General features: G+C 72.0%; 106 protein-coding genes and 1 pseudogene (1 of these 107 running past the window's edge). 46 read left to right on the top strand and 61 right to left on the bottom strand.

Annotated elements, in window-relative coordinates; genetic code table 11:
- Window positions 1–439: the 5' portion of a hypothetical protein gene (locus ACQP2F_RS10980; protein WP_433303062.1), read on the bottom strand. 401 nt of this gene lie to the left of the window's left edge; the window shows 439 of its 840 coding nt (coding positions 1–439); it begins with the start codon at window positions 437–439; its stop codon lies beyond the left edge, outside the window.
- A gap of 176 nt (window positions 440–615) precedes the next feature.
- Between ACQP2F_RS10980 and ACQP2F_RS10975 the strand changes: the two genes are divergently transcribed.
- Window positions 616–1338, top strand: coding sequence for a VC0807 family protein (locus tag ACQP2F_RS10975; RefSeq protein WP_433303060.1), 723 nt, complete (start codon window positions 616–618; stop codon window positions 1336–1338).
- 107 nt (window positions 1339–1445) lie between these two features.
- Here ACQP2F_RS10975 and ACQP2F_RS10970 read toward each other — a convergent pair whose 3' ends face one another.
- Window positions 1446–4052, bottom strand: a complete 2607-nt coding sequence (locus tag ACQP2F_RS10970; RefSeq protein ID WP_433303058.1) for an MGH1-like glycoside hydrolase domain-containing protein — start codon at window positions 4050–4052, stop codon at window positions 1446–1448.
- 85 nt (window positions 4053–4137) lie between these two features.
- Between ACQP2F_RS10970 and ACQP2F_RS10965 the strand changes: the two genes are divergently transcribed.
- Window positions 4138–6051 (top strand): amylo-alpha-1,6-glucosidase, encoded by a 1914-nt coding sequence (locus tag ACQP2F_RS10965; protein ID WP_433303057.1) that lies wholly within the window; start codon window positions 4138–4140, stop codon window positions 6049–6051.
- A gap of 202 nt (window positions 6052–6253) precedes the next feature.
- Here ACQP2F_RS10965 and ACQP2F_RS10960 read toward each other — a convergent pair whose 3' ends face one another.
- From ACQP2F_RS10960 to ACQP2F_RS10950, 3 genes are all read right to left on the bottom strand, one after another.
- Window positions 6254–9103: an Hsp70 family protein gene (locus tag ACQP2F_RS10960; protein WP_433303055.1), complete on the bottom strand. Its 2850-nt coding sequence runs from the start codon at window positions 9101–9103 to the stop codon at window positions 6254–6256.
- A 91-nt stretch (window positions 9104–9194) separates the two neighbouring features.
- Window positions 9195–9869 (bottom strand): response regulator, encoded by a 675-nt coding sequence (locus ACQP2F_RS10955; RefSeq protein ID WP_433303054.1) that lies wholly within the window; start codon window positions 9867–9869, stop codon window positions 9195–9197.
- On the bottom strand, window positions 9866–11125 hold the full coding sequence (locus ACQP2F_RS10950; RefSeq protein ID WP_433303052.1) for a sensor histidine kinase: 1260 nt from the start codon (window positions 11123–11125) through the stop codon (window positions 9866–9868). The genes ACQP2F_RS10955 and ACQP2F_RS10950 overlap by 4 nt, the downstream gene beginning before the upstream one ends.
- Before the next feature lie 197 nt (window positions 11126–11322).
- On the opposite strand from ACQP2F_RS10950, the gene ACQP2F_RS10945 reads away from it, so the two are divergent.
- The 5 genes from ACQP2F_RS10945 to ACQP2F_RS10925 all read left to right on the top strand — a co-directional run bounded on the left by ACQP2F_RS10945 (window position 11323) and on the right by ACQP2F_RS10925 (window position 18601).
- Window positions 11323–11778 carry a DUF1707 SHOCT-like domain-containing protein gene (locus ACQP2F_RS10945; protein ID WP_433303051.1) on the top strand — a complete coding sequence of 152 codons (456 nt, stop codon included), beginning with the start codon at window positions 11323–11325 and terminating at the stop codon, window positions 11776–11778.
- Between the two features lie 83 nt (window positions 11779–11861).
- Entirely contained in the window at window positions 11862–12689 is an 828-nt protein-coding gene (locus tag ACQP2F_RS10940; protein WP_433303049.1) for a metal-dependent hydrolase, read from the top strand.
- Between the two features lie 40 nt (window positions 12690–12729).
- Window positions 12730–14403, top strand: coding sequence for a bifunctional 3'-5' exonuclease/DNA polymerase (locus ACQP2F_RS10935; protein WP_433303047.1), 1674 nt, complete (start codon window positions 12730–12732; stop codon window positions 14401–14403).
- A 120-nt stretch (window positions 14404–14523) separates the two neighbouring features.
- Window positions 14524–18168, top strand: coding sequence for a methionine synthase (gene metH, locus ACQP2F_RS10930; RefSeq protein WP_433303045.1), 3645 nt, complete (start codon window positions 14524–14526; stop codon window positions 18166–18168).
- 169 nt (window positions 18169–18337) lie between these two features.
- Window positions 18338–18601, top strand: a complete 264-nt coding sequence (locus ACQP2F_RS10925; RefSeq protein WP_433303043.1) for a hypothetical protein — start codon at window positions 18338–18340, stop codon at window positions 18599–18601.
- A 12-nt stretch (window positions 18602–18613) separates the two neighbouring features.
- Here the strand turns inward: ACQP2F_RS10925 and ACQP2F_RS10920 are convergent, their stop codons facing one another.
- The 3 genes from ACQP2F_RS10920 to ACQP2F_RS10910 form a co-directional block, all read right to left on the bottom strand.
- Window positions 18614–19144: an RBBP9/YdeN family alpha/beta hydrolase gene (locus ACQP2F_RS10920; RefSeq protein ID WP_433303041.1), complete on the bottom strand. Its 531-nt coding sequence runs from the start codon at window positions 19142–19144 to the stop codon at window positions 18614–18616.
- Window positions 19145–19320: 176 nt separating this feature from the next.
- A complete protein-coding gene (gene mgrA, locus ACQP2F_RS10915; RefSeq protein ID WP_433307452.1) occupies window positions 19321–20310 on the bottom strand; it encodes an L-glyceraldehyde 3-phosphate reductase in 990 nt (329 codons plus the stop codon).
- A 40-nt stretch (window positions 20311–20350) separates the two neighbouring features.
- Entirely contained in the window at window positions 20351–21196 is an 846-nt protein-coding gene (locus ACQP2F_RS10910; RefSeq protein ID WP_433303039.1) for an aldo/keto reductase, read from the bottom strand.
- A 100-nt stretch (window positions 21197–21296) separates the two neighbouring features.
- On the opposite strand from ACQP2F_RS10910, the gene ACQP2F_RS10905 reads away from it, so the two are divergent.
- Both ACQP2F_RS10905 and ACQP2F_RS10900 read left to right on the top strand, forming a co-directional pair.
- Window positions 21297–22184 (top strand): LysR family transcriptional regulator, encoded by an 888-nt coding sequence (locus ACQP2F_RS10905; RefSeq protein WP_433303038.1) that lies wholly within the window; start codon window positions 21297–21299, stop codon window positions 22182–22184.
- A complete protein-coding gene (locus tag ACQP2F_RS10900) occupies window positions 22181–23050 on the top strand; it encodes an NAD(P)-dependent oxidoreductase (protein ID WP_433303036.1) in 870 nt (289 codons plus the stop codon). Before ACQP2F_RS10905 ends, ACQP2F_RS10900 begins: the two co-directional genes overlap by 4 nt.
- On the opposite strand, the pseudogene ACQP2F_RS10895 reads toward ACQP2F_RS10900, so the two are convergent.
- The 9 genes and pseudogenes from ACQP2F_RS10895 to murD all read right to left on the bottom strand — a co-directional run.
- Window positions 23047–23238: pseudogene (locus ACQP2F_RS10895) on the bottom strand (hypothetical protein); the annotation flags it as partial. The gene ACQP2F_RS10900 and the pseudogene ACQP2F_RS10895 overlap by 4 nt on opposite strands.
- Before the next feature lie 392 nt (window positions 23239–23630).
- Window positions 23631–24557, bottom strand: a complete 927-nt coding sequence (locus ACQP2F_RS10890; protein WP_433303034.1) for a carbohydrate ABC transporter permease — start codon at window positions 24555–24557, stop codon at window positions 23631–23633.
- A gap of 15 nt (window positions 24558–24572) precedes the next feature.
- Window positions 24573–25478, bottom strand: coding sequence for a carbohydrate ABC transporter permease (locus tag ACQP2F_RS10885; protein ID WP_433303032.1), 906 nt, complete (start codon window positions 25476–25478; stop codon window positions 24573–24575).
- 23 nt (window positions 25479–25501) lie between these two features.
- The gene (gene ngcE, locus ACQP2F_RS10880) at window positions 25502–26935 is read right to left on the bottom strand and encodes an N-acetylglucosamine/diacetylchitobiose ABC transporter substrate-binding protein (RefSeq protein WP_433303030.1); all 1434 of its coding nucleotides are present in this window, start codon (window positions 26933–26935) and stop codon (window positions 25502–25504) included.
- 40 nt (window positions 26936–26975) lie between these two features.
- Window positions 26976–27875, bottom strand: a complete 900-nt coding sequence (locus tag ACQP2F_RS10875) for a carbohydrate ABC transporter permease (RefSeq protein ID WP_433303028.1) — start codon at window positions 27873–27875, stop codon at window positions 26976–26978.
- The gene (locus ACQP2F_RS10870) at window positions 27875–28855 is read right to left on the bottom strand and encodes a carbohydrate ABC transporter permease (RefSeq protein ID WP_433303026.1); all 981 of its coding nucleotides are present in this window, start codon (window positions 28853–28855) and stop codon (window positions 27875–27877) included. The genes ACQP2F_RS10875 and ACQP2F_RS10870 overlap by 1 nt, the downstream gene beginning before the upstream one ends.
- Window positions 28856–28922: 67 nt before the next feature.
- Entirely contained in the window at window positions 28923–30236 is a 1314-nt protein-coding gene (locus tag ACQP2F_RS10865; protein ID WP_433303024.1) for an extracellular solute-binding protein, read from the bottom strand.
- A gap of 33 nt (window positions 30237–30269) precedes the next feature.
- Entirely contained in the window at window positions 30270–31223 is a 954-nt protein-coding gene (locus ACQP2F_RS10860; protein ID WP_433303022.1) for a MurR/RpiR family transcriptional regulator, read from the bottom strand.
- A 667-nt stretch (window positions 31224–31890) separates the two neighbouring features.
- Entirely contained in the window at window positions 31891–33237 is a 1347-nt protein-coding gene (gene murD / locus ACQP2F_RS10855; protein WP_433303020.1) for a UDP-N-acetylmuramoyl-L-alanine--D-glutamate ligase, read from the bottom strand.
- A 77-nt stretch (window positions 33238–33314) separates the two neighbouring features.
- On the opposite strand from murD, the gene ACQP2F_RS10850 reads away from it, so the two are divergent.
- Window positions 33315–34604, top strand: a complete 1290-nt coding sequence (locus tag ACQP2F_RS10850) for a hypothetical protein (protein WP_433307451.1) — start codon at window positions 33315–33317, stop codon at window positions 34602–34604.
- 48 nt (window positions 34605–34652) lie between these two features.
- On the opposite strand, the gene ACQP2F_RS10845 is transcribed toward ACQP2F_RS10850, so the two are convergent.
- A complete protein-coding gene (locus tag ACQP2F_RS10845) occupies window positions 34653–35423 on the bottom strand; it encodes a GNAT family N-acetyltransferase (protein ID WP_433307449.1) in 771 nt (256 codons plus the stop codon).
- 183 nt (window positions 35424–35606) lie between these two features.
- The gene (locus tag ACQP2F_RS10840) at window positions 35607–36287 is read right to left on the bottom strand and encodes a TMEM175 family protein (RefSeq protein WP_433303018.1); all 681 of its coding nucleotides are present in this window, start codon (window positions 36285–36287) and stop codon (window positions 35607–35609) included.
- Between the two features lie 160 nt (window positions 36288–36447).
- Between ACQP2F_RS10840 and ACQP2F_RS10835 the strand changes: the two genes are divergently transcribed.
- Window positions 36448–38319, top strand: a complete 1872-nt coding sequence (locus tag ACQP2F_RS10835; RefSeq protein WP_433303016.1) for a globin — start codon at window positions 36448–36450, stop codon at window positions 38317–38319.
- Window positions 38320–38376: 57 nt separating this feature from the next.
- Window positions 38377–38586: a DUF3072 domain-containing protein gene (locus tag ACQP2F_RS10830; RefSeq protein WP_433303014.1), complete on the top strand. Its 210-nt coding sequence runs from the start codon at window positions 38377–38379 to the stop codon at window positions 38584–38586.
- On the opposite strand, the gene ACQP2F_RS10825 is transcribed toward ACQP2F_RS10830, so the two are convergent.
- A complete protein-coding gene (locus tag ACQP2F_RS10825; RefSeq protein WP_433303012.1) occupies window positions 38583–39098 on the bottom strand; it encodes a GNAT family N-acetyltransferase in 516 nt (171 codons plus the stop codon). The genes ACQP2F_RS10830 and ACQP2F_RS10825 overlap by 4 nt on opposite strands.
- A gap of 126 nt (window positions 39099–39224) precedes the next feature.
- Between ACQP2F_RS10825 and ACQP2F_RS10820 the strand changes: the two genes are divergently transcribed.
- From ACQP2F_RS10820 to ACQP2F_RS10810, 3 genes are all read left to right on the top strand, one after another.
- Entirely contained in the window at window positions 39225–39419 is a 195-nt protein-coding gene (locus ACQP2F_RS10820; RefSeq protein WP_433303011.1) for a hypothetical protein, read from the top strand.
- A gap of 26 nt (window positions 39420–39445) precedes the next feature.
- The gene (locus ACQP2F_RS10815) at window positions 39446–40240 is read left to right on the top strand and encodes a TrmH family RNA methyltransferase (RefSeq protein WP_433303009.1); all 795 of its coding nucleotides are present in this window, start codon (window positions 39446–39448) and stop codon (window positions 40238–40240) included.
- Window positions 40241–40326: 86 nt separating this feature from the next.
- Complete coding sequence (locus ACQP2F_RS10810) at window positions 40327–40911, top strand: cellulose binding domain-containing protein (protein WP_433303007.1); 585 nt, start codon at window positions 40327–40329, stop codon at window positions 40909–40911.
- 79 nt (window positions 40912–40990) lie between these two features.
- Here the strand turns inward: ACQP2F_RS10810 and ACQP2F_RS10805 are convergent, their stop codons facing one another.
- The gene (locus ACQP2F_RS10805; protein ID WP_433303005.1) at window positions 40991–41908 is read right to left on the bottom strand and encodes an EamA family transporter; all 918 of its coding nucleotides are present in this window, start codon (window positions 41906–41908) and stop codon (window positions 40991–40993) included.
- 79 nt (window positions 41909–41987) lie between these two features.
- Between ACQP2F_RS10805 and ACQP2F_RS10800 the strand changes: the two genes are divergently transcribed.
- Entirely contained in the window at window positions 41988–42866 is an 879-nt protein-coding gene (locus ACQP2F_RS10800) for a LysR family transcriptional regulator (RefSeq protein ID WP_433303003.1), read from the top strand.
- A gap of 61 nt (window positions 42867–42927) precedes the next feature.
- On the opposite strand, the gene ACQP2F_RS10795 is transcribed toward ACQP2F_RS10800, so the two are convergent.
- Both ACQP2F_RS10795 and ACQP2F_RS10790 read right to left on the bottom strand, forming a co-directional pair.
- Window positions 42928–43515, bottom strand: coding sequence for a dihydrofolate reductase family protein (locus ACQP2F_RS10795; protein WP_433303002.1), 588 nt, complete (start codon window positions 43513–43515; stop codon window positions 42928–42930).
- 585 nt (window positions 43516–44100) lie between these two features.
- Window positions 44101–44793, bottom strand: coding sequence for a hypothetical protein (locus ACQP2F_RS10790; RefSeq protein ID WP_433303001.1), 693 nt, complete (start codon window positions 44791–44793; stop codon window positions 44101–44103).
- A 133-nt stretch (window positions 44794–44926) separates the two neighbouring features.
- Between ACQP2F_RS10790 and ACQP2F_RS10785 the strand changes: the two genes are divergently transcribed.
- Entirely contained in the window at window positions 44927–45067 is a 141-nt protein-coding gene (locus ACQP2F_RS10785; protein ID WP_433302999.1) for a hypothetical protein, read from the top strand.
- Between the two features lie 117 nt (window positions 45068–45184).
- Complete coding sequence (locus ACQP2F_RS10780) at window positions 45185–46000, top strand: hypothetical protein (protein WP_433302998.1); 816 nt, start codon at window positions 45185–45187, stop codon at window positions 45998–46000.
- 87 nt (window positions 46001–46087) lie between these two features.
- Here the strand turns inward: ACQP2F_RS10780 and ACQP2F_RS10775 are convergent, their stop codons facing one another.
- A complete protein-coding gene (locus ACQP2F_RS10775) occupies window positions 46088–47206 on the bottom strand; it encodes an SPFH domain-containing protein (RefSeq protein ID WP_433302996.1) in 1119 nt (372 codons plus the stop codon).
- 9 nt (window positions 47207–47215) lie between these two features.
- Complete coding sequence (locus ACQP2F_RS10770; RefSeq protein ID WP_433302994.1) at window positions 47216–47665, bottom strand: NfeD family protein; 450 nt, start codon at window positions 47663–47665, stop codon at window positions 47216–47218.
- An 86-nt stretch (window positions 47666–47751) separates the two neighbouring features.
- Between ACQP2F_RS10770 and ACQP2F_RS10765 the strand changes: the two genes are divergently transcribed.
- Both ACQP2F_RS10765 and ACQP2F_RS10760 read left to right on the top strand, forming a co-directional pair.
- Complete coding sequence (locus ACQP2F_RS10765) at window positions 47752–49056, top strand: serine hydrolase domain-containing protein (RefSeq protein ID WP_433302993.1); 1305 nt, start codon at window positions 47752–47754, stop codon at window positions 49054–49056.
- Window positions 49057–49076: 20 nt separating this feature from the next.
- Window positions 49077–50528: a glycosyltransferase family 39 protein gene (locus tag ACQP2F_RS10760; protein WP_433302991.1), complete on the top strand. Its 1452-nt coding sequence runs from the start codon at window positions 49077–49079 to the stop codon at window positions 50526–50528.
- A 91-nt stretch (window positions 50529–50619) separates the two neighbouring features.
- On the opposite strand, the gene ACQP2F_RS10755 is transcribed toward ACQP2F_RS10760, so the two are convergent.
- The gene (locus ACQP2F_RS10755) at window positions 50620–51840 is read right to left on the bottom strand and encodes an EamA family transporter (RefSeq protein ID WP_433302990.1); all 1221 of its coding nucleotides are present in this window, start codon (window positions 51838–51840) and stop codon (window positions 50620–50622) included.
- A gap of 7 nt (window positions 51841–51847) precedes the next feature.
- On the opposite strand from ACQP2F_RS10755, the gene ACQP2F_RS10750 reads away from it, so the two are divergent.
- Window positions 51848–53383 (top strand): PLP-dependent aminotransferase family protein, encoded by a 1536-nt coding sequence (locus ACQP2F_RS10750; RefSeq protein ID WP_433302988.1) that lies wholly within the window; start codon window positions 51848–51850, stop codon window positions 53381–53383.
- On the opposite strand, the gene ACQP2F_RS10745 is transcribed toward ACQP2F_RS10750, so the two are convergent.
- Window positions 53370–54167 (bottom strand): DUF3097 domain-containing protein, encoded by a 798-nt coding sequence (locus tag ACQP2F_RS10745; RefSeq protein WP_433302987.1) that lies wholly within the window; start codon window positions 54165–54167, stop codon window positions 53370–53372. The two genes, ACQP2F_RS10750 and ACQP2F_RS10745, sit on opposite strands and share 14 nt — an antisense overlap.
- A gap of 89 nt (window positions 54168–54256) precedes the next feature.
- On the opposite strand from ACQP2F_RS10745, the gene ACQP2F_RS10740 reads away from it, so the two are divergent.
- Window positions 54257–55039: a hypothetical protein gene (locus ACQP2F_RS10740; RefSeq protein WP_433302985.1), complete on the top strand. Its 783-nt coding sequence runs from the start codon at window positions 54257–54259 to the stop codon at window positions 55037–55039.
- Window positions 55040–55540, top strand: coding sequence for an NUDIX domain-containing protein (locus ACQP2F_RS10735; RefSeq protein WP_433302983.1), 501 nt, complete (start codon window positions 55040–55042; stop codon window positions 55538–55540).
- Here the strand turns inward: ACQP2F_RS10735 and ACQP2F_RS10730 are convergent.
- Window positions 55534–55836, bottom strand: coding sequence for a DUF1905 domain-containing protein (locus ACQP2F_RS10730; RefSeq protein WP_433302981.1), 303 nt, complete (start codon window positions 55834–55836; stop codon window positions 55534–55536). The genes ACQP2F_RS10735 and ACQP2F_RS10730 overlap by 7 nt on opposite strands.
- Before the next feature lie 125 nt (window positions 55837–55961).
- Here ACQP2F_RS10730 and ACQP2F_RS10725 point away from each other — a divergent pair, with 125 nt between their 5' ends.
- A complete protein-coding gene (locus ACQP2F_RS10725) occupies window positions 55962–56471 on the top strand; it encodes an RDD family protein (RefSeq protein ID WP_433302979.1) in 510 nt (169 codons plus the stop codon).
- Here ACQP2F_RS10725 and ACQP2F_RS10720 read toward each other — a convergent pair.
- From ACQP2F_RS10720 to fabG, 6 genes are read right to left on the bottom strand one after another with little or no spacing between them, the layout of a single operon-like run.
- Window positions 56465–56869: an NUDIX hydrolase gene (locus tag ACQP2F_RS10720; RefSeq protein WP_433302977.1), complete on the bottom strand. Its 405-nt coding sequence runs from the start codon at window positions 56867–56869 to the stop codon at window positions 56465–56467. The two genes, ACQP2F_RS10725 and ACQP2F_RS10720, sit on opposite strands and share 7 nt — an antisense overlap.
- Entirely contained in the window at window positions 56866–57729 is an 864-nt protein-coding gene (locus ACQP2F_RS10715) for a L,D-transpeptidase (protein ID WP_433302975.1), read from the bottom strand. Before ACQP2F_RS10715 ends, ACQP2F_RS10720 begins: the two co-directional genes overlap by 4 nt.
- 35 nt (window positions 57730–57764) lie before the next feature.
- Window positions 57765–58598 (bottom strand): HAD-IIA family hydrolase, encoded by an 834-nt coding sequence (locus tag ACQP2F_RS10710; RefSeq protein WP_433307446.1) that lies wholly within the window; start codon window positions 58596–58598, stop codon window positions 57765–57767.
- A complete protein-coding gene (locus ACQP2F_RS10705; RefSeq protein ID WP_433302973.1) occupies window positions 58541–59557 on the bottom strand; it encodes a ferrochelatase in 1017 nt (338 codons plus the stop codon). The genes ACQP2F_RS10710 and ACQP2F_RS10705 overlap by 58 nt, the downstream gene beginning before the upstream one ends.
- Before the next feature lie 19 nt (window positions 59558–59576).
- Window positions 59577–60344 (bottom strand): enoyl-ACP reductase FabI, encoded by a 768-nt coding sequence (fabI, locus tag ACQP2F_RS10700; RefSeq protein WP_433302971.1) that lies wholly within the window; start codon window positions 60342–60344, stop codon window positions 59577–59579.
- A 29-nt stretch (window positions 60345–60373) separates the two neighbouring features.
- Complete coding sequence (gene fabG, locus ACQP2F_RS10695; protein ID WP_433302969.1) at window positions 60374–61078, bottom strand: 3-oxoacyl-ACP reductase FabG; 705 nt, start codon at window positions 61076–61078, stop codon at window positions 60374–60376.
- Between the two features lie 89 nt (window positions 61079–61167).
- Here fabG and ACQP2F_RS10690 point away from each other — a divergent pair, with 89 nt between their 5' ends.
- The 3 genes from ACQP2F_RS10690 (at window position 61168) to ACQP2F_RS10680 (ending at window position 63998) form a co-directional block, all read left to right on the top strand.
- The gene (locus ACQP2F_RS10690; protein ID WP_433302968.1) at window positions 61168–62376 is read left to right on the top strand and encodes a sensor histidine kinase; all 1209 of its coding nucleotides are present in this window, start codon (window positions 61168–61170) and stop codon (window positions 62374–62376) included.
- Window positions 62373–63029, top strand: a complete 657-nt coding sequence (locus ACQP2F_RS10685; RefSeq protein WP_433302966.1) for a response regulator — start codon at window positions 62373–62375, stop codon at window positions 63027–63029. The genes ACQP2F_RS10690 and ACQP2F_RS10685 overlap by 4 nt, the downstream gene beginning before the upstream one ends.
- A 63-nt stretch (window positions 63030–63092) precedes the next feature.
- Entirely contained in the window at window positions 63093–63998 is a 906-nt protein-coding gene (locus ACQP2F_RS10680; RefSeq protein WP_433302964.1) for an alpha/beta hydrolase, read from the top strand.
- Window positions 63999–64620: 622 nt separating this feature from the next.
- Here the strand turns inward: ACQP2F_RS10680 and ACQP2F_RS10675 are convergent.
- Genes ACQP2F_RS10675 through ACQP2F_RS10665 form a run of 3 tightly spaced genes read right to left on the bottom strand, consistent with a single transcriptional unit; the run spans window position 64621 to window position 67777 of the window.
- Window positions 64621–65571, bottom strand: coding sequence for a 26S proteasome regulatory subunit RPN10 (locus ACQP2F_RS10675; RefSeq protein ID WP_433302962.1), 951 nt, complete (start codon window positions 65569–65571; stop codon window positions 64621–64623).
- Window positions 65568–66686 (bottom strand): DUF58 domain-containing protein, encoded by a 1119-nt coding sequence (locus tag ACQP2F_RS10670; RefSeq protein ID WP_433302960.1) that lies wholly within the window; start codon window positions 66684–66686, stop codon window positions 65568–65570. Before ACQP2F_RS10670 ends, ACQP2F_RS10675 begins: the two co-directional genes overlap by 4 nt.
- The gene (locus tag ACQP2F_RS10665) at window positions 66668–67777 is read right to left on the bottom strand and encodes an AAA family ATPase (RefSeq protein ID WP_433302958.1); all 1110 of its coding nucleotides are present in this window, start codon (window positions 67775–67777) and stop codon (window positions 66668–66670) included. The genes ACQP2F_RS10670 and ACQP2F_RS10665 overlap by 19 nt, the downstream gene beginning before the upstream one ends.
- 543 nt (window positions 67778–68320) lie before the next feature.
- Here ACQP2F_RS10665 and ACQP2F_RS10660 point away from each other — a divergent pair.
- Genes ACQP2F_RS10660 through ACQP2F_RS10645 form a run of 4 tightly spaced genes read left to right on the top strand, consistent with a single transcriptional unit; the run spans window position 68321 to window position 70865 of the window.
- On the top strand, window positions 68321–68527 hold the full coding sequence (locus ACQP2F_RS10660) for a hypothetical protein (protein ID WP_433302956.1): 207 nt from the start codon (window positions 68321–68323) through the stop codon (window positions 68525–68527).
- A gap of 10 nt (window positions 68528–68537) precedes the next feature.
- Entirely contained in the window at window positions 68538–69050 is a 513-nt protein-coding gene (locus ACQP2F_RS10655) for a PH domain-containing protein (protein WP_433302955.1), read from the top strand.
- Window positions 69047–70468, top strand: a complete 1422-nt coding sequence (locus ACQP2F_RS10650) for a PH domain-containing protein (protein WP_433302953.1) — start codon at window positions 69047–69049, stop codon at window positions 70466–70468. Before ACQP2F_RS10655 ends, ACQP2F_RS10650 begins: the two co-directional genes overlap by 4 nt.
- Before the next feature lie 10 nt (window positions 70469–70478).
- Complete coding sequence (locus ACQP2F_RS10645) at window positions 70479–70865, top strand: thioesterase family protein (RefSeq protein ID WP_433302951.1); 387 nt, start codon at window positions 70479–70481, stop codon at window positions 70863–70865.
- Here ACQP2F_RS10645 and ACQP2F_RS10640 read toward each other — a convergent pair.
- A complete protein-coding gene (locus tag ACQP2F_RS10640) occupies window positions 70862–71794 on the bottom strand; it encodes a carbohydrate kinase family protein (protein ID WP_433302949.1) in 933 nt (310 codons plus the stop codon). The two genes, ACQP2F_RS10645 and ACQP2F_RS10640, sit on opposite strands and share 4 nt — an antisense overlap.
- Window positions 71795–71979: 185 nt before the next feature.
- On the opposite strand from ACQP2F_RS10640, the gene ACQP2F_RS10635 reads away from it, so the two are divergent.
- Complete coding sequence (locus tag ACQP2F_RS10635) at window positions 71980–73437, top strand: aminopeptidase P family protein (RefSeq protein WP_433302947.1); 1458 nt, start codon at window positions 71980–71982, stop codon at window positions 73435–73437.
- Window positions 73438–73450: 13 nt separating this feature from the next.
- Here ACQP2F_RS10635 and ACQP2F_RS10630 read toward each other — a convergent pair whose 3' ends face one another.
- The 3 genes from ACQP2F_RS10630 to ACQP2F_RS10620 all read right to left on the bottom strand — a co-directional run bounded on the left by ACQP2F_RS10630 (window position 73451) and on the right by ACQP2F_RS10620 (window position 77751).
- Window positions 73451–73975: a hypothetical protein gene (locus ACQP2F_RS10630; RefSeq protein WP_433302946.1), complete on the bottom strand. Its 525-nt coding sequence runs from the start codon at window positions 73973–73975 to the stop codon at window positions 73451–73453.
- Between the two features lie 94 nt (window positions 73976–74069).
- A complete protein-coding gene (gene pulA, locus ACQP2F_RS10625) occupies window positions 74070–77330 on the bottom strand; it encodes a pullulanase-type alpha-1,6-glucosidase (RefSeq protein ID WP_433302944.1) in 3261 nt (1086 codons plus the stop codon).
- Window positions 77331–77361: 31 nt separating this feature from the next.
- Window positions 77362–77751 carry a hypothetical protein gene (locus tag ACQP2F_RS10620; protein ID WP_433302942.1) on the bottom strand — a complete coding sequence of 130 codons (390 nt, stop codon included), beginning with the start codon at window positions 77749–77751 and terminating at the stop codon, window positions 77362–77364.
- A gap of 40 nt (window positions 77752–77791) precedes the next feature.
- On the opposite strand from ACQP2F_RS10620, the gene ACQP2F_RS10615 reads away from it, so the two are divergent.
- The gene (locus ACQP2F_RS10615) at window positions 77792–79642 is read left to right on the top strand and encodes a glycosyltransferase family 4 protein (RefSeq protein ID WP_433302940.1); all 1851 of its coding nucleotides are present in this window, start codon (window positions 77792–77794) and stop codon (window positions 79640–79642) included.
- Between the two features lie 145 nt (window positions 79643–79787).
- The gene (gene acnA, locus ACQP2F_RS10610) at window positions 79788–82559 is read left to right on the top strand and encodes an aconitate hydratase AcnA (protein WP_433302938.1); all 2772 of its coding nucleotides are present in this window, start codon (window positions 79788–79790) and stop codon (window positions 82557–82559) included.
- Between the two features lie 62 nt (window positions 82560–82621).
- On the opposite strand, the gene ACQP2F_RS10605 is transcribed toward acnA, so the two are convergent.
- Window positions 82622–83470, bottom strand: coding sequence for an aminoglycoside phosphotransferase family protein (locus tag ACQP2F_RS10605; RefSeq protein WP_433302936.1), 849 nt, complete (start codon window positions 83468–83470; stop codon window positions 82622–82624).
- Window positions 83471–83532: 62 nt separating this feature from the next.
- Between ACQP2F_RS10605 and ACQP2F_RS10600 the strand changes: the two genes are divergently transcribed.
- Window positions 83533–83778 carry a DUF2630 family protein gene (locus tag ACQP2F_RS10600; RefSeq protein ID WP_433302934.1) on the top strand — a complete coding sequence of 82 codons (246 nt, stop codon included), beginning with the start codon at window positions 83533–83535 and terminating at the stop codon, window positions 83776–83778.
- A 61-nt stretch (window positions 83779–83839) separates the two neighbouring features.
- Here the strand turns inward: ACQP2F_RS10600 and ACQP2F_RS10595 are convergent, their stop codons facing one another.
- Both ACQP2F_RS10595 and ACQP2F_RS10590 read right to left on the bottom strand, forming a co-directional pair.
- Complete coding sequence (locus ACQP2F_RS10595) at window positions 83840–84760, bottom strand: serine protein kinase RIO (RefSeq protein ID WP_433302932.1); 921 nt, start codon at window positions 84758–84760, stop codon at window positions 83840–83842.
- Window positions 84761–84895: 135 nt separating this feature from the next.
- Window positions 84896–85543: an HAD family hydrolase gene (locus ACQP2F_RS10590; protein ID WP_433302930.1), complete on the bottom strand. Its 648-nt coding sequence runs from the start codon at window positions 85541–85543 to the stop codon at window positions 84896–84898.
- A 165-nt stretch (window positions 85544–85708) separates the two neighbouring features.
- Here ACQP2F_RS10590 and ACQP2F_RS10585 point away from each other — a divergent pair, with 165 nt between their 5' ends.
- The 4 genes from ACQP2F_RS10585 (at window position 85709) to ACQP2F_RS10570 (ending at window position 88649) form a co-directional block, all read left to right on the top strand.
- A complete protein-coding gene (locus tag ACQP2F_RS10585) occupies window positions 85709–86287 on the top strand; it encodes a TetR/AcrR family transcriptional regulator (protein WP_433302928.1) in 579 nt (192 codons plus the stop codon).
- Window positions 86288–86321: 34 nt separating this feature from the next.
- Window positions 86322–87236, top strand: a complete 915-nt coding sequence (locus ACQP2F_RS10580) for a TIGR04222 domain-containing membrane protein (RefSeq protein WP_433302926.1) — start codon at window positions 86322–86324, stop codon at window positions 87234–87236.
- Between the two features lie 163 nt (window positions 87237–87399).
- Window positions 87400–88194: a DUF692 domain-containing protein gene (locus ACQP2F_RS10575; protein ID WP_433307444.1), complete on the top strand. Its 795-nt coding sequence runs from the start codon at window positions 87400–87402 to the stop codon at window positions 88192–88194.
- Window positions 88191–88649 (top strand): hypothetical protein, encoded by a 459-nt coding sequence (locus ACQP2F_RS10570; protein WP_433302925.1) that lies wholly within the window; start codon window positions 88191–88193, stop codon window positions 88647–88649. Before ACQP2F_RS10575 ends, ACQP2F_RS10570 begins: the two co-directional genes overlap by 4 nt.
- Window positions 88650–88852: 203 nt before the next feature.
- Here ACQP2F_RS10570 and ACQP2F_RS10565 read toward each other — a convergent pair whose 3' ends face one another.
- A complete protein-coding gene (locus ACQP2F_RS10565; protein WP_433302923.1) occupies window positions 88853–89215 on the bottom strand; it encodes a nuclear transport factor 2 family protein in 363 nt (120 codons plus the stop codon).
- Window positions 89216–89353: 138 nt separating this feature from the next.
- Here ACQP2F_RS10565 and ACQP2F_RS10560 point away from each other — a divergent pair, with 138 nt between their 5' ends.
- From ACQP2F_RS10560 to mug, 3 genes are read left to right on the top strand one after another with little or no spacing between them, the layout of a single operon-like run.
- Window positions 89354–90109: a helix-turn-helix domain-containing protein gene (locus tag ACQP2F_RS10560; protein ID WP_433302921.1), complete on the top strand. Its 756-nt coding sequence runs from the start codon at window positions 89354–89356 to the stop codon at window positions 90107–90109.
- A gap of 15 nt (window positions 90110–90124) precedes the next feature.
- A complete protein-coding gene (locus ACQP2F_RS10555; protein WP_433302919.1) occupies window positions 90125–90880 on the top strand; it encodes an SDR family oxidoreductase in 756 nt (251 codons plus the stop codon).
- Window positions 90870–91427 (top strand): G/U mismatch-specific DNA glycosylase, encoded by a 558-nt coding sequence (mug, locus tag ACQP2F_RS10550; protein WP_433302917.1) that lies wholly within the window; start codon window positions 90870–90872, stop codon window positions 91425–91427. Before ACQP2F_RS10555 ends, mug begins: the two co-directional genes overlap by 11 nt.
- Window positions 91428–91471: 44 nt before the next feature.
- Here mug and ACQP2F_RS10545 read toward each other — a convergent pair whose 3' ends face one another.
- From ACQP2F_RS10545 to ACQP2F_RS10530, 4 genes are all read right to left on the bottom strand, one after another.
- Window positions 91472–93409, bottom strand: a complete 1938-nt coding sequence (locus tag ACQP2F_RS10545) for an ABC transporter ATP-binding protein (RefSeq protein WP_433302915.1) — start codon at window positions 93407–93409, stop codon at window positions 91472–91474.
- 79 nt (window positions 93410–93488) lie between these two features.
- The gene (locus ACQP2F_RS10540) at window positions 93489–94286 is read right to left on the bottom strand and encodes an enoyl-CoA hydratase/isomerase family protein (RefSeq protein ID WP_433302913.1); all 798 of its coding nucleotides are present in this window, start codon (window positions 94284–94286) and stop codon (window positions 93489–93491) included.
- Window positions 94283–94510 carry a helix-turn-helix domain-containing protein gene (locus tag ACQP2F_RS10535; RefSeq protein WP_433302911.1) on the bottom strand — a complete coding sequence of 76 codons (228 nt, stop codon included), beginning with the start codon at window positions 94508–94510 and terminating at the stop codon, window positions 94283–94285. The genes ACQP2F_RS10540 and ACQP2F_RS10535 overlap by 4 nt, the downstream gene beginning before the upstream one ends.
- Before the next feature lie 427 nt (window positions 94511–94937).
- Entirely contained in the window at window positions 94938–96542 is a 1605-nt protein-coding gene (locus tag ACQP2F_RS10530) for an ABC-F family ATP-binding cassette domain-containing protein (protein ID WP_433307443.1), read from the bottom strand.
- A gap of 163 nt (window positions 96543–96705) precedes the next feature.
- Here ACQP2F_RS10530 and ypfJ point away from each other — a divergent pair, with 163 nt between their 5' ends.
- Window positions 96706–97641: a KPN_02809 family neutral zinc metallopeptidase gene (gene ypfJ / locus ACQP2F_RS10525; protein ID WP_433302910.1), complete on the top strand. Its 936-nt coding sequence runs from the start codon at window positions 96706–96708 to the stop codon at window positions 97639–97641.
- Window position 97642: 1 nt separating this feature from the next.
- On the opposite strand, the gene ACQP2F_RS10520 is transcribed toward ypfJ, so the two are convergent.
- Complete coding sequence (locus ACQP2F_RS10520) at window positions 97643–98275, bottom strand: acVLRF1 family peptidyl-tRNA hydrolase (protein ID WP_433302908.1); 633 nt, start codon at window positions 98273–98275, stop codon at window positions 97643–97645.
- A gap of 31 nt (window positions 98276–98306) precedes the next feature.
- Between ACQP2F_RS10520 and ACQP2F_RS10515 the strand changes: the two genes are divergently transcribed.
- Window positions 98307–98984 (top strand): DNA alkylation repair protein, encoded by a 678-nt coding sequence (locus ACQP2F_RS10515; protein WP_433302907.1) that lies wholly within the window; start codon window positions 98307–98309, stop codon window positions 98982–98984.
- Here ACQP2F_RS10515 and ACQP2F_RS10510 read toward each other — a convergent pair.
- Window positions 98981–99571, bottom strand: a complete 591-nt coding sequence (locus ACQP2F_RS10510; protein ID WP_433302905.1) for a LysE family transporter — start codon at window positions 99569–99571, stop codon at window positions 98981–98983. The genes ACQP2F_RS10515 and ACQP2F_RS10510 overlap by 4 nt on opposite strands.
- Before the next feature lie 168 nt (window positions 99572–99739).
- Window positions 99740–103102 carry an NACHT domain-containing protein gene (locus tag ACQP2F_RS10505; protein WP_433302903.1) on the bottom strand — a complete coding sequence of 1121 codons (3363 nt, stop codon included), beginning with the start codon at window positions 103100–103102 and terminating at the stop codon, window positions 99740–99742.
- A gap of 126 nt (window positions 103103–103228) precedes the next feature.
- Between ACQP2F_RS10505 and ACQP2F_RS10500 the strand changes: the two genes are divergently transcribed.
- On the top strand, window positions 103229–103924 hold the full coding sequence (locus ACQP2F_RS10500; protein WP_433302901.1) for a histidine phosphatase family protein: 696 nt from the start codon (window positions 103229–103231) through the stop codon (window positions 103922–103924).
- A 19-nt stretch (window positions 103925–103943) separates the two neighbouring features.
- Here the strand turns inward: ACQP2F_RS10500 and ACQP2F_RS10495 are convergent, their stop codons facing one another.
- Genes ACQP2F_RS10495 through ACQP2F_RS10455 form a run of 9 tightly spaced genes read right to left on the bottom strand, consistent with a single transcriptional unit; the run spans window position 103944 to window position 111251 of the window.
- Entirely contained in the window at window positions 103944–104699 is a 756-nt protein-coding gene (locus tag ACQP2F_RS10495; RefSeq protein WP_433302899.1) for a maleylpyruvate isomerase family mycothiol-dependent enzyme, read from the bottom strand.
- Window positions 104700–104735: 36 nt separating this feature from the next.
- Entirely contained in the window at window positions 104736–105197 is a 462-nt protein-coding gene (locus ACQP2F_RS10490; RefSeq protein WP_433302897.1) for a metal-sulfur cluster assembly factor, read from the bottom strand.
- A complete protein-coding gene (sufU, locus tag ACQP2F_RS10485; RefSeq protein ID WP_433307441.1) occupies window positions 105194–105649 on the bottom strand; it encodes a Fe-S cluster assembly sulfur transfer protein SufU in 456 nt (151 codons plus the stop codon). Before sufU ends, ACQP2F_RS10490 begins: the two co-directional genes overlap by 4 nt.
- A complete protein-coding gene (locus tag ACQP2F_RS10480) occupies window positions 105646–106875 on the bottom strand; it encodes a cysteine desulfurase (protein WP_433302895.1) in 1230 nt (409 codons plus the stop codon). The genes sufU and ACQP2F_RS10480 overlap by 4 nt, the downstream gene beginning before the upstream one ends.
- Before the next feature lie 2 nt (window positions 106876–106877).
- Window positions 106878–107639: a Fe-S cluster assembly ATPase SufC gene (sufC, locus tag ACQP2F_RS10475; RefSeq protein WP_433302893.1), complete on the bottom strand. Its 762-nt coding sequence runs from the start codon at window positions 107637–107639 to the stop codon at window positions 106878–106880.
- Complete coding sequence (locus ACQP2F_RS10470) at window positions 107636–107968, bottom strand: non-heme iron oxygenase ferredoxin subunit (RefSeq protein WP_433302892.1); 333 nt, start codon at window positions 107966–107968, stop codon at window positions 107636–107638. Before ACQP2F_RS10470 ends, sufC begins: the two co-directional genes overlap by 4 nt.
- Complete coding sequence (gene sufD / locus ACQP2F_RS10465; RefSeq protein WP_433302891.1) at window positions 107965–109098, bottom strand: Fe-S cluster assembly protein SufD; 1134 nt, start codon at window positions 109096–109098, stop codon at window positions 107965–107967. The genes ACQP2F_RS10470 and sufD overlap by 4 nt, the downstream gene beginning before the upstream one ends.
- 3 nt (window positions 109099–109101) lie before the next feature.
- Entirely contained in the window at window positions 109102–110523 is a 1422-nt protein-coding gene (gene sufB / locus ACQP2F_RS10460; protein WP_433302889.1) for a Fe-S cluster assembly protein SufB, read from the bottom strand.
- Complete coding sequence (locus ACQP2F_RS10455) at window positions 110520–111251, bottom strand: helix-turn-helix transcriptional regulator (RefSeq protein ID WP_433302887.1); 732 nt, start codon at window positions 111249–111251, stop codon at window positions 110520–110522. The genes sufB and ACQP2F_RS10455 overlap by 4 nt, the downstream gene beginning before the upstream one ends.
- A gap of 107 nt (window positions 111252–111358) precedes the next feature.
- Between ACQP2F_RS10455 and ACQP2F_RS10450 the strand changes: the two genes are divergently transcribed.
- On the top strand, window positions 111359–112303 hold the full coding sequence (locus ACQP2F_RS10450) for a COX15/CtaA family protein (RefSeq protein WP_433302885.1): 945 nt from the start codon (window positions 111359–111361) through the stop codon (window positions 112301–112303).
- Window positions 112304–112765: the final 462 nt, after the last annotated feature.

Genomic DNA, 112765 nt, shown 5'->3' with positions numbered 1-112765 from the left:
CGTCGAGCTCGCTGAGCGTCTCGTCGCCAACATGCCGCACGCCACCACTGGTAGGCGCATGCGCAAACGCCGCCGCCGGCTCGGGTTCCGCCTCGGGTTCCGCCTCGGGCTCCGTCTCCGGCGCCGCGAGCGCGACGGTCTCCCGCTCAACCTCGACGCCGCCGTCTTCCTCGGCCGCCGGCTCCTCGACCGCCTTCTCTTCCGCTAGTTCCTCTTCCGCTCGTTCTTCGTCCTCGGCCGCCGTCCCCGCGGCCTCGCCCGCCGCCGTCCCCGCAGCTTCGCCCGCTTCGGCATCGGCCGCCGCCGTCTCTTCGTCCTCCGCGCTCTCGGCCGCCTTCTCGCCGCTCAGCGTGGGCGTCCCGCTCGGGCCGGGACCTTTCGCGGGCCCAGCCTCAGCATCGACCGACTTCTCCGGCTCCGCGATCTTGTCCTCGTCCACGAGCGAGGACCTTAGCCGCTCCTCACCCGCCCTCGCTGCCCCCGCGTTCCCGCCCTCGGACCGCCCGTGTCCACCGGTCGGTTGACAACCGCGATCCACGTCCCGGTCGTCCCGCCGACCCGGCCGCGGCCGCCAGGATCAAGGGCATCACCAACCGCCGCACCGAGGAGCCGAAGATGCCGCACACCGGGATGACCGCGATGATCCGCTCGATGGCCTGGGATCTCGGCCTGCCGGTCGCCACCTACTACGCCCTGCACGCCGCCGGCGCCACCGACACCGCCGCCCTGCTGGCCGGCACCGCGGCCGCCGGCGCCCGCCTGGTCTGGATGGCCGCCCGCGCCCGCACGCTGAGCCCCTTCTCGGCCGTCATGGCCGCCGTCTTCGGAGTCGGGCTGCTCTTCACCGTGCTCACCGGCGACCCGCGGTTCCTGGTCATCAAGCACTCGGCGATGTCGGCGGTCATCGGTTCGCTGTTCGTCGTCACCGCCTTCCGCGGCCGGCCGCTCACGCTGGCCGCCCAGCAGAGCTTCCAGCCGCAGCGGGCGGCCGAGCTCGCCGCGGACTACGCCGCCGACCCGCACATCCGCCACGGCCACCGCGTCGCGTGCCTGGTCTGGGGCGGCGGCCTGCTGGCCGAGGCCGTGATCCGCGCCGCGCTCGTCTACCTGCTCCCGATCGACGTGATGGTCGGCCTCTCGACCGTCCTGACCGTCGTCACCTTCGCGGCCCTGATCACCTGGCAGGCTCGTTACCTGGCCGCCCACACCCGCAACGCCGCCACCGCCGACCCGACCGCGACCGCGACCGCCGAGCCGACCGCGACCGCCGACCCCACCGCGACCGCCGACCCCACCGCGGCCGCCGACCCCACCGCGGCCACCGCCGCGGCCGTCTGACCGGCACGTCACACACGCAACGGGCCCGATCCGCGCCGCCGGATCGGGCCCGTTGCCGAGCGCCAGAGACCGTGCCGCCGGCCGGAGAAACAGAGAAGACCCCGGCGTCAGCCCCGGAGATCCAGGATCAGGTCGACGATCAGCGCGGTCCACCCGGTCTGGTGCCACGCCCCGAGACCGGCGCCGTTGTCGCCGTGGAAGTACTCCGGGAAGACGATCAGGTCCTTCCAGTCCGGATGCCGCTGCAGGACCGGGTTGGCGCCGTAGATCGGCCGGCGGCCCTCGGCGTCCGGCACGAAGAGCGAGATCAGCCGCCGGGACAGGTCGTCGGCCACCGCGGTGAGCGGCATCTTCCGCTGCGAGCCGGTCGGGTACTCCACCATCAGGTCGTCACCGAAGAACGCCGCGTACTCCCGCAGCGCCTCGATCAGCAGGTAGTTCACCGGCATCCAGACCGGCCCACGCCAGTTGGAGTTCCCGCCGAACAGCCCGCTCGTGCTCTCGGCCGGCTCGTACCCGACGGTGAAATCGGAGCCGCCGAGCGACACGGTGAAGGGTTTCTCCAGGTGCGCCCGCGAGAGCGTCCTGATCCCGTACGCGGAAAGGAACTCCTCGGGGTCGAGCATGCGCGGCAGCACGCGCAGCAGCTGGTCCTGCCCGACCATGGCGAGCAAGCGCTGCTGGCGTCCCTCGGGCGACAGCCGCCGGGCGCTGATCACATCGGCCAGCTCGCTCTGCGACGCCCGCAGCCAGCGCAGCCGGGCGTAGAGCTCGGGAAGCCGGTTGAGCGTCGCCGCGCTGAGCCGGGTGGTGGCCGCGAGCGGCAGCAGGCCGACGATCGAGCGCACCTTCAGCGGCAGCTTGTGCCCGTCCGGCAGGCGCAGCTGGTCGTAGAAGAAGCTGTCCTCCTCGTCCCAGAGGCCCTGCCGGTACGCGCCCTCGGCGATGTAGGCGAAGTGCTCGAAGAACTTCGTCGCCATGTCCTCGTAGGTGCGGTCGTGCAGCGCCAGCCGGATCGCCATGTCCAGCAGGTTGAGCGCGTACATCGCCATCCAGCCGGTGCCGTCGGACTGCTCGAGCACGCCGGCGACCGGCAGCGCCGCCGACCGGTCGAACGGGCCCACGTTGTCCAGCCCGAGGAAACCGCCCTCGAAGACGTTGTTGCCGCCCACGTCCTTGCGGTTGACCCACCACGTGAAGTTGAGCAGCAGCTTGTGCATGACCCGGGCCAGGAAGTCGAAGTCACGGCCGCCGTCGATCTCGAAGACGCGCAACGCGGCCCAGGCGTGCACCGGCGGGTTCACGTCGCCGAACGCCCACTCGTACGCGGGAATCTGGCCGTTGGGGTGCATGTACCACTCGCGGAGCAGCAACAGCAGCTGGGACTTCGCGAAGCCGGGGTCGACGCGGGCGATCGAGACACAGTGGAACGCCAGATCCCAGGCCGCGTACCACGGGTACTCCCAGGGATCCGGCATCGAGATGACGTCGAAGCTGTTCATGTGCCACCAGGCGTTGTTGCGCCCGAAGCGGCGGCCCGGCGGTGGCGGCGCCGAGCCCGGATCGCCGGTCAGCCACTGCTTCACGTCGAAGTGGTAGAACTGCTTGCCCCACATCAGCCCGGCGATGCCCTGGCGCGCGACCGCCACCTCGTCGGGCGTCGCGGCGGCCGGGATGACCTCGGCGAAGAAGTCGTCGGCCTCGGCCTCGCGGTCGCGCATCACCGCCTCCCAGCCGGCGCCGAGGTCGAGCGCGGGCGGCTCCCGGTCGTGCTGGGCGAGCCGCAGCCGGATCGTGCGGGACTCCCCCGGCGCCAGCGTGAGCTCGTAGTGCAGGCCGCCCTTGGTGCCGATGCCGGCCGGGTTAACCGTGGGCAGGCCGGCGACCAAGTGGTCGTTGATGCCGTCCTTGGGGAACATGCTGGCGCCGGGCAGGCCCCAGAGGCGTTGGGCGTTCGTCTCGTTGTCGCAGACGAGGGCCGGCGGTGCGTCCTGGCCCTCGAGGACGATGTGGCCGAGGCTGCGGTGCAGGCCGGCCAGGCGACCGGGCCGGCCGGCGAGCACCGGCTTGGGACGGTTGGGCAGGCCCCACGACCAGGTGTTGCGGAACCAGAGCGTCGGCAGCACGTGCAGGGTCGCCTCGTCCGGCCCGCGGTTGGCCACCGTGATCGCGAGGCACATGTCGGTCGGCGTGGCCTTGGCGTAGTCGACCGTGACGGCCCAGTAGCGGTCCTCGTCGAAGACCCCGGTGTCGATCAGCTCGTACTCGGACTCCTCGCGCGAGCGGTGCCCGTTCACGCGGACCAACTGGTCGTACGGGAACTCGCGCTGGGGATAGTGGTAGCGCCACCGCATCCAGGAGTGGGTCGGCGTCGAGTCCTGGTACCACCAGTACTCCTTGGCGTCCTCGCCGTGGTTGCCGCCGTCGCCGCCGAGGCCGAACATCCGCTCCTTGAGGATCGGGTCCCGGCCGTTCCAGAGGGCGAGCGCGAAGCAGAACGTCTGCCGGTCGTCGCAGATGCCGGCCATGCCGTCGTCGTTCCAGCGATACGCTCGGGACCGCGCGTGATCGTGGGGGAAGTAGTCCCACGCCGTGCCGTGCTCGCTGTAGTCCTCGCGGACCGTCCCCCACGCGCGCTCGGCGAGGTAGGGGCCCCACGATCGCCACGGCTGCTCGCCGGAGTCGGCCTGCGCCAGGCGTAAGCGCTCCGCCACGCCGTGTCTCACCCCCTGAATCGGATCATCGTTGCCCTTACGACCACACTGAGTTTCATTCTGCCCGACAACAGGAGGTCATCTAGTGGCTACGGTCCGCCGCCTGGCCTTCGGCCAGCAGGTATGCGGAAACATCGACGAAGGCTCCGCTCGTGAGTGGCTGGTTCCGGACGGCCGGGGCGGCTACGCGATGGGCACGGTCAACGGCCTCCGTACCCGCCGCTATCACGGCTTATTGATTGTTGCCGGTGAGACGGCCGCCACTCGCCGGATGGGCCTGGCCGCTCTTGACCCGATCGTTACGCTGCCGTCCGGCTCGTCGGTCCGGCTGGCCACCCACGAGTGGGCGGATGGGACGATCGCCCCACGCGGGCACGAACTGCTGGCCGGCTTCGAGCTCGTCGACGGCCTGCCCCGATGGCGCTGGCGGATCGGCGATGTGGTTATCGAGCGCGAGCTGGCCATGGTGCACGGCCGGCCGTCGGTCGCGGTGGTGCACCGGCTGCTCACCGGCGGCCCGGTCAGCCTCTCCCTCGAGGCGCTGGTGACGTGGCGCGACATCCACGGCGAGCGCACGGCGAGCGGTCCGGCCCTCACGGTCGAGGCGGACGAGAGCGGGTGCGTGGTCGAGGGCGCGTACCGCTTGCGCGGACCGGATTTCCGCCCGGCGGGCGCGTGGTGGCGCGGGGTGCGGCACCGCGCGGAGGCGGCCCGCGGCCTCCAACCCCAGGAGGACCTCTGGTACGCCGGGAGCTTCCACGCCGAGCTGCGGCAACCGGGGGCGACGGCCGAGGTGTCGGCGTGGACCGGCGACCTGGACGACCCGCCGGCGCGGCCGGCCGAGGTCGTCGAGGCGGCCCGGCTGCGCAACCGGGCGGTGGTCGCGGCCGCGCAGCCGGCCGACGACGCACAGGCGACGCTGGCGCTGGCGGCCGACGCGTTCGTGGTGCGCACCCGCTCGGGACCGGACGTGGTGGCCGGCTATCCCTGGTTCGGCGCGTGGTCGCGGGACACGATGCTCAGCTACGAGGGCCTGTTCCTGACCACCAACCGGGCCGAGGAGGGGCGGGAGCTGCTCGTCTCGTACGCGTCCACGCTGTCCGAGGGGATGCTGGCGAACACCGCCGACACCGGCAGCGTGGAGTACAACACCGCCGACGGCACCCTCTGGTTCCTGCACGCGGTGGGCCGGCACGTGGCGACGACCGGCGACTTCGACCTGGCCGCCGAACTGCTGCCGGCCCTGCTCGGGGTGGTCGACCACCACCTCAAGGGCACCCGCTACGGCATCGTCGCCGACCGGCTCGACGGCCTGCTCCGGCAGGGCGCCCCCGGCGAGGCGCTGACCTGGATGGACGCCCGGGTCGCCGGGGTGCCGGTGACGCCGCGGATGGGCAAGCCGGTCGAGGTGAACGCGCTCTGGGTCAACGGGCTGGCCACCGTGATCAAGCTGGCCTGGCAGGCCCGGACCGGCGCCGGGGCGGCGGTGCGCGTGCACACCGAGGCGCTGTCCGGCTTCGCGCGGCGGTTCCCGGCCCCGACCGGCTGGCTCTACGACGTGGTGGACGGTCCGCAGGGCGACGACCCGACGCTGCGGCCCAACCAGCTGCTGGCGTGGTCGCTGCCGTACGCGCCGCTGCGCCCCGAGCCGGCGACGCTGCAGCGGATCGGCTCGGCCCTCATGACCCCGCTCGGCCTGCGCAGCCTGGCCCCCGGCGCCCCCGGCTACCACGGCGTCCACCGCGGCAACCAGGCGGCGCGGGACACGGCCTACCACACCGGAACCGTGTGGCCGTGGCTGACCGGCCCGTTCGTGGCGGCCTGGCGCCGGCTGGGCGTCTCCGCCGACCAGACCATCTCCGACGCCGACGACCACTTGGGCGAGTACGGCTTGGGCTCGGTCTCGGAGACCGCCGACGGCGACGCGCCGCACGAGGCCACCGGCTGCCCGTTCCAGGCATGGTCGGTGGCCGAGACCCTCCGCGCGCGCCGCCTCTGATTTTGTCCGCTACCGCCGCCCCCTCAGCCGCTTCCGCCCCTTCGCTGCGCCGCTGTGGACAACCGCCCGAAGTTGTCGCACCCCGCCCGTAATCTCCACCCCACCCAGTTACGGGTGGGGTGACGTAGGCCGCGATCGCGTTCACCCATCGGGCGCGGCGCCCTCACGGCCCGCCGCGCCCTCACCGCCCGCGGTGCCCCCTTCAGCCGGCGGCGGCGGTTGGCGGGGTCGGGGGCTCGGTGGTCGGCTCGGTGGTGGGCGGGGTCGTGAGCGTCGGGTCGGTGGTCGGCTTCGTCGTGGGGGTTGTCGTCGGCTTCGTGGTCCGGTGGGTGGGGCGGGTGGTGCGCCGGCGGGTGGGGTGGGTGCGGTCGGGCTCGACGGTCTCGGTCGTCGCGGTCCGGGGCGGCGGGGCGGGCGTCGTCGCGGTTGCCGTTGTGGCCGTTGCCGTTGCCGTTGCCGCGTTGCCGGCGGGCGGTCGCAGCGCGTAGAGCACGCCGCTGTCGCTGATCACGAACAGTTCCGCGCCGTCGCCGCGGGGAGCGACCGAGATCCGGTCGCCGGTCGGGTTCTGCCACAACGTTCGGGCGTTCAGGGCGTCCAACCCCGCCAGGCGGCCGTCCTCGAAGGCCACGTCGAGCTCGTCACCGCGTACGACGGGAATGCTCTTCTGGGTTTGAAGTCGCCAGCGCTCGGCGCCGGACTGGGTGTTCCAGGCGGTGACCGAGCCGTCCGCCGCCGACGCGTAGAGCACCCCGTCGCCGCCCGCGATGTGCTCGATCGCGGCGCCGCCGCGGGCGAATCCGGGAAGCTCCGCACCGCTCGCGGCCAGCACGCACCGGACCGTTCCGTTCTCGATCGCCACGCAAACGGAGTCGCCCGCCGTCACCGGACCGTCGACCACCGGCCCGGCTTCGGCCTTCCACAGCGGCGCGCCCTGCGTGCTCACGCCGCGCAGGTTGCCGTCGCCCGACGCGAAGACCACCACCCCGTCCCGCACGACCGGCGGAGCGACGATCTTCCCTTGGCCGAACGCCCGCCGCCGCTGCTGTCCCGCGCCGGCCTCGTACGAGTAGAGCATCCCGTCGTCGCCGCCGGCATAGACGCGGCGGCCGTCGGCTACCGGCCGGGCCGCGACCGGGTGCCCGACGTCGCGGTGCCAGATCTCCTTGCCGGTGCCGGCGTCGATCGCCACGATCCGCCCCGCGGCAGTGACCGCGTAGGCCACCCCGCCGGTGATCGCGGTGTCGGCGCGCGCGCCCGCGCCCAGCTTCCGCTCCCACGCCTTCGTGCCGTCCGCCCGCCGATAGGCCCGGATCGTCCCGTCCCGACCGCTGGTCAGCACCCAGTTCCCGCCGACCGCGGGCGGCTCGACCGCCGGAACCCCGGTGTTGACCTTCCAGACCACCGCCGCGCCGCCGGCCTGCGCCACCGGCGAGGTCGCCCCGGCCGGCGCCGCGCCCCCGGGCGGCTGAGCGTCCTTGGGTTCCCGGGGCCACGCCGCCGCCGCGGTCACGGCCGTGACGGTGAGCAGGACGGCCGCGAAGCCGCCGATCACCGGCCACCGATAGGCGCGCCACCGGGAACGCGCACTGCCCTGGTCGCTGGGGGAAGACGGCGGCGGGAACTGGTCGCGGGGCGGTACCGACGCCGACCCGGCCGTCCGCGCGGAGTCGTCGGAAAGCGCCGGTGCGGCCGGACCGTGCGGCGGTGGCGGCAGCGAGATGCCGGGCGGACGCACGGAGACCGGCAGGCTCGCGACGGGTGCAGGCGGGAGACTGCCGTGAGGCGGGCTCCCGGCGGGCGTGTTCATCGACGCGGCCGGGGGCGCTCCGGAAACCGGCGCCGCAGCGGAAAAGGCGGAGCTGGCGGCGGCCGGGGAGAGCGGGCTGACGGCAGCCGGGCCGGCGGAAGCGGAGGAATCCGGGCTCGCCGGTCGTGGCGGCATCAGCACGACCGGCGCCGGGCCCGCGGCGGGACTCGCCTCCCAGCCGGGGCCGCCGCTCAGCCGGGCGGCGCCGAGGGCGATGCCGAGCTCCGGCTGTTCGTCGATGACGACCGGGCGGTCCAGCTCGCGCGAGACCAGCAGCCCGACCAGCGGGATCCGCGACGAACCGCCGGCCAGCACCACGCAGCGCAGCTCCGCCGCCTCGACCGCGGCCGATCGCAACGCCCGGCGGACGGCGGCCACCGTCTCCTCGAGGGCAGGCGTGATCATGGCCTCGAAGTCGTCGCGGCGCAGGGTCACGCGCGTGTGCAGGCGGGGCAGCGCCACGGCGATCTGGGTCTCGCCGTCGAAGGACAGGTTCTCCTTCGCCTCCACGCACTCGCGGCGCAGGCGGGCGAGCGCCTCGCGTACGTCCGGATCGGCCGTGTCGATGTCCGCGAGCCGGTCGCCCAGCGTCTCCCGCACGTGCTCGAGCACGGCCTCGTCGAAGTCGATGCCGCCGAGTTGCTCGACGCCCTGCGGCTCGCCGAGGACCTCGAACCCGCCGGCCGTCTTCCGCAGCACCGCCGCGTCGAACGTCCCGCCGCCCAGGTCGTACACGGCGATGGTCTCCCCCACCGCGATGCGCGAGGTGCCCGCGAAGCGCACCGCCGCCGCCTCCGGCTCGGTGCGCAGGACCGCGTGCGGCACCCCGGCCAGCTCCGCCGCCTTCGCCAGCAGCTCCCGTTTGTAGGGTCCCCAGTTCGCCGGGTAGGTCAGCACGATCCGCCGGGCCGGCCCGCCCTGCCCCTCGGCCACCGACTCGACGACGTGCTGGAGCAACCGGGCCGTCAGCTCGTGGGCCGCCATCGGCCGCTCAGCGAGGCGCAGCGGCACCGGGTCGCCCATCCGCCGCTTGAACTCGCGCGCCAGCCGGGTCGGCTCGGCCTCGCCGCGCCGCTGGGCCGCGTCGCCGACCAGCAGCTCGCCGTCGTCGCGCAGGAAGACGAGCGACGGCATCTCGGGCTCGCGGCCGCCGAGCCGGACAGTCTCCACCGAGCCGTCCACATTGACCGCGGCGGCCGTGTAGGTCGTCCCGAGATCCACCCCGAGGCCGTACTCCACCATCCACCGGATGGTAGGTGCCGCTGTCACGGCGCCGACACTGTGCGCACAAAAGCCGACAAGACACGCCGCGACTTTCAGGCTTTCGCGGCGGTCAGGTCAGCCATCCCGGGCGGATCAGGCCGGCCTCGTAGGCGTAGACGACCAGCTGCGCGCGGTCGCGGGCGCCCAGCTTGATCATCGTGCGGCTCACGTGGGTCTTGGCGGTGGCCGGGCTGATGACCAGGCGGGTGGCGATCTCGTCGTTGGACAGGCCCTCGGCCACCAGCACCAGCACCTCGCGCTCGCGATCGGTCAGCTGGTCGAGCTGAGCCGGCGGGGCGACCTGGCGATGGTGCCCGGGCTTGCCCGCGAACTCGCCGATCACCCGCCGGGTCACGCTCGGCGACAGCAACGCGTCGCCGGCCGCCACCGCCCGCACGCCGCGCAGCAGCTCGACCGGCTCGGTGTCCTTGACCAGGAAGCCGGACGCGCCGCCGCGCAGCGCCTCGAAGACGTACTCGTCGAGCTCGAACGTGGTCAGGATGACCACTCTGGTCGCGGCCAGCGCCGGGTCGGCGGCGATGCGCTTGGTCGCCTCGAGGCCGTCGACCCCGGGCATGCGGATGTCCATCAGCACGACGTCGGGACGGGTCTGCTGCGCCTGCTTGACCGCCTCGAGGCCGTCGGCCGCCTCGGCCACCACCCGGATGTCGGGCTCGGCGTTGAGCAACGCGCGGAACCCGGCCCGCACCAGCGCCTGGTCGTCCGCCAGCAACACCGAGATCATCCGCGGCTCTCCTCGTCATGGTCGAAAACGGGGCCGGCATCGGGGGCGGCGTCGGCGCCGGGGGTGGGGAGCAGCACCGAGACCAGGAAACCGCCGTCGACCGGGCCGGCCTCGACGCTGCCGCCCAAGGTCTGGGCGCGCTCGCGCATGCCGGCGATGCCGGTGCCCTCGCCGGGGGCGTCGGCGGCCGCGGCCGGCGGGCCCTCGTTCCGGACGGCGAGGTGCAACGCGGTCGGCAGGTAGTCGATCGCGATCGAGGCCGTCGCGCCCTCCCCCGCGTGCTTGCGCACGTTGGTGAGCGCCTCCTGGACAATCCGGTACGCCGCGCGGTCGACCTCGGCCGGCAGCGGCCGCTCGTCGCCGGTCACCCGGGTGGTGATCGGCAGGCCGGCGTCGCCGGTGAGGTCGCCGAGGCGGCTCAGCCCGACGGCCGGCTGCCGGGGCGCGGCCTCGTCGTCGGCGCGCAGCACGTCGAGCACGGCCCGGACCTCGCGCAAGGCCTCGGCGCTGGCCGTCTTGATCGCGGTGAGCGCCTCGCGCGCCTGCTCGGGCCGGTTGTCCATCAGGTGCAGGCCGACCCCGGCCTGCACGTTGATCAGCGAGAGGTGGTGGCCGAGCACGTCGTGCAGCTCCCGCGCCATCCGCAGCCGCTCCTCGGACGCCTGCCGCCGCTCCTGCTCCTGCCGGGCCCGGGCCCGCTCGGCCCGCACCTTCATCATCTCGGCCACGTGCTCACCGCGGGCCTTGGCCGCCCCGCCGAGAAAGATCATCACCGCGAACCCGACCGCGAGCAGCACGGCCGAGCGCACGTCGGCCCGGGCGCCGGGCGCGATCCCGAGCGGGTCGGCGAAGACCCAGCAGATCGCGAGATAGGCGGCGTAGGAGATCGCGGCGCCGATCACGGCGGCCCGGCCGCGGCCCATCTTCGCCAGGTTGAACAGGGCGATCGCGGGGGCGACCGCCATCGTCCAGCGCGGGGCCGCGAAGGTGGCGAAGCCCAGCGAGCCGGCGGCGGCGACCGCGAAGACGGCCTCGGGGAAGCGCCACCGGAACAGCAGGGCGACCGGGCCGGCCAGCAACAGGGCGTAGACCAGCGGGGTGACCGGCCGGTAGACCGCGCTGTCGTGCACGCCGGCCACCTGGAAGACGCCGGCCACGACCGCGGCGCCGACGCCGATGTGGCGCCGGCGCTGGAACCGCCCGGTGCGGCGGTCCTCCCGCCACGGCGGGCCCCAGGGCCTGGTGTCGTCCTGCATGCGGCCGAAGTTACGGCACCGGGGCGGGGATGACATCGGAGCAGGGTCCAATCCCGGCGTACGACCACGGTCGTACGCCGCGGCCACGGCTCGGCCCCCGGTCGTACGGGCGCCGGGAAGAAGTCGCTCCCCCGGGCCGACGCCCGGACGCCGCAGAACGACGACTCTGGAAGCCACGACGCCCACGAGGAGGAGCAATGAGCGAGAACTGGCACGGCCCGGCCCGGCTGCGGACCTCGGACCAGGAACGCGAGCAGATCGCCGAGATCCTGCGCGCGGCCATGGCCGAGGGCCGGCTCACCCTGGCGGAAGGCGAGGAGCGACTGGCCACGGCGTACGCGTCGAAGTATCGCGACGAGCTGGGACCGCTGACGGCCGATCTCCCCGACGGAGGCCGGCGTGCCCTGGCCGAGACCCCGCAGGCGCGGCTCGCGACACGCCGGAGCCTGCGCCGGCACACCAGCTTCGTGATCTCGGCGGCGCTGATCCTGACCGGCCTGTGGGTGCTCTCCGGCGCGCACTTCTTCTGGCCGGCCATCCCGCTGGTGTTCCTGGTCATGGGTCTGGTGCGGCACGCGCGCTGGGGAAACTACGAGCGCCGCTACATGTACGCCCACCGGGTCGCCCCCTGGAACGCGCCCGGTCCCCGCTGACGCCCGCGCTCCACAGTGGACGCGTAGGTCGTTGATCACCCCTCCCCGCTCTGCGAAGGTGAGGCGGGGAGGGACAACAACACATGATGGGACCGTCGCACGCCCTTTCGGGGGCGGCCGCCTGGCTCGCCGGGAGCTGGGCACTGGACGCGTTCGCCGGCTACAGCCAGTCACCGCTGGCGGTCGCCGTGGGCGCCACCGTCTGCGCGGGTGGCGCCCTGCTACCCGACCTGGACCTGTCCGGAAAGGTCACCCGCAACCAGGGCGGCGCCACCGTCGCCCGTACGTTCGGGGTGTTCTCGCTCTTCGTGGCCGAGGTGATCGAGAAGATCTCGCTCGGCGTCTACACCGCGACCCGGCTCAGCCGCGACCCGCGCCGCACCAACGGCCACCGCACCTTCACCCACACCCTGCCGTTCGCCGCCCTGGTCGGCTGGGGCACCACGTCGCTGGCCGCGCACTACGGCAAGTGGGCGGTCGTCGGCATCATCTTCTTCACCGCCGGCCTGGCCCTGCGCGGTCTGTTCGACGAGTGGGCCGAGCGCGCCGGCTGGCTGATCGTGACCATCTGCTCGGCGGTGATCGCCTGGTTCACGGCCGGCCTGCTGCCCGGCGACCGGGGCTATCCGCTGCTCGGCTTCGCGGTCGGCTTCGGCTGCTTCGTCCACCTGCTCGGCGACATCATCACCCACGCCGGGGTCCCGATCCTGTGGCCGATACCGACCGGCCGGCGCATGTGGCGGATGGTCGGCGTGCCGAACGGCCTGGCGGTCCGGGTCGGCGGCAAGATGGAGACCATCGTCCTGCGTGCGGCGTTCACCGTGATCGCCCTGCTGGCCATCGCCGCGATGTTCGCACCCGGCCTGCTCCACCGCTTCGAACCGGACGCCTGGGCCGACCGGGTTCCGTAGCCACCCGAAACTTGTCGTACCCCCGCCGCAGAATGTGGGGGTGCTGGTAGCGGTCTCGCCCGACGGGCGGCTTCAAGATCTGCGGGCGGATGGTTCGCCCGCCGGTCCGCCGCGTGCGGTGGCCGATCTGGCCGCCGCCGTCGCCGAGCGGGAGGCCGCCGACCAGCCGCGCTGGGTGTGGCCGGCCACCGCGGAGATCTATCCGGCGCTGCTGCGGGCCGGGGTGCGGGTGGCCCGCTGTCACGATCTCGAGCTGACCGAGGCGCTGCTGCTCGGGCACACCGGCCGCTGGGGGTCGCCGCGCTCGCTGGCCGCCGCCCGGGCCCGGCTGCTCGGGCTTCCGGTGCCGGCCGATCCGCCGCCGCGCCCGCCGGAGCCGCCGGGCTTCGCCCAGGGCGCGCTCTTCGAGACCACTTCCGCTCCGCCGGCCGCCGCCGGGTTCGACGTTCTTCCGGCGATCCAGCGGGTGTACGAGGATCAGCTCGCCCGCGTCGGCGCGACCGAGCACCCGGGCCGGTTCCGCCTGCTCGTGGCGGCCGAGTCGGCCGGCGCCCTGGTCGGGGCCGAGATGGGCCACGCCGGGCTGCCCTGGCGTGCCGACGTGCACGACGAGCTGCTGCGGGAGCTGCTCGGCGCGCCGCAGCCGGTCGGGCCGCCGCGCCGGCTGGCCGAGCTGACCGCCGAGATCAACGAGGCGCTGGGCATGCGCGGGCTGCACCCCGACTCGCCGGCCGAGGTGGTCAAGGCCTTCGCCCGCAACGGCGTCGAGATCCCCAACACCCGCGCGTGGGTGCTCAAGCGGGTCGACCATCCGGCCGTGCCGCCCCTCCTGGAGTACAAGGAGCTCTACCGCATCTGGACCGCGCACGGCTGGTCGTGGTGCGACGCCTGGGTGCGCGACGGCCGGTTCCGCCCGGAGTACGTGCCCGGCGGCGTCGTGTCCGGCCGCTGGGCGACCCGCGGCGGGGGCGCGCTGCAAGTGCCCAAGGTCGTGCGCCGGGCCGTGATCGCCGACCCCGGGTGGCGCTTCGTGGTCGCCGACGCCGGCCAGCTCGAGCCCCGCGTGCTGGCCGCCGTCTCCGGCGACAAGCGGCTGGCCGCGGCGGCCGCGGCCGGCGACCTCTACGCGGCGCTGGCCGCCGACTCGTTCGACGGCGACCGGGCCAAGGCCAAGATCGCGCTGCTCGGGGCCATGTACGGGCAGACCGGCGGCAACGCGATCCCGGCACTGGCCGTGCTGCGCAAGCACTACCCGGTCGCGTTCGAGTTCGTCGAGGCTGCCGCCCGCACCGGCGAGGCCGGCGGCCTGGTCCGCTCCTGGCTCGGGCGCACCTGCCCGCCGTCGGCCGCCGCGCTGCGCGACGCCGGGCTCGACCCGCCGGAGGAGGCGGGCTCGGCCGAGACGCCGCAGGGCGGGGCGTCGGGCCGGGCCCGGGGCCGCTTCACCCGCAACTTCGTGGTGCAGGCCACCGCGGCCGAGTGGGCGCTGGTGCTGCTGGCCACGCTGCGTACGGCGCTGGAGGGCAAAAAGGCGGAAATGGTGCTGTTCGTGCACGACGAGGTAGTCGTGCACTGCCCCGAGGAGGAAGCGGACGCGGTCGCCGAGGCCGTCCGCGCGAGCGCCGTCCAGGCCGGCCGGCTGCTCTTCGGCGACACGGCCGTGCGCTTCCCGCTGGATGTCTCAGTAGTTGGCGCGTATGCGGAGGCGAAGTGATATTGCGGTAAGTTTGGTGGTCCGAAGCGAGAGGCGCTGCAACGGGGTGACACCCGCCACGCTCGCTCGGTGGATTCCGACCAAGGGCGCCTCCGTTGTCACCACACGGAGGTGGTCGGTATGAAGATCAGCACGGAAAGAAGCGCTCGTATCGCCGAGCTGAGGCGAAGGCTGGCCGAGCGGATCGTGGTGCTCGACGGCGCCTGGGGCACGATGCTGCAGGGCGCGAAGCTCAAGCCCGAGGACTTCCGCAACGAGCTGATCCCGGCCGACCACCCGCAGGACGTGACGGGCGACCCCGACCTGGTCATCCTCACCCGCCCCGACGTGATCCTCGACGTGCACCGGCAGTACCTGGCGGCCGGCGCCGACATCACCACGACCAACACCTTCACCGCGACCAGCATCGCGCAGGCCGACTACGGCCTCGAGCACCTGGTGCGCGACATGAATGTGCAGGGCGCCCGGCTGGCCCGGCAGGCCGCCGACGAGGCCGAGGCGGCGGACGGGAAGCCGCGGTTCGTGGCCGGCTCGGTCGGCCCGCTCAACGTGACCCTGTCGCTCTCCCCCAAGGTCGACGACCCGGCCTACCGGGCGGTCACCTTCGACCAGGTCAAGGCGACGTACGCGGAGCAGATCGCGGCCCTGGTGGAGGGTGGTGTCGACCTGCTGCTGGTCGAGACGATCTTCGACACGCTGAACGCCAAGGCGGCGATCGCGGCCGCGCACGAGGTGGCGCCCGACGTCCCGCTCTGGATCTCGGTCACGATCGTGGACCTGTCCGGGCGTACGCTCTCGGGTCAGACCGTCGAGGCCTTCTGGCGCTCGATCGAGCGCGCCCACCCGCTGGTTGTCGGCGTCAACTGCTCACTGGGCGCCACCGAGATGCGCCCGCATGTGACCGAGCTCGCCCGCCTGTCCGACGTCTTCGTCGCCTCCCACCCGAACGCCGGCCTGCCCAACGCGTTCGGCGGCTACGACGAGACCCCGGAGCAGACCGCCGCGCTGGTCCGCGAGTTCGCGGCGGACGGCCTGGTCAACATCGTCGGCGGCTGCTGCGGCACGACGCCCGCGCACATCGCGAAGATCGCCGAGGCGGTGCGCAGCTTCCCGCCGCGCGAGATCAACCCGCCCGCGCCGGCCACCCGGTTCAGCGGCCTCGAGCAGTTCGCGATCGGACCGGACACCGGCTTCGTCATGATCGGCGAGCGCACCAACGTCACCGGCTCGGCCCGGTTCCGCCGGCTGATCGAGGCCGAGGATTACCAGGGCGCCGTCGACGTGGCCCTCGACCAGGTGCGCGGCGGCGCCAACCTGCTCGACGTGAACATGGACGCCGACCTGCTCGACAGCGAGCGGGCGATGACCACGTTCCTCAACCTCATCGCCACCGAGCCCGAGGTCGCCCGCATCCCGGTGATGATCGACAGCTCGAAGTGGAGCGTGCTCGAGGCCGGCCTCAAGTGCGTGCAGGGCAAGGGCGTGGTCAACTCGATCAGCCTCAAGGAGGGCGAGGCGGTCTTCCTCGAGCACGCCCGCCGGATCAAGGCGTTCGGCGCCGGCGCGGTGGTGATGGCCTTCGACGAGCAGGGCCAGGCCGACACCCGCGACCGCAAGGTCGAGATCTGCGGCCGGGCCTACGACCTGCTGGTCAACGAGGCCGGCTTCGCCCCCGAGGACATCATCTTCGACCCGAACGTGCTCGCCGTCGCCACCGGCATCAGCGAGCACAACGGCTACGCGAAGGCGTTCATCGAGGCCCTCCCGCTGATCAAGGAGCGCTGCCCGGGCGCGCGCACCAGCGGCGGCATCTCCAACCTGTCGTTCTCGTTCCGCGGCAACGACGTGGTCCGCGAGGCCATGCACTCGGCGTTCCTGTTCCACGCGGTCAAGGCCGGCCTCGACATGGGCATCGTCAACGCCGGTCAGCTCGCGGTCTACCAGGACATCCCGGCCGACCTGCTGGAGCTGGTCGAGGACGTCCTCTTCGACCGCCGGCCGGACGCGACCGACCGGCTGGTCACCTTCGCCCAGACCGTCACCGGCAAGGGCAAGCAGCGCGAGGTCGACCTGTCCTGGCGGGAGGCGCCGGTCGCCGAGCGCCTGTCGCACGCGCTCGTGCACGGCATCGTCGACTTCATCGAGGACGACACCGAGGAGGCCCGGCAGCAACTGCCCCGGCCGCTCGACGTCATCGAGGGCCCGCTGATGGACGGCATGAAGATCGTCGGCGACCTGTTCGGCTCGGGCAAGATGTTCCTGCCGCAGGTGGTCAAGAGCGCCCGGGTGATGAAGCGCTCGGTCGCGTACCTCGAGCCGTTCATGGAGGCCGAGAAGGAGAAGGCGCTGGCCGAGGGCCGGGCCACGCTCGGCCGCGGCCAGGGCAAGGTCGTGCTGGCGACGGTCAAGGGCGACGTGCACGACATCGGCAAGAACATCGTCGGCGTCGTGCTGGGCTGCAACAACTACGAGGTGATCGACCTCGGCGTGATGGTGCCGGCCGCCAAGATCCTGGACACCGCGGTGGCCGAGGGCGCCGACGCGATCGGCCTGTCCGGACTGATCACGCCCTCGCTCGACGAGATGGTGTCGGTCGGCGCCGAGATGGAGCGGCGCGGCCTCAAGCTGCCGCTGCTGATCGGCGGGGCGACGACCTCCAAGCAGCACACCGCCGTACGCATCGCGCCCGCCTACTCGGCCTCGACGGTGCACGTGCTGGACGCGTCCCGGGTCGTCGGCGTGGTCTCCGACCTGCTCGACCCCGAGCGCGCCGAGAAGCTCGACGTGGCCAACCGGGCCGACCAGGAGCGGCTGCGCGAGCAGCACGCCAACCGCCACGCCCAGCCGCTGCTGACCCTCGCCCAAGCGCGGGCCAACCGGGAGGTGGTCGACTTCGGTGATCTGCCGACGCCGGCTTTCACGGGCGTACGGGTGGTGGAGCCCTCGATCGCGGAACTGCGCGAGATGGTCGACTGGACCTTCCTGTTCCTCGCGTGGGAGCTCAAGGGCAAGTTCCCGGCGATCCTCGAGCAGCCGGTCGCCCGCGAGCTGTGGGACGACGCGAACACCCTGCTCGACAAGATCATCGCCGATGGCTCGTTCCAAGCCCGCGGCCTCTACGGCTTCTGGGGCGCGCACGCCGAGGGCGACGACATCGTGCTCGACAATGGCGTCAAGTTCCCGATGTTGCGCCAGCAGACCGAGAAGCCGGCCGGCCGGGCGAACCGCTCGCTGGCCGACTACATCGCGCCCTCCGGTGATCACCTGGGTGGTTTCGCGGTGGCCATCCACGGCGCCGACGAGCTGGCCGCGCACTACGAGGCCCAGCACGACGACTACCGGGCGATCATGGTGAAGGCCCTGGCCGACCGGCTGGCCGAGGCGTGTGCCGAGTGGCTGCACCTCAAGGCCCGGCGCGAGTGGTTCGAGCCGGAGGCCGACCCGGCCCTGGAGGACCTGCACGCCGAGCGTTTCCGCGGCATCCGCCCGGCGCTGGGCTACCCGGCGAGCCCCGACCACAGCGAGAAGAAGGACCTCTTCGAGCTGCTCGGCACGGACGCGATCGGCGTGGGTCTCACCGAGTCGTACGCGATGACCCCGGCCGCCGCCGTGAGCGGCCTGATCTTCGCCCACCCCGCGTCGCGCTACTTCACGGTCGGCCGCCTCGGCCGCGACCAGATCGCCGACTACGCCGCCCGCCGCGGCATGCCGGTCGAGGAGGTCGAGCGTTGGCTGCGGCCGAACCTGGCCTACGAGATCGACTGACCCGACGTCCCACGCCGGGTGTCGCACGGCGCGACGCCCGGCGGTTCGCGGTCAGCCGTCCTGTGGTTCGGCGTGACGCTCAGGGAGCTGACAGCCCGGTCCCAGGCTGTGCTGGACTCCGGCCCTTATCTTGGTGGATGTCGAAACAAGAGCCGGGAGGGATGACGCGTTGGCTGGCTTCGTTAAACGGTTCGTGCTCTCGATGGTCGCGTCCAAGGTGCAGAAGATGTCGCACAAGCGCGGTCACTCGCCCGTGCTGGACGGCCTGCTGCACGAGGTCAACCGGCGTCGCGGTTACGGCCATCCGGGTCACGGCCACTATCAGCACCAGGGCCACTATCAGCACCACGGCCACTATCAGCACCACGGGCACTACCGCCACCATGGGCACTACCGCTACCACGGCCATTACCGCCGGCGCCGCTGGTTCTGAGCTCGCGGTGGGTCAGGCGATGAGGCGGTCCAGGAGCGGGAACTCGTCGTAGACCTGGTTGTAGTCGCCGAAGTGGCCGTCGTTGCGGACGATCTGGGTGCCGCCCAGCTTGTCGAACATGGCTCGGCCCTGGGCGGCGTCGCAGCCGTACGGGTCGGTCGCGGAGTTGATGAAGTAGAAGTCACGGGCGTTCCCGCGGATCGTCGCCCAGTCGTACGACTCCTGCAGCACCGGCTCGGCGGAGTCGTTGGGCCGCGTCGAGTAGCCCGCGACCAGGAACGCCTGCGCCACCCGCACGTGTTCGAGCAGCGCCAGCAGCAGCGCGGCGCCGCCGGAGTGACCGATCAGCACCGTGTCCCGGTCGAACGTGTGCGCGGCCAGCACCGCGGGCCGGAACTCGGCGATCGGCGTCACGTTCAGCCCGGGGTAGTGCGGGACCTCGACCTCGAAGCCGCGCTCGGCGAGGCGACCGGCCAGCCACGGATACCAGGCCACGCCCGGGCTGCCGCCGGTCCCGTGGAAGATGATCGCCCTGCGGGTCACAAGCTGTTCCTCTCGAGCCGGCCAACCGGACGCCGATGGTCGCGGTCAGGCGTTTCCTGCCCGCCGCCGCGCTCGCCGCCGGCCTGCCGCTGCCATCCGCCTGGCCGACGAGGGCGTGTGGGACGCCGCGAAGGGCCGCAACCGCCTGGGCGCGACCCTCCGCGTGAGTCAGGGGATCAGACCTCGCTGGACCGGGCCCAGAGGTTGATGCCGGACTCGGTGGCGTACTTGTCGATCTCGGCCAGCTCGTCGTCCGAGAACGACGTGTTGTCCAGCGCCGCCACGTTGTTCTCCAGCTGCTCGACGCTCGAGGCGCCGAGCACGACCGAGGTCATCCGCGGGTCGCGCAGGGTCCAGGCGATCGCCATCTGCGCCAGCGACTGCCCGCGCCGCGCGGCGATGTCGTTGAGCGCGCGGATCTTCTCGAGGTTGTCGGAGGACAGCAGGTCGGTGGACAGCGACTTGTCCTCCGAGGCGCGCGACCCCGACGGGACCCCGCTTAGGTAGCGGTCGGTCAACATCCCCTGGGCCAGCGGCGAGAACCCGATGCACCCGGCGCCGACCTCGGCCAGCGTGTCGAGCAGGCCGTCCTCGATCCAGCGGTTCAGCATCGAGTACGACGGCTGGTGGATCAGCAACGGCGTGCCGAGATCGCGCAGGATCGCCGCGGCCTCGGCCGTCTTGGCCGCCGAATACGACGAAATGCCGACATAAAGCGCCTTGCCGGACTTGACGGCCGACGCCAGCGCGCCCATCGTCTCCTCGATCGGCGTCTCCGGGTCGAACCGGTGCGAGTAGAAGATGTCGACGTAGTCGAGGCCCATCCGCTTCAGCGACTGGTCCAGCGACGCGGTCAGGTACTTGCGGGAGCCGAGGTCGCCGTACGGGCCGGGCCACATGTCGTAGCCGGCCTTGGTCGAGATCACCAGCTCGTCCCGGTACGGACGGAAGTCGGCAGCCAGGTGCCGGCCGAAGTTGGACTCGGCCGACCCGTACGGCGGCCCGTAGTTGTTGGCCAGGTCGAAGTGCGTGATGCCGAGGTTGAACGCACGGCGCAGGATGTCGCGCTGGGTCGCGAACGGCTTGTCGTCGCCGAAGTTGTGCCACAGGCCGAGCGAGACGGCGGGCAGCTTGAGCCCGCTGCGCCCGGTCCGGCGGTACTCCATGGCGTCGTAGCGGGTCGGGTTGAAGGACACGGGATATTCCTTACGGCAGCAGTGCCAGATCGTCGGCGGTCAGCGTGAGGGTGTCGGCCTGGGCCGAATCCTGGATCGACTCGGGGCGGCTGGCGCCCGGGATCGGGATGACGACCGGCGACTTGGACAGGTGCCAGGCCAGGCAGACCCGCTGCGGCGAGACGCCGTACCGCTCCGCGACGGTGGCGAAGCTGCCGCCGAGCTGGTCGGTGCGGCCGATCCCGCCCAGCGGCGACCAGGGCAGGAAGGCGATGCCCAGCTCGTCGCAGAGGGTGAGCTCGGGCCCGGACGAGAGGAACGACGGCGAGAACTGGTTCTGCACCGAGACCAGCCGGCCGCCGAGGATCTCGTTCGCCTCCCGGATCTGCGCCGGGTTGGCGTTGGAGATGCCGGCCATCCGGATCTTGCCGGCGTCGAGCAGGTCGCGGATCGCGCCGACCGAGTCGGCGTACGGCACCTTGGGGTCGGGCCGGTGGAACTGATAGAGGCCGATCGCGTCGACGCCGAGACGCTTGAGCGACGCCTCGCACGCCTCGAACAGGTGCGCCGGCGAGCCGTCCAGGGTCCAGCTGCCGTCGCCCGGCCGCAGGTGGCCGCCCTTGGTCGCGACCAGCACGCCCGACGTGTCGCCGCCGTAGGAGGCGAGCGCCCGGGCGATCAGCGACTCGTTGTGCCCGACCTCGTCGGCGTGGATGTGATACGCGTCGGCGGTGTCGATCAGCGTGACGCCGGCGTCGAGCGCGGCGTGGATGGTGCGGATCGAGCGTTCCTCGTCCGGCCGGCCCTCGATCGACATCGGCATGCCGCCGAGACCGATCGCGCTGACCTGGACGTCGCCGATACGACGGCTTTGCATGAGACCTCCCAGGGAAACCAACGTGTTCTACCCTCGCCGAAGCGGTTCCCCGAGTCCAACAGAAGAAACAGCTCGGATTCAGCACTTACACTTCTGGATCGTGGAGCTGAGGCATCTGGAGTACTTCGTCGCGGTCGCCGAGGAGCGGCATTTCACCCGGGCCGCCGAGCGGATGCGGGTGGCGCAGTCCGGGCTGTCGGCGTCGATCCGGGCGCTGGAGAAGGATCTGAGCGCCGAGCTGTTCGTACGCAACACCCGGCGGGTCGAGCTGACCGACGCCGGGCGGGCGCTGCTGGCCGAGGCGCATCGCACGCTGGCCAGCGCGGCGGCGGCGCGGGACGCGGTGGCGGCGGTGCGCGGCCTGCTGCGCGGCCGCCTGACGGTCGGCTCGGAGCAGTGCCTCGGCGTGATCGATCTGCCGCCGGTGCTGGCATCCTTCCGGCGGGCGCATCCGGGGGTGGAGATCCGGTTGCGGTACGCGGGATCCGGCCACATCGTCGAGCAGGTCCGGCTGGGGCGGCTCAACGCCGGGTTCGTCGCGTTTCCCGGTCCGGCGCCCGACGGCGTACGGCTGATGCCGCTCGCCACCGAGCCGATGATGCTCCTGTGCCATGCCGCCCACCCGCTCGCCGATCTCGACGCGGTCGGGGTGGACGAGCTCGCCGGTGCGGACTTCGTCGACTTCAGCGCCGACTGGGGCGCCCGCCGGGTCAACGACCAGGCCTTCGCCCGCGCCGGCACCGACCGCCGCATCTGCGTCGAGGTCAACGACGTGCACACCCTGCTCGACTTCGTGCACCAGGGGCTGGGCGTCGCGCTGGTGCCGGCCCCGGTCACCCGCAAGCCGCACGCGAAGGGCCTGCACGCGGCGCCCCTGAAGATCGACGACGCCTCGTGGCGGGTGTCGGTGGCGGTGCCGGCCGCCGGGTCCGGTCCGGCGGCCGAGGAGCTGTTGCGTCTGGCGCTGCCGGGCAAGATGGGTGCATGAGCGAGAATCTGACCGTGGCCGTCCTCGGCGCCGGCATCATGGGCGCCGCGATGGCCCGCAACATCGCCCGAGCCGGTCATTCCGTACGGGTGTGGAACCGCACCCCGGCGAAGGCCCTCGAAACCGGCCTGCCCGTCGCGTCCACGCCCGCCGACGCCGTGCGCGACGCCGACGTGGTGCTGACCATGCTCTACGACGGCGGCACCGTGCGCGAGGTCATCGAACAGGCGGCCCCCGCGCTGCGCCCCGGCGCGGCCTGGATCCAGTCGACCACGTCCTCCCCCGCCGACGTCGCGAAGCTGGCCGCGACCGCCGCCGAGCACGGCGTCGTCTTCTTCGACGCGCCGGTCCTCGGCACCCGGCAGCCGGCCGAGGCCGGGCAGCTGCAGGTGCTGGCGGCGGGCCCGGCCCAGCACCGGGCCGCCGTCCAGCCGATCTTCGACGCGGTCGGCGCCAAGACCGTCTGGACCGGCGACGACGCCGCCGCGGCCTCCGCGACCAAGCTGAAGCTGGTCGCCAACAGCTGGGTGCTGGCCGTCACCCACGGCGCCGCCGAGACGCTGGCCCTGGCCAAGGGCCTGGACGTCGACCCGGCGGCATTCCTGGGCCTGATCGCGGGCGGGCCGCTCGACATGGGCTACCTGCACGCCAAGTCGACCCTGATCCTCGAGGACAAGCTGACCCCGGCCAGCTTCGCCGTCGACACCGCCGAGAAGGACGCCGGCCTGATCGTCGACGCGGCGCAGGACGCGGGCGTCCGGCTCGACGTGGCGGCCGCCGGGCGCGAACGCTTCCGCCGCGCCGCGGCCAAGGGCCACGGCGACGCCGACATGGCCGCTTCCTACTACGCCAGCTTCGACTCCTAGGGCCGGTCCCATCCCCCGCTCCCGCGGCAGCGCGACCCGTCGGCGGCGCGCTGCCGCTCGATGTCGCCCGGCTGCGGCGCCCCGAACAGGCCGAGCAGGCCGGTCACCCACAGCTGCCGGTGCACGAAGCGGCTGGGCCGGACCAGCTTGACGCCCCGGACGGCGGCCAGCTGGAACGCGGCCACCAGCGTGATTAGCCGAGGGCAAGCCGCACGCTCGGAGTGCGCCATAGGGCCGCCGCGGCCGGCGAAGGCAAGACGGGCGCTCCCGCTGCCGCACGAAGCGCATCTCCGCCGTCACTGCCGACGAGCGCAAAAGGACCCGCCGTCACTGCGGGCGAGCGCGAAAGGACCCGCCGTCGCTGCGGACGAGCGCGAAAGGACCCGCCGTCGCTGCCGACGAGCGCGAAAGGACCCGCCGTCGCTGCCGACGAGCGCAAAACGCGCCCGCAGCGCCGCCGGCGCACCCACGGCGCGCCCGCACCCACGCCACCAGCGGACGCAAAACGCGCGCCCGGGCCGTGACGGCGGCGCGGGCGCGCGTTTTGGGCAATCGCCCACCGACCGGTGGGCGGACGCTGTTACTTGACGGCGCCGGCCGTGAGGCCGGCCTGGATCTGGCGCTGGAAGATGGCGTACACGATGATCATGGGCAGGATCGAGAGGGTGAGCGCCGCGAAGAGGGTGGACCACTGCGCGTGGTAGCCGGCCGCGACGCTGATCTGCGCGATGCCCTGGGTGAGCAGCATCTTGTTCTCGGCGCCGGGGCCGCTGATCACGACCACCGGCAGCAGGTACTGGTTCCACTGGCCGACGATGTTGAAGATCGTGATGCTGACCAGGCCGGACCGGGCCATCGGCATCATGATCTGGAAGAACTTGCGGGTGTGCGACGCGCCGTCGACGGTTGCGGCCTCGTCGATCTCGTAGGGCAGCGTCTTGAAGAACGCGGCCAGGAAGAACACCGTGAACGGCAGCGAATAGGCGATATAGACCAACACCAGGCCGGTGTACGTCCCGAGCAGCCCCATGTTCTTGAGGATGTAGAACAGCGGGCCCAGGGCCATGAACGTGGGGAACGCCAGGCCCGACACGAACAGGTAGTAGAAGAACCGGTTGCCCGGGAAGCGGTACCGGGCCAGCACGTAGGCCGCCATCGACCCGAGCAGCATCGTGCCGGCCGTGCTGATGATGACGACGATGACGCTGTTGAAGAAGTACCGGCCGACGTGCGCCTCGCTCCACGCGTCCACGTACGTCTGGAAGGAGAAGCTCTCCGGCAGCGCGAACGGCTTGCCCAGGAAGATCTCGGTGTTGCTCTTGAACGAGGCGAGCACGACCCAGATCAGCGGGCCGGCCGTGGCGAGGGCCCAGAGGATCAGGCCGATGTGCGCGATGCCGGTGAACGCGTTGATGTCGCGCTTGGTGCTGGGCTTGACCCCGGCGCTCTTCTTCGCCTTGGTGTCCGGCACGACGTCCGCGCCGGGGACGCTGGTGAGGTTCGTCATCGCAGGTCCCGCCTCTCAGGCTTCGACGGACTCGCGGCGGGTGACCCTCAGGGTCAGCGCGGCGAAGGTCAGGGTCAGGAAGAACAGCACGACACCGAGCGCGGAGGCGTAACCCACCTGGGAGAACTCGAACGTGTTGCGGTAGATCATCAGGCTCAGCACCGAGGTCGCGCCGTTCGGGCCGCCGCGGTCCACGGTCATAATGTTGACCAGCGCGAACGCGTCGAAGGCGGCGATGCCGAGATAGACCCAGGCGACCTGGATCGTGCCCCACAGCAGCGGGATCGTGATCCGGAAGAACAGCGTGAACCGGGAGGCGCCGTCCAGCGCCGCGGCCTCGTAGATGTCGGCCGAGATCGAGCCCATGCCGGCCGAGAACAGCACCACGTAGAAGCCGATCGCCTGCCAGATCAGCACGGCCAGGATGCAGGCCATCGCGTACCGCTCGTCGGCCAGGAACAGCCACGGCTTCCAGGAGTCCGGGAACAAGCCGTTGATCATGCCGCTCTTGTCCGGCCCGAAGACCCGCTGGAAGATCACGGCGACGATCGCCAGGGCGAGCAGCTGCGGGAAGAAGAAGATGATCCGGTACGCCTTGGAGCCGCGCACGCCCCGGGTCTGTCCGCCCTTGTGCGTGCCGCCCACGTTCAGCAGGAACGCGATCACCAGGGCCACGATCACCGTGATCAGCGGCAGCAGGATCAACAGGAACAGATTGTGCCGCAGCGACTTCCAGAACAGGTCGTCGTGCCACAGCTTCTGGAAGTTCTCGAGCCCGACGTACTTGATCGCGCCGAAGCCGGACCAGTTGGTGAAGGACAGCTGGAAGGCCTGGATGTACGCCGCGACCACGAAGGTGGCGTAGAGCGCCACGGGCACGACAAGGAAGCCGATGATGAAGGGATACTTGCCGTGCCGCATGGCGTTCTACCTACCTTGCTAACTCAGCTGCGGGTGAACTTGGTGATGGAGGAGTCCTTGGCGACCGCCTGGGAAGCCGCCTCCATCCGCTCGCAGAACTTCTTGGCGTCGCCACCCTTGAACATCAGGTCGTTGGCGGCCGCGCGGGACTCGTCGTCGAGCTTCTTGTACCAGGTGTCGAACAGGTAGCCCATGAACACGTCCTTGCCGGCCTTGCCCAGGAGGTCGTTGGCGCTGGTCAGACCGGGAGAGATGGTCTGACCGTCGGCCGCGCCCGCCACCACCGTAAGCGACTTGGTGAGCTTGGTGAAGCCCAGCGCCGCCTCCTTCGACAGCATGCCGCGGATGTACTCCTTGCCGCCCTGCGGGTTCTTGCCCTTGGCCGCCGCGAAGTAGATCTCGCCGGCCGCCGCGTTGATGGCGGTCGCCGGGAGCTGGTCCGAGGTGGTCACGCTCGGGTACGCGGCCACCGCGTACTCGAAGGTCGGCGGGGTGTCCTTGGCCTGCTCGTTCTCGAGCCAGGAGCCGCAGGGGTAGAAGGCCAGCTTGTCCTGGTCCTGCTGGAGCTGGACCTCGGTGTGACGCAGACCCAGGTAGGTCTTGTTGATGTACTTGTTGCCGATCTCGCCCCAGGCCTGGGCGGCCTTCATGATCGGGTCGGCCGTCCACGCGCCCGGCTTCAGGTTGTCGATGTCCTTGAGCGCCTGCTCGGTGCCGATCTTGGCGGCGCTGGTGAGCAGGGCGCGGACCATGTAGTACGACGCGTTGGCGCCGGCGAAGCCGAACGGCGTGATGCCGGCCGCCTTGATCTTGTCGCACAGGGCGGTGAAGTCGGCCCACGTGGTCGGGATCGTCCAGCCCTTCGAGTCGAAGAGCTTCTTGTTGTACCAGAGGCCGAAGACGGTGAACGAGTAGTTCATCGCGTACGGCTTGCCGTCGTACGAGCCCTGCTCGACCGCGCCCGGCACCAGCGTCTCGGCGACGGTCTTGCCGGCCACGTCCCAGGACGGCGCCGCGAACAGGTCGGTCAGGTCGGCCGCCTGGCCGGCCTTCACGATCGCGCCGAAGTCCATCAGCTTCGAGCCCGAGTTGTTGATCATGTCCGGCGGGTTGCCGGCGTTGATCCGGGGCTGGACGACCGTCGAGATCTCCTCGGTGGCCGAGTAGGTCACCTTGGCGTCCGGCCACTTCTTGTTGAACAGCGGGGTGTCCACGTCGGTGGCGTAGGCGGTGCCCAGGCCGCCGTTGAAGATGATGATCTCGACGCCCGCCTTGGGGTCGATACCCAGCGGGTTCTCCGCGGACTTCGTGCCGGTCGACTGGGTCTGCTTGTTGTCGTCACCACCGCCGACACAGGCGCTCAGCATGCCCACCGCGGGGGTGGCCATCAGACCGACGGCGGCCGCGCGGCGCAGCAGCGTACGACGGTCGACCTCGGCCTTGAATATCTCGCTCACAGCATCTCCTCAGTGCTTGTGCTCTCTTGTGTGGAACCGATCAGCCCTTCACCGCTCCGGCCGTGAGACCGGTGGCGATGTTGCGTTGGATGATCAAGAAGAAGACCACCACCGGGATGGAGGTGATGATCGCACCGGCCATGAGAGGACCCCAGGCGGTACCGCGGGTTGTCTGGTTCTGCAGCAGCCACGCCATCAGGTTCTGCTTGGCCGGGCTGTTGAGCGTGTTGATGATGATGAACTCGTTCCAGGCCTGGATGAACCCGTAGACGCTGGTTGCCACGAGGCCGGGACCGGTCAGCGGAAGGATGATGCGCCAGAACACCTGCCCACGCGTGCAGCCGTCGATGAGGGCCGCCTCGTCGAGCTCACGGGGAATCCCGGAGATGAAGCCTCGAAGGGTCCACACGGTGTACGGCAAGATCAGGACCAAGTAGGTGATACTCACACCTACCAGACTGTTGGTCAAGTGCACGCTCTGGAGCATCAGGAACAGCGGAATGATGAGCGCGAGCAGCGGCACCAGCTGGACGCCGAGGATCACCAGGATGATCGCCTTGCGGCCGTAGAAGCCGAACCGGGCGATCGCCAGCGCCGCCAGGAAGCCGACCACCAGCGCGCCGGCCACCGCCAGCAGCGTGACGATCAGGCCGTTGAGCATGTCCTGCAGGAACAGCGGCGCCTTGAAGGCCGAGGTGAAGTTGGCCAGCGTCGGGTTCTTCGGCAGGAACGTCGGCGTCAGGGCCAGCACCTCGTCGGCCGGCTTGAACGCCGTGTTGAGCACCCAGTACACCGGGAACAGCATCAACAGCGAGAAGACGATGCCGGTCGTGTTGGCGGCGATCGTGCCGGCGCGGCTGCGGCCGACGGTCATCACGCCGTCGTCGGGACGGCGCCTGCTCTTGCGGACCGGGGGCGCGCCCGGGGTCGTGGCGACCATCAGTCCACCTCCCCGATCTTGAACATCTGCCGGATGTAGAACGCCATCACGCCGAGCATGAGCAGCACGGTGATCACCGAGATGGCGGAGCCGAGGCTGTACAGCGACTTACCGAAGGCCTGCGTGTACGCGTACGTGGCCAAGGTCTGGAACTGGGGTTCGGGGTGGCCGTCGCGCAGCGCCCAGTTCTGGGTGAACAGGCCGAAGTCCCAGATGACCGACAGCGTGGTCACGATCGTCAGCAGCGGCTTGAGAATCGGGAGCGTGATGTTGCGCAGGGTCTGCCAGGACGACGCGCCGTCGACCGTGGCGGCCTCGATGAGCTCCTTCGGCACCTGCGTGAGCCCGGCGTTGAGGGTGATCGCGAGGAACGGGATGCCGGCCCAGACCACCAGCGTGGTGATCACCGACCAGCCCTGCCACGGGTTCACGAACCAGCTGTGGTTCTGGTAGTTCACCCCGGGCAGCTTGTCGATCAGGTAGTTCAGGACCCCGAAGTCGGAGTCGGTGATCCAGCGGAACGCCTGGGCGGCCACCAGCTGGGGCATCGCCCACACGAACATCATCGCGACGATCATCAGCATGCGTACGCCGCGGGCGACCCGCCGCATCAGCAGTGCGATGCCGAGGCCGATCACCACCGAGATGATCACGGTGATGACGGTGAACGCGACGGTACGGCCGACGACCGTCCAGAAGGCGGAGTCCGTGAGGATCTTGGTGTACTGGTCGAGGCCGACCCAGGGAGGCGTACGGCCGCTGAGCAGCTCGCGCAGCCGCATGTTCTGGAAGGACAGCACGACCATCCGCACCAGCGGATAGCCGAGGAGGCCGGCGAGCAGGAGCAGAGTGGGGATGGAGAGCAGCCACGGCAGGCCTGAGCTCTCGCGGCGGCGGCGCACCCGGGACGCACGGCCGGGCGCCCGGTGCGGAGTGGACCCGCCCGTCCGGCGGGTCGTCGGGGTCTCGACGACGGACATCAACAATCCTTTTCGCTTCGCTGCCGCCCGCCCCCGGTGAGGGGAGCGGGCGGCCGCATCGAGGGAGTCAGCTCTCGTTGAGCGTGGTGTTGATCTGGTCGTCGGCCCACTTGGCGCCGTCGGCCACCGACTTCTTGCCGGTCAGGATGTCGGTGAGCATCGTCTGCAGGATGTTGCCCTTCTCGACGTCCGCCCACTTCTCCGCGTTCGGCGTGAACCAGCTGCTCTTCGCGGCCAGCGCGGCCGGCGCGATCGACGGGTTGTCAGTGGCCGCCTTGTCCAGCAGCGCCGTCGAGTTCGGCAGCGCGTTGGCCTTGATCAGGCCGGCCATCGAGGTGCTGTCGGTGAAGTACTTGATCCACTGAGCGGCGAGCTCCTTGTTCTGGCTCTTCGCCGCCACGCCCAGGTTCGAGCCACCGAGGAAGGACGGGACGTCGGGCATCGGCGCGGCGGCCAGCTTGCCCTTGACCTTGGTGTCGACCAGCGGGGAGTTCGGGTCGTTCGGGTCCTTCTTGATCTGCTCGGCCGCACCCTGCTCCCAGGCGTTGCCGTAGAACATGCCCGCCTGGCCCTGCGCGAAGATGCCGGCCTGGTCGTTCTCGTTCTTGGTGACGTCGGCCTTCGAGTACTTCTTGACCATGTCGACCCAGCGCTGCAGGCCCTGGATCGAGGCCGGCTGCGACAGCTGGCTGACCCACTTGTCGCCGTCCTGCTTGGCGATGTCGCCGCCGGTCGACTTGACCCAGGACATCGCCGCGTACCAGTACTGGCCCGGCATGTAGACGGCGCCGAACTTGGCGTCCGACTTCTGGGCGGTCTGGAGCTTGTCGGCGTCGGCGAGGAACTCGTCGTACGACTTCGGGGCGGCCGCGATGCCGGCCTTCTTGAACAGGTCGGTGCGGTAGATCAGCACCCGGGCGCCGGCGTAGTAGGGCACGCAGTAGGTCTGGCCCTCGAAGTCGCAGGCGCCCTTGAGGCCGGCCAGCCAGGTGCCCGAGTTCTCGTAGTCGGCCGGGTTGATCGCCGCGAACGCCTGCGAGAACACGTACTTCGGGAACTCGGTGTTGCCGAGCTCGATCACGTCCGGCACGTCCGAGCCGGCCAGGGTCGCGTCGAGCTTGGTCAGGTGGTTGGCCCACTGCTGGTACTCGACGGTGACCTGAGCGCCGGTCGCGTCGGTGAACCGCTTGCTGGCGTCGTCGACAACGCCCTTCCACGCGCTCTGCGCGTCGACCATGAGCCAGACCTTGATGGTCTTGCCCTTGCCGTCGACCGGGCCGGAAGCGGACGTCGTGGGGGAGTCATCGGTGTTGGAACCGCACGCTGCGGCGCCGAGCAGCGTAGCGGCCATAGCCGCGGCTGCCACGAACTTGCGCTTCACGCTTCCTCCATTGTTTTCGGTATTCGAGGGGATTTAAGGGGTGGTTCCGTCCTTGGCGGCCTTGTGACCGTGGACGGCTTGCGCGGTGCGTTGGAAGGCCGCGTGCGAACGTTCGTGGGTCCGCTGCGCGACCGCGACATAGAGAAGGTCGAGGACGACCAGCTGCGGGTGCCGGGCGCTGAGCGCGTCCGGCCGGAAGGTCGTCGCCTGGGTGGCGGTGAGCAGGACGATGTCGGCGAGCTCGGCCAGCGGCGAGCGGGGAAAGCTGGTCAGCGCGATCGTGGTCGCTCCCCGGCTGCTCGCCTCGGCCAGGAGCTCGATCGTCTCGCCGGTCTCCCCCGAGTGGGAGATGCCCAGCGCGACGTCGCCGGGGCGGGACAGCGCGGCGCTGGCCAGCCCGTTGTGCACGTCCGTCCAGGCCCACACCGGCACGCCGATGCGGTGCAGGCTGAACTGCATCTCCTCGCCGACCAGCGCGCTGCCGCTGGCGCCGAAGATGTTGACCCGGCGCGCCGACGCGATCGCCGTCGCGGCCCGCTCCACCTCGGCGAGGTCGAGCAGCGCGGCGGTGTCGTGCATGGCCCGGGTGTCGGCCGCCATGATCTGCCCGAGAACCCGCTCGAGCGGATCGCTGGGCTGGATCTCGCGGCCGATGTCCACCGTCCAGCCGGCGGAGCGCGCCCGGCCGGTCTCGGCGGCGATGCCCAGCCGCAGATCGGCGTAGCCGTCGAAGCCGAGCGCGCGGCAGAACCGGGTGACGGTGGCCGGTGACGTGCCGCTGCGCTCGGCGAGCTCGACGATGGTGGCGCGGGAAGCCGCCGCCGGGTCGGTGAGCACCTGCTCGGCCACCCGCCGCAGCGCACCGGTGAACTCCGGCAGCAGCGAGCGGACCCGCAGCAGGACACCGTCCGACGGCTGGCCCTGATCGGCGACCAGGGAGTCGACAACCGCGGTCGCCGCGGCGCCGTCCATCTCTGGCTCGCTCATTGGCCACCCTTTCAGGAAGGACTGTTTACTGTCGCGGTAAAAGTTCTTACTAACCGCCCCCCTGTGTCAAGGCCGTGGGCGAAGTTTTCAAACCGTTACCTGACCTGCGCCGATGAACGCGCGTTACAGCGCCACCACTTGACCGCCATCGATCCGGAAATGTTCTTTACGGCGTGACCGCCATCACATGCAGGTGTTTGCCCGGTTTTGTCCTCGCTGGTTCGGCCGCCCAGCCGCCCCCGTTCGGCCGATGCCACTTGGGCCGAAGGGCTGATCTCTCGATGGGTTCGAAACACCGCCGCAACCGCCGGAAACAAGATCAAAAGATTTACCGCGCCGGGGTGGGTGCGCTCCCATCGATCGCGGCGAGCCGGGGCGCGCGGGCTCGCCGGCTGTTTCGTCGCTGGTCAACCCGCCCTCGCCGAGGGTCCTGCCGCGGGGTCGCGGGCGGGTGGGGCCGAGGGGTGGATGGCGGGTGGACGTGCGGTCGGGTGTTCCAAAAACGCGCCGGCGCACACGCTCGAACGCCGGATTCACCGTCGCGGAACCGTCCGCGTGGAGGACTCGCCCGACCGCGGGTCACGGCGGGTCCCGGGCACGACGGCTAAGGCATCCTAGGAGGCTAGGTTTCTTGGGTTGCGGAGCAGGGATGGCGGGACGGCGGAAGCTACGCGGACTCGCGGATGGCGGCGGCGAAAGCCTCGGAGCGGTGCTCGAAATTGCGGTACCGGCCGTAGCTCGGCGCGGCCGGTGACAGCAGCACCACGCCGCCCTTCGGGGTCAGGTCGCGGGCCAGCCGCACCGCGGCCGGGAGATCTTCGGCGTTCTCCAGGCGGATCCTCTCGAGCCCCTCCAGGGCCTCCAGGATGCGGGGACCGGAGTCGGGGATGCCGATCACGGTGAGTTCACGGGACGTCAGGAACTCACGTAGCGGTGCGTAGTCGAGCCCGCGATCGGTGCCCCCCACGAGCACGGTCAGCGGCCGGCTCGCGTACGCCTCGATCGCGTGCATGGCCGAGTACGGGCTGGTGGACAGTGTGTCGTCGACGAAGGTCAGCCCGGACGGGTCCTCGATCTCGGCCAAGCGGTGCGGCAGGCCCTCGAACGACTCGACCGCGGCCTGCAGCTCGTCCTTCATGCCCGGCACGTCGACGCCCAGGCCGTCCAGCACGGCCAGCGCGACGCACAGGTTGCGGCCGTTGTGCGCGCCCTTCAGGTGCAGGGCCTCGCGGTGGAACAGCGGCGCGTCCGAGCAGTACACCCACTCGTCGGAGACACGGAACCGGGAGTCGTCGGCGCCGGCCGGGATCGGCGGGAAGCCGTTCAGGTCGCAGATCCCGCGGATCTCGTCGCGCAGGCGAAGGTCGGCGCCGTTCACGACGATCATCTCGGGGCCGTGGCGCAGCAGGTTGAGCTTGTCGCGGTAGTACTCCCGCTCGCCGCCGTGCGCGTCGAGGTGCTCGGGGAACAGCGACGTCACCACGGCCACCCGCGGCGAGTCGGTCAGGTCGGCGCACTGATAGCTGGACAGCTCCAGCACGTACTGCGCGGCGGTCGGCAGGTCGAGCAGCGGCACCCCGATGTTCCCGCCGAAGACGTTCGGGCGGCCGACGGCCGACAGCAGATGGCTGATCAGGCTCGAGGTGGTGCTCTTGCCCTTGCTGCCGGTGACGCCGATGGTTCGCGCTGCGTGATCGGCCATCCAGAGGGCACTCCCGCCGGTGATGGTGACGCCGCGGTCGCGGAGCTCCTTCATCCACGGGTGGGTCTGCGGCACGCCGGGCGAGCGGACCACCACGTCGGCCGTGGCCAGGGCCGGGAACGCGTGGTCGCCGCCGGCCAGCGGCGCCACCGAGGCGAGCTCGTCCCACGGCACGGAGAGGAAGTTCGCGCTGTCGTCGACGGCGATCAGCCGGGACGGCTTGTGCGGCGCGATCGCGTTCACCGCGGCCCGGCCTTCCCGCCCGGTCCCCCACACCGCCACCGACCGGCCGCTCAGGTCTGCCAGACGCACGTCGAACCCTCCTCGTCGAGTCGAACTAGTATTGCCGGTCGGCCACAAGACAGGAGTTCCGGGTGCAGTTCGACGTCATGCGCTTCCCCTCGTACGCGTTCGACCCGCAGACCGGCGTCGCGACGTTCGACTACCTGCTCGACGGCCCCGAGCCCCTGGCCTTCACCGAGACGATCACCTTCCCCGTTTCGCAGAACCCCGCCCCCGCCGCGTTCCACCGCGTGCTCGATCTCCTGCACGTGGTCGCCGGCGTGAGCTACTACAAGGTCGGCGCCCCGGCGCGCGTCGTCGCACCGAAGCCGGTCCCGCGGGAGGCGGCCGACTTCTTCACCGCGATCTACACCCACGGCATGGCCGAGTACGCGTACCGGAACCGCCTTGCTCATGTTCTTGATCTCGTGGTCGAGGTTCCCGCGGAAGAGAGCACCCGGCCCGAGAAGACGGACAACTCGCAGGGCCGGCCGTTGTCCGCGGTCGGCGGCGGCAAGGACTCGATCGTCACCCTGGAGATCCTGCGGGCGGCCGGCCTCGACCCCGTCCCGTTCTCGGTGAACCCGAACAAGGTGATCGTCGAGGTCAACGAAGCCTCCGGCCTGCCCGCCCTCGCCGCCCGCCGCCGGCTCGACCCGCGGCTGTTCGAGCTCAACAAGGCCGGCGCGCTGAACGGGCACATCCCGGTCACCGCGATCAACTCGCTGATCGCGATCGCCACCGCGGCCTGGCACGGGCTCGGTCCGGTGGTGATGTCGAACGAGCGCTCGGCCAGCGACCCCAACCTGATCTGGAACGGTCACGAGATCAACCACCAGTGGTCGAAGGGAGTGGTGGCCGAGGGCCTGCTGCGGGATGCCGTCATCGCCCACGCGGGGCTGACGGAGCCGTACTTCTCCCTCCTGAGGTCGTTGTCGGAGCTGCACATCGCCCAGCTGTTCGCCCGGCACGACGCCTACGACGACGTGGTGACCAGCTGCAACAAGGCGTTCAAGCTGCACGACCCGACCGCCCGCTGGTGCGGCGACTGCCCGAAGTGCCGGTTCGTCTTCCTGGCCATGGCGCCGGCCATGGAACGCGCCCGCCTCACGCACATTTTCGGTCACGACCTCTTCGCCGACGAGACGCAGATCCCGGGCTTCCTGGAGCTGCTCGGCATCGACGCGCACAAGCCGTTCGAGTGCGTCGGCGAGGTCGAGGAGTCGCTGGTCGCGCTCTCGATGCTCACCGACGACGCACCCGTGCTGGTCGCCCTGCGCGCGGCGGTGCCACCCACGGCCTGGGCGGCGGCGTCACGCGAGGCGGTGCTCACTCCGGGCGGACCCCACTTCATTCCCGGCCCGTACGCGAAGATCCTCGACGCCTCGATCTCCTGACCGCCGGAATCGCCGCCGGGTGAGCACCGCACCGCGGTCCGGCAACGGTTACGCCGCCGCGCCGTCCTTGGCGATGTAGACGCGCTTGCCGGTGGGCCGGTAGCCGATCCGCTCGTAGATCCGCCACGAGTCCGGCCCCGAGGCCTCGAGCCACGCGATCCCGGCGCCGCCCGCGAACAGCAGGCGGGTCACCTCGGCGGTGACGGCGGCCGCGATCCCCCGGCGGCGCCAGGCGGGCCGCACCGCGATGCCGGCGACCTCGCTGACCCCGTCATGCGGCGGCACCGCCTGACCGCCCCCGGCGCACTCGCCGCCGGGGGTGACGGCGACGACCGCGATGCCGCCCTTGGCGCGCAGGCGGCGCATCCGGGCGATGTCGGCGGGCGGCGCCACCGCCTGCGGCTCGCCCGAGAACCCCTCGTGCTGGGCGCGCACCATTCCGGCGAAGTCCTCGTCGGACGCCGCCGCGCGAATGGCGAAACCGTCGGGTGCGGGCGGGATCGACAGCGTTTCCGGGATGCAGACCAGATATTCGTGGCGTTCCTCGACGGTGAATCCGGCCTCGAGCAGGAGCCGTTCGAGATCGGGGGCGGTGCTCGTCACGTACTCGAGCCGGGGTTGCCGTTCCGCCCGGTGGAAAGCGGACACCAGATCGGCGACATCCGATGCGGTGATGACCGAGCCCGGACGGGGCGTGGCGTAGTTGATGCCGGGACTCGGTGTGCCCGGATCGACGCCGATGACGAACGGGCCGGTCTCGATCGGCGCGGGACGGCCGGAGAGGTTGGCGACGACGGATTCCTGGATGCGGGCATCCACGTTCAAGACAAGACCTCGATGCATGAGAAAGGAAGAACTGACGGAGACGAACGGAAAACGTCCGGCCGCCGTGCGCCCCTTCGGAGCTCAGGCGGCCAGCAGGCCGGCCCGAATCATTGGCGTCATTCCCTCATGCCGAGTAGGTGCTGCCGCTTCGTTTGCGTGGGTGCAGCCGGGAAAGCGTTACAAATGATCGCCGGAACTGTCAACCGGATGCCGCCGCCGGCGGGCGTCGATGCGGCGCCGGGCGAGCGCGGTGACGATCGGGGCGAGGATCCAGAGGTCGAACGCGTAGTCGGACGCGAAGAACGAGACCGGGATGCTGATCAGGAAGCCGGCCGCCTGCGCGCCCGCACCCCAGTAGGCGTTGGCGAACCGGTGCGGCGGGGTGTCGTCGCGGTACAGCTTCTGCCGCTGGATGACCAGCACCATCGACAGGAAGACGATGCCGGCGACCGCCTGGATGCCGGCGTAGATGCCGATGCGCAGCTGGATGGCGCCGTCGCCGGTGCTCAGCAGCTTGGTGGCGAACGGCGTTATCACGATCGTGAGCAGCCACAGCAGGCTGAGCAGCGTCATGCCCCGGCCCAGGCGGGTGACGTACCGGAAGATGCGGTGATGTGCCGCCCAGTGCATGGCGATCACGTAGAAGCTGATCAGGAACGCCAGGTACTCCTGCCGGCCCTCGCGCAGGGCGTCCCACAGCTGGGCGTTGGTCCGGATGTCCGCGCTCTCGGGAACGGGCAGCTCCAGGGCGAGCAGCGTGATCGCGATGGCGATCACGGCGTCGGCGAAGAAGGTCATCCGCTCGGCGGCGACGGCGCGGGGGTCCGGCTCTCCCGCATCCACGGTCGTCTCACTCATGGCTGAGCAGCCTAAGCATCACGGTGGATCGGTGATCAGCGAGGGACCGCGCGCCGGCCGGCGCGCTCCGTGTTGGGCTGATGACATCCCGGCGGTGACGGGGAGGACGGGGCAGTACGGTTGTACTGTTCGCGTGATCCGCTGGAGCGGGGGTGTGGCTGTGTCGTCCGGATCGAGCTCGGGTTCGGGGGCGGACCCGCACCTGCTGGCGTTGCTGCGCGCCATCCGGCTGCGGCAGGCGGCTCCCGACGCGGTGGCCGCCGGTGTCGCCGACGCGGCTGCCGCCCTGACCCAGGGTGGCGAGGGCGGCGGGCGGCAGCGAAGGCCCGACGAGCTGCCTCCGGGCGAGCCGGCCCCGGGCGGGCCTCTCCCGGGCGCACTTCCGCCGGGCGAGCGACACGCGGCTTTGCCGGCCGGCCCGGAGGGCGAGCGGGCGCTGATGCCCCGGCCCGGGTGGGCGGTGAGCCCGGCGCCGGAGATCGGCGTCGAAGCGGCGGGCGTCGAGGCCGCTGATCCCGAGGCCGCTGATCCCGGCGCCGAGATCGAGGCCGAGATCGAGGCCGCGCCGACGACCGATGATGCTCGGCTGCGAAGGCAGGCGGCGGGCTTTTTCGGCACCGGACGCCCGGCCGACCTGGCGCCCGCACCCCCGGCCGATCTCGCGCCGCCCGCACCCCCCACCGGCCCCCTGCCCGCCGCCGAGCGGGCGGACCGGCTCTTCCGCAATCGCTTCACGGGCCTGCCTCTGCGGCGCGGCCCGGAAACGGAGAACACCATCGCACGCCCCCTCTGGGCCTCGGCCGACCAGCCCGGCGCCGAGACCACCGCACCCCACCTGCCCGGCATGCGGATCTCGCCGCCGATGGTCGCCTCCCCCGGGCGCTCGCCGTCGGCCGACGGCATGGATCCGGCCGACGAGGCCCTGCTGCGGCAGACCAAGCGACTGCTCGGCACCAGCCTCGTGCACGCGGGCGGGCCCGAGCACGTGGCCGAACGCTTCCACGCGGCGCTCCTGCAGGCCGATCCGGAGTTGCCGGCGGCCCTGCCGGGGGACGCGTCGGTGCGGACCGGGCGGCTCGCCGACGGGCTCGTCTGGCTGGTCGAGCACCTCGACGATCCGCCCGCGCTGGTCGGCGGGTGCGCGCAGCTGGGCGCGGCGCTGGCCGAGTGCGGCGTGGCGCCGGAGCGGTTGCGGCTGGTGGGCGCGGCGCTGGCCGAGGCGATCCGGGCCGGCACGCCGGCCGGCGAGTGGGGCGAGGAGCTCGATCTCGCGTGGCGGTCGACCTGGCAGCACGCGTACGAGTGGATCCGGCACGGCGCGACGACGGCCGACCGTGAGCCGGTCACCTGGGCCGCGACGGTGGTCTCGCACGAGCTCCGGCGCCCCGACCTCGCGGTGGTGCGGCTGCGGCCGTACCTGCCGATGCCCTTCCGCCCGGGTCAGTACGCCCGGATCGAGGTTCGCGAGCTGCCGGGCATCTGGCGGCCCTACTCGCTGGCGGGCGCGCCCCGCCGGGACGACGTGATCGAGCTGCACGTGCGGGCCAAGACGCACTCGGGGGTGAGCGGGACGCTGGTCTACCGCACCCGGGCCGGCGACCAGGTGCGGCTGAGCCGGGCCGAGGGCGAGATGGGCCTGCCCGAGAGCCCGGACCGGAACGTGCTGATGATCGCCGGTGACACGGGCGTGGCGCCGCTCAAGGCGCTGCTGCGGGAACTGGCCGACACCGGCGACCCGCGCTCGGCGGTGCTCTTCTGGGGCGTACGCAATCTGGCCGAGCTCTACGACATCGAGGAGATCGCCGAGATCGCCCGTTCCGCCAAGCGCGCCACCGTGGTGCCGGTGGTCTCCGAGGGCGACCCCGGACCGTACGCGTCCGGCCTGGTCACCGACGCCGTCGCCGCCTACGGCGAGTGGTCCCGCCACGAGGTCTACCTGGCCGGTCCCCCGCTCATGCTCGCCGCCACCAGCGCCGCCCTGCACCAGCTCGGCGTCGCCCCGGAGCACATCCATCACGACGCACCGGAGTAAACCGGGCGATCACGGGGTAGTGGCACAGATGTTCGAGACGTCTGTGAGGAGGACACCATGGCGGACCGAGAGGATGCCACCGCCGGCAGCCCGGTGAAGGACCCGGAGGACTGGACCACGGGCGACGAGCCGGCCACCGGCGCGCAGGAGTCGTACCTGCACACGCTCGCCACCGAGGCGGGCGAGCCGGCGCCGGAGGGCCTTACCAAGGCCGAGGCCTCCCGCAAGATCGATGAGTTGCAGGAGCAGACCGGCCGGGGCCGTTAGGGCTTGGTGATCCGGTAGAGCACCGAACGCGCGAGATGCGGCGGCTGGGTCGGATCGTCGAAGTCCTCGACGTACGTCATGCCCAGGCGCCGCATCACCGCGTGCGAGCGAACATTCCCGGCGGCGGCGATCGCGAGCACCTCCGCAAGATCAAGGGCTTCCCATGCGTACGCGAGAACGCCCGCCGCCGCCTCCGTCGCGTAACCGTTCCCCCAGGCCGCCCGGGAAAGCCGCCACCCGATCTCCACGCCGGTGAACGGCAGTTCCTCGTCGACCGGGTCGAGCCCGGCCATCCCGATCAGCCGGTCGGAGCCCGCGAGCGCCACCGCCCACCAGCCCCAGCCCCGCTCGTCGAGGCCCTGCTGGAAGTAGTCCATCGAGGCGCCGGCCTGCGCCCGGGTCAGCACCTCGGGGAAGTACTCGCGCACTTCGGGGTCGGCGTTGAGCGCGGCCCAGGCGTCCAGGTCGGAGGCGCGCCAGTCGCGCAGCACCAGTCGTTCGGTGGTCGGCATGATGCCGCCCACCCTAGCGGGCGTCCCGTCCGGCACGGCCCGGCCGTCCGGCCGCGCCGGGCGTTCGCTCGGCGTCCTTCGCCGGTCGGGCGTGATCAGGCCGCCCGCACGGGCCATAATGCAGTCATGTCCGACGCGCCGCAGCAGCAGGATGACGAGCAGGCCGAGCAGCCCGAGGAGTTCCTGAACCGGGCCGCCCGCCGGGCCGCGAAGAGCAAGAAGCACCACCACGGCGAGGTCACGACGCACAGCGCCAGCCAGCCGCACGGCCGGGGCACGGTGCCCGCCCGCAAGGACTACGGGAACCGCCGCAGCGGCTGACGCACGCCCACCGGCAGAATGGTCCGATGCCGGCACATCAGGTGGACAGCGCGGACGATCCGCGGATCGGGGACTATCGCGCGCTGACCGACCTCGAGCTGCGCACGCGATGGGAGCCGCCGAACGGGCTCTTCATCGCCGAGGGCGAGCTCGTCATCCGTCGTGCCCTGCGCGCCGGCTACCGGCTGCGGTCGATCCTGGTCGACGAGAAGCGGGTCGAGCAGTTCGAGGACCTCCCGCCGGAGGCGACGATCTACACCGCCACGCCGCCGGTCCTGGAGTCGATCACCGGCTTCCACGTGCACCGCGGGGTGCTCGCCTCGTTCCACCGGCGCGAACTGCCCACGCTGAGCGAGCTGCTGGCGTCGGCGCGCCGGCTCGCGGTCCTCGAAGGGCTGAACACGCACACCAATCTCGGCGCCCTCTTCCGCAGCGCCGCCGCGCTCGGCATCGACGGCGTGGTGCTCTCGCCGAACTGCGCCGATCCGCTCTACCGGCGGGCGGTGCGGGTGAGCATGGGCGAGGTCTTCGCGATCCCGTACGCCAAGGCCGAGGCCTGGCCGGAGGCGCTCAAGGAGATCTCCGGCGCCGGGTTCCGCCTGCTCGCCCTGACACCGGGCGACGACACCGTGAACCTGCAGGAGCTCTCCCCCGCCGACCGGGCGCGCCCGGCGCTGATGCTCGGCGCCGAGGGGCCGGGGCTGACCCGGGCCGCGCTCGCCCTGAGCGACGTGCGGGTGGCGATCCCGATGCAGAACGGCGTCGACTCACTCAACGTGGCGACGGCGGCGGCCATCGCGTTCTGGGAGCTTTGCCGCTGAACTTCCCCCTGGCTACCCTTACCGCCGTGCACGATAAATCCGCCAATATCCGAGTTCTTTTAACTATCTTGGGTATTGCCGCTCTGGTGGGAATCACGGTCATCACGATCGTGCGCCTCACCCCCGGGCACGACCGCAGCCGGACCCTCCCGCCCCCAGACCCCGCCTTCACCCTCCCCGGCACGCTCGCCGGCCCGCCGGCCCCGGTCAGCCTCCTGCCGTCCGTCACCGGGAAGGCCACCGAGAAGGCCGCGACCAGGCCCGCCGCCGAGGCCGCGACCGGCCCTGCCGCCGAGTCCCGTCCCCGGCCTCGGCCGGCCCGCACGCTCCCCGCCGTCATCAGCCCGCCCCGCACGGTCCCGGCGGTCGGCGGCAGCTACCACGTGCTGAGCTCCTATCCGGACAGCTTCATCGGCGAGGTGCTGCTCACCAACCGGACCGACGCGCCCCAGGACTGGGTGGTCACGTTCACCTATCCGGGCAACCTCCGCACCTCGTGGCTGGAGTCGCTCCCCCAGCCCACGCTGGTCCAGCGCGGGCACACGTTCGTCTGGACGTCGTCGGTGCCGCTCGCCGCCGCCTCGACCGCCGAGCTCAAGTTCCATTTCGACCTCGCCGGCGGATCGGATCGTCCGTCCTCCTGCTCGGTGAACGGCATTCCGTGCTCGTGAGGCTCTTGTGGACAGCCGCTCGAGAAATGTCGTAGCCGGCCGCTGATGTCTTCCCCACCCAGTTACGGGTGGGGTGGGGTTACCGCCGCCTTGCGGCGACGCGCACGGTCTGCGGGGTGAGCTGGCCCGCCAGCAGCGCCGAGAGGGCCAGGGCGAAACCGAGCAGCTGCGGCGCGCTCAGCGTCTGCCCGAGGAGGACGGCGCCGGCGATTGCGGCGACCAGCGGCGACAGCAGGCCGAGCAGGGCGGTCGCGGTCACCGGGAGGACCCGCAGGCCGGCAAACCAGAGGGTGTACGCGAGCAGCCCGCCGACCAGGCCGAGCCACACGTAGCCGCCGATCGCCGGGCCGTCGATGCCGGCCGGGACGCCACCGGTCAGGGCCGTCGGGATCAGGAGCACCAGGCCGCCGCCGGTCAGCTGCCAACCGGCGAAGGCCATCGGCCGCACGCCCTCGGGCCGGCCCCAGCGCTTGGTCAGCGTCACGCCGAAGGCCATGGCGACGGCGCCGGCCAGACCCGCGGCGATGCCGGTGGCGTCAAGGGCGGCGGCCGGGCCGAGGACGACCAGGCCGACACCGGCCACCCCGACCAGGCCCCAGGCCACGCGCCACATCGACAGGCGCTCGCCGAGGACCGCGACGGCCAGCAGGGCGACGATGATCGGCTGGGTGGCGCCGAGGGTGGCGGCGACCCCGCCGGGCAGGCGCTCGGCCGCCAGGAACAGCAGCGGGAAGAACGCGCCGATGTTGAGCGCGCCCAGGACGAGCGCCCGCCACCACCAGATGCCGCTGGGCAGCGTACGGGTGAGAGCGAGGGCGACCAGGCCGGCGGGCAGCGCGCGCATCAGCGCCGCGAACATCGGGTGGCCGGCGGGCAGGAGCTCGGTGGTGACGACGTAGGTGGTTCCCCAGACCGCGGGCGCCAGGGCGGTGACGGCGGTGGTGGTCGCTCGTCCGGTCGCCGTAGCCGGGGCCGGATGTGGCGCGGTGATGGTCATGCCACCAGCGTCGACCCACGGCTATTGATGAGTCCAACACATACTTTTCACAGCAGCAATCTCGTATGACGATTGATAGGTGGAACTTCAGCAGATGCGGTACGTGCTGGCGGTCGCCGAGACGGGCAACTTCACGCGGGCGGCCCGGCAATGTCTCGTCGTACAGTCGGCGCTCAGTCATCAGATCGCCGCGCTGGAGCGTGAGCTCGGCGCCAAGCTGTTCGCCCGCACCAGCCGGCGAGTCGCGCTGACCGCCGCCGGCGAAGCGTTCCTGCCCGCCGCGCGTGCGTGCCTGGAGGCCGCCGAGCGTGCCGCCGCCGACGCCGCGGCGGCCACCGGCGAGATCCGCGGACGCCTGGCGGTCGGCATCATCCCGACCGTGACTGGCATCGACCTGCCGGCCACGCTGCGCGAGTTCCACCATGCCCACCCGCGGGTGCGCATCGTCCTGCGCTCGGCCGGCAGCGACGACCTGACCGCCGCGATCCGCGCCGGGGACGTCGACGTGGCCGTGCTCGGCCTGCCGGAGACGACCGAGCCGCGCGGCGTCCGCTTCCGCGCTCTGAACCACGACAAGCACGTCGCCGTCGTGGCCCGCGACCACCGCTTGGCCGCCCTCGACCGCGTGGACCTGCCGACCCTGGCAGTCGAGCCGTTCGCCGACTTCCCGGCCGCGACCGCCGGCCGGGCGCAGAGCGACCTAGCCTTCGCCGCCGCCGGCCTGGAGCGGACGGTCGCCTTCGAGGCGATGTCCACCGACCTGATCATCGGCCTGATCCGTCAGGGCCTGGCCGTGGCGCTGCTCCCTGCCCGCTTCGTGGCCGGCATTCCCGGCCTGGAGACGATTCCGGTGACAGACGGCCCCGGACGCGTGGAATACCTCGCCTGGAGCGACTTCAACCCCACGCCGGCGGCGGTCGCTTTCCTCCGCTCCGCCGGCGTGTCGCCGGTTTCCTAGCGCGCCACGCTTTTCCTCGTGGCCGCGCTCTTCTTCAGCACACGAGGGCGGCCGTCGGCCATCAATCGATGCGGTAGGTCAGGTGCGTCGCATAGCCGGACGCCCGGACGTGGATCTGCCGCAGCTGCCGCGGCGCCGCGCCCTCGAAGAGCGGGGTGCCGCCGCCGAGCAGGATCGGCGCCAGATGCAGGCGCAACTCGTCGACGACGCCGGCCTCGATGGCACGGCGGACGGTCTCGCCGCCGCCCATGATGACGACGTCGCGGTCCTCGGCCATGGCGACGCCCTTGGCCACGGCGCCGGCGATGCCGTCGACTACGAACGTCATGCGGTCGGCCAGGCGCACCTTATCCGGCGGGGTGCGGGTCACCACCAGCACCGGCGGCTGCGCGGCCAGCCCGGCGCCGTAGCCGACCTCGTCGTTCCACCCGCCGGGGCCGTCGATCACGTCGAACAGCCGCCGGCCCATGATGACCACCCCGGTGGCGGCGGTCGACTCCTCGAGCACCGCCCGGTCGATCGCGTCGGACTGGAACGCCCACGTGTGCAGGCCCTCTCCGCCGCGGCCGAGCCCCAGCTCCGGACTCGCATCGGGCCCGGTGACAAACCCGTCCAGCGACACCGAGATGTCGGCGACCACCTTGGTCATGCCCTGCTCCTTCCGCCGGCGCTGCCCCTCGCGAGCCGTCCTCCGGAGCATGCCACCCGGGTACGACAGAAAGCCGTCACCGGACGAGCCAACTTGCCGCCGGAAGGTTCCCGGGACGACGCCGGCGCGCATGTGGACAACGTGGCGAAAGTGTCGTAGGCAGCTGCTCTACTCGACCCCCACCCAGAACCGGGTGGGGTTGAGTAGGCGGCGCCAACGGGGGGCAGCCTCGGCCGTCTGGGAACGCGACGGTTCGGGCGGGGCCGGGGAAATGGCTGGCGCCGGCGGTCGGGCGCGGCTGGGGGATGGCCGGCACTGGCAGTCGGGCGGGACGGGGGGTGCCAGAGCGGTCAAAGACGAGCCGGACCGCGGGATGCCAGAGCGGCGAGGACGGCCTGGCGGGCGGGGGTGCCGGGCAGGGGTGCCGGGCGGGGGTGCCGGGCGGGGATGCCGGGCGGGGGCGGCCGGGCCGGGCGGGGGCGCCGGACCGGGCGGGGGGGGTGCCGCGGCGCGGACGTCAGGCGGACGGGCGGCCGGGCGAACGGGCGGCCGGGCGGCCGGGCGGCCGGGCGGCCGGGCGGCCGGTCAAGCTCGCGGAATCAGCCGGCTTCCGGTCCAGGCCAGACCGGTGCCGGCGGCCAGCAACAAAAGAGCCCCTACCGTGGGCAGGGGCTTCTGGGCGTACGCGCCGGCGCCGATCGCCGCCGCGGCCAGCATCAGGAGGATGCCGTCCGCCGGGTTCACCAGTTTGGAGCGGAAGACGGCCCAGCCGAGCAGGAGCCAGCCCAGGCCCGAGGTGGCGGCCGCTACCAGGCGGGCGGTATCCAGCTGGTCGGCGGTCAGCGGGGCGCCGGGGGGCAGGAGGCCGCCGGGCGGGGCGACCAGGGTCAGGGCGGCCAGCGGCAGGGCGATGATCGTGCCGGCCAGGCCGGTCAGCAGGCCGGTCAATGCCGAGCGGCGGGTCCGGGAGCCGGAGAGCAGCGCGGCCAGGGCGATCATCGCGACCATGGCCAGCCAGTCGGCGGCCAGGCTCACCGGCATGGGGCCGGGTGGGGTGTCGATGCCGAGGGTCAGCCAGCCGTCGAGCATCGCGGCGCACGGGAGCGCCCAGAGGGCCAGCCGGGCGTAGCGCCGGACCGACCAGATCCAGACGGCCTCGCGTACGGGAAGGAGATGCTCTTGATCCTTCGAGCCCGCGGCCGGGCGCGCGGCCCCGACCCAGGCCGGCGCGACCCGCAATGGCCGGCCGCTCGCCGTGTGGTGATGGCTGGTGCTCATGGCTCCGCCTCGCGTGGGCTCAAGCCGAGCGGCCCGGGGGCAACCGTCGGGATCCTGGGACGAGCATTCCAAAAGCGAGCGACCTGCGCAGCTAAATCGTGAAATTCCGGGATCGTACGTCGGAGGGGAGGCGATGACGGTGACCGGGCTCGAGGTCGGCCACGGCGCCTTCGGGCAACTCCCTGAAGTCGAGCACGAACATCCGGTCCCGGCGCTGATCGTGACTCACCGGTCACCCACGCGTTTAATTCGAAAAATTTCGTCGCGCCTCTGAGCTGCGGAAACACTGCCGTCCGCGGGTTGCGGCCGTCGAGGGCGTTGAACCCGGCCGCGGGTGAGGTCCGTACAGGGGGCCAACGACCACATCGACGTCCACCTACGAGGAGTGATGATGAGATCGCGCGCGTACCGAAGGAACCAGAGCCCCCACCGGCGGAAGGTGATCGGCGCCGTCGTCGTGGGTGGCGTCCTGGCGGCGGCCGGACTGGCCGGCGTTCAACTCGCCTCGGCGAGCACGACGCCCAAGGCGGCGGACGTCATCGTGGTCGAGGGCCAGCAGTTCGACGTGTCGCAGTGCAAGGCCCTCGAGATCAGCGGCGGCGACGTGGTCTGCGACGGTGCGAAGCTCGCCCCGCAGCAGGAGCAGGCCGCGGGTGACGCGGCGGCGGCCTCGGCGCAGGCGCTCGAGGCGGCGTGCGACACGTTCGCGGCGGACGCGGCGGCGGCCGAGGGCCAGGCCGGCCAGGACGCCGGCGAGCAGGCCGGCGAGCAGGCCGGCCAGGAGGCGGGCCAGCAAGCGGGTGAGGCGGGCAAGGCGCAGGGTGAGAAGGGCGCGGCGGCGGCCAAGGCCGCGAACAAGAAGCTCGCGGCGAAGTGGGCCAAGGCGCTGAAGTCGGCCAAGAAGGCGAAGGCAAAGGCGGCCCAGGCCCAGGACAAGGGCAAGGGCAAGGCGGCGGACCAGGCGGGCGAGGACGCCAACGCCGGTGCCGACGCCGGCGCGGCGGCGGCCGCGGCGGTCACCTCGGCGCAGAAGTCGCTGCTGCAGGCCTGCCTGGCGCTGGCCGACGCGAAGGCGGCCGCCGGCGTGGGCGCCGGCGACCAGGGCGGCGCGGGCGACCAGGGCGGCGCGGCCGACCCGTCGGCGGCCCCCAGCGAGGAGCCGAGCGCGGAGCCGAGCGACGACCCGACCGCCTCCAAGGAGGACTGAGAAACAGAGAACCGAGGAACAGAGGACTGACAAGACCACGGCCGGCCCGGGAGATCCCGGGCCGGCCGCGTCGGTTGAGAAGGGAAATCAGGCCCGCTCGCGGGAGGCGACTCCGTTGTAGTCGGCCCCACCGAGAGCGGCGGACGGCGGAATCGGATCCGGTGCGGGCAAGGCGGCCGTACGGTCGGGGTCGCCGGAAACCTGGGCCTCCGCCTCCCGTACCTGCTCGTCGACCTGGGCCGCCGCCTCCGCCGCAGCCTGCGCCGCCTCGGCCGCCTCACGCTCCACCTCGGCCGCGTTGACCGTCTCGGCCGGCTTGTCGCCGGCCATGTTGGCCAGGCCGCCCAGCGCGCCCCCGAGACCGTCGAGCGCCTTGGTGAGCTCGGTCGGCACGATCCAGACCTTGTTGGCCGAGCCGTTCGCGATCTGCGGCAGCGACTGAAGGTACTGGTAGGCCAGCACCTTCTGGGACGGGTTCGCCTGGTGGATCGCGTCGAACACCGTCCGGATCGCCTTGGCCTGGCCCTCGGCCTGCAGGATCCGGGCCTGCCGGTCACCGTCGGCCCGCAGCACCGCGGCCTGCTTCTCGCCCTCGGCGGTGAGGATCTGGGCCTGCTTGTGGCCCTCCGCGTTGAGGATCGCGGCCCGCCGGTCCCGCTCGGCCCGCATCTGCTTCTCCATCGAGTCGCGGATGCTCGGCGGCGGCTCGATCGCCTTGATCTCCACCCGCGTCACCTTGATGCCCCAGCGGCCGGTGGTCTCGTCGAGCACGCTGGACAGGTGCCGGTTGATCTCCTCGCGGCTGGTCAGCGCCCGCTCGAGGTCGAGCGAGCCGATCACGTTACGCAGCGTCGTGACCGTCAGCTGCTCTATCGCCTGGAGGAAGTTGGAGATCTCGTAGGTGGCCCGCACCGGGTCGACGACCTTGAAGTACAGGACCGTGTCGATCGACACGACCAGGTTGTCGGAGGTGATCACCGGCTGCGGCGGGAAGGAGACGACCTGCTCGCGCATGTCCACCTTGCTGCGGACCGCGTCGACGAACGGGACCAGCACGTTCAGGCCCGGAGTGAGGGTCCGCTTGTACTTGCCCAGGCGCTCCACCACGTCCATCCGCTGTTGCGGGACGATGCGGATGGACCGGAGCAGCGTGACGATGGCGAACACCACGATCACGATGACTAGTACGCCGATCACTGCTTCCATGGCGCCTCTCTATATGTTGGGCAGGTCATCGCGCCACACGATGGCCGTGGCGCCGGTGACCTTGACGACCCGGACTCGTTCACCCGGGAGGTATTTCTCGGTGCCGTCGAACGACCGAGCCTGCCACAGCTCGCCCTCGAGCTTGATCATCCCGTGGTCGCCGTCCACCTCTTCGACCACGACACCGTGCGTACCCTCCATGGCCTCGATGCCGAACGGCATGTCGCCGGTCTCCAGCGCCGGCTTCGCGTGCCGCAGGATGATCGGCCGCAGCGCCCCGACCGAGATGCCGGAGAACAGGGCGAACACGATGACCTGCAGGAGAAGCGGCGCACCGAGGGCGGCCGCGCCGGCCGCGGCGAGCGCGCCCACGGAGAAGAAGATGATCAGGAGGGTGGCCGTGAAAGCCTCGGCGATCGCCAGTGCGATGCCGAGCACGATCCAGAGAATCGCTTCCACACCACGATCGTGACACGCTCGCGCACGCATCGCGACGCCGCGTCGAGCGGTTAAGAAGAAGAGTCGTTTGTCGGAGAGGGTCAATCGTGTCGCTGCTGCCGGAGACGGCCCGCCGGGTCGACGAGATCGCCGCCCGGGCCCAGGCCGAGGGCCGTACGCCGTCGCTGGCGCTCGCCGTCGTCCGCGACCGCGCCGTCCTGCACTTCGCGGGCGTCGGCGCGCACCCGGTGCCGGACGCGAAGACGCAGTACCGGCTCGGCTCGATCACCAAGACGATCACCGCGACGATGGTCATGCAGCTGCGGGACGAGGGCTTCTTCGCGCTCGACGACCTGCTCTACCGCCATCTGCCGGGCACCCCGATCGGCGGGGTCACGCTGCGCCAGCTGCTCGGGCACGTGTCGGGGCTGCAGCGGGAGCCGGACGGGCCGTGGTGGGAGCGCAACGCCGGCGGTGACGTCGACAAGCTGCTGGCCGACCTCGGCTACGACAAGCTGTTCGGGGCGCCGTTCCGTCGCTACCGGTACTCCAATCTCGCGTACGGCCTGCTCGGCGCCGTGCTCGAGAAGGTGACCGGCGAGTCGTGGCCGTCGCTGGTCGCCAAGCGGGTGCTCGACCCGCTCGGGATGAAGCGCACGACGTACGCCCCGATGGAGCCGTTCGCCCGCGGCTACGTGGTGCACGCGCTGGACGGCAGCCTGCACGAGGAGCCCCGGCACGACTCGGGGGCGATGGCGCCGGCCGGCCAGCTCTGGTCGACGGTCACCGACATGGCGAAGTGGGCCGCCTTCCTGACCGACCCGGCGCCGGCCGTGCTGCCCCGGGAGACCGTCGACGAGATGTGCGCGCCGGTGGTGATCAGCGATCTGGAGTCGTGGACCGGCGGGTACGGCCTGGGCCTGCAACTGTTCCGGGTGGGCGAGCGGGTCTTCGTCGGCCATGGCGGGTCGATGCCGGGCTACGTCGCGCACCTGGCGGTCCATCGGCGGAGCCGGCTCGGGGTGATCGCGTTCGCCAACGCGTACGGGCTGACCGGCACCCACATCAAGCAGGTCACCCTGGCCGCGCTCACCGCCGCGATCGACGGCGAGCCGGAGACGCCGGTGCCGTGGTCGCCGCCCGCGCCCCCGACCGGCGAGGCGGCGGCGCTGGCCGGCCGCTGGTGGTGGATGGGCCGCGAGTACGAGGTGCGCGGCGACGGCGAGGCGATCGAGATGACCGGGCCGAACCACCGGTCGCGCTACGTGCGCGAGGCGCCGGACCGCTGGCGGGGCACCGAGGGCGACAACGAGGGCGAGATCCTGCAGATCCTGCGCGACGAGGACGGGGCGGTGCGCAAGCTGGACATCGCGACGTTCGTCTTCAGCCGGGACCCCCACGACCTCGCCTGACGCCCTACCATCGGTCCATCATGGACCGGGCCGCGAAAGCCGTCGGGGTGACCGCCGCGAGCGTCACCGTGCTGCTGCTGGCCACCGACACCCGGTACGGCTACCACCGCGACGAGCTCTACTTCCGGATGCTCGGCGCGCACCCGCGCTGGGGCTACGTGGATCAGCCGCCGCTCACCCCGCTGCTGGCCCGGCTCGGCATCGAGGTCTTCGGTGACAGCGTGTGGGCGATGCGGGTGCCGGGCGCGATCCTGCTCGGCCTGGCCGCGGTGCTGGCGGCGCTCATCGCGCGGGAGGTCGGCGGCGGTGCCGTCGCGCAGACCCTGGCCGCATCGGGTGCGTTCGGCGCGGTTCCGCTCGCGTCGGCGCACAACACCTCGACCGGCACGGTGGATCTGCTGGTCTGGCTCGGCGTCGTCTATTTCGCCGTACGGGCGTTGCTCGCCGGCCGGGAGCGCAGCTGGCTCGGGGCCGGGCTCGTCGCCGGTCTCGGGCTCTACAACAAGAACCTGGTCGTCCTGCTGCTGGTCTGCCTCGGCGCCGGCCTGCTGGTGGCCGGCCCGCGCCGGGAGCTGCGGTCGAGGTGGCTGTGGGCCGGCGTCGGCGTCGCGCTGCTCGTCGGCCTGCCCAACCTCGTCTACCAGGTGGTCAACGACTTCCCCCAGGCGAAGATGGCCGAGGCGGTGGCCCGGAACAAGGGCGACGATTCCCGTACGCTGCTGCTGCCGTTCCAACTGCTGCTGCTGGCGGTGCCGCCCATCTGGATCGCCGGGCTGGTCACACTGTGCCGGGACCGCCGGCTCCGGCCCGTCCGGGCGCTGGCCGTCGCGTACCCGCTGATGGTGGTCCTGGTTTTCGTGGTCGCCGGGCAGCCGTACTACACGCTGGGCCTGCTTTACGGCCTGTATGCGATCGGCAGCGTGCCGGTCGAACGCTGGGTGACCGGCCACCGGGCGCGGCAGGTCGTGCTCGGCGCCGCCGTCGTGGCTCTCTCCGCGCTCGGCATCGTCTCGTCGCTGCCGATCCTGCCCGCCAATCGGATGGGCGGCGCGGCCGGGGCCAACCCCACGATCGGCGACCAGATCGGCTGGCCGGAGTACGTGGCCCAGATCGCCGCCGTGTACGACCAGTTACCGGCCGCGGACCGCGCTCACGCTGTGGTGTTCACCGGCAACTACGGAGAGGCGGGGGCCGTCGACCGCTACGGCCCGGCGCTCGGGTTGCCGGCCGTCTACAGCGGGCACAACGAGCTGTTCCGCTTCGGACCGCCGCCGGACGACAAGACGGTCGTCGTGGTGGTGTCGCAGGCCGAGCCGGCGCGGGTGGCCGCGTTGTTCGGCCCGTGCGGGAGCGGGACCGCGTTGCACAACAGCTCCGGAGTCGAGAACGAGGAGCTGGAGGCGAGCGTGTATCTGTGCCGGCCGGCTACGGCTTGGCATGTGTTGTGGCCTCGGCTGCAGCATTACGACTGAGGTATTGCGCTTGAGGTATTACGGAGGACGTTCAGCGCCTCGCGTGTGCGACCCCACCCTCGTCTCGGGTGGGGCTTACTAGAGCACACCCCTACGACAATTTCGCGACGCTCTCCACAAGCGCCGCGGACGAGACGGCGTTGAACGGCGGGGTGGCCCGGACCACGGGCGACGCCACCCACGCGACCGACGCGTCCGGGGCTCCGGGCAACGCAACCGGCGCGACCGGGACCGCGGACGGCGCATCCGGCACTCCGGGCAACGCAACCGGCGCGACCGGGACCGCGGACGGCGCATCCGCGACTCCGGGCAACGCAACCGACGCGACCGCGACCGCGGGCGGCGCGTCCGGGGCGACCGGCACCGCCGTCGTCCTCCGCAACCCCAGCCCCAGGCCGGCCGCGACCACCGCCACCCCGGCCCAGACCACCGGCGACGGCATCGGGCCGCCCATCAGCACCCCCACCACCGCCGCGGCGATCGGCGCGATCCCGGTCAGCAACCCTGCCCGCGCCGATCCGACCCGCGAGACACACGTGTACCAGAGCACGAACGCCAGCGCGGTGACGCAGACGGCCAGATACAGGCCGGCGAGCAGATCAGTGGTACCGAGCCGCAGCACCGCGCCCGGGCCCTCGCGCACGACGCCGGTCATCGCGAACAACACCGCGGCCATCCAGGTCGCGTGCACCGAGACGCCGAGCGGGCCGTGCCGTCCCAGCACCGGCACCGCCAGCAGCGTGAAGCCGGCCTCACACGCGAACGTGACCAGCGCCCACAGCAGCCCGATGCCGTCGGTGCGGCCGAAGCCCTGCACCAGCGCCGCGCCGGCGGTGACGACGGCGGCCGCGGCTACCAGGCGGGCGGCGGGCGCGCGGCCCTCCAGGAACGGCCCGGCGACCGCTAGCAGCACCGGCACGCAGGCCACGGCCACGCCGAGGACGGCCGGCTCGGCGTGCCGGGCGCCCAGCACCAGGGCGAGGTTGAAGACGAACATGCCGGTCACGACCACCCCGGCGAGCCAGAGCCACTCGGCGCCGCGCGGCCGCACGAGGCGGCCGGCCGAGCCGACCATGCGACCGAGAAAACCCGACGAGCCGAAGACGACAGGCGAGCCGGAAACAGCACGCGAGCCGGGAACAGGACGCAAGCCGGAAAGGCGGGCGAACAAGACCAACAGAAGGCACGCCACGGCGTAGCGCAACGCCTGGACGGTAAGCACGGGCGCGCCGGCCAGCGCGCCCGAGACGGCGACGCTGCCGCCGACGAAGACCATGCCGGCGGCGCCGGACAGGAGCGGTAGTGGGTTCACACGAACCATGCTGTCCGCGGGTATGGTCCGGTTGAAGGGCCAATCCGGGTGGGCAAAAGGAGGACCAATTTCCGGCTCCGACTTTCTCCAGCTGCGGGCCGAGGACGCGCCGGCCAAGGGGCTCACCGCCTGGCTCACGGCGGGGTTGCGGGACGCGATAGCGGGACGCCGGCTGGCGCCGGGCACTCGGCTGCCCGCCACCCGCGTACTGGCCGACGATCTGAGCATCTCGCGCGGCGTCGTGGTCGAGGCCTACCAACGGCTGATCGACGAGGGGCTGGCCACGGGCCGCACCGGCGCCGGCACCACCGTAACCGGCATAAGCGATGAATCCGATCTGGGCAGGGACCGCCGCCGCGCGATGAGCGCCCTTCGCCTGCCCTTCCCGGCGCCCGACGGCATCGACATCGATCTGTCCCCAGGGGTGCCCGATCTGTCGGCGTTCCCGAGAAAGCAATGGCTACGGGCGGAGCGGGCGGTGCTCGACGAGGTCACGGCGGCCGACCTCGGCTACGGCGATCCGGGCGGCAGCCCACGGCTGCGGGCGGAGCTGATCGGCTGGCTGCGCCGGACCCGCGGCATCCGCGCCGAGGCCGACGACATCATCGTGGTGAGCGGCGTCGCCCAGGCCCTGGCGCTGCTGGCGCAGACGCTGCGGGCGAACGGCGTGACCACGGCCGCGGTCGAGGATCCGGGCTCGCGCGGGGCAAAAGACCAAATGGCCCATTGGGGCGTACGGCCGGAAGGCGTGCCCGTCGACGACGAGGGCATCCGGGTCGACCGGATCACGCAGGAAGCGGCCGTCCTGACCCCGGCGCACCAGTTCCCGACCGGCGTCGTGCTCAGCCCGGCACGCCGGCGGGCGCTGCTGGATTGGGGCGGCCTGATCGTCGAGGACGACTACGACGCCGAGCACCGCTACGACCGGGCGCCGGTGGCCGCGCTGCAGGGATCGGCGCCGGACCGCGTCGCGTACGCCGGAAGCGTCTCGAAGTCCCTGGCCCCGGGCATGCGCCTGGGCTGGCTGATCGCGCCCCGCCGCATGCAACCGGCGCTGCTCGAGGCCAAGCACGACAGCGACCTCGGCAACCCGGCCCTCCCCCAACTCGTGCTGGCCCACCTGCTCGCGACCGGCGACTACGAGAAGCACCTGCGCCTGGTCCGGTCCCGGCAGCGGCGCCGCCGCGACGCCCTGCTGGCCGGCCTGCGCACCCACCTGCCGCAGGCCCAGGTGACCGGCGTGGCGGCCGGCCTGCACCTGCTGATCCTGCTGCCGGGCGAGACCCCGGACGAGACTGCCGGCACACCGGACGAGACCGCCGGCTCGCCGGACGAGACCGGCGGCACGCCGGACCAGACAGGCAAGAAACCGGACGAGCTCATGGCCGAGCGGGCCGCGGCCCGCGGCGTACTGGTGCATCCGCTCTCCTGGCATCGGCACCGGCCCGGACCGCCCGGCCTCGTCCTCGGCTACGCCGCCCAGCCTCCCGACCGGCTCGCCGAGGCCGCGAAGCGGCTGGGCGTGGCCCTCACCCGACCGTGACGAAGTCGATCAGCCGTTCCATCGAGTTGATCAGCGGCGTCTCCACGTCCTTGTAGCTGCTCACCTCGCGCAGGATGCGCCGCCACATGTCGGCCGGCTCGCGCACGCCGAACGCCTCGCAGACGCCCTCCTTCCAGTTGCGCCCGGGCGGGATGACCGGCCACTTCTTGATGCCGATCCGCTCCGGCCGCACCGCCTGCCAGATGTCGACGTAGGGGTGCCCGGTGATCAGCACGTGGGGGTCGGTCACCGCGGCGACGATCCGGCTCTCCTTCGAGCCCGGGACCAGATGATCGACGAGTACGCCCAGACGCCGCTCCTTCGACGGCTGGAACTCGCGGACGGCCGCGGCGAGATCGTCGATGCCGTCCAGCGGCTCCACGACCACGCCCTCGATCCGCAGGTCGTCGCCCCAGATCCGCTCGACCAGCGCGGCGTCGTGGATGCCCTCGACCCAGATGCGGCTGGCCTTGGCGACCTGGGCCTTGACCCCGGCGACCGCCACCGACCCGGACGCCGTCACCCGGCGCTGCGGCTGGGCATCGACCAACGGCTTGCGCAGGGTCACCGGCTTGCCGTCGAGCAGGAACGCGGCCGGCGTCAGCGGGAAGTTCCGCCGCTTGCCGAACCGATCCTCGAGCACGACCGCGCCCAGCTCGAACCCGACCACCGCGCCGCAGAACCCGGAGTCGGCGTCCTCGACCACCAGATCGGGCTCGGCGTCCACCTCGGGCACCACTTTCCGGCGGCGCCACTGCGCCTTGAGCACGTCCTCCCCATACATGCAAGGCACGGTAACCCGTGCGTTGGGACACGCCCTTTATGACGCTCCGGCCGAGACAACCTTCCCGGTGGGCACGTACCCTTGCTCGCATGTCCCCCGCAGCTGATGCGGCCACCCGCACCGCGCGGCGCTCGACCCGGTTCGTGGCCTGGGTGCGCGCCTGGCGCGCCGGTCTGGTGCCGTTCGACGAGCTGGCCGGCGAGATCGCCGCCGACGAGGAGCACCTGGTCGCCGACGCCCCGGGCACGTGGACCGACGTGCCGCTGCCGCAGGGCCTGCCCGTCTTCGCCAAGGTGCACCCCGACGACATCCGCCTGGTGCTGCCCGCGCCCGGCGACCCGCGCGGCCTGCCCGGCCCCGGCGAGCTGACCGGCGCCGCGCTGCTGGCCGGCGAGGCCGTCATGACCCCGCATTTCGGCGTGGTGCCCGAGGTGCGGCGGCACACGTCCGGCTCCGGCGTCGAGTTCGAGACGGTGCTGTGGCGGGTCTACCCGGTGGCCGACTACAAGCCGGTGTTCCAGATGGGCGCGGCCGAGGCCGAGGGCGAGCTGACCATGGCGCTGACCGAGGCCACCACCCAGCTCACCAAGCTCGACGTGGCGCAGTGGAAGCCGGAGCTGGCCGGGGCGCTGCAGGCGCTGCGCCGGCCGGAGAGCACGGCCACGTTGCCGGCCGGCTTCGACCCGCGCGCCCGGCGGCTGTTCGCCCGGGCCAGCGTGCTCGACCAGGTGCTGGCGCTGGCCGAGACCAACGCGCCCGGCGGCGCCGTCAACGGGTACGAGGCGCAGCAGCGCGACGCCGCCCTGCGCCCGCTCCTGACCGCGTGCCGCCAGGCGCTGGTGGCGGCCTGCAACTCGCCCCTCCGGCCGTAGATGCCGGACCGCTTCGCCCACTGCACGTTCTGCGGGGCCCGTTTCACCCCGGGCCAGGCCTGGCCGCGCCGGTGTGCCGCCTGCGCCGAGACGTCCTATCGAAACCCGAAGCCGGTGGCAGTCGCGGTGCAGCCGGTCGGTCACGGTCTCCTGGTCGTACGCCGCGGCATCCCGCCCGCCCGCGACCGCCTCGCGCTGCCCGGCGGCTACGTCGACCTGGGCGAGTCGTGGCAGGCGGCGGCCGCCCGCGAGCTGTCCGAGGAGGTCGGCCTCAAGACCGACCCGGCCGGCGTCCGCCACTTCGACACGGTGAGCGCCCCCGACGGCACCCTGCTCGTCTTCGGCCTGTTCCCGGCCCTGCCCGACGCGTCGGCCATCCCGCGCCCGGCCCCGAACGACGAGACGCTGGGCTGGGAGATCCTCTACGGACCGACCGAGCTCGGGTTCAGCATCCACACCGCGATCGCGGCCCGCTTCTTCCAGGGCCGGCAGGCTCAGTAGCCGACCAGCTCGACCGCGACGGTGACCTTGTCGCCGGGTTCGAGCGAGTGGGCCTTGCGCACCGCCTTCTTGACCGGCAACACGTACGCCCCGGCCTTGCTGTCCGGGAAGATCGAGGTCCGCCAGACGGTGGCGCCGATCCGGGCCTCGACCCGCACCGACCCGAAGCCGCGCCGCTCCCCCGCCGTCAGGTCCCGGATCACGTCCGAGGCGTCGACCGGCAGCGTCACGAACGTCCAGCCCTCATCCGGGCGCGCTGCCCAGACCCACAACTCGCTCTCGAAGTCCACATGCACGCCCGACAGGATCCCACGACCGGGTCGAGTCAAGAACCGACCGAGGGATTGATCGCGTACCCGCTTTCCCGGAAGTTGATTGCCCAAGGGAAATTGCTTTTTGCACAAAAGGGGCACCGGACACCATGACGCTTCCGCACGGCGAAAACTCGCAGCAGGCCCATCCGTACGCCCCGCCGCCCGCTCCCGCCTATGCCCTGCAGCCGATCCCGAACGCGCCCGTGTACCCGCAGCACCCCTACCCGCAGCACCCCTACCCGCAGCACCCCTACCCGCAGCGGCAGGAGCGGCTCGTCTCGCCCGGTGGCCGGCTCGGCGCGCGGCTGCTCGACGGCGTGCTGGCCATCGTCACGCTCGGCATCGGCTTTCTGATCTGGTCATTCTTCACCTGGCCGGACGGGCAGACCCCGGCCAAGAAGATGCTCGGTCACGTGGTCGTCGACGCCAACACCGGCCAGCCGTTCGACCTCGGCCGGATGATCATGCGCCAGATCCTCATCGAGGGCCTGCTCGGCACGATTCTCAGCTCGGTGACGTGCAGCATCTATCTGTGGGTCGACGGCTTCATGGTCTTCGGCGAGCGCAACCGCACGCTGCACGACCGGATGGCCGGCTCGGTCGTGGTCTATCAGTGAACCAGTCCGCGGCCGGCGAGCTCGTCGACCAGTAGCTGAATGGCGGGGGCGCATCGTCGCCGATCGTGCGCGGTGAACCACGCGATCTCGCCGATCTCGGCGGCGGCCGCCGGCTCCTGACCGTCGCCGCCGCCGGTGAAGCAGATCAGGCGCACGACCGTGCCCGGCGGCCGGTTGTGCGCGGGCGCCACGATCTCGGTGAACGGCTCGAGATCGGCGGGGTCGACGACGATGCCCACCTCCTCCCGCACCTCGCGGGCGGCGGCCTCGGCGTACGTCTCGCCCTCCTCGGGCTTGCCGCCGGGCAGGTAGAACGCGTCGGTGTAGCCGGGCCGGACGACGAGGACGTGGCGGTCGCGCACGCACACCCAGGCGGTCGCGATGATCGTGTCGGTCACGCGGCCCTGTCTACCACGCTGACCACCGTGCCCGGTCCGATGTGGTCGAGCAGGGTGCGCTGGGCGGCGGCCGGCAGCCGGATGCAGCCGTTGGAGACGCTGCGGCCGAACACCGAGCCGCGGTACCAGGCGTGGATGCCGGTGTGCGCGTCCTGCAGGCCGGGCGCGACCGCTCCCCGGTCGTCGGGCACGGCGCCGAGCACGAGCGCGTCCAGGCCGGCGTAGACCTCGCCGCGGGTGCCGGTGCGGCCGAGGACGAACGTGCGGCCGAGCGGCGTCGGCGTGCGGGCGGCGCCGGTCGCGACGGTCCAGCTTTCCCGGCGTACGCCGTCGCGCAGCCACGTGAGCTCGTGCGTGCTCCGGCTCAGGACCAGCTGGTCGCGCAGGGTCCGCGCCTCCCAGCCGTGGTCGGGCAGCCAGCCGATCCGCCGGTTCACCGAGGGCAGCAGCACCGCGACCCAGCCTGGCCGGCGCGCGACGATCGGCACCGTCACCGGCACGCCCCGGATCGACGGCGGCAGGTAGGCCCGCGGTGTGCCGCCGGGCGCGTCGTAGAGGGCCAGCCGCCTCGGCGCGTGCAGGGCGCCGGCGACGAACGCGGTGGCGGCCGGCTCGGGGTCGGCCGGGAAGCCGCCGGGGACCTGCACGTACGTGATCGTCTTCAGGCCGGCCGGTGGCTTCGCCGCCTTCTTCGGCGGCACCGGCCGCGGTGCGGCCGCGACCGGGGACGTGACCACCGGCGCCGGCGGGTCGGCCGGGGGCGGCGTGGGCGCGTACAGGTGGCTGAGGCCCGCGATCGCGCCGAACGCCACCACCAGGGCGGCGAACGGCCTGGTGCGACGGGTGCGGGCGAGACTCACCCGGACACCGTAGTCGGCGCCCGGCGCCCGGGTGGCTAGATCTCGCCGATCAGGTCGGCGACCGAGTCGACGATGCGGGACGGCCGGAACGGGAACCGCTCGGCGTCCTGCCGGCTGCTGATGCCGGTCAGCACCAGGATCGTCTCCAGTCCCGCCTCGAGCCCGCACAGCACGTCGGTGTCCATCCGGTCGCCGATCATCGCGGTGCTCTCGCTGTGCGCCTCGATGGTGTTCAGCGCCGAGCGCATCATCATCGGGTTGGGCTTGCCCACGAAGTACGGTTCGACGCCGGTGGCCTTGGAGACCATCGCCGCCACCGAGCCGGCCGCCGGGAGCGCGCCCTCGTTGGACGGGCCGGTCGCGTCCGGGTTGGTGCAGATGAACCGGGCGCCACCGTCGATCAGCCGGATCGCCTTGGTGATCGCCTCGAAGCTGTAGGTGCGGGTCTCGCCGAGCACCACGTAGTCCGGGTCGAACTCGGTGAGCACGTAACCGGCCGCGTGCATGGCCGTGGTCAGCCCGGCCTCGCCGATCACGTACGCCGTGCCGCCCGGCCGCTGGTCGGCCAGGAACTGGGCGGTGGCCAGCGCGGCCGTCCAGATCGACTGCTCGGGCACGTCGAAGCCCATGCGGTTGAGCCGGGCCTGCAGGTCGCGCGGCGTGTAGATGGAGTTGTTGGTGAGGATGAGGAACGGCTTGCCGGACGCCTTCATCCGGTTGACGAACTCGGGGGCCCCGGGCACCGGCTCGCCCTCGTGGACGAGCACACCGTCCATGTCGGTGAGCCAGCTCTCGATGGCCTTGCGCTCTGTCATCTCGCTCCTCGCCGTTGGGGTGCCGGGCAGCATCCGCCCGGGCAGTCGTCCCAGACCGGGAGAGTACCCAGCCGTTTCGCCGGCTGCGCATCGGTGCGCTCCCGGACCAGCTCGCGGATCATGGTGACGAAGCGCGGGTCGGTGCCGGGCGTGGCGGCTCGTGCGTACCCCAGGCCGAGCTTTTCCGCCGTCTCGGCCGCCTCGTTGTCGAGATCCCAGAGCACCTCGAGGTGGTCGGAGACGAAGCCGATCGGGCTGACCACCACGTCGGTGACGCCCTGTCCGGCGAGGGCCTCGAGGTGGTCGTTGATGTCGGGCGCGAGCCAGGGCACCTGCGGCGGGCCGGAGCGGCTCTGCCACACCAGGTCCCACGGCAGCTCGGCGGCGGACCGGGCGTGCACGAGGCCGGCCGTCTCGTGGAGCTGGGCCGTGTACCGGCCGCCGGTCGGGCCCGCGGTCTCGGCCATCGACAGCGGGATCGAGTGGGCGGTGAAGACCAGGCGGGTGGTGGCCCGGCGGCCGGGATCGAGGGTGGACAGCGCCTGCCGTACGGCGTCGGCGTGCGGCTCGACGAAGCCCGGGTGGTCCCAGAACTGGCGCAGCTTGGAGATCACCGGGGCGCCCGGGCCGACCTTCGCGCGGGCCCGGGCGATGTCCTCCCAGTACTGCTTGCACGACGAGTAGCCGCCGTAGGCGCTGGTGGCGAACCCGAGGGCGTGGGTGATGCCGTCGTCCCGCATCTGCGCGACGGTGTCCTCGAGCATCGGATGCCAGTTGCGGTTGCCCCAGTAGAGCGGCAGGTCGAGGCCGTCGGCCCGCAGGGCGGCGAGCAGATCACGGCACTGCTGGTTGATCGGGGACACGCCGCCGAAGTGGTAGTAGTGCTCAGCCACCTCGGCCAGGCGCTCCTCGGGGACGCCACGCCCGCGCACCACGTTGCGCAGGAACGGCATCACGTCGTCGGGCTTCTCGGGACCGCCGAAGGACAGGAGGACAAAGGCGTCGTAGACCACGACGCCATTGTCCCCCGCCTCAGGTGCCGATGGCGTGGAAGCCCCCGTCGACGTGGATCACCTCACCGGACGTGGCCGGGAACCAGTCCGAGAGCAGGGCGCAGACGGCGCGGGCGGCCGGCTCGGCGTCGTCGAGGTCCCAGCCCAGCGGCGAGCGCTCGACCCAGGCCTTCTCGAACTGCTCGAAGCCGGGGATCGACCGGGCGGCCATCGTGCGCAGCGGGCCGGCCGAGACCAGGTTGCTGCGGATGCCCTTCGGGCCCAGGTGCAGCGCCAGGTAGCGGGAGGCGGACTCGAGGCCGGCCTTGGCCACGCCCATCCAGTCGTAGACCGGCCAGGCCAGGGTGGCGTCGAAGGTGAGGCCCACGATGCTCCCGCCCTGCGGCATCAGCGGCAGGCAGGCGGTGGCCAGCGACTTGTACGAGTACGTGGAGACGTGCAGCGCCTTGGACACGTCCTCCCAGCCGGCGTTGAGGAACTCGCCGCCGAGCACGCTCTGCGGCCCGAACGCGATCGAGTGCACGACGCCGTCGAGGCCGTCGACGTGCTCACGCACCTTGTCCGGCAGCGCGGCCAGGTGCTCCTCGTCGGTCACGTCGAGCTCGATCACCGGCGCCGGCTGCGGCAGCCGCTTGGCGATCCGCTCGACCAGCGACAGCCGGCCGAAGCCGGTCAGCACGACGGTGGCGCCGTTCTCCTGCGCGACCTTGGCCACCGAGAAGGCGATCGAGGCGTCGGTGATCACCCCGGTGATGAGCAGCCGTTTGCCGGCCAGCAATCCAGACACGGGAATTCGCTCCTATGGTTAAAAGAAAGTCAGTGGCCCATGCCGAGACCGCCGTCGACCGGGATCACCGCGCCGTTGATGTACGCGGCGGCGTCCGAGGCCAGGAAGGTCACCGCGGCCGCCACCTCGTCCGGGCCGGCGAGCCGGCCCGCCGGGACGGCCTTGATGATCTCCGCCCGGCGCGCGTCGGACAAGACCGCGGTCATCTCCGTCTCGATGAAACCGGGCGCCACCACGTTCGCCGTGATGTTGCGGGAGCCCAGCTCACGAGTAATGCTGCGGGCCAGGCCGACGAGGCCGGCCTTGCTCGCCGCGTAGTTCACCTGTCCGGGACCGCCGTAGAGGCCGACCACCGACGAGATGAAGATCATTCGGCCCCACTTGGCGCGCAGCATCTTCGAGCTGGCCCGCTTGGCGACCCGGAACGCGCCCTTGAGGTTGGTGTCGACGACCCGCTCGAACTGCTCGTCGCTCATCCGCAGGAGCAGGGTGTCGTCGGTGATGCCCGCGTTGGCCACCACCACCTCGACCGGGCCGAGCTCCTTCTCGACCTCGCCGAAGGCGGCGTCGACGGCGGCGGAGTCGGTGATGTCGCACTGCACGCCGAACAGCCCCGCGGGCGCGCCGCTGCCCCGATGGGTGACCGCGACCTGGTCGCCCTGCTTCGCGAACGCCTGGGCGATGGCCAGGCCGATCCCCCGGTTTCCTCCGGTCACCAACACCGTGCGAGCCACGACGATTACGCTCCTCATACCCAGGTAGGGGGTGCCATTTGGCACCGTGGGGTCACGACGGCACGGCAACACCGCCGTAACCTGCCCGGGTGGAGACTATCGGCCCGGCGACGAGGCGCAACGCCACGGGCCCGTTGCGCCGGCTCCTCTGGCTGAGGGAACTGCCGCGACCCGCGCCGAGACGGCGTTCCTGGTGGTACGCGGCGCCGCTGAGCCTGCTCGCGCTGGCCGGCCTGGGCCTGGCCGCGGGGGCGTACCTCGAGGACAACCGCAACCTGCCGGGGATCGTCATCGTGATCATGGCGGCCGGGTCGGTGCTGCCGGTGGCCGTGTGTTTCCGGCGGCCGGTGCTGGCCTGGCGGATCGCGTACCCGTTCCTGTTCCTCGGCGTGATCAACGCGGCGTCCGGCGAGCCCTGGCCGTGGAACCCGGTGCAGATCTTCGGCTTCCTGGTGGTGCTCGGCCGGCTCGCGATCACGCAGCAGTCGGCGGTCACGCTGTGGGCGACGGTGGCCAGCCTGATCCCGGTCTTCCTGTTCGCGCCGACCGCCAACGCGTGGGGCGGCGTGCTGCTGGTGGTCGCCATCGCGGCGCTCGGCGACATCGCCTTCCGCCGGCGGCGCACCCGCGAGCTGCTGGCCCGCAGCGAGGAGCTCACCGAACAGGAGCGGGCCAAACGCGCGGTGCTGGAGGAACGGGCGCGCATCGCGCGGGAGATGCACGACGTAGTGGCGCACCACATGTCGATGATCGCCGTACGGGCGGAGACCGCGCCCTATCGGGTCGGCGGCCTGGGCGCGGCCGCCGAGGAGGAGCTGGCCACGATCGCGACGGCGGCCCGGGCGGCGCTGACCGACATGCGCCGGCTGCTCGGGGCGTTGCGCGCGGAGGACGGCGCCGAGGCGCCGACCACGCCCCAGCCGGGGCTGGCCGACCTCGGCGCGCTGGTGGAGAACGCGCAGGCGGCCGGGGTCGACGTCACGCTGACCGCCGAGGGGCTGGGGAAGGTGCCGGAGACGGTCGGGCTCGCGGCGTACCGGATCGTGCAGGAAGCCCTGGCCAACGCCGCGCGGCACGCGCCCGGCGGCCCGGTGACCGTCGAGGCTCGCGGCGCCTCCGACCGGCTCGAGCTCACCGTGCGCAACCGGCGCACCGAGGTCTCGGCCTCCGGCGGCGGGCATGGTCTGATCGGCATGCGCGAGCGGGCGGCCCTGCTCGGCGGCGAGCTGACCGCCGGGCCCGACCGGTTCGACTTCGTGGTGCACGCGACCCTGCCGTTCGAAAGGCCCACCGAGTGATAAAGATCCTGATCGCCGACGACCAGGCGATGGTCCGCGAGGGCTTCGGCGCGCTGCTCGGCGCCCAGCCCGACATGCTGGTGGTGGGCGACGCCGCGGACGGCGCCGACGCGGTGGCCCGGTCGCGCGAGCTGGGGCCGGACGTGGTCCTCATGGACATCCGCATGCCGGTGATGGACGGTCTCGAGGCCACCCGGCGCCTGTCCGGGGGTCATTCGGCGTCGCCCAGGATCCTCATCCTCACCACCTTCGACCTCGACGACTACGTGTACGAAGCGCTGCGTGCCGGTGCCAGCGGGTTCCTGCTCAAGGACGCCCCGGCCGCCGACCTGATCAACGCGGTTCGGGTGGTGGCGGCCGGCGAGGCCCTGCTCGCGCCCTCGGTGACCCGGCGGCTGATCGCCGAGTTCGCCGCCCGCTCGCCCGGCGACCGGCCGCGACCGGCCGCGCTGAACGCGCTCACCCCGCGCGAGACCGACGTGCTGCGGCTGGTCGCCCGCGGGCGCTCCAACCAGGAGATCGCGGCCGATCTGGTGGTGGCCGAGCAGACGGTCAAGAGCCACATCGGACGGATCCTCACCAAGCTCGACCTCCGCGACCGGGCGCAGGCGGTGGTCTTCGCCTACGAGACGGGCCTCGTAGTACCGGGGTAGCACGCCCGATTGGCTACCGCGGTGTGACGACCGCGGGGGTTTCCCGGCCGGACCGTGCGGCTCATGCGCATCCTGCCGAACGTCCTCGCCCTGGCTCTGCTCCTGCCGATCCCGGTCGCCCCGGCCGCCGCCGTTCCCGCTTCGGTGGTCTCGCACCTGCCCGCCTTCGCCGACGCCTACCGCGAGACGTCGGTGCGCATGCTGGCGACCGGTTGCCCGTACGCGACATGGGCCGCCCAGGGCCGGCGCTTCCTCTTCTTCGACCCGGCCGGCGACGGGCGCGCCGCCGAGGTGTTCGGCGACCTGGCCACGGCCTCGCGCATCGCGATCCTGGTGCCCGGCGTCGACACCACGCTGGCCGACTTCGACCGCGGCCTCGGCGGCATCGCCCGGCGCGCGCCCGGCGTCCAGGGCCGCACCCTCTACCGGCAGCTCAGCAAGCGCGACCGGGACGTCGCGGTGATCTCCTGGCTCGGCTACGACCCGCCCGAGGGCATCGGCCTGGCCGCCGCCACCGAGGGCCGGGCCCGCTCCGGCGCCGCGCTGCTGACCACGTTCGTCCAGGACGTGCTGCGCCAGCGCCCGGGCGCGACCGTCACGCTGATCGGCCACAGCTACGGCTCCCTGGTCGTCGGCCTGGCCGCGCCGCGCCTGCCGCAGGTCGCCGACGTGATCGCGCTCGGCTCCCCCGGCATGGGCGCCGCGCACGCCACCGACCTGGGCGGCGCCCGCGTGTGGTCGGCGCTCGCGCCGCACGACTGGGTCCGCCGCATCCCGCAGGTGCGGGTGCTCGGCCTGGGCCTCGGCAAGCGGCCGTCGTCGGCCGGCTTCGGCGCCACCGCGCTGCCCACCGACGGCGTCGCCGGGCACGATTACTACCTCGTTGAGGGCAGCGCCACCCTCCGCGCGGTCAGCGACATCGTCCTCTCGGGTGGTCCTCGCCACGAGGGGGCCTCCCGCGTTTATTAAGTTGGCCTTAAGGGGTACAGTTCCCGACGGCCCGGATGCCTGCGCTGCACCGGTTTCGGGCCCCAGGAGCTACCGGCCGCCGGAGTGATTCCGGCTCTGACTCTCGGAGGTGATCGCTGTGCGAGATAGCGATCCTCCTAGTCGTGGCCGGGCCCGCCGTCAGCGCGTCTGACCGCTGACGACTTCCCCGCCCCGCATCCCCCGGTTTCGCCGCCCCACGCGCCGAGGCCGGCCCCCGTCGTGTGCGCCGCGACACCGGGATGCGGAGGCGCCGGCCGCGACGTGACCTGCGCGCGATCCCCATCGCCAGTTCACATCACTTCACCGAGCGGAGTCTGCCGTGAAGAACTTCGTCGCGCCCCTGAGCTTCACCCTCGCCACGGCCTGGGTGGTCATCCTGTTCGTGCTCGTCCACAGCAACTCGTGAGCGGCCATCCGCCGGCCCTCCCGGCCACCATCACGCCGCTCGCTCCCGCGCCGGCGGGCCCGCCCGCCGGCCCTGCGCCGCGCCCTTAGCTCTGCTCACCCACACGCGCGCCGCAGCTCAGAGCACCGCGGCTCAGCGGGCCCCGCAGGCCAACTCGCCGCAGCCCCACTCGCCGCGGGCCTCGTGCTCGGCCGCTCACGGCAGGCGGGACGTCCAGATCAGACTGAACGCCGCGGCGACCAAACCGAACAGCAGCGCCGCGCCGGCGTACCACTGGGTCACCTCGCGCGGCTCGACGCGGTGGCCGATCGAGCTTCCCATGTCCTCGTAGACCTTCTTCAGCTCGCCCACCGAGGCCGCCTCGTAGAAGTAGCCCTTGGTCTGCTCGGCCAGCTGCTGCAGCGACAGCCGGTCGACCGGCACGCGCTGGAGGTTGCCCCGGATATCGACGACGCCGGTGTCGGTGCCGAAGGCGATCGTCGAGACCGGCACGTTGGCCTGCGCCGCCGCCGTCGCGGCGTCCTCGATCGAGCGGCCCGACGTCCGGTATCCGTCGGAGAGCAGCACGATGCGGGCCGGCGGGGCGCCGTCGGCGCCGTCGGCCGGGACCGTGCGGATCGCGTCCAGCGACGTGAACACCGCCTCGCCCGTCGCGGTCGCCTCGGCCAGCGTCAGGCCGTCGATGCCGGAGATCACCGACGACCGGTCCTTGGTCGGCGACACCAGGACGTTCGCCGACTTGGCGAACGACACCAGGCCCAGGTTGTAGCTCGGCGGTAGCTCGTTCACGAACGCCTTCGCGGCCTCCTGGGCGGCCTCGATGCGGTTGGGGGCGACGTCGTCGGCCTCCATCGAGAGCGATACGTCGATCGCGAGCATCACGGTCGCCCGCTCCAGCGGCTCCTGCTTGTCGACCGACGGGCGGGCCATGGCCGCACCCAGCACGAACAGGCTCAGCAGGAACGCGGTCGCCGACACGTGCCGGCGCCAGCCGAGGCCCTTGGGCGCCAGCGTGCGCAGCAGGTCGACGTTGGTGAAGCGCATCGCGTACGTCCGGCGGCGGAACTGCCGCCACACGTAGACGCCGGCCATCGCCAGGACGGGGAGCAGCGCGAGCAGCCACCACGGCTGCAGGAAGCGAATCATCGGGTGGTCCCCCGGGTGCGTGCGTGTCGCTGGGCGGCCACGAATCGGACCATGTCCAGCAGCCAGTCGGTGTCGGTGCGCAGGCGCAGGTGAGCGGCCCCGGCGGTGCGCAGGGCGCGGGCGATGGCGCCGCGCTGCTCGGCCGCCGCCTCGGCGTACCGGCTGCGCAGCTTCGCGTCGGCGGTCTGCACCTCGTGCAGCACGCCGGTCTCCGGGTCGGCGAGCGTGAGCACGCCGACGTCGGGCAGTTCCAGCTCGCGAGGGTCGACGACCTCGATGGCGAGCACGTCGTGCCGCACCCCGAGCTTGCGGATCGGGCGGGCCCAGCCGTCGATCGGCGCCAGGAAGTCGGAGATCACGACGGCCACCCCGCGGCGGCGGGGCGGCCGGTTCAGCATGTCGATCAGCTCGCCGAGGTCGGCGCGGCCGGGGCGGATCTCGGTGCGGGCGATCGCCCGGAGCAGCCCCTGCGCTTCCTTGCGGCCGGGGCGGGCGGGCAGGCGGACCATCGGCGGGGCGGCCGGGGCGGCGTTCCTGCGCTTCCTTCCCGGTACGCCGAAGCTCCGTCCCGCTATGCCGGAGCCGGTGCCGACGACCGCGCCGATCCGGTTACCGCCGCGCACGGTCAGGTGGGCCATCGCGGTGGCGGCCGCGATCACCAGGTCGCGCTTGAGCCAGCGGGCGGTCCCGAAGTCGAGGCTGGCCGACAGGTCGACGGCGAGCCAGGTCTCGAGCTCCCGGTCGGCGACGGTCTGCCGTACGTGCGGCAGGGTCGTGCGCGCGGTGACCGGCCAGTCCATCCGCCGCACGTCGTCGCCGGGCCGGTACTCCCGCGACTCGCCGGCCTCGGTGCCCGGACCGGGCAGCAGGCCCACGTAGTCGCCCTGCAGCAGACCGTCGAGCTTGCGCGTGACCAGCAGCTGAAGCCGCCCGAGCACCGCCTCGGCCCGCGCCGCCCCGTCGAGAGCCGCACCGCCGGCACCGTTGCCCGCGGCGGCACCGTTACCCGCGGCGGCACCATTGCCCGCGGTCGCGGAGGGGCCGGCGCCCGGACCTCCGCCGGGGGCGGAGAACGGCGAGCCGTCGGCCGACGGATCTAGTGCTGGGCCGGCCATCCGGCACCTGCCTGGGGAGCGGCACTCACGGGAGCGGAAGGATGGTTGCCGTTGGGCGAGGTGCCCTGGCGGGAGGCGACCGACGGCATCGGCACGCTCTGCATGATGCGGGCGACGATGTGGTCGGCCGGGATGTCGTCGGCCAGCGCGTCGTAGGACAGCACCAGGCGGTGCCGCAGGATGTCGGGCGCGATGTCCTGCAGGTCCTGCGGGAGGGCGTAGTCGCGGCCGCGGAGCAGCGCGAGGGCCCGGGTCGCGCGGACGATGCCGAGCGAGGCGCGCGGGCTGGCGCCGTACTGGATGAGCTGGGCGACGTCGGGCATGCCGTGCTGCGCCGGGGCGCGGGTCGCCAGCACCAGCCGGACCGTGTAGTCGACCAGCGCGTTGTGCACGAAGACCTGGTCGGCCCGGCGCTGCAGGCCGAGCAGGTCTTCCGGGGTGAAGACCCGCTTGGGCTCGGGCGCGCTCACCCCCATGCGGTAGACGATCTCACGCTCCTCGGCGTCGGTCGGATAGCCGACCAGGATCTTCATGAGGAAGCGGTCGCGCTGGGCCTCGGGCAGCGGGTAGACGCCCTCCTGCTCGATCGGGTTTTGGGTGGCCATCACCAGGAACGGGCTGGGCACCTCGTGGGTCTGGCCGCCGATCGACACCTGGTGCTCGGCCATCACCTCGAGCAGCGCCGACTGCACCTTGGCCGGCGCGCGGTTGATCTCGTCGGCGAGCAGGAAGTTGACGAAGACCGGGCCGAGCTCGACGTCGAACTTCTCCGAGGTCTGCCGGTAGATGCGGGTGCCGACGATGTCGGCCGGCACCAGGTCGGGCGTGAACTGGACCCGGGAGAACGTGCCGCCGACGACCTTGGCCAGCGTCTCGACCGCGAGCGTCTTGGCCACGCCGGGGACGCCCTCGAGCAGGCAGTGGCCGCGCGCGAGCAGCGCCACGAACATCCGCTCGACCATCCTGTCCTGGCCGACGATCACCCGTTTGACCTCGAACATCGCACGCTCGAGCTGCGTCGCGTCCTGGGCGGGTGGCACGGGGGCGCTCCCGTTGCTCGGTTCGTTCTCGGGCGTGAGCGGCTGGGCCACCGGTCCTCCACAGCGGTCGGCTGAAAGCAGCTTTGACGAACAAGACTTACACGACCTAGCTGAAAGTGCGCTCGGTGTACCCGCATTACGCGCTGAGCGCGTGCGACGCCATGGCCCGGTCGTGTCGATCTTTCTGCGTAATGCGCGGGATCGGACGCCGAACACGGGAGGATGCGCATCTCGAGTTTCCGTGTAACATTCCCTTCGTCGCCGGGCGACTTCCCCCGTGGTCGCCCGGCGTTCAGCCCATCGGAGCCCCCTGTCCGCGGAGTGCGCGGACCCAGGGGGCTTCCGCATGTCTGCTCCGGGGGCCGAGCCCCCGGAAGCCCCACGAGGCGGCGGTGCACGCTCGGCGGTGCACGCTCGGCGGTGCACGCTCGGCGGTGCACGCTCGGCGGTGCACGCTCGGCGGTGCACGCTCGGCGGTGCACGCTCGGCGGTGGGCACGCTCGGCGGTGCACGCTCGGCGGTGGGCACGCTCGGCGGTGGGCACGCTCGGCGGTGGGCACGCTCGGCGGCGTGAGCCGCCTATCGTTGACGTTGATGAGCGACGACCTTTCCCCGCAATGTTCGTCCAAGGGCTGCCGTGCGGACGCCGCCTGGGCGCTGCGGTGGAACAACCCCAAGCTGCACACGCCGGAGTATCGGAAGACGTGGCTGGCCTGTGCCGAGCACCGGGAGTCGCTCGGCGGGTTCCTGGAGGCTCGCGGTTTCCTCCGCGAAGTGACGCCCTTCGGTGCGATCTCCTAGGCTGCACGGTGTGACCACGCCGTCCCCGCCCGCCGCCGACGCGCTCGAGCCGTGGCCCGACACGGTCGCCTGGCGGAGCGTGTCGCCCAAGCTGATCACAGTGGAGCTCATCGCCCGCGCCATCTTCGTGCTGGTGCTGCTGGTCGGGCTCGGCATCGGGCAGGCCCTCGCGCCGTACTGGCTGTGGCTCGCCGCCATGGGCCTGGTGGTGGTCTACGCGATCTGGCGCGGCTTCGTGACGGTGCGCGCGGTGCGCGCGTGGGGCTACGCCGAGCGCGATCAGGACCTGGTGGTGCGGCACGGCCTGCTGGTCCGGCGGCTCTCCATCGTCCCGTACGCGCGAATGCAGTTCGTCGACGTGACGGCCGGCCCGCTCGAACGGGCGTTCGGCCTGGCCACGGTCCAGCTGCACACCGCCGCGGCGGCCAGCGACGCCAAGGTGCCGGGCCTGCCGCCCGAGGAGGCGGCCCGGCTGCGCGACCGCCTCACCGCCCTCGGCGAGGACCGGGCCGAGGGACTGTGACCACCACGCCGCCCACCTCGCCGGCGGTCGCGGCCGAGCCCCGCCGCCGGCTGCACCCGCTGAGCCCGTTCCTGCACGGCGCCAAGAGCATCGCCGTCGTCGTGGCCGCCCTCTCCTGGAACGCGCTGCGCGAGGTCGGGCCCGAGCGCTTCGCGCTGATCGTGGCCGTGCTGGCGCTCGGTGTCGTGGTCTTCTCCGCGATCAACTGGCTGACCACCGGCTACCACGTGGTCGGCCGCGAGCTGCGCATCTCCGACGGCCTGCTCTGGCGCCGCAACCGGGCCATCCCGCTCGAGCGGCTGCAGGCGGTGGAGCTGCGGCGGCCGCTGCTGGCCCAGCTCACCGGCCTCGCCGAGCTGCGCCTCGAGGTCGTCGGCGGGAGCAAGACCGAGGCGCCGCTGGCGTATCTGACGGTGCGCGACGCGGCCGCCCTCCGGGAACGTCTTCTGGCGCTCGCCGGGCGTACGGCGGCCTCGCCGGCGGAACCGGACGCCGGACCCCGGGTCGCCGCACCCAGCCTGGAACGTCCCCTGCTCCGCGTCGAGAACCGCGACCTGGTGGTCAGCCAGCTGCTCACCCCGCAGGCCTTCCTGCTGCCGGTGGGCGTCGCGTTCGTGGTCATGCAGTTCGTGCTCGACGCCGAGTGGGGCTTCTACGCGATCGCCAGCACCGTGACCGCCATGTTCGGCGTGCTCCTCCAGCCCGGTCGCCGGGTGCTGCAGGACTGGGACTTCCGGCTCGCGCGCGACCCCGGCGGGCGGCTCGTGGTGCGCTTCGGCCTGCTCGAGACCCGCAGCCAGATCGTGCCGCTGCATCGCGTGCAGTCGGTCGGCGCGACCTGGCCGCTGCTGTGGCGCGGGCAGAAATGGCTGCATCTGCGGCTCGACATCGCCGGGTACGCGGGCGAGCCGGGCTCGGACAGCAAGCGCTCCGACCGGCTGCTCCCGGTGGGCGACTTCGCGACGGCGCGGGCGCTGGTCTGGGACGTGCTGCCGGGCGTCGACCTGGCCACGCTGGCGACCTCGCCGCCGCCGGCCCGGGCCCGCTGGCTGCACCCGTTCGAGCTGCGCTACCTGGGTGTGGGCCTGACGCCGGACGTGTTCGTCTCCCGCTGGGGGCTGCTGACCCGGGAGATGGTGCTGGTGCCGTACGCGCGGCTGCAGAGCGTCCGGGTGATCCAGGGCCCGCTGCAGCGGATGCTGGGGCTGGCCACCGTGTACGCGGACACGGCCGGCGGACGGTCGGGGCAGGCGCGCGACCGGGACCTCGCCGAGGCCTGGGCGCTCGCCGAGCAGCTGGCGACCCGCGCGCGGGAGGCCCGGCGGCCCGCGCCCCTGGTCACCGACCGGCTCGCGCCCTCGGCCGTGCCCACCCCATCGGTCGATGACACGTACTGGCAGCGGCCGGTCCAGCCTTAAGCTTCTTCGCATGGAGCTTCCGGAGTTCGCGCCCGGTCTCACCGCCCGGGTGGAGTTGACCGTCACCGATGCCGACACGGCCCAGGCCCTCGGCTCCGGCGACGTGCCGGTGCTGGGCACGCCGCGGGTCCTCGCGCTCGCCGAGGCCGCCACCGTCGCCTGCACGGCCCGGCAGATTCCGGGCGGCCTCACCACCGTCGGCACCCGGGCCGAGGTCGAGCACAAGGCGCCGACGCCGGTCGGGCACCGGGTGACCGCGCAGGCCACCCTCGCCAAAGTGGACGGGCGCAAGCTGGTCTTCGACGTGACCGTGCAGGAGGGCGACCGGGTGGTCGCCGAGGTCCGGGTCGAGCGTGTCGTCCTCGACCGGCAGCGCTTCATCGAGAAGGCCCTCTAGAGGAGCGCCCCCCAGCGCGCGGTGAGCTCCTCGTTGGTCGGCATCGCGGTGGCGCCGCCCTGGCGCTCGCAGACCAGCCCGGCCACGGCCAGCGCGAAGCGGACGTTGCGCCGCCACCCCTCGAGGCCGGCCGGGAAGCCGTCGGCGAGCAGGCGCCGGATCAGGGCGCCCATCACCGAGTCGCCGGCGCCGGTCGCGTCGATCGCGGCCACGCTCGGGGCCGGCAGTATCTCGGCGCCGTCGGCCGCCGCCACGTACGCACCCTTCGCGCCGCAGGTCACCACGACCGCCCGCGCGCCCAGACCGCGGATGCGTTCGGCCGCGGCGGCCGGCTCGGCCCCGTCGTAGAGGACGGCCGCGTCGGCCGAGCTGAGCTTGACCAGGTCGGCGGTGGCGAAGAACTCCTCGACGAGCTTGCGGAGATCGCCGACCGCCTGCGGGCCGGGCAGGAGGGTGGGCCGGACATTCGGGTCGAAGACCTTCAACGGGCCGTTCTCGCCCCATGCCCGTTTCGCGGTCTCGACGAAGGGCGAGCGCAGCAGCGCGATCGAGCCGGCATAGAGCACGTCGGCACCCCGCACGACCGCCGGATCGACCTCGTCGAGCAGCGCGTAGGAGGGCGGCTCGCCGTAGAACGTGAACGTCGGCTCGGCGCCGACGAAGGTGGTCACGGCCAGCGTCGTCGGCGCCGGCACGCGCTGGACCGCGCTGAGATCGACCCCCGCCGTACGCAGGAAGGCCGCCAGCCGATCGCCCAGGATGTCGTTGCTCAGCGAGCCGGCGTAGCGCACGTCCCCGCCGAGCCGGGTGGCGCCGACCGCCACGTTGAGCGGCGCGCCGCCGATCGCCTGCCGGTAGATCAGCTCGCCGTCGAGGTCGGCCTCGAGCAGATCGACCAGCGCCTCCCCCAGCACCACCGCGTACCCCATGCCGCCCCTTCCGTCAGATCTCCCAGCCTTCCGCTCGTTCGCTTCGCACGCAATGGCCGCCCGATAGATCCGTTTCTGCTCCGATTCAACCACGACAACGCTGGTGCTGGTCCCGCTGGATGCGGTCTGCATTTCCCCCGGCCGGGACGGTAACGTCGGGGGGGAAGCTACGAGCGGAGGCGCGGATGAACGAGCAGAAGGCGGCCAAGACGGAGTCGCACGACCCGGACTTCCCGGAGGCGTTTCTGCAGTTCATGCGCGGTGGCTGGCGGGAGGATCCGCTCGAGGTCGCGGCCGTGCCCGAGGCGCCCAACTATCAGAAGCGCCGGGCCGCGCTGTCCGAGGCGTTCCCGGGTGAGACGTTGATCATCCCGAGCGGCAACGAGAAGGTGCGGGCCAACGACACCGACTACCCGTTCCGCCCGGGCAGCGACTTCTTCTACCTGACCGGCGACAAGGACCCCGACAGCGTGCTGGTCCTGCGCCCGACCGGGTCCGGGCACGACGCGATCCTCTACACCCGCCAGCGCAACTCCAAGGAGACCGACGCGTTCTTTCGCAGCCGCAACGGCGAGCTGTGGATCGGGCGCACCCACACGCTGGCCGAGAAGTCGGCCGAGCTCGGCGTGCAGACGGAGCCGCTGGGCGCGCTCGGCCCGGCGCTGGCCGGCTCGGCGCCGGGGCGCACCCGGGTGCTGCGCGGCTTCGACGCGCAGGTCGACCGGGCCGTCCTGCAGTACGAGCCCGACCGCGAGAAGCCGCGCGACCGGGAGCTGGCCTGGGTGCTGTCGGAGCTGAAGCTGGTCAAGGACGAGTGGGAGATCGCCCAGCTCCAGGCCGCGATCGACGCCACCGTCCGCGGCTTCGAGGACGTGGCGCGCGTCCTGCCCGCCGACCGCGGGGTCAAGGAGCGCCTGCTCGAGGGCGTCTTCGGGCTGCGGGCCCGGCACGACGGCAACGACGTCGGCTACGGCTCGATCGTCGGCGCCGGCGCGCACGCGACGATCCTGCACTGGGTGCGGAACACCGGCGTCACCAAGCCCGGCGAGCTGCTGCTGATGGACATGGGCGTCGAGGGCGACAACCTCTACACCGCCGACGTGACCCGCACGGTCCCGGTGACCGGCACGTTCACCCCGCTGCAGAAGCAGGTGTACGACATCGTGCACGCCTCGCAGCAGGCCGGCATGGACGCGATCCGGCCCGGCGTGAAGTTCCGCGACGTGCACAAGACCTGCATGCGGGTGCTGGCCGAGGGCCTGCACGACCTCGGCCTGCTCCCGGTGAGCGTCGACGAGGCGATGGACGAGAAGAGCACGGTCTACCGCCGCTGGACCCTGCACGGCTTCGGCCACATGCTCGGCATCGACGTGCACGACTGCTCGAACGCCCGCAACGACAACTACCGCGACGGCGCGCTGGCCGAGGGCTACGTGCTGACCGTCGAGCCCGGCCTGTACTTCCAGCCCGAGGACGACCTGGTCCCGGCCGAGCTGCGCGGCATCGGCGTCCGCATCGAGGACGACGTGCTGGTCACCGCCGACGGTTGCCGCAACCTCTCGGCCGGCTTGCCGCGCTCGTCCGCCGACGTCGAGGCGTGGATGGCTTCCCAGCGCGAGGCCGGCCCCCGCCTCCCCGGCTGATCGGCCCGGCCGGCTACGGCTGGTAGCCGGCCACCGTGAAGCACTCGGCCCCGCTCGGGCCCTCATCCGAGACGTTGATGACGACCTTGAGCGGGTGGCCGTCCCGGGCGTCGTAGGTGGTGGACACCTCGCCGCCGTCGTCGGCCGCCGTCTGCGCCATCTCGCGCAGCTCGCCCAGCGTCGGCACCTCGATCTCCTCGCCGTCCTGCCCGGCGATCGGCCCGAGGTCGACGCCGGCGCTGGCCTCGGCCGACGCCGGCTGCTGCGACGAACCGATCCGCTCGAACCCGGTCACCGCGCCCGCCTGCACCGTGACCTGGTAACGCCCCAGCGGCGAGCTCTCGTCACAACCCCGGATCAGCGTGTACGTGTACGAGGCCGGCTCGCTGAACGGAGGCGCGGACCCACCGGACGCCACGGCCGGGGCCGGGGCCGCCGAGGCCGACGATCCGTTCCAGGTGGGGCTCGCGGACTTCGACGTGCACCCGCCGACGACGGCCACCAGGGCGATCCCGCCCACGACCAGACCGAGCCGCACCTTCTGCCTCCACCGCGTCGAGAACGCGAGGAAGTTTCCGCGCGCGGCCGCAATGTAGCGCAGCCCCGCACGCGGCCCAGCGCCGGTGAAGCGGTCAGAGGTCGGCCACGAACACCGCCACCGAGCGGGCCGGCACGGTCAGCACGCCCTCGGCGGCCGTCGCCGTGCGGAGCAGCGGGTCGGCCGACGCCGCCAGTTCCGGGTGGGGGTGGAGATGAAAACGGGCCAGAGCCGGCACGTGCTGCGTCGTCGGGTTCTCGGTGGCGTTGAAGACGACCACGACCCTCCGCCAGCGGGGGTCGAGGCCGGTCCCGTCGAGGGACATCACGATCACGCCCGGCGTCTCGGCCGGACCGCCCAGCGGGAACGACAGCCGCCGCTGGACTTCGTCGCCGGTGGGCAGGCCGAAGACCGGCGACGAGCGCCGCACGCGCAGCAGCTCGCGGTAGCGCTCGGCCGTCATCGCGATCAGCTCGGGCGCCGGCACCAGCGCCGGGTCGGCCAGCAACGGGCGCGCCACCTCCCACTGGTCCTCGTTGTCGCGGGCCGGCGGCAGCCCCAGCCCGAAGCCGTTGCCCTGCCGCGGGTCCCACCGGATCTGGTTGAACCAGTCCCCCGAGTTGAACGAGTTGCGGTCGAGCGACTTCGACCGCAGCCGCTCGCTGCCGAGCGCGATGAACCCCACGCCCTGCCCGAGCACCACCAGCGACAGCGCCAGCACCTGCATGCGCGCCCGGTCGACCGGGGCCAGGTCGCGCGGCAGCTTGAACGCCAGCGCGTCGTAGAGGATCTCGTTGTCGTGCGCGTCGACGTAGTTGACCGTCTCGGCCGGCGCGAGCGCGTAGCCGCTGGGCGACCCGTTGTAGTCGATCTGCGCCCCGCTCTGCTCGGCCCCGGTGTGCGTCACGAAGCGGTAGGTCGACAGGCCGCCGGACAACCCGACCTTGATCCGGTCGTGCAGGTAGAGCGGCGTGTGCGACCCGAGCCCGGTCGCGAAGCCCTGGACCGTGGGGTCGCCGTGCGAGCCGCCGCCGCGGGCCGCGTCGCGCAACCGGTCGTTGAACGTGCCGATGCCGGTGCCGGCCATGTTGACCTGGGTGGCCTGGGCGAACCGGGCGTCGTACGCCACCTCGCCGAAGTTCCAGCCCTCGCCGTACAGGTAGATGTCGCGCCCACCGGGAAGGTGATCGAGCGCGATGCGCACCTCGAGGATGTTGGCCCGCGGATGATGGCCCATGAGATCGAAGCGGAAGCCGTCGATCTTGTACTCCCGGGCCCAGGTCACGATCGAGTCGATCACCAGGCGGCCCATCATCATGTGCTCGGTGGCGGTGTTGGGGCAGCAGGTCGACTCGGCGGTCATGCCGTCGGCGAGCAGCCGGTGGTAATAGCCGGGCACGACCCGGTCGAGGACGGCGAACTTGTGCAGCCCGTCCTCCATCGCGTGGTTGTAGACCACGTCCATGACCACGCGCAGGCCGGCGTCGTTGAGCGCGGCCACCATCTTGCGGAACTCGAGGATGCGGGACGCGCCGGACGGGTCGACCGCGAAGCTGCCCTCCGGCGCGGTGTAGTGCCAGGGGTCGTAGCCCCAGTTCCAGCCGTCCTCGTCGGCGACCGCCATGACCTCACGCTGCTGCTTGTCCGAGTCGGGCGGGAACGAGGCCAGGTCACAGGCGGGCAGCGCCTGGTCGGCCCGGCGGTCGGGCACGCTGGCGAAGTCGAACGCGGGCAGCAGGTGCAGGTGGGTGAGCCCGGCGTCGGCCAGCGACCGCAGGTGGCGCATGCTCGCCGCCTCGGGGCGGGTGAAGGCCGCGTACGTCCCCCGCTCGGCCGGCGGCAGCGAGCCGTCGAAGATCGAGAACTCGCGTATCGACACCTCGGCGATCTGCATCCGGGCCGGCGCGACCGCGGGCGGCTTGGCCAGCGTCTCCCACCCGGGCGGGCAGAGCGCCGGGTCGGCCAGGTCGACCAGCAGGCTGTGGGTGGAGTCGACGGCCAGGGCCAGCGAGTACGGGTCGGTCACGCTGGTGGTGACGACGCGCTGGGCGGCCGGGTGCCAGACCTCGACCCGGTACCGGTAGTAGCGGCCCAGCCACTTGCGCTTGCCCACGATCGTCCAGACCCCGGTCACCGCGTCGCGGTCCATCGGCAGCACCTTGGGCTCGTCGCCGGGCGCGCGGAAGAGCTCGAGCTCGACCGTGCGCGCGGTCGGCGCCCAGACCGACAGCTGCGGCCGGTCGTCGGCGATCACCAGGCCCAGCTCGGCGTCGGCCGCGTCGGCGTAGAGGTCGTCGAGCACGCCCGGCAGCTGCACGCCGGTGACCGCCGTGACCCGGCCGTCGTCGTCGCGGCCGACCACCAGCACCTGACCGCGCAGCAGGTAGCCGAGGGCGGCGTCGCCCAGCTCGCGCACCGAGAACGCGCGGTAGGCCCGCAGGTGCGGGAAGCGCCGGCTCTGGGCCTGGAACAGGCCGCCGGGCCGGGCCGTCAGCGGCAGCGTCGTGTACTCGCCGGTGATCTCGTCGCCCTCCCGCCGCGCGTCCCCGGCGGCGGACGCGACGAGCGTGAACGCGGCCGCCCGGTCGGTGAACCACTCGGGCAGCGCGATCGTGGTGCGGTCGAGGAAGACGGCCAGCGAGCGGGCCGGGTCGAGCTCGGGGCCGAGCGTCCCGAGGTCGGGCCGGACCGGGGCGGCGGTGCCGGCCAGCACCCACAGCTCGCGGGCCACGGTCAGGTCGAGCCGCTGGTCGTCGGGCAGGTCCTTGGTCTCGCCGCGGTGCAGGACGAAGCGCAGGCCGGCCGCGTCGGGCCGGACCGGCACCCGGAAGACGGCGCCGAACGCGTCGTAGCCGGACGGGAAGATCGGCCGGCTCCAGACCGGCTTCTTCGGCGTGCCCTCCCAGGCGTGCAGGCCCCATCCGGCGTAGTCGCCGCCCGGCCGGCGGTAGTGGATCACCGCGACGCCGCTCTCGGGCTCGGGCGCCGGCCCGGCCGCGCCGGGCGGCGAGGTGTAGATCTCCGGGTCGCCCGGGCGCAGCCAGATCTCGGAGACGAACGCCGGGTCGACGTGCCGGTCGACATCGACGTCCTTGGCGCCGGCGTGGTCGACCAGCAGGAAACCGACATCGCGCGCTTCCGGGGCGAGACGGACCCAGGCGAACCGCCCGTACGCGTCCTCGCCGGCGAAGGCGGCCCCGCCCGGATAGCCGTGCTCCTGCCCGGGCGCGAGGTCGCCCCAGGCATGCAGCCACCAGGGCGCGTAGTCGCCGTCGGGCCGGGTGTAATGCACGACGAGCCACTGCGGTCGGCTGCGGGAGGTCGGCGGCGAGGGAGCAAGCTCGATCGTGGTCACCGGATCATCCTTGCACCGGCCTACGACAGTTTCAGTGGGTCGCGACGACCGTGGTGATCCGCGGGCCGCTCGAGTCCGTACGGAGGAGGTAGCGGTACGACTCACCGGCGAGCGCGCCGCCCCGGCTGTCCAGGTACTCCCACCGGACCGCCACCATGAGCAGCGCCGGCGAGAGCTGCTGCACGTCGAGCAGCTCGGCGTGGGCGGCGACGATCTGCTGCTCCCGATAGGCGGGAGCGGCGCCGAGGAAGGAGAGCGCGACCGCCGCCGGCGTGGTGAAGGTGAAGCTGTAGGAGTCGGCGACGACCATGCCGGGCAGCGCGTAGCAGCCGGCCACCGCCGCGACGTCACCCGAGGTCAGGGCGGCGCCGTAGCGATCGAAGAAGTCCGTCAGAAAGGTGAGGTCGGTTGGGGCCTGCACGAGCGTCGGAGTGCCCGGACGCGGGAACGGGTAAACACGGGTGAAGGTGCTCTTCCTGATCAACGATGCCTTTGGCATCGGCGGCACGATCAAGACGACGTTCAACCTGGGCGCGGCGCTCGCGGCGCGCGGGCACGAGATCGAGGTGCTGAGCACCGTACGCCGCCGGGACGTGCCGAAACTGCCCGTCGACCCGGCCGTTCGCCTCATGTCGCTGACCGAGGGACGGCCGCACCACCCGGATCACGTCGCCGAGGCGCGGGGCCGGGGCGAGCCGCCGAAGGTCTACCCGGCCGCCGACTACCGGGCCGCCGACTACGACCGGTACATCGAGCGCCGCTACCGGGAGTACCTGCGGGCCACCGACGCCGAGGTGGTGATCGCGACCCGGCCGGGGCTGATCGCGTACCTGGCCACCTTCGGTCCCCGGCATCTCATCAAGATCGGGCAGGAGCATCTGGTACGGGGTCAGCACCGCCGAGCCGTCCGCGACGAGCTCCCGCGTCATGTCCGCAAGCTGGACGCGTTCGTCACCGTCTCCCGGCGCGACGCGGAGGACTACCGTGCCCATCTCCGCCTGCGCCGCACCCGCCTGCTGTTCATCCCGAACGGCATCCCGGAGCCCGGTGTGCCGCCGTCGCACGGCCGCGCCAAGCTGGTCGTCGCCGCCGGCCGCCTGATCCCGAGCAAGCGCTACGACCTGCTGATCCGGGCCTTCGCCAAGGTCGTCGCCCAGCGCCCGGACTGGCGGCTGCGCATCTACGGCGACGGCAAGGAGATGCCGGCCCTCCGCGCGCTCGTGCTCGAGCTGGGGCTGCACAACCACGTACGGCTGATGGGTCAGATCGCCCCGATCGAGCCGGAGTGGGCGAAGGGGTCGATCGCGGCGGTGGCCTCGGACCGGGAGCCGTTCGGGATGACGCTGGTCGAGGCGATGCGCTGCGGCGTGCCGGTGGTCAGCACCGATGCGCCGCACGGACCGGGCGAGATCCTCCGGCACGGCGAGGACGGCCTGCTCACGCCCGTCGGCGACCCGGACGCGATGGGCGACGCCCTGCTGCGCCTCGTCAACGACGACGACCTGCGCCGCACGATGGCCGCCGCTGCCCGTAGCAATGCGGCGCGATACGACCCGTCGCTGATCGCGGAGCAGTACGAACGCCTGTTTGCCGAAATTTCGGGCGGAAGACGCGGAGGTTGGCTTCCTCGGGCACGACGGCCGGCCGGCGTCGCGGCGACCGCGAGGCAGCGGCCGGCGAGGGCGCTCGGCCCGGCCGCCTCGGTGAGCCGCCCCTCGCTCGACTGGGACGGCGTCATCGCGCTGCCCGATGGTTTCGCATTATTTCCGGACAAATCCGTCGGAGGAACGGAGGCCTGCGACGTGGCGGAGGTGCGCCGCGGCGACGGCACCCCGGCGCTGGCCGGCCTCCGCGACACGCGATCGCTTCTCGACGGGCCGCTCGGGCCGCGCATCCAGCTGCCCTTCCGCGCTCTCGACGGCACCCTCAAAGTGCGCATCTGGGATCAGCCGGTCTACGCCGAGGTCGGTGACGTCGACGCCGACGCCGACGGCATCCACCTGACCGGCCGGCTGCACGGCGCCGTCTTCGACCGTCCGACGCTGGAGGCCCGCTCCGGCGATCGGACCCACCCGCTCCCGATGACCGCCGAGGGGCTCGACTTCCGCGTCACCGTGGCCGCCCTCCCGCCCGGGACCTGGTCGCTCCACCTGCGCCACGCCCCCGCCGCCGAGCCCGTGACGCTGGCCCGGGTGCGGGACGACATCGTCGACAAGCGGACCGCTTTCGTGCTGCCGGCGGCCACCGTGGGCGATCGGACGCTGCTTCCCGCGTACACGGAAAGCAGCGAGCTCAGCATCCGCGTGACCTAGCCACCCCGCCTTGCGCCGCCTTACAAGACGGACGTACGGTTTACGGGAAACGTGAACCGAGAGTTAGGTCGGCCTAACACCGAAGGCGCCCTAGCCGGTGCGAAAGACTGACTTCGACTTCCAGTCGCTGGGTGAAGGAGATGACGTGGCCAGCCTCGACACCTTTGGTGCGAAGAGCGAGCTGCGCGTCGAAGACGCGAGCTACGAGATTTTCACGATCGACAAGGTCGAGGGGCACGATCGTCTGCCCTACTCCTTGAAGATCCTGCTGGAGAACCTGCTGCGGACCGAGGACGGCGCGAACATCACCGCCGACCACATCCGCGCGCTCGGCGGCTGGGACCAGACCGCCGACCCCAGCGTCGAGATCCAGTTCACCCCGGCCCGGGTGCTGATGCAGGACTTCACCGGCGTGCCCTGCGTCGTCGACCTGGCCACCATGCGCGAGGCCGTGAAGGACCTGGGCGGCGACCCGACCAAGGTCAACCCGCTGGCCCCGGCCGAGCTGGTCATCGACCACTCGGTCATCGCCGACCTGTTCGGCCGCGCGGACGCCTTCGCCCGCAACGTCGAGCTGGAGTACCAGCGCAACCGCGAGCGCTACCAGTTCCTGCGCTGGGGCCAGACCGCGTTCAACGAGTTCAAGGTGGTTCCCCCGGGCACCGGCATCGTGCACCAGGTCAACATCGAGTACCTGGCCCGTACGATCATGGAACGTAACGGGCAGGCCTACCCCGACACGGTCGTGGGCACCGACTCGCACACCACGATGGTCAACGGTCTCGGCGTCCTGGGCTGGGGCGTCGGCGGCATCGAGGCCGAGGCGGCCATGCTCGGCCAGCCGGTCAGCATGCTCATCCCGCGCGTGGTCGGCTTCAAGCTCTCCGGCGAGATGCCGGCCGGCACCACCGCGACCGACCTCGTCCTCACGATCACCGAGATGCTCCGCGAGCACGGCGTGGTCAGCAAGTTCGTCGAGTTCTACGGCCCCGGCGTGAGCGCCGTCCCGCTGGCCAACCGGGCCACGATCGGCAACATGTCGCCGGAGTACGGCTCGACCGTGGCGATCTTCCCGATCGACGACGAGACCATCAAGTACCTTCGTTTGACCGGGCGGAGCGACGAGCAGGTCGCGCTGGTCGAGGCGTACGCGAAGCGGCAGGGCCTCTGGCTCGACCCGCAGGCCGAGCCCGACTACTCGGAGAAGCTCGAGCTCGACCTGTCGACGATCGTGCCGTCGCTGGCCGGCCCCAAGCGCCCGCAGGACCGCGTGCCGCTGAACGCGGCCAAGCCGATGTTCCGCGACGCGCTCACCAACTACGTCTCCGACCAGGGCCCGGCCGACGAGGCGAGCGAGGAGTCCTTCCCGGCCAGCGACCCGCCGGCCAACCACGGCGACTCGGCCGCCGACAAGCCGCACGTGTTCAGCGCCGCGGCCGGCGCCGACGGCCGGCCCTCCAAGCCGACCCGGGTGGTCGGCGAGGACGGCACCGAGTTCGAGCTCGACCACGGCTTCGTCGGCATCGCCGCGATCACGTCCTGCACCAACACGTCCAACCCGCAGGTCATGATCGGCGCCGCGCTGCTGGCCAAGAACGCGGTCGAGCGCGGTCTTTCGCGCAAGCCCTGGGTGAAGACGACCCTCGCCCCCGGGTCCAAGGTCGTGATGGACTACTACGACCGGGCCGGGCTCACGCCGTACCTGGACAAGCTTGGTTTCAATCTGGTCGGCTACGGATGCACCACCTGCATCGGCAACTCGGGACCGCTGCCCGAGGCGATCTCGGCGGCCGTCAACGAGCACGACCTGACCGCGGTCAGCGTGCTCTCCGGCAACCGCAACTTCGAGGGCCGGATCAACCCCGACATCAAGATGAACTACCTGGCCTCGCCGCCGCTGGTGGTGGCGTACGCGCTGGCCGGCACGATGGACCTGGACATCACGTCCGAGCCGCTCGGCACCGGGTCGGACGGCCAGCCGGTCTACCTCAACGACATCTGGCCCAGCGCCAAGGAGATCGACGACGTCATCGCCTCGGCGATCGGCGCGGCCGGCTTCAGCTCGGCCTACGCCGACGTCTTCGCGGGCGACGAGCAGTGGCAGTCGCTGCCGACGCCGTCGGGGCAGACCTTCGAGTGGGCGAACGACTCGACGTACGTGCGGAAGCCTCCGTACTTCGAGGGCATGGCCGCGTCGCCGGCGCCGGTCGCCGACATCTCGGGCGCCCGGGTGCTGGCCAAGCTCGGCGACTCGGTGACCACCGACCACATCTCGCCGGCCAGCTCGATCAAGGCCGACTCCCCGGCCGGCAAGTACCTCGCCGAGCACGGCGTACCACGGCACGAGTTCAACTCGTACGGCTCACGCCGCGGCAACCACGAGGTGATGATCCGCGGCACGTTCGCCAACATCCGGCTGCGCAACCAGCTGGTGCCGGGCGTCGAGGGCGGCTTCACGGTCAACCACCTGACCGGCGAGCAGACCACGATCTACGACGCGTCGGTGGCGTACCAGGAGGCGGGCGTCCCGCTGGTCATCCTGGCCGGCAAGGAGTACGGTTCGGGCTCGTCCCGCGACTGGGCGGCCAAGGGCACCATGCTGCTGGGCGTGCGCGCGGTCATCGCCGAGAGCTACGAGCGCATCCACCGCTCGAACCTGATCGGCATGGGTGTGCTGCCGCTGCAGTTCCCGCCCAAGACCAACGCCGAGTCGCTGGGCCTCACCGGCACCGAGACCTTCACGATCACCGGCGTGACGGCGCTCAACGACGGCGACATCCCGTCGACGGTCAAGGTCCGCACCGACACCGGCGTCGAGTTCGACGCCGACGTGCGCATCGACACCCCCGGCGAGGCGGACTACTACCGCCACGGCGGCATCCTCCAGTACGTGCTGCGCAAGATGCTGAACAGCTGATCGTCCTTCGCCCGCCTTCTTCGCTCGAGGAAGGCGGGCGATTTTTCTGCGCTGTCCCGGGCTCAGCCGGCGATCGCCTCGGCTATCTGGCGGGTGGTCGCGGCCGCCACCCGGGCGTCGGTCGCGGCGTAGGAGCAATACGCGTTCAGTCCGGCCGCCAGCGCCCAACCCCGTCCGCGCGCCCACGTCGCGTCGTCGACGCCGAGCTCGTCGCGGAAGACCGCCCGCGCTCCCGCCGACATCAGCGTGAACGCGATCATCATGTCGCGGGCCGGGTCGCCCACACCGAGGCCGCCGAAGTCGATGACCGCGCTCAGCCGGCCGGACACCGTGAGCAGGTTGCCGGTGTGGAAGTCGCCGTGGAACCACACCGGCTCGCGATCCCAGCCGGGTGCCTCGAGCGCCGCCTCCCACACCGCGGTCATCCGGTCCGGGTCGAAGACGCCCGCCACCCGCGCGATCGCCGCGCGCGTTTCCCGGTCCCGGTCCGGCAAGCCGGAGATGTCGGCCGGGGAAGTATCGGGAAGCGGGAGGCTCTGCAGCGTACGCAGGAAACCCGCGAGTGAGACCGCCGCCGCCGTCGAGTCGCCCAGCTCGGCAACTGTCGCCACCGAGCCGGGAAGCCACCGGGAAACGGCCCACGGCCAGGGGTAACCCAGCGCGGGCCGGCCCACCGCGACCGGCGACGGGATGGCCAGCGGCAGATGCGGGGCGAGCCGCGGCAGCCAGCGCATCTCCTTCTCGGCCTGGCCGATCGCGCCCTCGTGGCGGGGCAGCCGGACGGTGAGCTCGTCACCCAGGCGGTGGATCAGATGGTCGGAGCCGCCGGGCTCGACCGGGCGCAGCGGCAGTGCCGCCCACTGCGGGAACTGGGTGTCGACCAAGCGCCGGACCAGCGCGCCGGTGAGCATGACCATAACCTCCGTGCGAGTCCCGCCACGGCGTGCGGGCCGCGAGTGAATAGGCTTCGGGAATGGATGACAACACGGTGCTGAGCCGGATCCACGGCTTGGTCGATGAGGAGCACAAGCTGCGGCAGCAGCTGGGCCGGGGCGAGATCTCCTCGGACGAGGAGCACGCCCGGCTCAAGGAGCTGGAGGAGGCCCTGGACCAGTGCTGGGACCTGCTGCGCCGGCGCCGGGCCGCCCGCGAGGTGGGCAACGACCCGAACGTCGAGCAGGCCCACAGCGTCGGCGAGGTCGAGGGTTACCTGCAGTGACGCGGTCCCGGCCGCGGCCGCCGCGTGGTCGGCGGCCGCGGGCCGGGTGGGCGGCGGCGGGTCATCGCAGGCCCGCCTCGTAGAGCAGGCGCTCGAGCAGCTCGTCGACGTCCACCCGCAGCCCGCGCTGGGTGAACCAGCCCGCGACGTTGCGCACGTCCCGGGCGATGAAGTCGGCGCCCTGCGGGTTGGCGACCACGTCGACGATCTGCGGCAGGTCGATGAGCACCAGCCGGCCTTCGTGCACGAGCGTGTTGTACGGCGAGAGGTCGCCGTGCGCCACCTGCGAGCGCGCCAGAACCGACAGCGCGTCGGTCATCTGCAGCCACAGGTCGGCCAGCTCGTCCGGGTTTGCCCGCACCTGCGCCAATCGCGGGGCGGCCTCGCCGGTATCCCAGTCGCCGATGAACTCCAGCATCAGCTCGGTGCCGATGAGCTGCACCGGGTAGGGCACCCGGACCAGCCCACTGGCCTGCCCGATCGCCCACAGCTGGGAGAGCGCGGCGAACTCGGCCGCCGCCCACTGCCCGGCGATCATCTCCTTGCCGAACGACGTGCGGTTGGCCATGGCCCGCATCTCCCGGGAGCGGCGGACCCGGCGGCCCTCGAGGTAGCCGGCGTCGCGGTGGAAGAGGCGGTGGTCGCCGTCGCGGTAACGCTTGGCGGCCAGCATGCTGACCTTGTCGGTGTCCGGTACGTGCCGGCGCACCAGGAAGACGTCCGCTTCCTTGCCGGTCTTGAGCATGCCCAGCTCGTCATCGACCGCGGCGTGCTCGGTGCGTACCCAATCGGGTCGGGGTTTCGGGCCGTGCAGGGCGCCGTCCCAGGTCGACCAGTTGTCGCCCGTCTCGGGCAGGTCGGGCTCCTCGACGAGGTGCGGCGTGGCGAGACTGCTCCGCTTCAGGAAGTCGGGCTCGTCGTCGTCGAACTTGCGGCGGCCCTTGCGCATGGTGGCCGGGCCGAAAGAGTCGTGCGAACGCACTGGAGGGTCTCCTCAGAGAAAGAAGGGTTTCGAAGCTGGACAGCAGGCATCGCAAAGACGGCCATCTGTCTCACCCCCTTCTTCTCGTCGGAACGGTGCTCACTCTGCCGGGGCCGGAAGACACCCGCAACCCATTTATTGCGCGGCCATGATCGCCGACAGGCCCTGAATCACGTTGCCGACCACCCGGGTGGGCGCGAACCGGTTGTCGACCCACTCCCGCCCGCGGTGCAGCCACACGCTGGGCAGGCCCATCGCGGCCGCGCCGCCGATGTCGGCCTCGGGGCTGTCGCCCACCACCCAGGCGCCGCCGAGCCGCATGCGCACGCGCTGCGCGGCCAGCGCGAAGATGCGCGGGTTGGGCTTGCTCACGCCGGCCTGCTCGGAGATCACCCAGTCGGCCACGTACCGGTCGAGGCCGGTGCGGCGGATCCGGCTGTCCTGCAACTCGGCCTGCCCGTTGGTGACCACGACCGGCACCAGGCCCGCGTCGCCGGCGATCTGCAGCGCGCAGCCGACCATCGGGTCGAGCCGCTCGAACGCCAGCGGCCCCTCGTGCAGCTCCTCGAGCAGATCGATCGAGGGAATCGTCAGCCGGTACCGGTCGCGGATCAGATCGGCGAGGTCCCACCGCGAGGTGAGACCGTCAGCATCAACGGAGAGTAACCAGTCGAGATCGTCCTGTGGCGCGCCGATCTCGTCCAGGAAACCCTTCGCCCACAGCCTGAACGCACCGCTGCGGTCCAGCAGGGTGTCGTCGAGAGCGATGAGCACGAGAGGCACCCGCGCACTTTACGTGAGGTAGGGCGGAAGCGAACAGTCCAGGACTGTTAACAACTTCCGGCCCGGATGGTGGATTTCGCATCATCCGGCCGTACCGGAGGACGTCGTTGACAAGACGTACGTACGGATTGCAGAAGAAAGCGCCTGCGTGACACGATCCATGACGTGCCCCGTGTGAGTCAGGACCAGCTCGACGCGCGCCGCCACGAGATCCTCGCGGCGGCGCGGGACTGCTTCGCGCGCTTCGGCTACGAGGGTGCCACGGTGCGGCGCCTCGAGGACGCCACCGGCCTGTCCCGCGGCGCGATTTTCCACCATTTTCGCGACAAGGAGTCGCTGTTCCTGGCCGTGGCCGAGGACGACGCCGCGGCCATGGTCGAGACCGTCGCCCGCAACGGCCTCGTCCAGGTGATGCGGGACCTGCTGGAGCGGGCCGGCGGCAGCGAGGGCGACACGGCCGGCTGGCTCGGCACCCAGCTCGAGGTGTCCCGGCGGCTGCGCACCGACCCGGCGTTCGCCAAGCGCTGGGCCGAGCGCTCGGCCGCCATCGCCGACGCCACCCGCGACCGCCTCCAGCGCCAGCGCGAGGCCGGCGTGCTGCGCGACGACGTCCCGGTCGAGGTGCTCACCCAGTTCCTCGAGCTCGCCTACGACGGCCTGGTCCTGCACCTGGCCACCGGCCGGCCGGCGGGCGAGCTGAGCCGGGTCCTCGACGTGGTGGAGAGCGCCGTCCGCAAGGCCTAGTTCGCGACGTTGCGGGCGTCTGCACAATGAGGCCATGCAGGACACCTGGGGGATTGCTGGCCCGGCCTTCATCGCCGGGTACCTTGCCGCGCTGGGCATCGTGGCCCTCCTCGCCCTTGTGCACCGGAAGATCAGGTTCAAGGGCGACCCGAGCGTACGGATCGACGACCTCGGCCCGCAGCAGCTCGCCTACCTCAACGGCGGCGATCGGCTCGCCGTCTACTCCTCGCTGGGCGGCCTCCGCCAGGCCGGGGCCCTGGGCGCCGGGCCGGGCCGCACGCTCATGCAGACCGGACCGCTGCCGGCCGGCGTCACCCCGCTCGACTTCGCCATCCACCAGGCCGCGAGCCGCCAGGCCCGGGTCCGCGACCTCACCGACGACCAGTACGTGCGCTCGGCCCTCGACGACCTGCGCGCCGGGCTCGAGCGTCGCGGCGTCGTGGTCACCCCCGAGACGGTCCGCCAGACGCGGATGTGGGCGCTGGCGACCGGCGCGCTGACCCTGGTCGGCATCGTCCGGCTGATCGCCGGCATCCGGAACGACAAGCCGGTCGGCGTCCTCTTCGTGCTCCTGGTCGTGACCGCGTTCCTCACGTACAAGCTGGCCCGCACCAAGCGGCTGGCGACCACGACCGCGCAGGCCCGCATGCGCGAGCTGCGCAAGTGGAACAACCACCTCGCCCCGCAGCTCTCCCCGTCCTACGCGACCTACGGCGCGACCGGGGCGGCGATGGGTGTGGCCCTCTACGGCTCGGCGTCGCTGTGGGCGATGGACCCGGCGTTCGCGGCCGAGGCCGAGATCCAGCGCCACATGGTCGACGGCCTGTCGACCGGCACCGCCGGCAGCAACTCCACCGCCGGCTCCTGCGGCGGGAGCAGCTCCTGCGGCGGCTCCAGCTCGTGCGGCGGCGGAGGGGGCTGCGGCGGAGGCGGTGGTTGCGGTGGCTGAGCCCGGCGGCATCCCGATCCCGGCGGCCCAGTCCATCGCCGCGGGTGCGCGCGGCTCGGCCCAGTCCACCGCGGCGGGCGCGCGCGGCTCGGCCCAGTCCACCGCGGCGGGCGCGCGCGGCTCGGCGCAGCCCTTCCCGGCCGGCGATGCTTACGGCGTAGGGATCGGGTGGCGTCCGGAAATTTCGGGCTTTGTCGGTGCGCTGCCGGGGCTGCGGTTCGCCGAGGTGGTGGCCGAGTCGGTGCATGCGCACGGCGACCTTCCGGACGGCCTGGCGGCGTTGCTCGACCGGGGGGTGGCCGTCGTGCCGCACGGCGTCCGGCTCTCGCTCGGCGGCGCCGAGCCGGTCGACCCCGGGCGGGTGACCCATCTCGCCGCGGTGGCCGACCGGCTGGGTGCGCCGCTGGTCAGCGAGCACATCGCGTTCGTACGCGCGGGGGGCGTCGAGGCCGGGCACCTGCTGCCGATTCCGCGCAGCCGGGAGGCGGTCGACGCCGTGGTGGCCAACGTCGCCCGGGCCACGGCCGAGCTCTCCGTGCCCCTCGCCCTCGAACCGATCGCGGCGCTCTTCGACTGGCCCGACGACGAGCTCACCGAGGCCGACTTCCTCACCGAGATTCTCGACCGTACGGGCGCCTTGTTGTTGCTCGATGTCGCGAACGTCTACGCCAACGCCCGCAACCGCGGCGAGGACCCGCTCGACCTGCTCGGCAAGCTCCCGCTCGACCGGGTGGCCTACGTCCACGTGGCCGGCGGCGCCGAGCACCAGGGTCTCTACCACGACACGCACACCGACGCCGTCCCGCCGGCCGTGCTCGACCTGGTCGCCGAGCTGTGCGCCCGCCACCGCCCGCCGGCGCTGATGCTGGAACGGGACGGCGACTACCCACCGGCGGCCGAGCTGAGCGCCGAGCTCGACGCGATCGCCGCCGCTGCCGGCTACCCGGCGATCACATGACCGCCGCCGACCGCGGCAGCCTCGCCCAGCGGCAGGCCGCGCTTGTCCGCGCCCTGACGGCGGGCGAGCCGCGGCCGGAAGGCTTCGATCCCGTCACGTTCGACGCCGCCCGGACGGCCCTGCTGCGCAAGCGGGCCGGCGAGGTGGGCCGGCATTGGCCGATGCTGGCCGCCGGCCTCGGGGCGAGCTGGAAGAAGGAGTTCGCCCGGTGGGCGGCGACCCGGCCGACCCAGGGTTCGCTGCGGGACGGCTGGGATCTGGCGCGCGACCTGCTGGCCCGCGACGCCCTGCCCGCGATGGCCGCCGAGGAGCTGGCCGGCTACGAGGCCCGCTTCCGCTATGACGGTGTCTCGGCCCCGCGGTCCCGACGCGGGCCGGCCCTGCGGTCGGCTTCCGGCGTCGTCGTCGTGCAGGTCGCCGGCCGCGTCCGCGTGATCCGGCGTCCGTCGAGCTGACGGGCCGGGTTCCACTCCGCGGGCGATCCGGCCGGTTACCCGCGGGCCGAGCGCCGGTCGGCCCCCGCCCGCGGAGCGCCGCCACCCCGCGGAGCAAACGCCGCCCGGCCACCGCCCCTCGGAGCAAACGCCGCCCGGCCACCGCCCCGCGGAGCGGACGCCGCCCGGCCGCCACCCCGCGGAGCGCGTCCCCCGTGCTTTCTTCAGGCCGGGACCTTGTCGAGGAAACCCAGCACCCGGCGGATGCGGCCGTCGGCGTCCAGCTCGGCCACGTCGAAGCCCACCACCAGCGGCTCGCCCGGCACGGCGCCCAGGTGCCAGGTGAAGCGCGCCTGGTCGTGGTGGGCGTCGGCCGGGCCGCCGGGCGAGAAGGTCAGGCCCGGGAACTGCTGCTGCACCGCGCCGATCAGGGCGTCCAGGGCGTCGCGGCCGGTCGCGGCGGCCATCGGGTCGACGTAGCGGACGTCGTCGGCGAACAGGTCGTCGATCCGCTTGCGCCGGGTCCCGGGGTCGGTGTCGTTCCAGACGCCCAGGTACCGCTCCACCACGCTGTCGAAGTCGCTCATCGCTCTCGTCCTCTCTCGGATGCCGACGGAACCCGGCGGGAACCGTCGTTGACGAGAACACCGTCGCCCGAGCGGGGTAGGCGCGTCGATTACGCCGGAGGTAATGGTCGTCCTTCCCTCAGCCGTTAGGCTTCGGGCATGAGCGACGTGGGGCAGTTGCTGCGCGAATGGCGGACGACCCGGCGGCTGAGCCAGCTCGAGCTCTCCGCCCGGGCCGGAGTGTCGGCGCGGCATCTGTCGTTCGTGGAGACCGGGCGGTCGCGGCCCACCCGCGAGATGATCCTGCGGTTGGCGGCGCGGCTCGACGTACCGCTGCGGGGGCAGAATGAGCTGCTCCTGGCCGGCGGTTATGCACCGGCCTGGGGTGAGTCGGCGCTGGATGGTCCGCGCCTGGCCGCCGTGCTCTCCTCGCTGCGCGACGTGCAGGCCGGTCATGAGCCCTATCCCGCGCTGCTGGTCGACCGGCACTGGACCATGATCGACGCCAACGCGGCCGTCGCGCCGCTCACCGAGGGATGCGCGGCCTGGCTGCTCGAGCCGCCGGTGAACGTGCTGCGCCTGTCGCTGCACCCGGAGGGCATGGCGCCGCGCATCCGCAACCTGGCCGAGTGGCGCACCCACGTGCTGCACCGGCTCGACGACCAGGCCGCCCACACCGCCGACCCGCGGCTGCGGGAGCTGCACGCCGAGCTGGCCGGCTATCCCGGCGGCGAGACCGGTGAGCGGCCGGCCGGGCTGGTCGTGCCGCTGCGCTACGACGACCTCTCGTTCTTCAGCATCACCTCGGTGCTCGGCACGCCGCTCGACGTGACGCTGGACGAGCTGGCGATCGAGTCGTTCCTGCCCGCCGACGCGACCACGGCGGCCGCGCTCGCGCGCCAGTCACAGCGGTGAGGCAGGATCGGGAGCATGGATCTCGGACTCGACGGGCGCGTCTACGTCATCACCGGTGGCTCCCGCGGGCTCGGCCTCGCGACGGCCGAGGCGCTGGTCGCGGACGGGGCCAAGGTCGTGCTCTCCTCCCGCGACCGCGACCGCATCGAGGCCGCCGCCGAGCGGCTCGGGCCCGGTGCGGCCGGCGTGGTCGCGGACCTGGCCGACCCGCCGACCCCGCAGCGGCTGATCGACGAGGCCACGTCACGGTTCGGGCGCCTGGACGGCGCGCTCATCTCAGTGGGCGGTCCGGCCGTCGGGTCGGCGGCGTCGATGACCGACGACCAATGGCGTACGGCGTTCGAGACCGTCTTCCTCGGATCGCTGCGAGCCGTCCGGGTGATCGCCGGCGCGCTGGGCGAGGGCGGCGCGATCGGGCTCGTCCTCTCGACCTCGGCCAAGACGCCCCTGCCCAACCTGGGTCTCTCCAACGGTCTGCGGCCGGGACTGGCGATGGCGGCCAAGGACATGGCGGACGAGTACGCGCCCCGCGGCATCCGGATCGTCGGGCTCCTGCCGGGCCGGGTCCTGACCGACCGCAACCGGGAGCTGTTCGCCGCCACCGGCGACGCGGCCGCGGAGGAGGCCCGGGTGACCGCACGGATCCCGATGCGGCGGATGGGCCGCCCCGAGGAGTTCGGCAAGGTCGCCGCCTTCGCGCTGTCCCCGGCCGCGAGCTACCTGACCGGCCTGCTCATCCCGATCGACGGCGGTTCCCTGCGTGCCCTCTGACGTCTTCCGTAAGCCCACGCCCGAGGAGGTGGCGGCCGCCGCCGGCCGGACCATCCCGGACCTGGTCGGCCCCGGCCTGCGGGTGCTGTTCTCCGGTATCAACCCGAGCCTTTACTCGGCCGCGACCGGTCATCACTTCGCCCGGCCCGGCAACCGCTTCTGGCCCGCCCTGCACCTCGCCGGCTTCACCCCGCGCCAACTGCACCCCGCCGAGCAGGGCGAGCTGCCCGCGCTGGGCCTCGGCATCACCAACGTGGTGGCCCGGGCCACCGCCCGCGCCGACGAGCTGTCGCCGGCCGAGCTCATCGCCGGCGGGGAGGTCCTGGCCGCGCTCGCGGGCCGCTGGCAGCCCCGCGTCCTGGCCGTCCTCGGCGTGACCGCCTACCGCACCGCGTTCGGCCGCCGCGCGGCGGCGATCGGCCCCCAGGACGAGACCGTCGGCGGCGTGCCGGTCTGGGTGCTGCCCAACCCGAGCGGCCTCAACGCGCACTTCCAGCTCGGCGCCCTGGCCGCCGAGTTCGCCCGGCTGCGGGCCACCGTCCTCTGACGACTACGGTTGCCGGGTCGCGCGCGGAGAGCCGGGCGCCGCGCTCAGGGTTCGATCGAGCCCGCCGGGACGGTGATGATCTCGACGTCCTCCTCGACCAGCGGGGACGCCACCGCGAACTGCGTGCGGTACAGCTCCGCGTAGAGGCCGCCGGCCGCGACCAGCTCCTCGTGCCGGCCGCGCTCCACGATCCGGCCCTGGTCGAGCACGAGGATCTGGTCGGCGTCGCGGACCGTGGACAGCCGGTGGGCGATCACCAGGGCCGTGCGCCCCTCCAGCGCCGCGGTCAGCGCCCGCTGCACCGCCGCCTCCGACTCGCTGTCGAGGTGGGCGGTGGCCTCGTCCATGATGACGATCGACGGGTGCTTGAGCAGCAGCCGGGCGATCGCGATCCGCTGTTTCTCGCCGCCGGAGAAGCGGTAGCCCCGCTCCCCCACCACGGTCTCGAGGCCGTCGGGCAGGGAGCGGACCAGGTCGGCGACCTGCGCCCCGGCCAGCGCCGCCCACATCTCGTCGTCGGTGGCGTCCGTCTTCGCGTACCGCAGATTCTCGGCGATGGTCTCGTGGAAGAGATGCGAATCCTGGGTGACCACGCCGATGGCGTCGCGCAGCGAGCCCAGGGTGGCGTCCCGCACGTCGACCCCGTCGACCAGCACGGCCCCGTCGGTGACGTCGTAGACCCGGGAGACCAGCATCGACGTGGTCGACTTGCCGGCGCCGGACGGGCCGACCAGCGCCACCATCTGCCCGGGCTCGACCGTGAAGTCGACGCCCTTGAGGACCGGCGCGCTCTCGGTGCGGTCGAGGGTCGCCACGTCCTCCAGCGTCGCCAGCGACACCTCGCTCGCGCTCGGGTAGCGGAAGTGCACGTCGCGGAACTCGATGCGGCCGGCGCCGGCCGGGACGTCGACCGCGCCGGGCTTCTCCTCGATGCCGGGCTTGAGGTCGAGCACCTCGAAGACCCGGTCGAACGAGACCAGCGCGCTCATCACGTCGACCCGCACGTTGCTCAGCGCCGTGAGCGGGCCGTAGAGCCGGGTGAGCAGCAGCGCGAGGGTGACGACCGTGCCGGCCGTGACGCTGCCGGTGACCGCCAGCCAGCCGCCGAGGCCGTAGGTGAGTGCCTGGGCCAGGGACGCGACCAGCAGCATCGCCACGAAGAACGTGCGTGAGTACATGGCCTGCTGGACGCCGATGTCGCGGACCCGCTCGGCGCGCGCCCCGAAGTGCGCGGCCTCGGCGTCGGGCCGGCCGAAGAGCTTGACCAGCAGCGCACCCGAGACGTTGAAGCGCTCGGTCATCGTCGCGTTCATCTTGGCGTCGAGGTTGTAGGACTCGCGGGTGATCTCGGCGAGCCGCTTGCCGACCCGGCGGGCCGGGATGATGAAGACCGGCAGCAGCGCCAGCGACAACGCGGTGATCTGCCAGGACAGGCTGAACATGACCGCCGCGGTGAGCACGAGCTGGATGACGTTGCTGACCACGCCGGACAGCGTCGAGGTGAAGGCGCGCTGGGCACCCAGCACGTCGTTGTTGAGCCGGCTGACCAGGGCGCCCGTCTGCGTACGCGTGAAGAACTGCAACGGCATGCGCTGGACGTGGTCGTAGACCCGGGTGCGCAGGTCGAGGATGATGCCCTCGCCGATGCGCGCCGAGTACCACCTCTGGGCCAGCGACAGGAACGCGTCGATCACGGCCAGCCCGGCGATGGCCAGCGCGAGCTTGACGACCAGGCTCGCGGCGCCGTCGCCGCCGCCGGTGATCGCGTTGACCACGTGGCCGGCGAGCAGCGGCGTGGCCACCCCGATGCCGGCGTCGAGCACCACGGTGATCAGGAAGACCGTGATGTCGCGGCGGTAGGGTCGGGCGAAGCGCAGGATCCGGCGGGTCGTGCCGCGGGTGAGGCGGTGCTGGGTGACCCGATCGGAATTCTGGATCGAGCGCAGCATGCTCCAGCTGGACATGCTGGACGAGGGGCCCATCGGTTCACCTCCCGGGCGGTCATGGGCGGGGCAGAGGACAGTCTGCCCGGCGGGTACGACAACCCGGGACGTGCGAGCGCTATTCCGTGCCGATCAGGTCGCGCAGGCGGCGGGTCTGCGCCTCCCGCTCGGCCCGGTCCTGGTCCGCGTACGACCGCTGACCGGCGCCGGCGATCAGGGCCTTGATCTCGGCGACCGCGCCCGCGTCGGCGGCGAGCACGGCGGCGGTCAGGTCGCTGACCGCGCCCGTCAACGCCGCCGGGGGGACCACCGCGGTGGCCAGCCCCAGGGAAAGGGCCTCGTCGGCGGCGATGCGCCGGCCGGTGACGCAGATCTCGAGCGCCCGCGACGGCCCGACCAGCTCGGTGAGGCGCTTGGTGCCGCCCAGATCGGGGACGAGCCCGAGCGTCACCTCGGCCATCGAGAAGCGCGCGTCGTCGGCGAGCACCCGCACGTCGCAGTTCAGCGCCAACTGAAATCCGGCGCCGATCGCATGACCCTGGACCGCCGCGATCGTCACGATGGAGGGGTTACGGAGCCAGGTGAACGCGGACTGGAAGCCGGCAATCCGATCGGCGCACTCCGCCGCTGACAACTGCGCCAGTCGAGTGAGTGAAGAATCGCCGTCGCCGCGCGCGGCCGACAGATCCAGGCCCGCGGAAAACGCACGCCCCTCGCCTCGGACAATGACGACTCGTACGTCACCCGGCAATTTCCGGGAAATGTTCGCCAGCTCTGCCCACATCGCCGGAGTCTGCGCATTGAGAACCTCGGGCCGGCACAACGTCACCGTTGCGACCGGCCCATCCAGGTCGTAGCGAACTCCCGCCTCGGCGGCGGGAACGGCAATACCGGGCTCGGCGTTGTCCGGCGTCACCCCTTCTTGCGCCGACGAGCGCCGCCGCGCTGGCGAAGCTGTACGCCCGACTCGGTGAGCACCCGATGCACGAATCCGTAGGAACGGCCGGTCGAAGCGGCGAGGGCGCGAATGCTCTCGCCAGAGGTGTAGCGCTTGACCAGATCCTTCGCTAGCGACTGTCGCTCGCTGCCGACGATTCGGCGACCCTTCTCAGTGCTGGTGGCTGTGCCCGTGGCTGCCATGTTGAATCCTCACGTCCCAGACTGTGCGGTTCGATACGGTCCCACCTATTAGACCGCCTCCAACGATCATGCGCTAGGTATCCCGGCTTAGCCAACGTGCCCATTTAGCACTGTCAGGAACTTGACCCTGACCATCCGCATCAATGTCAGACAGTTAACTGACGTTAGGGCGAGGACGATTCCGACCACTCGGTAGGTAGCCGGGCCACCCGGTCCAAGACCATCGATCACCTGCGCAAACACTCGATCGAGGGCGGGCGCGGGCGAGACATGACGCACCGTCGATGCAACGAACACGCAGCGGCGCCGCCGCCCGTGTGCCAACTTTGCGGCGCCCGAGGCGCTGCCCGACCTGACCGCAAACGCCCGAACGTCGCACTGTCTGTGTGGGCACCAGTTGACAACTGACGATCAGCAACGCTCGCCGTCAGGCCAGCTCGACGAGCTCCAGGAGATCGTCGCTCCACGCGTCCTCGTCGCCGTCCGGCAGCAGGATCGCGCGGTCGGGCTTGAGCGCCTGCACGGCGCCCGCGTCGTGGGTGACCAGCACGATCGCGCCCGGGTAGTTGGCGATCGCGTCCAGCACCTGCTCGCGGCTGACCGGGTCGAGGTTGTTGGTCGGCTCGTCCAGCAGCAGCACGTTCGCCCCCGAGCAGACCAGGGTGGCCAGCGCCAGCCGGGTCTTCTCGCCACCGGACAGCACGCCCGCGGGCTTGTCCACGTCGTCGCCGGAGAACAGGAACGCACCGAGGATCTTGCGCAGGTCGGTGTCGGTCTGGTCGGCCGCGGCGCTGCGCATGTGCTCGAGGATGGTGCGGTCGACGTCGAGCGTCTCGTGCTCCTGGGCGTAGTAGCCCAGCCGCAGGCCGTGGCCGGGCCGCACCTCGCCGGTGTCGGAGTCGAGCAGGCCGCCGAGGATGCGCAGCAGGGTGGTCTTGCCGGCGCCGTTGAGGCCGAGGATGGCGACCCGGGAGCCGCGGTCGACCGCCACGTCGACGTCGGCGAAGATCTCCAGCGACCCGTACGACTTCGACAGCCCCACCGCCGTGAGCGGCGTCTTGCCGCAGGGCGCCGGCTGCGGGAACCGGACCTTGGCCACCTTGTCCGAGACGCGGGTCTCCTCGAGGCCGCCCAGCAGCTTCTCGGCGCGGCGGGCCATGTTCTGCGCGGCGACGGTCTTGGTGGCTTTTGCCCGCATCTTGTCGGCCTGCGCCATCAGGGCGCCCGCCTTCTTCTCGGCGTTGGCCCGCTCGCGCCGGCGCCGGCGCTCGTCGGTCTCGCGCTGCTCGAGGTACTTCTTCCAGCCGACGTTGTACATGTCGACGACCGAGCGGTTGGCGTCGAGGTACCACACCTTGTTGACCGCGGCCTCGAGCAGCTCGACGTCGTGGCTGATCACGATGAGGCCGCCCTTGTGCTGGGCCATGTAGCCGCGCAGCCAGGCGATCGAGTCCTGGTCGAGGTGGTTGGTGGGCTCGTCGAGCAGCAGGATGCCCTTGCCGTTCTGCCCCGAGTCGGCGAACAGGATGCGGGCCAGCTCGATGCGGCGGCGCTGACCGCCGGAGAGGGTGCCGATGGTCTGGGCCAGGGCCCGGTCGGGCAGACCGAGGTTGGCGCAGATGCGGGCGGCCTCGGCCTCGGCCGCGTAGCCGCCCAGGGCCGCGAACTGGTCCTCCAGGTGGCCGTAGCGGCGCACCAGCTTGTCGTCGGCCGACTCCTCGAGCTCGATCTCGAGCTTCTGCATCTCGGCCAGGATCGAGTCGAGCCCGCGGGCCGACAGCACCCGGTCGCGCCCGGTCACGTTCAGGTCGCCGGTGCGGGGGTCCTGCGGCAGGTAGCCGACCTCGCTCGTGCGCTCGACCTTCCCCGCGTACGGGATGCCCTCGCCGGCCAGCACCTTGAGGGTGGTGGTCTTGCCGGCGCCGTTGCGGCCGACCAGGCCGATCCGGTCGCCGGGCTGCACCCGCAGGGTGACCGGGGACAGCAGGATGCGGGCGCCGGCACGCAGTTCGAGTCCGGTGGCGGTGATCATCTGAAAGCTCGCTCTCAAGAAGAAAGGCTGACTCCGACAGGTCAGCCTTCGCAGAGCAGCACTAGGGCCCATACTACCGGGCGTCGGGTAGGACCAGCCAACTGATTACTGATCAAGATCAACGGGTAATCCCTCGCGCAACCCCCGCGCCAGTGAGGATGAGATGGAACTCAACGAGAACGCTGACATCGACACCAGCCAGGTCGAGGACCAGCGCGGCTCCGGTGGAGGCGGCGGCGGCTTCGGCGGCCTGCCGATCCCGATCGGTGGCGGCGGCCTCGTCGGGATCATCATCACCGTCGTGCTCGCCCTCGCCGGCGGCTACTTCGGCGTCAACCAGCTCGGCGGCAGCAGCGGCAACTCCGGTGACAACACCAACATCACCCAGGAGTGCGGCGACAAGTCGACCGCCCGCAGCAAGCTCGACTGCCGCAACGTGCTCTACGTCAACTCGATCCAGGCGTTCTGGAAAGAGGCCGAGCCGCAGTACTTCGGCAAGCAGTACCAGCCGGCCAAGACGGTGCTGTTCTCCAACCGGGTGAGCACCGGCTGCGGCGCCGCCGACTCGGGCACCGGCCCGTTCTACTGCCCGGCCGACGACCGGGTGTACATCGACCTGACCTTCTATCAGCTGCTGGCCCAGCAGCTGGGGGCGCCCGGCGAGTTCGCCCAGCCGTACGTGCTCGCCCACGAGTACGGGCACCACATCCAGGACCTGGTCGGCACCGAGGCCAAGATGCGCCAGGCACAGCAGAGCGCGTCCTCGGACGCCGAGCAGAACCTGCTGTCGGTCAAGCTCGAGCTGCAGGCCGACTGCTACGCCGGGGTCTGGGCCAAGCACGCGACCGAGACCAAGTCGTCGAACGGCCAGCCGATCTTCAAGAGCCTGACCGCCGACGACATCCAGCAGGGCATCCAGACCGCCGGCCAGATCGGCGACGACACCCTTCAGCAGCGGGCCGGCAACCAGATCAACCCGGCCGAGTTCACCCACGGCACGTCGGCGGACCGGCAGAAGTGGTTCTCCGAGGGCTACAACTCGGGGACCCCGGAGAAGTGCGACACCTTCGCCCCGGGGGCGGTCAAGGAGGGCGACTGACCTACGGTTCCTTCACCAGCACTCGTACGGCCCGGGCCCCGGCCACCGCGGAGACCAGCACCGCGTGCCGGGGCTCGGGCACGTCCAGCAGCCGTTCGGCACGAAGGGCGGCCACCGCCGACAGCGAGGGCGGCGCGAGGATGGCGTCGATCGCCGCCCGGTCCCCGCCGGTCACGAGCGCGACCAATGACCGTACCTCGGGAAGGAGAAGGCGCCCCACGATGCCGGCGCCGTCGGCCGCCGCCGCCTTCGCCTGGTTGTCCCGCCGCCGCGCGAAACGCTGCTGGGACCAGCCACCCGCGGCCGTGCGCCCCTGGACGTAATGCGTCTCCACCTTGGACGTGATCAGCTCCGGCCCCTCGGCGATGCCCACCGCCACCGCACCCTTGCGCGCCAGCAGCAGTCCGATCCGCCGCGGCGTCGTCGCCTGCACGATCAGCTCGGCCATCGTCTCGACCGGCGGCGCGCCCGGCGGTTCCTGCCAGTTCGCCGTGGCGCCGTCCTCGGCGATCAAGAGCAGACCCTCTTCCCGGTACGCGCCATGGCGCCCGGCGAAGTTCGCCAGCCACCGTGGCAGCCGCTCGGGCGCGACATCCACCCACTTGCCGCCGCCGGCCGCCGTCCGCTCCCCCATTCCCGTCACACTACGGTGGCAGGATGCTGCTGTGACCGACCTGGTGGCTACCCTGCTCGCCCGCCTCGGCGACGGGCTCTCGGCGGCACGCGACCCGGCGCGGGCGGCGGCGATGGCGGCGTACATGCGCGACCAGTTCGACTACGCCGGCGTGGCCGCGCCGGCGCTGCGCGCGGTGGAGCGCGCCGCGTTCGCCGGCCTGCCCCGTCCCGCCGAGGCCGACCTGCGCGACTTCGCGCTCTCCTGCTGGTCGCGGCCCGAGCGGGAATACCAGTACGCGGCCTGCGACTACCTGCGCCGGCACGTCGGCGTGGCCGGCGCCGGGTTCCTGCCGGTCGTGCGCACGCTGCTGACCACGAAGTCGTGGTGGGACACGGTCGACCCGCTGGCCACCCGCTTCGTCGGCGACCTGGTGCGATCGCACCCGGTGCTCGCCCACGAGATGGACGACTGGTCGCAGGACGAGAACAAATGGCTGGTCCGCACCGCGATCCTGTTCCAGCTGCACTACGGCGGCGCGACCGACACGTCGCGGTTGTTCGGCTACTGCGTCCGGCAGGCGGGTCACCCCGACTTCTTCGTGCGCAAGGCGATCGGCTGGGCGCTGCGGCAGTACGCCCGCACCGACCCCGAGTCGGTGCGGGCGTTCGTGGCGGCCACGCCGGCGCTGTCCCCGCTCTCCCGCCGCGAGGCGATGAAGCACCTCTAGAGCAACCTGATCGCCAGGATGGCGATCACCGCGGCCGAGACCAGGGCCGTGACCATCCGGCCGCGCTCGCCGGTCAGCAGCCGCCCCACCAGGCTGCCGCCGCCGGCGATCAGCAGTTGCCAGCTCGCCGACGCCAGGAACGCGCCGATCACGAACCAGGCTCCGCCGCCCTCGCCGGAGCGGCCCAGCACCAGCGCCGCGAAGTAGACGACGGTGGCCGGGTTGAGCAGGGTCAGGGCCAGGATGCCGGTGAACGCGCGGATCGGCGTCGCCGGCCGCTCGTCCCGCGCGGCGCCCGGCTTGCGGAACGCGCTGCGGGCGGTCATCGCGGCCAGCCCGAGCAGGACGGCGGCGGCCGCCCAGCGCAGCGGGGTCGCGATCGGGGCGATCAGGCCCGCCACGGCCGCGCCGCCCACCACGGCGATCGTCGCGTAGATGCCGTCGGCGGTGGCCGCGCCCAGGCCGGCGGCCGCGCCGACCCGCAGCGACGTGCGGGCGCTGAGACCGGCGATCAGGACGCCGATGGCGCCCACGGGCACGGCGACGCCGTAGCCGGCCACGACGCCGGCCCAGAACGGCGCGCTCACGACAGCTGCTGGCGGACCGGTCCTTCCAGGACGAGCGCCGTCTGCTGCCGGACGGCCCGATCGGCCGCGGCGACAGCGATGACGGCATGCTTCAGCAGCTTGTTCACGCCGCACATGATGCGGCCCGGCGCCGCGCGCCCGCCACCGAATTAGCGGTTGCCGGCGAGATCAGCGGTTGTCGGCGAGCCAGGCGGCGATGCGCTCCTCGACGTAGCTCAGCGCCGCGTCGATGTCGGCCACCGCGTCGGGCGTACGGGCCAGCGCCACCAGCGACGCGTGCAGGTGGTCGGCGCTGCCGGCCAGCCAGCTGAACTCGTCGAACAGCGCGGCCAGGTCGGTGCGCCAGCGGTCGGCGCCGGTACGGATGCTGGCCAGCCGCACCCGGAACGTCTCCAGCTCGCCGCGCATCTCGTCGATGCCGGCCGACTCCCGGCCGCGGTCGAGCTTGCTCAGCACGTCGGGGACGCGGCGCCGGCGGCGGGTGGCGGCGGCCCGGGCGCCGGCGAGCACGGCGGCCCGATGGTCGGTGACACGCGACCACTCCGAGCCGAGCCGGGAGAAGACGATCTCGGCGAGCATGGCCGCCTCGGGACCGGCCGGGTCGAGCCGGTCGAGGATCTCGGCGGCGGCGCGCATCCAGGCGTCCACCGAGCCGAGCAGGCACCGCATCACCATCAGCGCGGCCTCGGTGGGCGCGTCCCGGTCCGCGGTCAGCGCGGCGAACAGCTGATCGGCGTACCGGTCGCGCAGGTCGTCGTCCCAGCCCGGGAACTCCAGGACGATGCGCAGGCAGCGCAGGTAGCTCTCGACCGCCTCGGCCGGGGTGGTCTTGGTGGCCGGCAGCAGCCAGACCTCGAGCAGCGCCTGGGCCGCGGACGGCGTGCGGTCGGGCCACCAGGAGACGTACGCCCCGGCGGTCGCCGCGAGTCCGGAGGCGAGCAGCGGCTCGATCGTGTGCCAGGCCAGCTCGACGTCCAGGCAGCCGTAGAACGGCACGCGCCGCCGGTGCGCCTCCACCTGGCCGTCGTGGTCGAAGGCGCTCGACGGCCGCACGAGCAGCCCGTACGGGTCGGGGCGGGACGGGAGGTAGCTGCCGTCATCCAGGACCAGGCGTACGTCGCGGGCGGCCCCGTCGGCGACCCGCTCGATGGCGAACGTCTCGACGAACGAGTCCCAGGCGTCGCCGTCGAACTGCCCGTGCCAGAGCATCGCGTGGTCGTGCCACCGCCGGGACGGGTCGCCGCCCGCCGCCTCGGCCAGGTCGCCGAAGCGCAACTCACCCGCGACCGCGACCGCCAGAAGCACCAGGTTCGCCGTGTAGGCCGCGAACCGGGCGGCGACATTCCTGGCCGCCGGCCGGTAGGAGCGGCTCGGCCAGGCCCCGTCGCGCTCGCACTGCCGGAAGAGCCGGACCAGCACGCCGGTCCAGCGGGCGCGGTCCTCGGCGCCGAGCCGGACGGCCATCCCAGCGAGGAACTCCACGATCGGCGTCCGGGCGGTGAGCGGCACCACCGACAGCAGATCGGCCATCAGATCGTTCCCGGTCATCGGCCGCCCGGCCGGGGTCACCGCGTCGCGCGCCACCGTCTCGCCGAGCAGCCGCCAGGTGAGCCGGGCCACGAGGTATTCGCCGACCATGGAGTGCAGGAACTCGTACGCATCGCGGGCGCGGCGGACGAAGAAGAAGCGCCCCGGCAGCGGTCCCGGCGCCGGATCGCCGAGCGTGGCCCGCAGGTCCTGGCCGACCGCCTCCTCGCCGACCCACTGGGCCGAGCGGTTCAGCATCGCGAACGCGACCACCGCGAGCCGGTCGAGCTCCTGCTCGGCGAGCGACTCCCGCTGGGCGACGTCAGCGTCCGGGTACGCGGTGGCCACCTCCCGGCGGGCAAAACCGGTCAGCAGACGCTCGAACAGCTCGCCGGTCGTCAGCGGGCCGGCCGGCCCCCGCCGTAGCGCGTGCCCGTCGGCGTCGTAGAGGGCGAGCAGGAGCAGCAGCAGCGGCTGCCCGGCCAGGCCGGGGTGGGCGAGCACGTCGTCGGCGGCCAGGCCGGCGTCGTTCGCCTTGTTCCACACGTCGACCCAGCGGCGGATCCGGGGCTCGTCGAAGGGTCGCAGCCGCAGCAGGACGGTCTCGGCCGGCAGCGACGCGCGCTCGGCCGCGCTGGTGCGACTCGTCACGATCACCGCGACGGCCCGCCCCTGCTCGTGCTCGCGCTCCTGGAAGTCGGCCGCCGTCTGCAGGAAGTCGCGCCGGCCGGCCCCGGTCGCCGGGAGCAGCTCGTCGAACCCGTCGAAGATGATCACCGGCACCGCGTCGGTCGACCGGGTGAGGTCTGCCCAGGTCGTCTCCTCGCCGGTGGCGGCCCGCACCGCCTGCTCGACCTGGCGCGGGAGCGGGAGCCCGCCGTCGGCGTCGCGCAGCGGCACCCGGATCGGCAGGAAACGGGTGCTGGCCAGCCGGGCCGCGAGGATCTTCGTGAGCAGCGACTTGCCGGCGCCGGGCGATCCGAGCACCAGCAGCGGCGCGCGCAGGGCCCGCGGCGAGCCGAGGTAGCCGGCCAGGAAGCGGTCGAGGTCCGGCCGCACCTCGACGTCCTGCCAGAACGTCTCGCCGGCGGGTGAGCGGTTCGCGACCCGGGTCGCGACCTGGAAGGCGGGCGGGATGTACGCGCGCTCGAGCGCCGGCACGACGAGGCCGCCGGGCAGGTCGATCGGCTCGATCACGCCCCGCTCGAGCAGGGCGCCGTGGGCGCGTTGCAGGGCGTCGGCCACGCCCTCGGCGGTGGTCTCGGTGGTGACCGAGCGCAGGAGCCGTTCCAGCTCCCGCAGCGACGGCTCCAGCGAGCCGGGCCGTCGCTCCACCCCGAGCTGGTGCCGGTGGTCGATCCACAGGGCCAGGTCGGGGCAGTCGGCCATGAGGTTGAGCAGCATCTCCTCGTACCTCTTGATCGCCCGCCGCCCGCCGGCCCGGATGTCCCGCCGCAGGATGGCCCGCTCGCCGTCGCTGAGCTCGTCGTACGGGGCGAGGCCGGCGAGGAAGCGGGCGAGGGCGTCGGAGAGGTGGTCGTAGAAGACCTCGAGCTCGGCCAGGAACTTCTCCTGGGGAACGTGCGGCTCGGGCAGCAGGACGCCGGCCCGCAGCGCCGAGGTGGCCAGATCACGCGCGCCGTCCGCGCCCTGACCGGCCAGGCGCGGCTGGTCGTGCCGGGTCGTCCGGGCCCAGGAGAGATCGACGTCGGAGAGCGCGTCGAAGTAGGCGGCGATCACGATGACCGCGTGCGCGGCGGCGAGCCTCTCGGTGCGATCGCGCCGGGCCGAGCCGGTCATCGCGCGCGAGGCCGCGTTCACCAGCTCGCCCGAGACCCGGGCCAGCTCGGCCCGCAGATCGAGCAGGCCGAGCAGCGGCGGGGCGGCGATCGCGGCCCCGGCCAGCAGTCCGCCGGTCATCGCGTCGACCCGGCGGAAGATCGCCGACTGCGGGCCGCCGCCGAGGATCAGGATGGCATCGGCATAACTGATCGTCTTCGCCACGATACTGATTGTTGCGGCGAGGCGGCTTTTGCGGCAGTCCCGGTTATCGATCTGTCGATCATCTGCCGGATTTATCGCGACTTATCCGCTCGGCTGGCAGCAGGTGATCGTGGATAGGGTGGGATCGTGAGCGTAGTGGGCGAACTGATCCTCATCCGGCACGGCCAGAGCCTGGCCAACGTGGCGTTCCAGGAGGCCAACGAGCGCGGCCTGATCGAAGCGGAGGTGAGCGGCCGCGACGCCGAGGTGCCGCTCACCGAGATCGGCGAGAAGCAGGCGGCCGCGGTCGGCGGCTGGCTGGCCGCCCTCCCGCCCGGGCAGCGCCCGACGGTCGTCGTCACGTCGCCCTACCTGCGGGCGCGCGAGACCTGGCGGATCGCGGCCGAGGCGGCCGGCATCGACCTGCCCGCACCCACCACCGACGACCGCCTGGTCGACCGGCTGATGGGCGACCTGGAGCTGCTCACCCACGCGGCCGTGGCCCAGCGTTTCCCCGGCGAGGCGGCCCGGCGCGCCGAGGCCGGCGAATACCGTTACGCCCCGCCCGGCGGCGAGGCCTTCGCCGACGTCGAGTCGCGGTTGGCCGGCTTCCTGGCCGACCTCAACCGGGACCGCGCGGGGGAACGCGTGGTCGTGGTCGCCCACGACGCCGTGGTCCTGATGATGCGCGCGGTGATCGAGCAGCTCTCGTGGGACGAGGTGATCGCCATGGAACGGGCCGAGGGCACGGTCCGGAATGCGTCGATCTCCCAGTTCCTGGCCGAGGACGGCCGGCTGCGGCTGGTCCGCTACAACGCCGTCGACCACCTGCCCGCGGCGTGAGCCGGACGGGTCAGCCGCGTCACTCGGTGTCGGACCAGGCCAGCAGCTCGTCCAGAACGGAAGCGTCGCCGTCCACGCGCAGGTCTTGACGGGGAATGCGTTTGTAGAGGGCCAGCACCAGGTCGCTGGCGGAGCCGTGCAGGGTGGTCAGCGGGTCGCCGCTGGCCGGCGGGTCGAACCGGGCGCCGGACGGGGACAGGTCGACCAGCCAGGACGGGCCCTCGGTGGCGGTGAAGGCGACCCGGGCCGGGCGGTGCGGCCAGGGGCCGAGCGAGGACAGGCCGACGCTCAGGAACTCGGCCACGCCGTCGACGGCGATGGCGGCCGGGAGCGGCTCGGGCTTGCCGACCGCCTCCTGCGCGTCGAACGCGTGGACGGCCGCCTCCTGCACCTGGTGACGGGCGATCGCCTGGGCGGTCATCGGGGCGCCGGACGACTCCCACCACGTCCAGGCGGGAGTGTCGGGGCCGGCGGCGCGCAGGGCGTCGAGCAGCAGGCGGGTCGACTCGCCGAACCAGGTCAGCAGATCACCCCGGGGGTCGGTGTCGCCGCGCTGCTCGGGAGTGGGCGGGCCGGACGTGTCGGCCTGGCTGGTGGTCAGAGCCCAGAACCGCTGGACCTGGCCGAGGTGGGTGATCAGGTCGGCCAGCGACCAGTCGGGACAGCCGGGCACGCGGGCCTCGAACGACGGCGCGAGGCCGGCGGCCCCGCGCAGGGCCGCCGACCTCTCCTCGATCAGGGTCAGAAGCTCGGAGAACGGCGGTGTGTCGGTCATGCCTCGGTTTCTATCACCGGGGTACGACAGAAAGAGCTAGACGTTGAAACCGAGCGCCCGCAGCTGCTCGCGACCGTCGTCGGTGATCTTGTCGGGACCCCACGGCGGCAGCCACACCCAGTTGATCCGGAAGTCCTGCACCAGGCCGCCACCGGGGCCGGTGGTCAGGGCCGAGCGCGTCTGGTCCTCGATCACGTCGGTGAGCGGGCAGGCGGCCGAGGTGAGCGTCATGTCCAGGGTCACGACGTTGTCGTCGTCGACGAACGTGCCGTACACCAGGCCGAGGTCCACCACGTTGATGCCGAGCTCGGGGTCGACGACGTCCTTCATCGCCTCCTCGATGTCCTCGACGGAGGCCTTCTTCACCGCGACGCCCGAAGCGGGGGCCGGATCGGCGGCCGCGTTGAGATCCACGTCGGGCGCCTCGCCCGCCGTGCCCGCGGCCGCGCGCTCCTCGGCCAGCCAGGCGGGAGTCTCGTCGGTAACGTTGTCAGTCATGCCTTCACCTCCGGGCTCACGCCCACGTCCACACCCGCACGCGCCGCCGCGTCCTTGAAAGCCATCCACGGCAGCAGCGCGCACTTGACCCGGGCCGGAAACTTGGCCACCCCGGCGAACGCCACCGCGTCCTCGAGCACATCCTCGTCCGGCTCGACCTGCCCGCGGCCCTGCATCAGCCGCACGAACGCCTCGTGAATCGCGCCGATCTCGGCCGCCGACTTCCCGACCAGCAGCTCGTGCAGGACGGAAGCCGAGGCCTGCGAGATCGAGCACCCGACTCCATCGTACGAAATATCGGAAAAATCGGATTGCACGCGTACGGTGATCTCGTCCCCGCACGTCGGGTTCACGTGGTGCGCCTCGCCCGAGTACGGATCCCGCAGCCCACGGCCGTGCGGGTGCTTGTAGTGGTCGAGGATGATCTCCTGATACAGCCCGTCGAGCATCAGCCGAACACCTTTCGCACCTGGTCGAGCCCCCGCGCCAGCGCATCGATCTCGTCCGTCGTCGTGTACAGGTAGAACGACGCCCGCGTCATGGCCGGCACCCCGAACCGGGCACAGGTCGGCTTCGCGCAGTGGTGACCCACCCGCACCTCCACGCCGAGCGCGTCCAGGATCTGACCGACGTCGTGCGGGTGCACCCCGTCCACCGCGAACGAGAGCGTTCCCCCACGGCCTTCGGGAGTCGCCGGCCCGAAGATCCGCACACCCGGCACATCGGCGAGAGCCTTCAGCGCGTACGCGGTGATGTCCTGCTCGTGCTGGTGGATCGCCTCCATGCCGAGACCGCTCAGGTAGTCCACCGCCGCGCCCAGCCCGATCGCCTCGGCGATCGGCGGCGTCCCCGCCTCGAACCGGGCCGGCGGCGCCGCATAGGTCGTGCCCGCCATCGTGACCGTCTCGATCATCGAACCGCCACCGAGGAACGGCGGCATCTTGGCCAGCAGGTCGAACCGCCCCCACAGCACGCCGATGCCGGTCGGCCCGAGCATCTTGTGCCCGGTGAACGCGATGAAGTCCACGCCCAGCCCGCGCACGTCGACCGGCAGGTGCGGCACCGACTGCGAGCAGTCCAGCGCCACCAGCGCGCCGACCTCCTTCGCCCGCGCGGTGATCCGCGAGACGTCGTTGATCGTGCCCAGCGTGTTCGACATGTGGACGACCGACACGATCCTGGTGCGCTCGTTGATCAAGTCGTCCAGCGACGACTCGTCCAGGCGCCCCTCGTCGGTGATGCCGAACCAGCGCAACGTCGCGCCGGTCCGCTCGGCCAGCAGCTGCCACGGGACGATGTTCGAGTGATGCTCCATCTCGGAGATCACGATCTCGTCGCCCGGCTTCAGCGCCAGCAGCTGACCGGCGGAGTGCGCGACCAGGTTGAGCGCCTCGGTCGAGTTCTTGGTGAAGACGATCTCGTCGGGGGTGCCGGCGTTGACGAAGGCCGCGATCTTGGCGCGGGCCTCCTCGTACGCCGTCGTGGCCTCGGTGCCGAGCGTGTGCACCGAGCGGGAGACGTTGCCGTTGTGCCGCTCGTGGTGCACGCGCATCGCGTCCAGCACCTGACGCGGTTTCTGCGAGGTGTTGGCGCTGTCCAGGTAGACCAGCGAGTGCCCGTTGATCTCTCGGGAAAAGATCGGGAAGTCCGCCCGGATCCGGGCCACGTCGAAGGCCATGGTCAGACCCGCGCCGCCACGTAGCGCTCGTAGCCCTCGGCTTCCAGCTGCTCGGCCAGTTCCGGCCCGCCCTCCTGCACGATCTTGCCGGCCACGAAGACGTGCACGAAGTCCGGCTTGATGTAGCGCAGGATGCGGGTGTAGTGGGTGATCAGCAGCAGGCCGGTGTCGCCGGTCGCGCGCACCCGGTTCACGCCCTCGCTGACGATGCGCAACGCGTCGATGTCGAGGCCGGAGTCGGTCTCGTCGAGGATCGCCACCTTCGGCTTGAGCAGCTCGAGCTGCATAATCTCGTGGCGCTTCTTCTCGCCGCCGGAGAAGCCCTCGTTGACGTTGCGCTGGGCGAACGCCGGGTCCATCTGCAGCTTCTCCATCGCGCCGCGCAGCTCGCCGGCCCAGGTGCGCAGCTTCGGCGCCTCGCCGTCGATCGCGGTCTTGGCGGTACGCAGGAAGTTCGCGACCGAGACGCCGGGAACCTCGACCGGGTACTGCATCGCCAGGAAGAGGCCGGCCCGCGCCCGCTCGTCCACGGTCATGGCCAGCACGTCGTCGCCGTCCAGGGTCACCGAGCCGCCGGTGATCTCGTACTTCGGGTGGCCCGCGATCGAGTACGCCAGCGTCGACTTGCCCGAGCCGTTCGGACCCATGATCGCGTGGGTCTCGCCGGCCTTCACGGTGAGGTCGACCCCGGCCAGAATCGGCTTCAGCTCGCCGTCGGGCAGCTTCACCGACACCTTCAGGTCGCGGATCTCCAGGGTGCTCACGGGTTGACTCCATTGCTCGGTGTGGTCGAAACGTAGAGGTCGCCGTCGCGGATCTCGACGGCGAAGGTGGCCACCGGCTCGGTGGCGGGCAGACCGGTGGGCTCGCCGGTGCGCAGGTCGAAACGGGAGCCGTGCAGCCAGCACTCGAGCGTGCAGCCGTCGACCTCACCCTCGGAGAGCGCGACGGCGGCGTGACTGCATTCATCCCGTACGGCGTAGAAGTTGTCGTCGTCGGCATGCACCACCGCGACATCGACGCCGGAGATCTCCACCGAGATCGCCGAGCCCTTCGCGATGTCGGCGGCCGCGCCGACCAGCTCGAAACTCACGCGCCGACCTCGCCCAGCCGCGCCTCGATGGCATCGCCCAGACGCTCGCGCAGCTCCTCGACCGGAATCTTGTTGATCAGCTCGACGAAGAAGCCCCGCACGACCAGCTTGCGCGCCTCGCGCTCGGGGATGCCGCGAGCCATCAGGTAGAACAGCTGCTCGTCGTCGAAGCGGCCGGTCGCGCTCGCGTGCCCGGCGCCGACGATCTCGCCGGTCTCGATCTCCAGGTTCGGCACGGAGTGGGCGATCGCCCCGTCCGTCAGAATCAGGTTCCGATTGATCTCGTACGTGTCGGTGCCGGTCGCCGCGGCGCGGATCAGCACGTCGCCGACCCACACCGTCTTCGTCGTCGCGCCCTGCAGCGCCCCGCGGTAGCCCACGTAGCTGCGGCAGTCCGGCACCGAGTGGTCGACCAGCTGGCGGTGCTCGAAGTGCTGGGCCGTGTCCGCGAAGTACAGGCCCCAGAGCTCGGCGTCGCCGCCGCGTCCGGCGTACTCGACGCTGGTGTACTGGCGGACCAGGTCACCGCCCAGCGCCACCTGCACGTGCTGCACCCGGGCGTCCTTGCCGACCCGGAACTTCACGTGCTGGGCCTGCACCGCGCCCGCGTCCCACTCGGCCAGGGTCACGAACGTCAGCTGCGCGCTGTCGCCGATCACCACCTCGACGTTGTCGGCCAGCGTCGCCGTACCGGTCTGCTCCAGAACGATCGTGACCTTGGCGAACGCGCCCACCTTGACCAGCGTCCGGGCCCCGGCGGCATCGCCGCCCTTACCGACCAGGCGCACCACGACGGCCTCGTCCGGCGACGTCTCCGGTGCCACCTCGATCAGCGTGACGCCGTCGGCCGAGCCGTAGGCCAGCGCCGAGATCCGGTCGAACGGGGTGAGCACCGCCTCCGCGTTCTCCTGCTTGGCGACCGAGACGCCGGCCGGCAGCTCGCCGTGCTCCACCGCCGGCGCGACACCGCCCAGCTTCGACGCCGTGACCAGCTCGCCGAGCCGCTTGAGCGGGGTGAACCGCCACTCCTCCTCGAGCCCGTTGAGGGCCGGGAAGTCGGCGACGTCGAACGACCGCAGCACCTGCGACTTGGTGCTGGGCGGTGCTGCACTCAAAGTTTCCGTGGTCATTGCTTAGCCGACCGCGCCTTCCATCTGAAGCTCGATAAGACGGTTGAGTTCGAGGGCGTACTCCATCGGCAGCTCCTTGGCGATCGGCTCGATGAAGCCCCGCACGATCATCGCCATCGCCTCGTCCTCGGTCAGGCCGCGGCTCATCAGGTAGAAGAGCTGGTCCTCACTCACCTTGGAGACGGTCGCCTCGTGCCCCATCGCCACGTCGTCCTCGCGGATGTCGACGTAAGGGTAGGTGTCCGACCGGGAGATGGTGTCGACAAGGAGTGCGTCGCACTTGACCGTGCTCTTGGAGTGCGAGGAGCCCTCCAGCACCTGCACGAGACCGCGGTAGGAGGTGCGGCCACCGCCGCGGGCGATCGACTTCGAGACGATCGTGCTCGACGTGTACGGCGCGGCGTGCACCATCTTGGCGCCGGCGTCCTGGTGCTGGCCCTCGCCCGCCATCGCGACGCTCAGCACCTCGCCCTTGGCGTGCGGGCCGGTCATGTAGACGGCCGGGTACTTCATCGTCACCTTGGAGCCGATGTTGCCGTCGATCCACTCCATGGTCGCGCCCTCTTCGCAGGTGGCGCGCTTGGTGACCAGGTTGTAGACGTTGTTCGACCAGTTCTGGATGGTCGTGTACCGGCAGCGGGCGTTCTTCTTGACGATGATCTCGACGACCGCCGAGTGCAGCGAGTCGGACGAGTAGATCGGCGCGGTGCAACCCTCGACGTAGTGCACGTAGGCGCCCTCGTCGACGATGATCAGGGTCCGCTCGAACTGGCCCATGTTCTCCGTGTTGATCCGGAAGTAGGCCTGCAGCGGGATCTCCACGTGCACGCCCTTCGGCACGTAGATGAACGACCCGCCCGACCACACGCTGGTGTTCAGCGCGGCGAACTTGTTGTCGCCGACCGGGATCACCGTGCCGAAGTACTCCTTGAAGATGTCCTCGTGCTCCTTGAGGGCGGTGTCGGTGTCGAGGAAGACGACACCCTGCTCCTCGAGGTCCTCACGGATCTTGTGGTAGACCACCTCGGACTCGTACTGCGCGGCGACGCCGGCCACGAGGCGCTGCTTCTCGGCCTCGGGGATGCCCAGCTTGTCGTACGTGGCCTTGATGTCCTCGGGCAGGTCGTCCCAGGAGGCGGCCTGCTTCTCGGTGGAGCGCACGAAGTACTTGATGTTCTGGAAGTCGATGCCGGTGAGGTCGGCGCCCCACGACGGCATCGGCTTGCGGTCGAACAGCCGCAGGCCCTTGAGCCGGAGGTTCAGCATCCACTCCGGCTCGTTCTTCTTGGCGGAGATGTCCCGCACCACGGCCTCGGACAGACCGCGCTGCGCACTCGCGCCGGCCACGTCGGCGTCGGCCCAGCCGTACTCGTACTTGCCCAGGGCGGCGAGATGCTCTTCCTGGCTGACGATCTGGTCGGTCATGTATCTGTCCTAACCGTGGTTGCGTTGCTCTTGGTCGTGCCGCGGGCCGGCCCCGGGATGTGCGTGGTGCACACCCCGTCGCCGTGCGCGATGGTGGCGAGACGCTGCACGTGGGTGCCGATGAGCCGGGAGATGACCTCGGTCTCGGCGTCGCACAGCTGGGGGAACTCGGCGGCCACGTGCGCCACCGGACAGTGGTGCTGGCACAGCTGCCCGCCGGACGCGATCGTGGTCGCGTTGGCAGCGTAGCCTTCGGCGGTCAGCGCCTCGGCGAGCGCCTCCGCCCGCTTGATCGGATCGTCGCCGGCCTCGCAGATCGCCTGCCGGCACCGCTCCTCGAGCGCGGCGACCTGGGCCGACGCGAACTCGCTCACCGCCTCCGGCCCGCCACGCTGCGCGATCCAGCGCAGGGCGGCGGTGGCGATGCCATCGTAGAAATGCGGGAACGACTCGCGCGCGGCGGCGGTGAGCACGAACGCCTTGGCCGGCCGGCCCCGCCCGCGCGGCCCCTGGTGACGGACCTCGCGGGTCTCCACCAGCCGCTCGGCCAGCATCGCGTCGAGGTGCTTGCGGATCGCCGCCGGCGACAGCCCGAGCTGGGCGCCGAGCTCGGCCGCAGTGGCGGCGCCACGCTCGAGCAACAACTGGGCGACGCGATCACGGGTGCGACCGTCGGACGCGCTGGCCGCTGCCACCGCACCGCTCCCGATCAACACCTCGTTTTTCACTACGTCAACGTTACGTATTTCGGCGCGGGGCTGCAAACCGGCTTCCCGGTGATCCAGGCCACCGCTCTCTCGCGCCCGCGATTTCGGCCGCCGTGCCCCTGCGTACGATGCGAAAGGTGAGGCTTCCCGCACTGCGCCCGATGGCCCTGGCGTCCCTGATCGCGAACATCGCGCTGGTCGTCACCGGCGCGGCGGTCCGCCTGACCGACTCCGGCCTCGGCTGCCCCACCTGGCCCAAGTGCACCGACGGCTCGTACACGACGACGGCGGCGATGGGCGTCCACGGCGTCATCGAATTCGGCAACAGGCTGCTGGGAATCGTCCTGTTCGTGGTCGCGGTCGCCTGCTTCTGGGCGGCGTGGCGCGAGCGCCCGCGGCGCCGCCGCCAGGTGGCGCTGGCTCTGGCGGTGCTGCTCGGCATCCCCGGGCAGGGCGTGGTCGGCGGCATCACGGTGCTGACCGGCCTCAACCCGTGGGTGGTCGGCCTCCATTTCCTGCTCTCGATGGCGTTGATCTTCTTCGCGTACGCCCTGTGGCACTCGACCGCCGAGGGGGATGGAAAGCCTTTCTTCCTTGTCCCCGCCCCCCTCCGCCACCTCACCCACCTGTTGGCCGCCGTCAGCGCAGCCGTCATCGTCCTCGGCGTGGTCGTGACCGGAAGCGGCCCCCACTCCGGCGACAACGGCGCCAAGCGCAACGGCCTGGACCCCGCCGCCATCGCCCAGGCCCACGCCGACCTGGTGTTCCTGCTGCTGGGCCTGACCGTCGCCGCCTACCTGGCCTTCCGAGCCGTCAACGCCCCCGCGGCCGCCCGAGCCGCCCTGATCCTCCTGGTCATCGAGCTGTCCCAGGGCCTGATCGGCTTCCTCCAGTACTTCACCCACCTCCCCGTGGCCCTGGTAGCCGCCCACATGCTCGGCGCAAGCCTCGTCTGGGCCGGCACAGCCGCCGTCCTGCTAGCCATCCGCGAGCGCCCCTCGATCCCCGCCGAGCCTGCCCACTCCCCCGCCGGCGTGACCCCCGCCCCGGCCGCCCCGGTCCCCACCTCCTAGCCGCTCAAAGCCTCACGCCAGCCCGGCATCGCCGCCCGCCGCCCGCCTGGCATCGCCGCCCGCCGCCCGCCTGGCATCGCCGCCCGCCGCCCGCCTGGCATCGCCGCCCGCCGCCCGCCTGGCATCGCCGCCCGCCGCCCGTCTGGCATCGCCGCCCGCCGCAAGCCTGGGGCCGCCGCCAGCGTGCTGCCACGCGGGGAGACCTGATGAGTTCCCGCCACCTGACCAGCCCGATGTCATCAAGATTCCGGGTGTCGGCAGCTCGCAATCTCGCAACGCCGCAACCTTGAGGAGTTGCCGCCTCCGGCGAGCAGGAGCTCATCACCCTTCCGGCACGACCTCGGGCGGCGCTGCGCTCATCGGCACGAGCGGGCTCCCTGCCCACCCACACTGACCGCCACCCTCGGAGCTTGGGCCTAAGGGCAGCAACGGGCCGCAAACAGCCCAGCCACGCAGCGCCCG

It is taken from the genome of Actinoplanes sp. CA-030573 (assembly GCF_050951115.1).
Taxonomy (GTDB): domain Bacteria; phylum Actinomycetota; class Actinomycetes; order Mycobacteriales; family Micromonosporaceae; genus Actinoplanes.
This window is presented reverse-complemented; position numbering and strand designations above follow the sequence as displayed.

What these genes read in the sequence shown, in the direction of transcription:
- ACQP2F_RS10870 (WP_433303026.1), bottom strand. Translation starts at nt 28,855, where the DNA reads ATGTCCGTCGTCGAGACCCCGACGACCCGCCGGACGGGCGGGTCCACT.
- ACQP2F_RS10565 (WP_433302923.1), bottom strand. Translation starts at nt 89,215, where the DNA reads ATGAGCGACTTCGACAGCGTGGTGGAGCGGTACCTGGGCGTCTGGAAC.
- ACQP2F_RS10490 (WP_433302897.1), bottom strand. Translation starts at nt 105,197, where the DNA reads ATGACTGACAACGTTACCGACGAGACTCCCGCCTGGCTGGCCGAGGAG.
- ACQP2F_RS10645 (WP_433302951.1), top strand. Translation starts at nt 70,479, where the DNA reads ATGGAGCTTCCGGAGTTCGCGCCCGGTCTCACCGCCCGGGTGGAGTTG.
- ACQP2F_RS10725 (WP_433302979.1), top strand. Translation starts at nt 55,962, where the DNA reads ATGACGCTTCCGCACGGCGAAAACTCGCAGCAGGCCCATCCGTACGCC.
- ACQP2F_RS10790 (WP_433303001.1), bottom strand. Translation starts at nt 44,793, where the DNA reads ATGAGCACCAGCCATCACCACACGGCGAGCGGCCGGCCATTGCGGGTC.
- ACQP2F_RS10750 (WP_433302988.1), top strand. Translation starts at nt 51,848, where the DNA reads ATGCTGTCCGCGGGTATGGTCCGGTTGAAGGGCCAATCCGGGTGGGCA.
- ACQP2F_RS10950 (WP_433303052.1), bottom strand. Translation starts at nt 11,125, where the DNA reads ATGCAGGACGACACCAGGCCCTGGGGCCCGCCGTGGCGGGAGGACCGC.
- ACQP2F_RS10830 (WP_433303014.1), top strand. Translation starts at nt 38,377, where the DNA reads ATGGCGGACCGAGAGGATGCCACCGCCGGCAGCCCGGTGAAGGACCCG.
- ACQP2F_RS10675 (WP_433302962.1), bottom strand. Translation starts at nt 65,571, where the DNA reads ATGATTCGCTTCCTGCAGCCGTGGTGGCTGCTCGCGCTGCTCCCCGTC.
- ACQP2F_RS10740 (WP_433302985.1), top strand. Translation starts at nt 54,257, where the DNA reads ATGTCCCCCGCAGCTGATGCGGCCACCCGCACCGCGCGGCGCTCGACC.
- ACQP2F_RS10640 (WP_433302949.1), bottom strand. Translation starts at nt 71,794, where the DNA reads ATGGGGTACGCGGTGGTGCTGGGGGAGGCGCTGGTCGATCTGCTCGAG.
- sufD (WP_433302891.1), bottom strand. Translation starts at nt 109,098, where the DNA reads ATGACCACGGAAACTTTGAGTGCAGCACCGCCCAGCACCAAGTCGCAG.
- ACQP2F_RS10825 (WP_433303012.1), bottom strand. Translation starts at nt 39,098, where the DNA reads ATGCCGACCACCGAACGACTGGTGCTGCGCGACTGGCGCGCCTCCGAC.
- ACQP2F_RS10850 (WP_433307451.1), top strand. Translation starts at nt 33,315, where the DNA reads ATGCGCTTCCCCTCGTACGCGTTCGACCCGCAGACCGGCGTCGCGACG.
- ACQP2F_RS10805 (WP_433303005.1), bottom strand. Translation starts at nt 41,908, where the DNA reads ATGACCATCACCGCGCCACATCCGGCCCCGGCTACGGCGACCGGACGA.
- ACQP2F_RS10840 (WP_433303018.1), bottom strand. Translation starts at nt 36,287, where the DNA reads ATGAGTGAGACGACCGTGGATGCGGGAGAGCCGGACCCCCGCGCCGTC.
- ACQP2F_RS10775 (WP_433302996.1), bottom strand. Translation starts at nt 47,206, where the DNA reads ATGGAAGCAGTGATCGGCGTACTAGTCATCGTGATCGTGGTGTTCGCC.
- ACQP2F_RS10945 (WP_433303051.1), top strand. Translation starts at nt 11,323, where the DNA reads ATGAGCGAGAACTGGCACGGCCCGGCCCGGCTGCGGACCTCGGACCAG.
- ACQP2F_RS10875 (WP_433303028.1), bottom strand. Translation starts at nt 27,875, where the DNA reads ATGGTCGCCACGACCCCGGGCGCGCCCCCGGTCCGCAAGAGCAGGCGC.
- ACQP2F_RS10820 (WP_433303011.1), top strand. Translation starts at nt 39,225, where the DNA reads ATGTCCGACGCGCCGCAGCAGCAGGATGACGAGCAGGCCGAGCAGCCC.
- ACQP2F_RS10535 (WP_433302911.1), bottom strand. Translation starts at nt 94,510, where the DNA reads ATGGCAGCCACGGGCACAGCCACCAGCACTGAGAAGGGTCGCCGAATC.
- ACQP2F_RS10520 (WP_433302908.1), bottom strand. Translation starts at nt 98,275, where the DNA reads ATGGGGGAGCGGACGGCGGCCGGCGGCGGCAAGTGGGTGGATGTCGCG.
- ACQP2F_RS10635 (WP_433302947.1), top strand. Translation starts at nt 71,980, where the DNA reads ATGAACGAGCAGAAGGCGGCCAAGACGGAGTCGCACGACCCGGACTTC.
- ypfJ (WP_433302910.1), top strand. Translation starts at nt 96,706, where the DNA reads ATGGAACTCAACGAGAACGCTGACATCGACACCAGCCAGGTCGAGGAC.
- ACQP2F_RS10955 (WP_433303054.1), bottom strand. Translation starts at nt 9,869, where the DNA reads ATGATCTCGGTGTTGCTGGCGGACGACCAGGCGCTGGTGCGGGCCGGG.
- ACQP2F_RS10530 (WP_433307443.1), bottom strand. Translation starts at nt 96,542, where the DNA reads ATGATCACCGCCACCGGACTCGAACTGCGTGCCGGCGCCCGCATCCTG.
- ACQP2F_RS10660 (WP_433302956.1), top strand. Translation starts at nt 68,321, where the DNA reads ATGAGCGACGACCTTTCCCCGCAATGTTCGTCCAAGGGCTGCCGTGCG.
- metH (WP_433303045.1), top strand. Translation starts at nt 14,524, where the DNA reads ATGAAGATCAGCACGGAAAGAAGCGCTCGTATCGCCGAGCTGAGGCGA.
- ACQP2F_RS10745 (WP_433302987.1), bottom strand. Translation starts at nt 54,167, where the DNA reads ATGTATGGGGAGGACGTGCTCAAGGCGCAGTGGCGCCGCCGGAAAGTG.
- ACQP2F_RS10960 (WP_433303055.1), bottom strand. Translation starts at nt 9,103, where the DNA reads ATGGTGGAGTACGGCCTCGGGGTGGATCTCGGGACGACCTACACGGCC.
- ACQP2F_RS10940 (WP_433303049.1), top strand. Translation starts at nt 11,862, where the DNA reads ATGATGGGACCGTCGCACGCCCTTTCGGGGGCGGCCGCCTGGCTCGCC.
- ACQP2F_RS10570 (WP_433302925.1), top strand. Translation starts at nt 88,191, where the DNA reads ATGACCGCCGCCGACCGCGGCAGCCTCGCCCAGCGGCAGGCCGCGCTT.
- ACQP2F_RS10580 (WP_433302926.1), top strand. Translation starts at nt 86,322, where the DNA reads ATGCAGGACACCTGGGGGATTGCTGGCCCGGCCTTCATCGCCGGGTAC.
- ACQP2F_RS10885 (WP_433303032.1), bottom strand. Translation starts at nt 25,478, where the DNA reads ATGCGGCACGGCAAGTATCCCTTCATCATCGGCTTCCTTGTCGTGCCC.
- ACQP2F_RS10780 (WP_433302998.1), top strand. Translation starts at nt 45,185, where the DNA reads ATGAGATCGCGCGCGTACCGAAGGAACCAGAGCCCCCACCGGCGGAAG.
- ACQP2F_RS10545 (WP_433302915.1), bottom strand. Translation starts at nt 93,409, where the DNA reads ATGGGCCCCTCGTCCAGCATGTCCAGCTGGAGCATGCTGCGCTCGATC.
- ACQP2F_RS10560 (WP_433302921.1), top strand. Translation starts at nt 89,354, where the DNA reads ATGAGCGACGTGGGGCAGTTGCTGCGCGAATGGCGGACGACCCGGCGG.
- ACQP2F_RS10670 (WP_433302960.1), bottom strand. Translation starts at nt 66,686, where the DNA reads ATGGCCGGCCCAGCACTAGATCCGTCGGCCGACGGCTCGCCGTTCTCC.
- ACQP2F_RS10600 (WP_433302934.1), top strand. Translation starts at nt 83,533, where the DNA reads ATGGATGACAACACGGTGCTGAGCCGGATCCACGGCTTGGTCGATGAG.
- ACQP2F_RS10735 (WP_433302983.1), top strand. Translation starts at nt 55,040, where the DNA reads ATGCCGGACCGCTTCGCCCACTGCACGTTCTGCGGGGCCCGTTTCACC.
- ACQP2F_RS10890 (WP_433303034.1), bottom strand. Translation starts at nt 24,557, where the DNA reads ATGACGAACCTCACCAGCGTCCCCGGCGCGGACGTCGTGCCGGACACC.
- ACQP2F_RS10760 (WP_433302991.1), top strand. Translation starts at nt 49,077, where the DNA reads ATGGACCGGGCCGCGAAAGCCGTCGGGGTGACCGCCGCGAGCGTCACC.
- ACQP2F_RS10555 (WP_433302919.1), top strand. Translation starts at nt 90,125, where the DNA reads ATGGATCTCGGACTCGACGGGCGCGTCTACGTCATCACCGGTGGCTCC.
- ACQP2F_RS10680 (WP_433302964.1), top strand. Translation starts at nt 63,093, where the DNA reads ATGCGCATCCTGCCGAACGTCCTCGCCCTGGCTCTGCTCCTGCCGATC.
- ACQP2F_RS10785 (WP_433302999.1), top strand. Translation starts at nt 44,927, where the DNA reads ATGACGGTGACCGGGCTCGAGGTCGGCCACGGCGCCTTCGGGCAACTC.
- ACQP2F_RS10815 (WP_433303009.1), top strand. Translation starts at nt 39,446, where the DNA reads ATGCCGGCACATCAGGTGGACAGCGCGGACGATCCGCGGATCGGGGAC.
- ACQP2F_RS10975 (WP_433303060.1), top strand. Translation starts at nt 616, where the DNA reads ATGCCGCACACCGGGATGACCGCGATGATCCGCTCGATGGCCTGGGAT.
- ACQP2F_RS10910 (WP_433303039.1), bottom strand. Translation starts at nt 21,196, where the DNA reads ATGCAAAGCCGTCGTATCGGCGACGTCCAGGTCAGCGCGATCGGTCTC.
- mgrA (WP_433307452.1), bottom strand. Translation starts at nt 20,310, where the DNA reads ATGGAGTACCGCCGGACCGGGCGCAGCGGGCTCAAGCTGCCCGCCGTC.
- ACQP2F_RS10860 (WP_433303022.1), bottom strand. Translation starts at nt 31,223, where the DNA reads ATGAGCGAGCCAGAGATGGACGGCGCCGCGGCGACCGCGGTTGTCGAC.
- sufB (WP_433302889.1), bottom strand. Translation starts at nt 110,523, where the DNA reads ATGACCGACCAGATCGTCAGCCAGGAAGAGCATCTCGCCGCCCTGGGC.
- ACQP2F_RS10605 (WP_433302936.1), bottom strand. Translation starts at nt 83,470, where the DNA reads ATGCTCACCGGCGCGCTGGTCCGGCGCTTGGTCGACACCCAGTTCCCG.
- ACQP2F_RS10450 (WP_433302885.1), top strand. Translation starts at nt 111,359, where the DNA reads ATGCGAAAGGTGAGGCTTCCCGCACTGCGCCCGATGGCCCTGGCGTCC.
- ACQP2F_RS10495 (WP_433302899.1), bottom strand. Translation starts at nt 104,699, where the DNA reads ATGACCGACACACCGCCGTTCTCCGAGCTTCTGACCCTGATCGAGGAG.
- ACQP2F_RS10795 (WP_433303002.1), bottom strand. Translation starts at nt 43,515, where the DNA reads ATGACCAAGGTGGTCGCCGACATCTCGGTGTCGCTGGACGGGTTTGTC.
- ACQP2F_RS10900 (WP_433303036.1), top strand. Translation starts at nt 22,181, where the DNA reads ATGAGCGAGAATCTGACCGTGGCCGTCCTCGGCGCCGGCATCATGGGC.
- ACQP2F_RS10480 (WP_433302895.1), bottom strand. Translation starts at nt 106,875, where the DNA reads ATGGCCTTCGACGTGGCCCGGATCCGGGCGGACTTCCCGATCTTTTCC.